The organism is Streptomyces sp. CNZ287, from assembly GCF_007827615.1.
Genome location: NZ_VISV01000007.1, coordinates 159,171 through 271,210, shown reverse-complemented (window position 1 = coordinate 271,210; position 112,040 = coordinate 159,171). Strand labels below are relative to the sequence as shown.

At 74.2% G+C, this 112,040-nt stretch carries 103 protein-coding genes and 5 pseudogenes (1 of these 108 only partly in view); 45 read left to right on the top strand and 63 right to left on the bottom strand.

Features of this window, described 5'->3' with window-relative positions; all coding sequences use genetic code 11:
• The 5 genes in view from FB457_RS15995 to FB457_RS15975 are tightly spaced (at most 51 nt apart) and all read right to left on the bottom strand, a layout consistent with a single transcriptional unit that may run on beyond the window.
• Window positions 1-80: the 5' portion of a hypothetical protein gene (locus FB457_RS15995; protein ID WP_145782231.1), read on the bottom strand. 631 nt of this gene lie to the left of the window's left edge; 80 of the gene's 711 nt are visible here — the first part of the coding sequence; the start codon lies at window positions 78-80; its stop codon lies off the left edge, out of view.
• Window positions 81-85: 5 nt separating this feature from the next.
• Window positions 86-763: a DUF6286 domain-containing protein gene (locus FB457_RS15990; RefSeq protein WP_486589039.1), complete on the bottom strand. Its 678-nt coding sequence runs from the start codon at window positions 761-763 to the stop codon at window positions 86-88.
• Complete coding sequence (locus tag FB457_RS15985; RefSeq protein WP_253911163.1) at window positions 760-1,137, bottom strand: Asp23/Gls24 family envelope stress response protein; 378 nt, start codon at window positions 1,135-1,137, stop codon at window positions 760-762. Before FB457_RS15985 ends, FB457_RS15990 begins: the two co-directional genes overlap by 4 nt.
• A gap of 51 nt (window positions 1,138-1,188) precedes the next feature.
• Complete coding sequence (locus FB457_RS15980; RefSeq protein WP_018835772.1) at window positions 1,189-1,383, bottom strand: hypothetical protein; 195 nt, start codon at window positions 1,381-1,383, stop codon at window positions 1,189-1,191.
• A 48-nt stretch (window positions 1,384-1,431) separates the two neighbouring features.
• Complete coding sequence (locus FB457_RS15975) at window positions 1,432-1,917, bottom strand: Asp23/Gls24 family envelope stress response protein (RefSeq protein ID WP_047015053.1); 486 nt, start codon at window positions 1,915-1,917, stop codon at window positions 1,432-1,434.
• A 227-nt stretch (window positions 1,918-2,144) separates the two neighbouring features.
• Here FB457_RS15975 and FB457_RS15970 point away from each other — a divergent pair, with 227 nt between their 5' ends.
• Window positions 2,145-2,981, top strand: a complete 837-nt coding sequence (locus FB457_RS15970; protein ID WP_347615563.1) for a hypothetical protein — start codon at window positions 2,145-2,147, stop codon at window positions 2,979-2,981.
• Between the two features lie 74 nt (window positions 2,982-3,055).
• On the opposite strand, the gene FB457_RS15965 is transcribed toward FB457_RS15970, so the two are convergent.
• The 3 genes from FB457_RS15965 to FB457_RS15955 all read right to left on the bottom strand — a co-directional run bounded on the left by FB457_RS15965 (window position 3,056) and on the right by FB457_RS15955 (window position 6,094).
• Window positions 3,056-3,847, bottom strand: coding sequence for an enoyl-CoA hydratase/isomerase family protein (locus FB457_RS15965; RefSeq protein ID WP_047015055.1), 792 nt, complete (start codon window positions 3,845-3,847; stop codon window positions 3,056-3,058).
• A 94-nt stretch (window positions 3,848-3,941) separates the two neighbouring features.
• Window positions 3,942-4,160, bottom strand: a complete 219-nt coding sequence (locus tag FB457_RS15960) for a helix-turn-helix domain-containing protein (RefSeq protein ID WP_026276177.1) — start codon at window positions 4,158-4,160, stop codon at window positions 3,942-3,944.
• 335 nt (window positions 4,161-4,495) lie between these two features.
• Complete coding sequence (locus tag FB457_RS15955; protein ID WP_047015056.1) at window positions 4,496-6,094, bottom strand: ABC-F family ATP-binding cassette domain-containing protein; 1,599 nt, start codon at window positions 6,092-6,094, stop codon at window positions 4,496-4,498.
• A gap of 222 nt (window positions 6,095-6,316) precedes the next feature.
• Between FB457_RS15955 and FB457_RS15950 the strand changes: the two genes are divergently transcribed.
• Complete coding sequence (locus FB457_RS15950; protein ID WP_047015057.1) at window positions 6,317-6,724, top strand: VOC family protein; 408 nt, start codon at window positions 6,317-6,319, stop codon at window positions 6,722-6,724.
• Between the two features lie 16 nt (window positions 6,725-6,740).
• Here the strand turns inward: FB457_RS15950 and FB457_RS15945 are convergent, their stop codons facing one another.
• The 3 genes from FB457_RS15945 to FB457_RS15935 all read right to left on the bottom strand — a co-directional run bounded on the left by FB457_RS15945 (window position 6,741) and on the right by FB457_RS15935 (window position 10,119).
• Window positions 6,741-8,048: a hypothetical protein gene (locus tag FB457_RS15945; protein ID WP_145782228.1), complete on the bottom strand. Its 1,308-nt coding sequence runs from the start codon at window positions 8,046-8,048 to the stop codon at window positions 6,741-6,743.
• A gap of 229 nt (window positions 8,049-8,277) precedes the next feature.
• On the bottom strand, window positions 8,278-9,417 hold the full coding sequence (locus FB457_RS15940; RefSeq protein ID WP_047015059.1) for an alpha/beta hydrolase family protein: 1,140 nt from the start codon (window positions 9,415-9,417) through the stop codon (window positions 8,278-8,280).
• Window positions 9,418-9,486: 69 nt separating this feature from the next.
• Entirely contained in the window at window positions 9,487-10,119 is a 633-nt protein-coding gene (locus FB457_RS15935; protein WP_145782227.1) for a class II aldolase/adducin family protein, read from the bottom strand.
• Window positions 10,120-10,279: 160 nt separating this feature from the next.
• On the opposite strand from FB457_RS15935, the gene FB457_RS15930 reads away from it, so the two are divergent.
• From FB457_RS15930 to FB457_RS15920, 3 genes are read left to right on the top strand one after another with little or no spacing between them, the layout of a single operon-like run.
• Window positions 10,280-11,497: an inorganic phosphate transporter gene (locus tag FB457_RS15930; RefSeq protein WP_047015061.1), complete on the top strand. Its 1,218-nt coding sequence runs from the start codon at window positions 10,280-10,282 to the stop codon at window positions 11,495-11,497.
• Window positions 11,498-11,529: 32 nt separating this feature from the next.
• Complete coding sequence (locus FB457_RS15925; protein WP_047015062.1) at window positions 11,530-11,772, top strand: hypothetical protein; 243 nt, start codon at window positions 11,530-11,532, stop codon at window positions 11,770-11,772.
• Complete coding sequence (locus FB457_RS15920; protein ID WP_047015063.1) at window positions 11,769-13,298, top strand: cobyric acid synthase; 1,530 nt, start codon at window positions 11,769-11,771, stop codon at window positions 13,296-13,298. The genes FB457_RS15925 and FB457_RS15920 overlap by 4 nt, the downstream gene beginning before the upstream one ends.
• A gap of 82 nt (window positions 13,299-13,380) precedes the next feature.
• Here FB457_RS15920 and FB457_RS15915 read toward each other — a convergent pair whose 3' ends face one another.
• Both FB457_RS15915 and FB457_RS15910 read right to left on the bottom strand, forming a co-directional pair.
• The gene (locus FB457_RS15915; RefSeq protein WP_047015064.1) at window positions 13,381-14,358 is read right to left on the bottom strand and encodes an SCO1860 family LAETG-anchored protein; all 978 of its coding nucleotides are present in this window, start codon (window positions 14,356-14,358) and stop codon (window positions 13,381-13,383) included.
• Window positions 14,359-14,539: 181 nt separating this feature from the next.
• Window positions 14,540-15,631 (bottom strand): amidohydrolase family protein, encoded by a 1,092-nt coding sequence (locus tag FB457_RS15910; protein ID WP_047015065.1) that lies wholly within the window; start codon window positions 15,629-15,631, stop codon window positions 14,540-14,542.
• 410 nt (window positions 15,632-16,041) lie between these two features.
• On the opposite strand from FB457_RS15910, the gene ectA reads away from it, so the two are divergent.
• The 4 genes from ectA (at window position 16,042) to thpD (ending at window position 19,321) form a co-directional block, all read left to right on the top strand.
• The gene (ectA, locus tag FB457_RS15905) at window positions 16,042-16,596 is read left to right on the top strand and encodes a diaminobutyrate acetyltransferase (protein ID WP_078898166.1); all 555 of its coding nucleotides are present in this window, start codon (window positions 16,042-16,044) and stop codon (window positions 16,594-16,596) included.
• A gap of 55 nt (window positions 16,597-16,651) precedes the next feature.
• On the top strand, window positions 16,652-17,920 hold the full coding sequence (gene ectB, locus FB457_RS15900) for a diaminobutyrate--2-oxoglutarate transaminase (protein WP_047015066.1): 1,269 nt from the start codon (window positions 16,652-16,654) through the stop codon (window positions 17,918-17,920).
• Window positions 17,921-18,023: 103 nt separating this feature from the next.
• Window positions 18,024-18,422, top strand: coding sequence for an ectoine synthase (locus FB457_RS15895; RefSeq protein ID WP_047015067.1), 399 nt, complete (start codon window positions 18,024-18,026; stop codon window positions 18,420-18,422).
• Window positions 18,423-18,427: 5 nt separating this feature from the next.
• The gene (thpD, locus tag FB457_RS15890; protein ID WP_047015068.1) at window positions 18,428-19,321 is read left to right on the top strand and encodes an ectoine hydroxylase; all 894 of its coding nucleotides are present in this window, start codon (window positions 18,428-18,430) and stop codon (window positions 19,319-19,321) included.
• Window positions 19,322-19,463: 142 nt separating this feature from the next.
• Here thpD and FB457_RS15885 read toward each other — a convergent pair whose 3' ends face one another.
• Together FB457_RS15885 and FB457_RS15880 are read right to left on the bottom strand one after the other, a co-directional pair.
• Complete coding sequence (locus FB457_RS15885; RefSeq protein ID WP_047015069.1) at window positions 19,464-20,168, bottom strand: DsbA family oxidoreductase; 705 nt, start codon at window positions 20,166-20,168, stop codon at window positions 19,464-19,466.
• 54 nt (window positions 20,169-20,222) lie between these two features.
• A complete protein-coding gene (locus tag FB457_RS15880) occupies window positions 20,223-20,891 on the bottom strand; it encodes a histidine phosphatase family protein (protein ID WP_047019795.1) in 669 nt (222 codons plus the stop codon).
• Between the two features lie 264 nt (window positions 20,892-21,155).
• Between FB457_RS15880 and FB457_RS15875 the strand changes: the two genes are divergently transcribed.
• The 16 genes and pseudogenes from FB457_RS15875 (at window position 21,156) to cobC (ending at window position 40,881) form a co-directional block, all read left to right on the top strand.
• Window positions 21,156-21,371, top strand: coding sequence for a CbtB-domain containing protein (locus FB457_RS15875; protein WP_047015070.1), 216 nt, complete (start codon window positions 21,156-21,158; stop codon window positions 21,369-21,371).
• Between the two features lie 296 nt (window positions 21,372-21,667).
• Window positions 21,668-21,952: pseudogene (locus FB457_RS15870) on the top strand (cobalamin biosynthesis protein); the annotation flags it as partial.
• A gap of 504 nt (window positions 21,953-22,456) precedes the next feature.
• Window positions 22,457-23,155: pseudogene (locus FB457_RS15865) on the top strand (CobD/CbiB family cobalamin biosynthesis protein); the annotation flags it as partial.
• Window positions 23,152-26,892: a cobaltochelatase subunit CobN gene (gene cobN, locus FB457_RS15860; RefSeq protein WP_145782226.1), complete on the top strand. Its 3,741-nt coding sequence runs from the start codon at window positions 23,152-23,154 to the stop codon at window positions 26,890-26,892. The pseudogene FB457_RS15865 and the gene cobN, both read left to right, overlap by 4 nt.
• Before the next feature lie 115 nt (window positions 26,893-27,007).
• On the top strand, window positions 27,008-29,176 hold the full coding sequence (locus tag FB457_RS15855) for a putative cobaltochelatase (protein ID WP_145782225.1): 2,169 nt from the start codon (window positions 27,008-27,010) through the stop codon (window positions 29,174-29,176).
• Window positions 29,176-29,793, top strand: coding sequence for a cob(I)yrinic acid a,c-diamide adenosyltransferase (gene cobO, locus FB457_RS15850; protein ID WP_047015073.1), 618 nt, complete (start codon window positions 29,176-29,178; stop codon window positions 29,791-29,793). Before FB457_RS15855 ends, cobO begins: the two co-directional genes overlap by 1 nt.
• A 7-nt stretch (window positions 29,794-29,800) precedes the next feature.
• Entirely contained in the window at window positions 29,801-31,345 is a 1,545-nt protein-coding gene (locus FB457_RS15845; protein ID WP_047015074.1) for a cobyrinic acid a,c-diamide synthase CobB, read from the top strand.
• Window positions 31,342-32,070 (top strand): precorrin-2 C(20)-methyltransferase, encoded by a 729-nt coding sequence (gene cobI, locus FB457_RS15840; protein WP_047015075.1) that lies wholly within the window; start codon window positions 31,342-31,344, stop codon window positions 32,068-32,070. The genes FB457_RS15845 and cobI overlap by 4 nt, the downstream gene beginning before the upstream one ends.
• A gap of 11 nt (window positions 32,071-32,081) precedes the next feature.
• Complete coding sequence (gene cobM / locus FB457_RS15835) at window positions 32,082-32,957, top strand: cobalt-precorrin-4/precorrin-4 C(11)-methyltransferase (protein WP_486589042.1); 876 nt, start codon at window positions 32,082-32,084, stop codon at window positions 32,955-32,957.
• Between the two features lie 87 nt (window positions 32,958-33,044).
• Complete coding sequence (locus FB457_RS15830) at window positions 33,045-34,262, top strand: cobalt-precorrin-5B (C(1))-methyltransferase (RefSeq protein ID WP_253911165.1); 1,218 nt, start codon at window positions 33,045-33,047, stop codon at window positions 34,260-34,262.
• Between the two features lie 530 nt (window positions 34,263-34,792).
• Window positions 34,793-36,103, top strand: coding sequence for a precorrin-6y C5,15-methyltransferase (decarboxylating) subunit CbiE (gene cbiE, locus FB457_RS15825; RefSeq protein ID WP_145782255.1), 1,311 nt, complete (start codon window positions 34,793-34,795; stop codon window positions 36,101-36,103).
• A gap of 25 nt (window positions 36,104-36,128) precedes the next feature.
• Window positions 36,129-37,841: a precorrin-3B C(17)-methyltransferase gene (gene cobJ, locus FB457_RS15820; RefSeq protein WP_145782223.1), complete on the top strand. Its 1,713-nt coding sequence runs from the start codon at window positions 36,129-36,131 to the stop codon at window positions 37,839-37,841.
• Complete coding sequence (locus FB457_RS15815; RefSeq protein WP_047015077.1) at window positions 37,838-38,128, top strand: ferredoxin family protein; 291 nt, start codon at window positions 37,838-37,840, stop codon at window positions 38,126-38,128. The genes cobJ and FB457_RS15815 overlap by 4 nt, the downstream gene beginning before the upstream one ends.
• Window positions 38,125-38,802, top strand: a complete 678-nt coding sequence (locus FB457_RS15810) for a precorrin-8X methylmutase (protein ID WP_145782222.1) — start codon at window positions 38,125-38,127, stop codon at window positions 38,800-38,802. The genes FB457_RS15815 and FB457_RS15810 overlap by 4 nt, the downstream gene beginning before the upstream one ends.
• A gap of 65 nt (window positions 38,803-38,867) precedes the next feature.
• The gene (locus FB457_RS15805; protein WP_145782221.1) at window positions 38,868-39,806 is read left to right on the top strand and encodes a CbiX/SirB N-terminal domain-containing protein; all 939 of its coding nucleotides are present in this window, start codon (window positions 38,868-38,870) and stop codon (window positions 39,804-39,806) included.
• Entirely contained in the window at window positions 39,796-40,881 is a 1,086-nt protein-coding gene (gene cobC / locus FB457_RS15800) for an Rv2231c family histidinol phosphate aminotransferase CobC (protein WP_145782220.1), read from the top strand. The genes FB457_RS15805 and cobC overlap by 11 nt, the downstream gene beginning before the upstream one ends.
• Before the next feature lie 23 nt (window positions 40,882-40,904).
• Here the strand turns inward: cobC and FB457_RS15795 are convergent, their stop codons facing one another.
• Window positions 40,905-42,962 (bottom strand): hypothetical protein, encoded by a 2,058-nt coding sequence (locus FB457_RS15795; protein ID WP_486589038.1) that lies wholly within the window; start codon window positions 42,960-42,962, stop codon window positions 40,905-40,907.
• Window positions 42,963-43,100: 138 nt separating this feature from the next.
• Window positions 43,101-44,669, bottom strand: a complete 1,569-nt coding sequence (locus FB457_RS15790) for an aldehyde dehydrogenase (NADP(+)) (protein ID WP_047015081.1) — start codon at window positions 44,667-44,669, stop codon at window positions 43,101-43,103.
• A 107-nt stretch (window positions 44,670-44,776) separates the two neighbouring features.
• Here FB457_RS15790 and FB457_RS15785 point away from each other — a divergent pair, with 107 nt between their 5' ends.
• The 4 genes from FB457_RS15785 to FB457_RS15770 all read left to right on the top strand — a co-directional run bounded on the left by FB457_RS15785 (window position 44,777) and on the right by FB457_RS15770 (window position 48,760).
• The gene (locus FB457_RS15785; protein ID WP_047015082.1) at window positions 44,777-45,550 is read left to right on the top strand and encodes an IclR family transcriptional regulator; all 774 of its coding nucleotides are present in this window, start codon (window positions 44,777-44,779) and stop codon (window positions 45,548-45,550) included.
• A gap of 115 nt (window positions 45,551-45,665) precedes the next feature.
• Window positions 45,666-46,784, top strand: a complete 1,119-nt coding sequence (locus FB457_RS15780) for a LigA protein (RefSeq protein WP_047015083.1) — start codon at window positions 45,666-45,668, stop codon at window positions 46,782-46,784.
• A 3-nt stretch (window positions 46,785-46,787) separates the two neighbouring features.
• Window positions 46,788-48,026 (top strand): histidine kinase, encoded by a 1,239-nt coding sequence (locus FB457_RS15775; RefSeq protein ID WP_145782218.1) that lies wholly within the window; start codon window positions 46,788-46,790, stop codon window positions 48,024-48,026.
• A gap of 98 nt (window positions 48,027-48,124) precedes the next feature.
• Window positions 48,125-48,760 carry a response regulator transcription factor gene (locus FB457_RS15770; protein ID WP_107086194.1) on the top strand — a complete coding sequence of 212 codons (636 nt, stop codon included), beginning with the start codon at window positions 48,125-48,127 and terminating at the stop codon, window positions 48,758-48,760.
• Window positions 48,761-48,771: 11 nt separating this feature from the next.
• On the opposite strand, the pseudogene FB457_RS36170 reads toward FB457_RS15770, so the two are convergent.
• The 3 genes and pseudogenes from FB457_RS36170 to FB457_RS15755 form a co-directional block, all read right to left on the bottom strand.
• A pseudogene (locus tag FB457_RS36170) lies at window positions 48,772-48,915 on the bottom strand (zinc-binding dehydrogenase); the annotation flags it as partial.
• Window positions 48,915-49,031: pseudogene (locus FB457_RS36165) on the bottom strand (NADP-dependent oxidoreductase); the annotation flags it as partial. The pseudogenes FB457_RS36170 and FB457_RS36165, both read right to left, overlap by 1 nt.
• A 144-nt stretch (window positions 49,032-49,175) precedes the next feature.
• Window positions 49,176-49,925 carry a class I SAM-dependent methyltransferase gene (locus tag FB457_RS15755; protein ID WP_047015086.1) on the bottom strand — a complete coding sequence of 250 codons (750 nt, stop codon included), beginning with the start codon at window positions 49,923-49,925 and terminating at the stop codon, window positions 49,176-49,178.
• A 190-nt stretch (window positions 49,926-50,115) separates the two neighbouring features.
• Between FB457_RS15755 and FB457_RS15750 the strand changes: the two genes are divergently transcribed.
• A complete protein-coding gene (locus FB457_RS15750; protein WP_253911168.1) occupies window positions 50,116-50,847 on the top strand; it encodes a sulfatase/phosphatase domain-containing protein in 732 nt (243 codons plus the stop codon).
• A 40-nt stretch (window positions 50,848-50,887) separates the two neighbouring features.
• Here FB457_RS15750 and FB457_RS15745 read toward each other — a convergent pair whose 3' ends face one another.
• The 11 genes from FB457_RS15745 to FB457_RS15695 all read right to left on the bottom strand — a co-directional run bounded on the left by FB457_RS15745 (window position 50,888) and on the right by FB457_RS15695 (window position 63,370).
• The gene (locus tag FB457_RS15745; protein WP_047015087.1) at window positions 50,888-52,336 is read right to left on the bottom strand and encodes an NCS2 family permease; all 1,449 of its coding nucleotides are present in this window, start codon (window positions 52,334-52,336) and stop codon (window positions 50,888-50,890) included.
• Between the two features lie 164 nt (window positions 52,337-52,500).
• Window positions 52,501-53,781, bottom strand: a complete 1,281-nt coding sequence (locus FB457_RS15740; protein ID WP_047015088.1) for a pectate lyase family protein — start codon at window positions 53,779-53,781, stop codon at window positions 52,501-52,503.
• Window positions 53,782-53,848: 67 nt separating this feature from the next.
• On the bottom strand, window positions 53,849-55,174 hold the full coding sequence (locus FB457_RS15735) for an ABC transporter substrate-binding protein (RefSeq protein WP_047015089.1): 1,326 nt from the start codon (window positions 55,172-55,174) through the stop codon (window positions 53,849-53,851).
• An 88-nt stretch (window positions 55,175-55,262) separates the two neighbouring features.
• Window positions 55,263-56,129, bottom strand: a complete 867-nt coding sequence (locus FB457_RS15730) for a DUF6807 domain-containing protein (protein WP_047015090.1) — start codon at window positions 56,127-56,129, stop codon at window positions 55,263-55,265.
• Entirely contained in the window at window positions 56,126-57,301 is a 1,176-nt protein-coding gene (locus tag FB457_RS15725) for a Gfo/Idh/MocA family oxidoreductase (RefSeq protein WP_145782217.1), read from the bottom strand. Before FB457_RS15725 ends, FB457_RS15730 begins: the two co-directional genes overlap by 4 nt.
• Window positions 57,298-58,206: a carbohydrate ABC transporter permease gene (locus FB457_RS15720; protein ID WP_047015092.1), complete on the bottom strand. Its 909-nt coding sequence runs from the start codon at window positions 58,204-58,206 to the stop codon at window positions 57,298-57,300. Before FB457_RS15720 ends, FB457_RS15725 begins: the two co-directional genes overlap by 4 nt.
• Window positions 58,203-59,153, bottom strand: coding sequence for a carbohydrate ABC transporter permease (locus tag FB457_RS15715; protein ID WP_145782216.1), 951 nt, complete (start codon window positions 59,151-59,153; stop codon window positions 58,203-58,205). The genes FB457_RS15720 and FB457_RS15715 overlap by 4 nt, the downstream gene beginning before the upstream one ends.
• Before the next feature lie 101 nt (window positions 59,154-59,254).
• Complete coding sequence (gene araD, locus FB457_RS15710) at window positions 59,255-60,994, bottom strand: L-arabinonate dehydratase (RefSeq protein ID WP_047015094.1); 1,740 nt, start codon at window positions 60,992-60,994, stop codon at window positions 59,255-59,257.
• Entirely contained in the window at window positions 60,991-61,944 is a 954-nt protein-coding gene (locus FB457_RS15705; protein WP_078898168.1) for a dihydrodipicolinate synthase family protein, read from the bottom strand. Before FB457_RS15705 ends, araD begins: the two co-directional genes overlap by 4 nt.
• Complete coding sequence (locus tag FB457_RS15700) at window positions 61,941-62,573, bottom strand: GntR family transcriptional regulator (RefSeq protein ID WP_047015095.1); 633 nt, start codon at window positions 62,571-62,573, stop codon at window positions 61,941-61,943. Before FB457_RS15700 ends, FB457_RS15705 begins: the two co-directional genes overlap by 4 nt.
• A 194-nt stretch (window positions 62,574-62,767) precedes the next feature.
• Window positions 62,768-63,370, bottom strand: a complete 603-nt coding sequence (locus FB457_RS15695) for a TetR/AcrR family transcriptional regulator (RefSeq protein ID WP_047015096.1) — start codon at window positions 63,368-63,370, stop codon at window positions 62,768-62,770.
• Between the two features lie 89 nt (window positions 63,371-63,459).
• Between FB457_RS15695 and FB457_RS15690 the strand changes: the two genes are divergently transcribed.
• Together FB457_RS15690 and FB457_RS15685 are read left to right on the top strand one after the other, a co-directional pair.
• Entirely contained in the window at window positions 63,460-64,416 is a 957-nt protein-coding gene (locus tag FB457_RS15690; protein WP_145782215.1) for a DMT family transporter, read from the top strand.
• 16 nt (window positions 64,417-64,432) lie between these two features.
• Entirely contained in the window at window positions 64,433-65,779 is a 1,347-nt protein-coding gene (locus tag FB457_RS15685; RefSeq protein WP_145782214.1) for a TerD family protein, read from the top strand.
• A gap of 69 nt (window positions 65,780-65,848) precedes the next feature.
• Here FB457_RS15685 and FB457_RS15680 read toward each other — a convergent pair whose 3' ends face one another.
• The 3 genes from FB457_RS15680 to FB457_RS15670 form a co-directional block, all read right to left on the bottom strand.
• Window positions 65,849-66,895 (bottom strand): 3-keto-disaccharide hydrolase, encoded by a 1,047-nt coding sequence (locus tag FB457_RS15680; protein WP_047015099.1) that lies wholly within the window; start codon window positions 66,893-66,895, stop codon window positions 65,849-65,851.
• Between the two features lie 275 nt (window positions 66,896-67,170).
• Entirely contained in the window at window positions 67,171-69,540 is a 2,370-nt protein-coding gene (locus FB457_RS15675; RefSeq protein WP_052770611.1) for a PQQ-dependent sugar dehydrogenase, read from the bottom strand.
• 356 nt (window positions 69,541-69,896) lie between these two features.
• On the bottom strand, window positions 69,897-71,378 hold the full coding sequence (locus FB457_RS15670; RefSeq protein WP_047015101.1) for a hypothetical protein: 1,482 nt from the start codon (window positions 71,376-71,378) through the stop codon (window positions 69,897-69,899).
• Between the two features lie 204 nt (window positions 71,379-71,582).
• On the opposite strand from FB457_RS15670, the pseudogene FB457_RS15665 reads away from it, so the two are divergent.
• The 3 genes and pseudogenes from FB457_RS15665 to FB457_RS15655 form a co-directional block, all read left to right on the top strand.
• Window positions 71,583-71,942: pseudogene (locus FB457_RS15665) on the top strand (endonuclease/exonuclease/phosphatase); the annotation flags it as partial.
• Window positions 71,943-72,062: 120 nt separating this feature from the next.
• Entirely contained in the window at window positions 72,063-72,281 is a 219-nt protein-coding gene (locus FB457_RS36160; RefSeq protein ID WP_078898616.1) for a helix-turn-helix domain-containing protein, read from the top strand.
• Window positions 72,197-72,913 (top strand): RNA-guided endonuclease TnpB family protein, encoded by a 717-nt coding sequence (locus tag FB457_RS15655; protein WP_486589041.1) that lies wholly within the window; start codon window positions 72,197-72,199, stop codon window positions 72,911-72,913. The genes FB457_RS36160 and FB457_RS15655 overlap by 85 nt, the downstream gene beginning before the upstream one ends.
• A 100-nt stretch (window positions 72,914-73,013) precedes the next feature.
• Here FB457_RS15655 and FB457_RS15650 read toward each other — a convergent pair whose 3' ends face one another.
• The 12 genes from FB457_RS15650 to FB457_RS15595 all read right to left on the bottom strand — a co-directional run bounded on the left by FB457_RS15650 (window position 73,014) and on the right by FB457_RS15595 (window position 83,543).
• Window positions 73,014-73,805, bottom strand: coding sequence for an EI24 domain-containing protein (locus FB457_RS15650; RefSeq protein WP_047015103.1), 792 nt, complete (start codon window positions 73,803-73,805; stop codon window positions 73,014-73,016).
• A gap of 93 nt (window positions 73,806-73,898) precedes the next feature.
• On the bottom strand, window positions 73,899-74,894 hold the full coding sequence (gene dapD, locus FB457_RS15645; RefSeq protein ID WP_047015104.1) for a 2,3,4,5-tetrahydropyridine-2,6-dicarboxylate N-succinyltransferase: 996 nt from the start codon (window positions 74,892-74,894) through the stop codon (window positions 73,899-73,901).
• Window positions 74,895-75,096: 202 nt separating this feature from the next.
• Window positions 75,097-76,098: a CU044_5270 family protein gene (locus tag FB457_RS15640; protein WP_253911169.1), complete on the bottom strand. Its 1,002-nt coding sequence runs from the start codon at window positions 76,096-76,098 to the stop codon at window positions 75,097-75,099.
• Window positions 76,091-76,654 carry an RNA polymerase sigma factor gene (locus FB457_RS15635; protein WP_047019804.1) on the bottom strand — a complete coding sequence of 188 codons (564 nt, stop codon included), beginning with the start codon at window positions 76,652-76,654 and terminating at the stop codon, window positions 76,091-76,093. The genes FB457_RS15640 and FB457_RS15635 overlap by 8 nt, the downstream gene beginning before the upstream one ends.
• A 208-nt stretch (window positions 76,655-76,862) precedes the next feature.
• Window positions 76,863-77,237: a metal-sulfur cluster assembly factor gene (locus FB457_RS15630; protein WP_047015106.1), complete on the bottom strand. Its 375-nt coding sequence runs from the start codon at window positions 77,235-77,237 to the stop codon at window positions 76,863-76,865.
• Window positions 77,234-77,686: a Fe-S cluster assembly sulfur transfer protein SufU gene (gene sufU, locus FB457_RS15625; protein WP_047015107.1), complete on the bottom strand. Its 453-nt coding sequence runs from the start codon at window positions 77,684-77,686 to the stop codon at window positions 77,234-77,236. The genes FB457_RS15630 and sufU overlap by 4 nt, the downstream gene beginning before the upstream one ends.
• Window positions 77,687-77,702: 16 nt before the next feature.
• Window positions 77,703-78,959 carry a cysteine desulfurase gene (locus tag FB457_RS15620; RefSeq protein ID WP_047015108.1) on the bottom strand — a complete coding sequence of 419 codons (1,257 nt, stop codon included), beginning with the start codon at window positions 78,957-78,959 and terminating at the stop codon, window positions 77,703-77,705.
• Entirely contained in the window at window positions 78,956-79,747 is a 792-nt protein-coding gene (sufC, locus tag FB457_RS15615; protein ID WP_047015109.1) for a Fe-S cluster assembly ATPase SufC, read from the bottom strand. Before sufC ends, FB457_RS15620 begins: the two co-directional genes overlap by 4 nt.
• Before the next feature lie 7 nt (window positions 79,748-79,754).
• The gene (locus FB457_RS15610; protein ID WP_047015110.1) at window positions 79,755-80,090 is read right to left on the bottom strand and encodes a non-heme iron oxygenase ferredoxin subunit; all 336 of its coding nucleotides are present in this window, start codon (window positions 80,088-80,090) and stop codon (window positions 79,755-79,757) included.
• Complete coding sequence (gene sufD, locus FB457_RS15605; protein WP_047015111.1) at window positions 80,087-81,283, bottom strand: Fe-S cluster assembly protein SufD; 1,197 nt, start codon at window positions 81,281-81,283, stop codon at window positions 80,087-80,089. Before sufD ends, FB457_RS15610 begins: the two co-directional genes overlap by 4 nt.
• A 74-nt stretch (window positions 81,284-81,357) precedes the next feature.
• Window positions 81,358-82,785: a Fe-S cluster assembly protein SufB gene (sufB, locus tag FB457_RS15600; protein ID WP_047015112.1), complete on the bottom strand. Its 1,428-nt coding sequence runs from the start codon at window positions 82,783-82,785 to the stop codon at window positions 81,358-81,360.
• Window positions 82,782-83,543: a helix-turn-helix transcriptional regulator gene (locus FB457_RS15595; RefSeq protein ID WP_047015113.1), complete on the bottom strand. Its 762-nt coding sequence runs from the start codon at window positions 83,541-83,543 to the stop codon at window positions 82,782-82,784. Before FB457_RS15595 ends, sufB begins: the two co-directional genes overlap by 4 nt.
• Before the next feature lie 180 nt (window positions 83,544-83,723).
• Here FB457_RS15595 and FB457_RS15590 point away from each other — a divergent pair, with 180 nt between their 5' ends.
• The 3 genes from FB457_RS15590 (at window position 83,724) to FB457_RS15580 (ending at window position 86,515) form a co-directional block, all read left to right on the top strand.
• Window positions 83,724-84,659: an ABC transporter ATP-binding protein gene (locus FB457_RS15590; RefSeq protein ID WP_047015114.1), complete on the top strand. Its 936-nt coding sequence runs from the start codon at window positions 83,724-83,726 to the stop codon at window positions 84,657-84,659.
• Window positions 84,656-85,447, top strand: coding sequence for an ABC transporter permease (locus tag FB457_RS15585; RefSeq protein ID WP_047015115.1), 792 nt, complete (start codon window positions 84,656-84,658; stop codon window positions 85,445-85,447). Before FB457_RS15590 ends, FB457_RS15585 begins: the two co-directional genes overlap by 4 nt.
• Before the next feature lie 84 nt (window positions 85,448-85,531).
• Window positions 85,532-86,515 (top strand): COX15/CtaA family protein, encoded by a 984-nt coding sequence (locus tag FB457_RS15580; protein WP_047015116.1) that lies wholly within the window; start codon window positions 85,532-85,534, stop codon window positions 86,513-86,515.
• A 45-nt stretch (window positions 86,516-86,560) separates the two neighbouring features.
• Here the strand turns inward: FB457_RS15580 and FB457_RS15575 are convergent, their stop codons facing one another.
• On the bottom strand, window positions 86,561-87,118 hold the full coding sequence (locus FB457_RS15575; RefSeq protein ID WP_347614454.1) for a hypothetical protein: 558 nt from the start codon (window positions 87,116-87,118) through the stop codon (window positions 86,561-86,563).
• 41 nt (window positions 87,119-87,159) lie between these two features.
• On the bottom strand, window positions 87,160-88,101 hold the full coding sequence (locus FB457_RS15570) for a heme o synthase (RefSeq protein WP_047015117.1): 942 nt from the start codon (window positions 88,099-88,101) through the stop codon (window positions 87,160-87,162).
• Window positions 88,102-88,354: 253 nt separating this feature from the next.
• Between FB457_RS15570 and tkt the strand changes: the two genes are divergently transcribed.
• From tkt to pgl, 5 genes are read left to right on the top strand one after another with little or no spacing between them, the layout of a single operon-like run.
• Window positions 88,355-90,454 (top strand): transketolase, encoded by a 2,100-nt coding sequence (gene tkt, locus FB457_RS15565; RefSeq protein ID WP_047015118.1) that lies wholly within the window; start codon window positions 88,355-88,357, stop codon window positions 90,452-90,454.
• Window positions 90,455-90,492: 38 nt separating this feature from the next.
• Window positions 90,493-91,611: a transaldolase gene (gene tal / locus FB457_RS15560; RefSeq protein WP_047015119.1), complete on the top strand. Its 1,119-nt coding sequence runs from the start codon at window positions 90,493-90,495 to the stop codon at window positions 91,609-91,611.
• A 6-nt stretch (window positions 91,612-91,617) separates the two neighbouring features.
• Window positions 91,618-93,147, top strand: coding sequence for a glucose-6-phosphate dehydrogenase (zwf, locus tag FB457_RS15555; RefSeq protein WP_047015120.1), 1,530 nt, complete (start codon window positions 91,618-91,620; stop codon window positions 93,145-93,147).
• Window positions 93,144-94,193: a glucose-6-phosphate dehydrogenase assembly protein OpcA gene (gene opcA / locus FB457_RS15550; protein WP_047015121.1), complete on the top strand. Its 1,050-nt coding sequence runs from the start codon at window positions 93,144-93,146 to the stop codon at window positions 94,191-94,193. Before zwf ends, opcA begins: the two co-directional genes overlap by 4 nt.
• A 10-nt stretch (window positions 94,194-94,203) precedes the next feature.
• On the top strand, window positions 94,204-94,986 hold the full coding sequence (pgl, locus tag FB457_RS15545; RefSeq protein WP_047015122.1) for a 6-phosphogluconolactonase: 783 nt from the start codon (window positions 94,204-94,206) through the stop codon (window positions 94,984-94,986).
• Between the two features lie 53 nt (window positions 94,987-95,039).
• Here the strand turns inward: pgl and FB457_RS36155 are convergent, their stop codons facing one another.
• Entirely contained in the window at window positions 95,040-95,321 is a 282-nt protein-coding gene (locus tag FB457_RS36155) for a hypothetical protein (protein ID WP_486589037.1), read from the bottom strand.
• The gene (locus FB457_RS15540) at window positions 95,269-96,027 is read right to left on the bottom strand and encodes an acetate and sugar kinases/Hsc70/actin family protein (protein WP_486589036.1); all 759 of its coding nucleotides are present in this window, start codon (window positions 96,025-96,027) and stop codon (window positions 95,269-95,271) included. The genes FB457_RS36155 and FB457_RS15540 overlap by 53 nt, the downstream gene beginning before the upstream one ends.
• A gap of 110 nt (window positions 96,028-96,137) precedes the next feature.
• On the opposite strand from FB457_RS15540, the gene FB457_RS15535 reads away from it, so the two are divergent.
• Window positions 96,138-96,899, top strand: coding sequence for a sugar isomerase domain-containing protein (locus tag FB457_RS15535; RefSeq protein WP_047015124.1), 762 nt, complete (start codon window positions 96,138-96,140; stop codon window positions 96,897-96,899).
• Here FB457_RS15535 and FB457_RS15530 read toward each other — a convergent pair.
• From FB457_RS15530 to uvrC, 13 genes are all read right to left on the bottom strand, one after another.
• On the bottom strand, window positions 96,869-97,933 hold the full coding sequence (locus FB457_RS15530) for a PP2C family protein-serine/threonine phosphatase (protein ID WP_145782213.1): 1,065 nt from the start codon (window positions 97,931-97,933) through the stop codon (window positions 96,869-96,871). The genes FB457_RS15535 and FB457_RS15530 overlap by 31 nt on opposite strands.
• Before the next feature lie 60 nt (window positions 97,934-97,993).
• Complete coding sequence (pgi, locus tag FB457_RS15525) at window positions 97,994-99,646, bottom strand: glucose-6-phosphate isomerase (RefSeq protein ID WP_047019806.1); 1,653 nt, start codon at window positions 99,644-99,646, stop codon at window positions 97,994-97,996.
• 10 nt (window positions 99,647-99,656) lie between these two features.
• Window positions 99,657-100,883 (bottom strand): MFS transporter, encoded by a 1,227-nt coding sequence (locus tag FB457_RS15520; RefSeq protein WP_047015126.1) that lies wholly within the window; start codon window positions 100,881-100,883, stop codon window positions 99,657-99,659.
• A 223-nt stretch (window positions 100,884-101,106) separates the two neighbouring features.
• Window positions 101,107-101,442, bottom strand: coding sequence for an RNA polymerase-binding protein RbpA (locus FB457_RS15515; protein WP_078560063.1), 336 nt, complete (start codon window positions 101,440-101,442; stop codon window positions 101,107-101,109).
• A 92-nt stretch (window positions 101,443-101,534) separates the two neighbouring features.
• Window positions 101,535-101,771 carry a preprotein translocase subunit SecG gene (gene secG / locus FB457_RS15510; protein WP_078898170.1) on the bottom strand — a complete coding sequence of 79 codons (237 nt, stop codon included), beginning with the start codon at window positions 101,769-101,771 and terminating at the stop codon, window positions 101,535-101,537.
• Between the two features lie 145 nt (window positions 101,772-101,916).
• A complete protein-coding gene (tpiA, locus tag FB457_RS15505) occupies window positions 101,917-102,702 on the bottom strand; it encodes a triose-phosphate isomerase (protein ID WP_145782212.1) in 786 nt (261 codons plus the stop codon).
• Window positions 102,703-102,711: 9 nt separating this feature from the next.
• Complete coding sequence (locus FB457_RS15500; protein WP_047015128.1) at window positions 102,712-103,932, bottom strand: phosphoglycerate kinase; 1,221 nt, start codon at window positions 103,930-103,932, stop codon at window positions 102,712-102,714.
• A 168-nt stretch (window positions 103,933-104,100) separates the two neighbouring features.
• Window positions 104,101-105,105: a type I glyceraldehyde-3-phosphate dehydrogenase gene (gene gap / locus FB457_RS15495; RefSeq protein ID WP_047015129.1), complete on the bottom strand. Its 1,005-nt coding sequence runs from the start codon at window positions 105,103-105,105 to the stop codon at window positions 104,101-104,103.
• 230 nt (window positions 105,106-105,335) lie between these two features.
• Window positions 105,336-105,710, bottom strand: a complete 375-nt coding sequence (locus tag FB457_RS15490; RefSeq protein ID WP_052770235.1) for a pyridoxal-phosphate dependent enzyme — start codon at window positions 105,708-105,710, stop codon at window positions 105,336-105,338.
• A gap of 133 nt (window positions 105,711-105,843) precedes the next feature.
• A complete protein-coding gene (whiA, locus tag FB457_RS15485; RefSeq protein WP_047015130.1) occupies window positions 105,844-106,821 on the bottom strand; it encodes a DNA-binding protein WhiA in 978 nt (325 codons plus the stop codon).
• Window positions 106,812-107,846: a uridine diphosphate-N-acetylglucosamine-binding protein YvcK gene (locus tag FB457_RS15480; protein ID WP_145782211.1), complete on the bottom strand. Its 1,035-nt coding sequence runs from the start codon at window positions 107,844-107,846 to the stop codon at window positions 106,812-106,814. The genes whiA and FB457_RS15480 overlap by 10 nt, the downstream gene beginning before the upstream one ends.
• Window positions 107,843-108,799 (bottom strand): RNase adapter RapZ, encoded by a 957-nt coding sequence (gene rapZ, locus FB457_RS15475; RefSeq protein WP_047015132.1) that lies wholly within the window; start codon window positions 108,797-108,799, stop codon window positions 107,843-107,845. The genes FB457_RS15480 and rapZ overlap by 4 nt, the downstream gene beginning before the upstream one ends.
• Window positions 108,800-108,817: 18 nt before the next feature.
• On the bottom strand, window positions 108,818-110,851 hold the full coding sequence (gene uvrC, locus FB457_RS15470; RefSeq protein ID WP_145782210.1) for an excinuclease ABC subunit UvrC: 2,034 nt from the start codon (window positions 110,849-110,851) through the stop codon (window positions 108,818-108,820).
• 153 nt (window positions 110,852-111,004) lie between these two features.
• On the opposite strand from uvrC, the gene FB457_RS15465 reads away from it, so the two are divergent.
• Entirely contained in the window at window positions 111,005-111,949 is a 945-nt protein-coding gene (locus tag FB457_RS15465) for a carbohydrate kinase family protein (RefSeq protein WP_047015134.1), read from the top strand.
• The last annotated feature ends 91 nt before the right edge of the window (window positions 111,950-112,040 follow it).

The window sequence follows — 112,040 nt, the reverse complement described above, 5'->3', positions numbered from 1 at the left end:
GCGAAGAGCACGGCGATCCCGGCCCCGGCGACGAGGAGGCCGGTGACGGCGAGCAGGATCCGGTTGACCACGCGCAGCATCGCGCTCACCCCTTCACCGGCGGCCGGCGTACGTGGACGGACAGCTCGGGCCTGCGGGCGAGGCCGAGTTCGCGGATGCCGTCGCCGAGGACCGCGGCGAGGTCGGCGCGTACGTCGTCCAGCTCGCGGAAGTGCGACTCGGCGCGGGCGCTGACGAGGCGGCGGCCCACCGAGACCCGTACCGACCGCACGCCGGAGATCTGCATCGCCCGGTCGCGCAGCACGACGGACGCCGCCCGCCGGTCCAGCCCGGCCCGCAGGTCCGGCGCCGAGTGCCGCATCGGCAGCACGCCGCGCAGCCCCGGCGTGACGGCCAGCAGCAGGAGCCAGGCGCCGAGCAGCACGGCCAGGGCGGCGGCGGCGAGCACCCAGGCGTCGTCGAGCGGGCGGGCGGCCAGTTCGTCGGCGACGCGGCGGCGCCAGCGCATCGCGGGGCGCTCCGCGCGTACGGCGACGACGTCGTAGAGGAGCAGCCCGATGCCCACGGTGGCCGCGGCGGCGGTGAGCGCGGCGGGCACGCGGCGTACGGACCAGAAGCGGGCCGCCGCGTCGGCGCTCCCGCCGTCCGGCCCGGCCGCGTACCCGGAGGCCGACGTGCTCTGCCGCCACTCGTCCGGCCGCGGCTCGGCCGCCGTACCGGCCGAGCCGGCGTCCGGCCAGGACTTCGTGTCATTGCCGCTCATCGCACCCTCCCCCGCGGCGCGTTCGGCCGCTCCGTGGCGTGCAGCCGCTCGACCTCCACGGCCACCTCCGGGACCTCCAGCCCGACCAGAGCCCTTACCCGCTCGGTGACCGCCCGACTCACGGCGCAGCACTGGGCGCCCAGGTCGGACGGGAACCCCAGGTGGACGCCGACGCGGACGCGGGCGGTGTCGCCGCGTACGACGACGGCGGCGTGCGCGGCGTCGGTGCCGGGCGCGCCGAGGAGCGCCTCGCGGGCCGCCTGGGAGGCGATCTTCGCGATGACGCGGTCCTCGATCCGGGTCGCGCCCCGCTCCCCCGCCGGCACGGCGGGCTCGCCGCCTCCGGCGTCCTCGGCGGGTGCCGCTTCTGCCACGTGCCCTTCTGCGTGTTCTTCCGCGTGTTCGCTCGCCACGGACGTCACCCGTCACCGCCGCCGGTCGTCGCGCTCGCCCGGCCTGCGGAAGAAGTCGCCCGGCTCCAGATCGCCGTCCAGCACCCGGCCGACGACGAAGCCGATCGCGCCGAGCGCCGCCACCAGCAGGAAGGCACCGAATCCGCCGAAGTAGCCGGCGAAGCCCAGCGCCATGCCGGCGATCAGGCCGACCACTGCCATGCTCATCGCACGCACCTTCCCCAAGCTCCCCGAGGCGGGCCCACCGCCCCGCCGTCACTGCAGCCGCGGCTGCTCGGCTTCCTCTTCCTCGTCGTCGGGCAGCTTCACGTCGGTCACCGCGATGTTGACCTCGACCACTTCGAGGCCGGTCATCCGCTCGACGGCCGAGATGACATTCTCCCGTACCGCACGGGCGAGTTCGGTGATGGAGACGCCGTAGTCGACGACGATCTCCAGGTCGAGCGCCGTCTGCACCTCGCCGACCTCGGCCCGCACCCCGGTCACCGACCGGGTGGAGCCGGGCGCACGGTCCCGTACGGCGCCCGCGGCACGGGCGAGGCCGCTGCCCATGGCGTGCACGCCGACGACGTCGCGCGCAGCGAGGCCCGCGATCTTCTCGACCACGCCGTCGGCGATCGTCGTCCGCCCCCGCGTCGCCGGATCGCCGGTGCCGCGCCGCGTGCCCAGCACCTTCGGCGGGGCCGCCGCCGGCTCCCGCGGAACCTCGCTGACCGTCGACTCGCTGCTCACCGTCTCCATCCTTTCTGACGAACGTGGCGTGCGCTCGTTTTCGCCCCCCACTATCCGTCCCCTGCCCGGGCCGGGCCAGGGGAATGCGACACCCGGCCCACGCAGGTCCGTGAACGGGTGGCAGGGCGCGGTGAGCGGAGGGCACAGGGGCGTAGGAGGGGGAACCGCGGAGCAGGCGGCGGGTGCCGCCGCGTGGGTGGCCGGGGACGGGGTCCGAGTCGGGGAGGATGGGGTGTATGACGGCGGGGAGCTGGGAACAGGCGGTGCGCGAGCAGGTGGGGCTCGGGAGGCTGCTGCCCCTGGGCGGCGCCGCGGACGGCACGTGGATCGCCGAGCGCGCGGCGGCCGGCGTGCTGCGCCGCGCGGCGGCGGGGGTGCGCGAGGCGCGGGTGACGGGGCTTCGGGTGGGGCTGGCGGACCCTGGCGATGAGGAGGCTCTCCACGGGCGGGCGGATGCCCGGGGCGGCACGGGGTCGGTGCGCGACGCCATGGGTACGGGCGCCGCGGGTGGTGATCCGCGCGGGGGCGCCGCCCGGCCCGCGGGCCGGGAGGCGGTGCGCGACGCGGGCGGCGCCGGGGGCGAGGTGCACTACCTCGGGCCCCGTGCCCCCGGCGGGGCCGCCGCGGCCGGACCCGCGCCCGTGAGCGCGCTGCCGTACGGGGAGTTGCGGATCTCGGCGCGGTGCGACGCCACCGTGGACCGGCCGGTGACGGCCACCGCGGCGGCCCTGCGGGAGGCCCTGCTGCGGGGCGCGGAGGAGCGCCTGGGTCTGCGCGTGGCGGCGGTGGACGTGCACGTGGCAGGACTGCTGGAAAGCCCGCAGACCGCCGCACAGCCCGCCCCCGGCGGCCCGCCGGACCCGCCCCCGCCCGCGGCCCGGGAGACCGCCCGTTCCGGCAACGGCGCACCGGACGTGCCGGGGGTGCTCGACTGCGACGTCCTCCCGGACGGCGAGCACGCCGAGGTACGCGTCGTCCTCGACTCCGCGCACCGCGCGCTCGACGTGGCCCTCGCCGTACGCGCCGGGACCGGCGCCGCGACCGTCACGGTCCTCGTCACCGACATCCGGTAACCGCCCGGCGTCCGTGCTCGCGCCCCGTACCACCGCGGCACCCGAGCCCAGCCCGGTCCGCCCGCACCGGCCTCCTACTCCCCCGCCCCCGCCAGGTCCCGCAGCCTGCGGGCCTGCGCAGCGCGTTCCGCCGCGCGCTGGTCCTCGTACGTCCGGCCCGCGGCCTCCCGCAGCAGCGCCTTCGTCTCGATCACCGCGTCCCGCGGCGCCGCCAGCAGCGCCGCCGCCAGGTCGGCGGTCGCGGCGCCCAACTCCGCCGCCGGGACCACGAGGTTCGCCAGGCCCACCCGCTCGGCCTCCGCCGCGTGCACGAAACGCCCCGTGACGCACATCTCCAACGCCCGTGCATATCCCACGAGTTGCACCAGCGGGCCGGTCCCGGTGAGATCGGGCACCAACCCGAGCGACGTCTCCCGCATCGCGAACTGCGCGTCGTCCGCGCACACCCGGAGGTCGCAGGCGAGGGCAAGCTGAAAACCCGCGCCAATCGCATGTCCCTGCACCGCCGCGAGGGAAACGATGTCATTCCGCCGCCACCAGGTGAACGCCTCCTGGTATTCGGCGATGACCGCGTCGAGGTCGCCGTCGGAATAGCCGGCGAGCTCAAGGAATGACGGCTCGTCCGCAAAGCCTTCGGGGGTGAATGCCTGGCGGTCGAGTCCGGCGGAGAAGGATTTGCCCTCGGCGCGCAGCACCACCACGCGGACGCTGCCGGGGAGTTCACGCCCCGCGGCGGCGAGCGCCCGCCACAGGGCGGGCGACTGCGCGTTGCGCCGGGCGGGGTGGTCGAGGGTCACCGTGGCCAGCGTGCCGTCCTCGCCGTCCAGGGCGAGCCGTACGCCGTCTCTGTGCAGCAGCTCTGTCATATACCGAACAGTAACCACCCGGCCGGTCCGGCGGACCGGCCGGGTGCCTGTGCGGGGTCCGGGGCGCCCCTCGGGGCGGCCGCGGGCGGTCCCGTCAGGACGACGCTTTCTTGCCTCGCGTCGCGCCGCCGCGACCGCGCAGGGTCACGCCGGATTCGCTGAGCATCCGGTGCACGAATCCATAGGAGCGACCGGTTTCTTCGGCCAGCGCCCGGATACTCGCACCGGAGTCGTACTTCTTCTTCAGGTCAGCCGCGAGCTTTTCGCGCGCGGCGCCGGTAACCCGGCTGCCCTTCTTCAGAGTCTCGGCCACCCGTGCCTCCTCGTACGGAAGTGCGCTCTGGACTCTCATGATCACCCCTTTACGGCCTCCTGGCCACCCGTTCGGCAAGGTCCGCGGCACGAGGTTTTCTCCCGAGTTCCTCGCGAGGAGTGTCGGAACCCGGCGTTCCGAGCCGGTCCGCGGACCGGCGGGGACCGCGGCACGGAACGATTAGGCAGGTCAGGGGGCGGTGCCGGGGCGGGGCGGGGGCGACGGCGCGCGTAGCCGGCACCGCACGCCCGGTGACCAGGCGCCACGCCGCGGTACGAGCACCACTCACTCAGATGATGGATCACCCATGAGCCGAATGATCCAGACGGGGGTGATCAAGCAAGCGCTACCAGGTCTGCGTAGTCCGCGTTCCACAGGTCCTCGACGCCGTCCGGCAGCAGGATGATGCGCTCCGGCTCCAGCGCGTCCACCGCGCCCTCGTCGTGGGTGACGAGGACGACGGCGCCGGTGAAGGTGCGCAGCGCGCCGAGGATCTCCTCACGGCTGGCCGGGTCGAGGTTGTTGGTCGGCTCGTCGAGCAGCAGCACGTTCGCGGAGGAGACGACGAGGGTCGCCAGCGCGAGCCGGGTCTTCTCGCCGCCGGAGAGCACGCGGGCGGGCTTTTCGACGTCGTCGCCGGAGAAGAGGAACGAGCCGAGCACCTTGCGCATCTCGACGGCGTCCATGTCGGGCGCGGCCGAGGCCATGTTCTCCAGCACCGAGCGGTCCGGGTCGAGGGTCTCGTGCTCCTGCGCGTAGTAGCCCAGCTTGAGGCCGTGGCCGGGGGTGACGCCGCCGGTGTCGGGCTTCTCGACGCCGGCCAGCAGCCGCAGCAGCGTGGTCTTCCCGGCGCCGTTGAGGCCGAGGATGACGACGCGGGAGCCCTTGTCGACGGCGAGGTCGACGTCGGTGAAGACCTCCAGCGACCCGTACGACTTGGACAGGCCCTCGGCGGTCAGCGGCGTCTTGCCGCACGGGGCCGGGTCGGGGAACCGCAGCCGCGCGACCTTGTCGGCCTGCCGCTGCTCGTCGAGCCCGGAGAGCAGCCGCTCGGCGCGGCGGGCCATGTTCTGCGCGGCGGTGGCCTTGGTCGCCTTGGCCCGCATCTTGTCGGCCTGGGCGTTGAGGGCGGCGGCCTTCTTCTCCGCGTTGGCGCGCTCGCGGCGGCGGCGCTTCTCGTCCGCCTCGCGCTGCGCGAGGTAGAGCTTCCAGCCCATGTTGTACGCGTCGATGCGGGCCCGGTTGGCGTCGAGGTAGAAGACCTTGTTGACGACGGTCTCGACGAGTTGTTCGTCGTGGGAGATGACGACGAAGCCGCCGTGGTACGTCTTCAGGTAGTCCCGCAGCCAGACGACCGAGTCGGCGTCGAGGTGGTTCGTCGGCTCGTCGAGCAGCAGGATCTCGGAGTCGGAGAAGAGGATCCTGGCCAGTTCCACGCGGCGGCGCTGGCCGCCGGAGAGCGTATGGAGGGGCTGGCCGAGCACCCGGTCGGGCAGCCCGAGGCTCGCGGCGATGGTGGCGGCCTCGGCCTCGGCGGCGTACCCGCCCTTGGTGAGGAATTCGGTCTCCATGCGCTCGTACCGCCGCATGGCCTTCTCACGGGTGGCGCCCTTGCCGCCGGACATCCGCTGCTCGTCCTCGCGCATCTTGCGGATGACGGCGTCCAGCCCGCGGGCCGCCAGGATGCGGTCGCGGGCGAGCACGTCGAGGTCGCCGGTGCGCGGGTCCTGCGGCAGGTAGCCGACGGTGCTGCCGCGGGTGACGGTGCCGGCGGCGGGCTGGCCCTCGCCGGCCAGCACCTTGGTGAGGGTGGTCTTGCCGGCGCCGTTGCGCCCGACGAGGCCGATGCGGTCGCCCCTGGCGATGCGGAAGGTGGCGGATTCGATGAGGACGCGGGCGCCGGCGCGCAGCTCCAGGCCGGTGGCGGTGATCACGGAAGTTCTCCAGGGCAGGGCGGAAGACGGCAAGGACGGGGGTTACGGAGCTACGCCGCTACTCATGCACGTGGAGAGTTGCCATGCGGCAAGTGTATCGGGGCCCGCAACCCGATTAACCCGCCGGATCCCGGCGGGCGGCCCCCTGGAGCGCGGCCCGGCTGCCGGTGTCGGTGGCCGGTGCCAGACTGCCCGTACAGGCTTCGAGAGGACGTGATCCGCATGCCCGGCAGCCACGACGCCCCGACCGTCTACCCCACCCTGCTGTACGACGACGCCAAGGCCGCCGTCCGGCTGCTGACCGAAGGGCTGGGCTTCCGGGAGGTCGCGGTCTTCGAGGGCGAGGACGGCAGGGTGGTGCACGCGGAGCTGGCCCAGGGGAACGGGATGGTGATGCTGGGCTCGAAGGGCACCGGCAGCGAGTTCGACAGGGCGGTGGGCGCCGGCGGCCCCAGCGGGGTGTACGTCGTGGTGGACGACCCCGACGCGCACCACCGGCAGGCCGTGGAGCACGGCGTGGAGATCCTGATGCCGCCCACCGACCAGGACTACGGGGCGCGGGACTACATGGCGCGCGACCACGAGGGCAACGTCTGGAGCTTCGGCACGTACGCGCCCACCCCCCGCTGACCCGCCCCCGCCCCGCTCACCCCCCGCCGGTGTGCACCCGGAAGGCCGCCCGGCGCACGGCCTTGGCCACCGCCGGGTCGGGGTGCGCGGCGGCCAGCGCCACCAGCACCTGGACCGTACGGGGATGGCCCGCGCCGCCCACCTCCGCCAGCAGCGCGGGCACGCTGCCCTGCACCGCCGACTCCAGGTGCCGCACCAGCAGGCTGCCCTCGCCGTGGTCGGCGACCGCGGCGGCGGTGTCGACCCACAGCCAGGTCGCCTCCTCCCGGGTCAGCGCGCCCAGCGCCTCGTCCGCGTCGCCGCCCTCCTGCTCGGCCAGCCACTGCAGCGCGTAAGGACGCAGCATCGGCTCGTCGCACGCCTCGCGCACCGCGCTCTCCGCCGCCGCGCCGACCGCGCGCAGCGCCTCGAACGCCAGCCCGCGCAGCAGCGCGTCGTCGCCCCGCGCCACCTCCAGCAGTTCCGCGACCGCGCTGCCGGAGGGCCGCGCCGCCAGCCACGCGCGGTACTCGGCGCGGGCCGGGCCCGGCGTCAGCCCCGCGCAACTGCGCAGCATCGCCTCGGCGGGCTTCTCGATGTGCCCCTCGGGGCCCTGGGCGGCGATACAGATCTGCTCGATCTTCATCCACACGGCCCAGTGGCCCAGCGGCGTCAGCGACACCTCCGGGCCCTCCCGGGTCAGCGCCCCCACCGAGGCGAACGCCTCCAGCGCCCAGTCCAGCAGCCCGGACAGCAGCGCCGGCAGCTCCGCGTCCGGGACCTCCTCCGCCGCCGCCGGCTCAGCGGCCTGGCCCGGCACGGGGGTGCCCTCGCTGCCGTACGCGACCTCGCAGCGCTCGGTGCGCAGTTCGGCGACGCGCTGGCCGAGGAGGTCCAGCAGGACGGGTACGCGGACGGGGCCGCCGGTGAGGTGGAGCAGGGCGAGCATCTGCGGCATGGCCTCGATGGCGTCGCCGAGGGCGACCGAGTCGACGGCCAGCGGCTCGGGCACGGGGTGCGCCAGCGACCAGGCGTCGAAGAGCGCGACCCAGCCGCGGAGCACCGCGCGCTCGTCGCGGTCCCAGGCCCGCAGCCGCCAGGCGGGGCGGGCGTACGCGCCCTGCACCTCGACCAGCCCCGCGAGCCTGGCCCGGTCCCACTCGGCCTGCGGCGCCTCCGTCCAGGGCCGTGGCCTCCCCTCCGCCCACCGGGCGACCCGCACCGCCTCGGCGAGGAGGGCGCGGGCGTGGCCGGCGAGCACCCGGGGCGCGGCGATGCCCTCCGGGGGCCGCGGCGCCGGGCGAAGGGCCCGGTCGACGACGGCCCGGCGGGCTGCGGCGGCCATCTCGCGACGGGGCTGCCTGGGGACGAGGCGGAGCGGCGGGTGGTGCGAACTGTGCGCCATCACGCACCAAGTCTCGCGGGTGGGGCGGCGAAAGCCCAATCCGGGGTTGGCGAGGGGCCGTCGGGCGGGCCGCGGCGGGCTCGACGGCGGGCCGGAAACGGGGCCGGGGGCTGTCTTCTGGATCTTGCCGGACCGGGGGCCCGCGCAGGGGGGATTTGGCGGAAAGGGCCTAGAGCAGGGGGGTCAGGAAGCGGCGCACGGTCTCCTCGTACGCGGCCGGGGTGGCGTTCCACAGCGTCGCGTGCCCGCCGTCGGGGACCTCGCGGAGCAGCATCTTGTCGCCGCCGCGGGCAGCGAACGCCCGCGCCGCCGCGAGTGGGGCGATGTCGTCGGCCTGGCCCTGGAGCACCAGCGTCGGCGCCTCCGGTACGGCGAGCGCGGTGTCCAGCTCCGGGTACTCCCCGGCCGCCAGCACCGCGAGACCGCGCAGCCGGCCGGGGAGCGGTAGCCGCCCGGGGGCGCCGGAGCGGCCGGAGAGGGCCCGTACCGCGGCGCGCCAGTCGAGCACCGGCGAGTCCAGCACCAGCCCCGCGATGCCATAGGCCGCCGCGGACTCCGCGGCCGTGCGCAGCGCCATGGTGGCGCCGGTCGACCAGCCGTACAGCACCGCGCGCCGCGCGCCGTGCCGCACCGCCCAGTGGAGCGCCGCGTCGAGGTCGGGCCACTCGGCGCGGCCGAGCGCACCGCGGCCGCCGGGGACGGGCGGGGCGCCGGGGTCGCCGCGGAAGGCGGGGGCGAGGACCGGCAGGCCCAGCTCGTGCAGGAACGGCAGGGCGGTCAGGGCCTGTTCGCGGGTGTCGCCGAGGCCGTGGGCGGCGATGACCCAGGTGCCGCGGGTGCCCGGCACGTACCACGCGGGCAGCGCGCCCAGCGGGCCCGCGACGGTGACCTCCTGGTACGCGATGCCCAGCGCCGAGCGCGGCGTGCCCACGTACACCTTCGGCGTCAGCCGCACCCGGGTGCCCGCGTCCAGGCTGCCGTACGTGACGCGCTCCAGCCGGCGCACGAGCCGGCCGCCCGGCCACGACTCGGCGCGCACCAGGGGGCCGACGACGGCGTGCACGTCCCGGCCCGTCAGCCCGTACGTCTCGGGGCGCAGGGCGGGCGGCGAGCCGGGCCCGAGGGTGACCTGCCCGCCGGCCTCGGCGATCACCCGCAGCCGGGGTCCCTGGAAGCCGACGGGTCCCGCTGGGGCGGGCCGCAGGGCGGCGCGGGAGCCGTACCGCCCGGCGGCCACGGCGGCGGCACCGGCGCCGACTCCGGCGGCGAGGAGGCTGGTCAGGGCCGCGGCGGCCGGTTTGATGCGCATCTCAGCCATTGTCCGCGTACGGCCAGGACCCTGCCAGTGCGCACACCCGCCCGGGTCACGGGCACCGGCTCACCCCTGGCCGTAGCCCTTCAGCTTCTCCGCCACCTCCCCGAGCTCTTCCGCCGACAGCAGCGACGGGCTCAGCCCCGGCACCGAGCGCGCGGCCAGCCACACCCGGCACATCCATTCGAGCTGCGCGGTCCTGTCGTACGCCTGCGCGAGACCGGCGCCGTACGCGACGGTGCCGTGGTTCTGCAGCAGGCACGCGGACCGTCCGGCGAGCGCCGTCAGCATGCCCGCGGCCAGCTCGGGCGTCCCGTAGAGCGCGTACGGGGCGACGCGCACCGGGCCGCCGAGGGCCGCGGTGGCGTAGTGGACGGTGGGCAGTTCCCGCACGAGCGTGGAGACGGCGGTCGCGTGCACGGCGTGGGTGTGCACGACGGCGCTCGCGTCGGTGTTCTCGTAGACCGCCAGGTGCATGGGCAGCTCGCTCGTCGGCTTGAGCGAGCCGTGCGTCTGCCGCCCCCGCAGGTCGACGGCGACGAGGTCGTCGTCGCCCAACTCCTCGTAGGGAACGCCGGTCGGGGTGATGAGCACATGGTCGCCCATCCGCGCGGAGACGTTGCCCGAGGTTCCGACGACCAGCCCTTCGGAGTACATCCGCCGGGCCGTCGCCAGCAGCTCACGCCACGCGTGACGCATCTGTATCCTCCCTATGACCTGCGCATGAAGCGTTTGGCCGGGGACATTGCGACACCCATTCGCCCTCGTCACCGTCGCGTCCGGCCCAGTTCACCTTGTGTTCACTCGGAGTACTTACGTTCCTCACGGCCCCCGACCTTCGAGCGGATTGCTTGGGTACATGGAACACCTCACTCTCATCATCGGAGTCGTCGTAGTCACCGCCCTGGTGTTCGACTTCACGAACGGGTTCCACGACACCGCCAACGCCATGGCCACCACCATCTCCACCGGGGCGCTCAAGCCCAAGACGGCGGTGGCGATGAGCGCAGTCCTCAACCTCATCGGCGCCTTCCTCTCCGTGGAAGTCGCCAAGACCATCTCCGGCGGCATCATCGACGAAGGGTCCGGCATCCAGCCCGAAGTGATCTTCGCGGGGCTGGTGGGTGCGATCGTCTGGAACCTGCTGACCTGGCTCGCCGGGCTGCCCTCCAGCTCCTCGCACGCCCTCTTCGGCGGCCTGATCGGCGCGACCCTCGTCTCCGTCGGCTGGAACGGCGTGCACATGGACGCCATCGTCATGAAGGTCCTCATCCCCGCCATCGCCGCGCCGCTGGTCGCGGGCGTCGCCGCCGCCGCCGCGACCCGGCTGACGTACCGGCTCGCAAAGCGCCGCTCCGCGGACCAGACCGCGAGGGGCTACCGCGCCGGGCAGATCACCTCCGGCGCGCTGGTCTCCCTCGCCCACGGCACCAACGACGCCCAGAAGACGATGGGCGTCATCACCCTGGCGCTGATCACCGGCGGCTCGCTGGCCCCCAACTCCGACCCGCCCACCTGGGTCATCGTCTCCGCCGCGCTGGCCATCGCGCTCGGCACGTACCTCGGCGGCTGGCGGATCATCCGCACCATGGGCAAGGGCCTCACCGACATCCAGCCGCCGCAGGGCTTCTCCGCCCAGACCAGCTCGGCCACGGTGATCCTCGCCTCCTCGCACCTCGGCTTCGCCCTGTCCACCACCCAGGTCTGCTCCGGCGCGATCATGGGCTCCGGCGTGGGCAAGAAGGGCGGCGTGGTGCGCTGGAGCACCGCCGGGCGGATGGTCGCCGCGTGGGGGCTGACCCTGCCGGCCGCGGGGCTGATCGCGGGGGCCGCGGCGTTCCTGGCGGACCGGGGCGACTGGGGCGTGGTGACTGTCGCCATCCTGGGCGTCGCCGCCTGCGCGACCATCTGGGCGGCCTCGCGCCGCGACCGGGTCGACCACTCCAACGTCAACGACGTGGACCCGGTGACCGGAGAGCCCGTCACCGCCGGCGACGGCGCGGACGGTGCCGTGGAGCCGGTGAGCATACCCGCGCCGCGGACCGCGTCCGGCCCCGCCTCCCAGGCCACGGTCTGACGGCCGATCCCGACTGAGACCAAGGAAGCAGCATGGACATCGACTGGGCAGCACTCGGCGAGGTCTTCGGCGTCAGCCTCGTCATGACGGTCGCGCTCGTGGGCCTCTTCACGGTGGGCATCGTCGGCCTCTCCCCGAAGACGGAGCCGGAAGGACCCGAGGGCGCCGCGGCGACCGAGACGGCACCCTCCGCCCTGGCCAGGGCGGGTGCCTACGTATGCTTCACGCTGTGTGCAGCAGCCGTGGCCTACGGGATCTATCTGATCGTCAAGTGACGGCGCGTGCCGGCGGCCTGCTGGTCGCCGGCACCACGTCGGACGCGGGCAAGAGCGTGGTCACCGCCGGCATCTGCCGGTGGCTGGCCCGGCGCGGCGTCTCCGTCGCGCCGTTCAAGGCGCAGAACATGTCGCTCAACTCGTACGTGACCCGCGAGGGCGCCGAGATCGGGCGGGCCCAGGCCATGCAGGCGGCGGCCGCCCGCACCGAGCCCACCGCGCTGATGAACCCGGTGCTGCTGAAGCCCGGCGGCGAGGCGCAGAGCCAGGTGGTGGTGCTGGGCCGGCCGGTGGCGGAGCTGAGCGCGGCGGGCTACCACGGGGAGCGGCAGCGGGCGCTGTTCGACACGGTCACGGACTGCCTGGAGGAGCTGCGGCGCGCGTACGACGTGGTGATCTGCGAGGGCGCGGGCAGCCCGGCGGAGATCAACCTGCGCCACAGCGACATCGTCAACATGGGGCTGGCGCGGGCGGCGCGGCTGCCCGTCGTGGTCGTCGGGGACATCGACAGGGGCGGGGTCTTCGCGTCCTTCTTCGGCACCACCGCGCTGCTGAGCGCGGCGGACCAGGGCCTGGTCGCGGGCTATCTGGTCAACAAGTTCCGCGGTGACGTCTCCCTGCTGGAGCCGGGGTTGTCGATGCTGCGCGGGCTGACCGGGCGGCAGACCCTGGGGGTGCTGCCGTTCCGGCACGGGCTGGGCATCGACGAGGAGGACGGGCTGCGGCTGTCCCTGCGCGGCCTCATCCGCGAGCTGCCCGCGGAGCCGCCGCACGGGCGGGAGGCGCTGCGGGTCGCGGTGGTGCCGGTGCCGCTGATGTCGAACTTCACCGACGTGGACGCGCTGGCCGCGGAGCCGGGCGTCGCCGTGCAGTTCACCGACCGGCCGGAGGAGCTGGCGGAGGCGGACCTGGTGGTGCTGCCGGGGACGCGGGGCACGATACGGGCGCTGGCGTGGCTGCGGGAGCGGGGCCTGGACGCGGCGGTGGCGCGCCGGGCGGCGCAGGGGCGGCCGGTGCTGGGCATCTGCGGCGGGTTCCAGATGCTGGCGGAGCGGATCGGCGACGCGGCGGGCGTGGAGGCGCGGCCCGCGCAGTCGGTGGCCGGGCTGGGACTGCTGCCGGTACGGGTGGAGTTCGCGGCGCGCAAGACGCTGGGCCGGCCCGCGGGCACGGCGCTGGGCGAGCCGGTGGCGGGATACGAGATCCACCACGGCGTGGCGGACGTACGGGGCGGGGAGCCGTTCCTCGCCGGGTGCCGGGTGGGCCAAGTGTGGGGGACGCACTGGCACGGGGCCCTGGAGAACGACGGCTTCCGGCGGGCGTTCCTGCGGCAGGTGGCGGCGGACGCGGGCCGGGCGTTCGTACCGGCGCCGGACACGTCCTTCGCGGCGCTGCGGGAGGAGCAGTTGGAGAAGCTGGGCGACCTGATCGAGGAGCACGCGGACACCAAGGCCCTGCTGCGCCTGATCGAGGCGGGCGCGCCGGGCGACCTGCCGTTCCTGCCGCCCGGGGCGCCGACGACGTAGCGGCCGTACCGGTACCGGGGACGTCCCCGGTACCGGTACGGCCGTCAGACACGGTGCCGCACGCGCGCCGCTCTCGCGCGTGTCAGCCCCGCGTCCGGATGCGGGCCAGCACCAGGCCGCTGAGGCCCAGGCCGACGAGGAGGGCGGCGCCGCCGACCAGGTACGGGGTCGCCGAGCTGCCGCCCGTTTCTGCGAGTTGCCGCTCGGGGGCGGGGTCGGTGGCGTCGGCGGGCCGCTCGTCCTGGACCGGCTCGGCGTCGCCCTGGGGGCGGTCGCCGGGCTCCTCGCCCGGGCCCGTACCGCCACCGGCAGGCGTCTCGCACGCCGCCTCGACCAGCGTCACCTCGCCCTCCACCTCGGCGACGTTCAGCTTCAGCGGGTTCACCGAGACCCGCAGCCGCAGCGCCGCGGCGCTCGCCGCCGCGCGCGTGGTCTCCGTCTGCGAGAAGCCGAGCGACACCTCCCCCACGCCCGGCACCGCGACCACCGTCGGCTCGCCGCCCACGGTGACCGTGACGCGCTTGCCCAGGACGGTGACGGAGCCGAGGGTGCGGGACTCCGCCTTCGGCTTCTCCCCCACCGCGCAGACGGCCTTCGACGTCACCTCCTCGACCTTGATGAGCGGGAGCGCGGGCAACCCGGGGACGTGCACCTCGGCGCGGGCGAGGTGCGACGACGCCTCGGCGCCGTACACGTCCACGGTGGCGTCCGCGGTGGCGACTTCGGCGCGCGCGATGTTCACCGCCCGGGGTCCTTCCGGGTGTTCGCCGCCCCCGGCGGCCGCGAGGCCGTCGACCCGGACGTCGAGTGCGGTCTTGTCCGCGGCGCCGGAGTCCCGGCCCGCGGCGGGCACGCGGACCTCGTTGAGCGTCGAAAGCACCGGCACCTGCACGGTCTTGTCGAGCAGGGAGACGTCGAGGTCGGCTCGGAGCACGGAGGCGCCGGCCGAGCCGGTACGGGCCGGGGCCGTGCCGCCGGCGTCGTCGGCGTAGACGGGTGCGGCAACGAGCAGGGCCGGGCCGGCGGCCAGTGCGGCCGCCGTGACGGCGGTCGCGGACATGCGAAACAGGCAGGACAAGCAGGACAAGGAACAAACCCCCCACGGGTTTACGTGCGTCGGATCGTCAACTGCCCCGCCATGCTTGCGCACTCAGGGTGATGTGACGGACACTCTGTGCTCGTTCACCCCTTCGGGGGAATCAGATCGCGGAAGTCGCCCCGCGCCCCCCGCTCCTCTGCTCTCAGCCGACGACCCGGCCGCGCAGGACGATCCGCCGCGGTGCCGTCAACACCCGCACGTCGGCCAGCGGATCGGCCTCGTACACCACGAGATCCGCGGGCGCGCCCTCCTCCAGGCCCGGGCGCCCGAGCCACTCCCGCGCGCCCCACGCCGCCGCCGAGACGGCGTCCGCCGCCGGGATCCCGGCGGCGACCAGCTCGCCCACCTCCTGCCCGACCAGGCCGTGCGCCAGCGACCCGCCGGCGTCGGTGCCCGCGTAGACGGGGATGCCGGCGTCGTAGGCCGCGCGCACGGTGGCGTACCGGCGGTCGTGCAGCCGGCGCATGTGGTTGGCCCAGCGGGGGAACTTGGCCTGGCCGCCCGCCGCCAGCTCCGGGAACGTCGCGATGTTGACGAGGGTGGGCACGATGGCGACGCCGCGCTCGGCGAAGAGCGGCACGGTCTCCTCGGTGAGGCCCGTGGCGTGCTCGATGCAGTCGATGCCCGCCTCGACCAGGTCGCGCAGCGAGTCCTCGGCGAAGCAGTGGGCGGTCACGCGGGCGCCGAGGCGGTGCGCCTCGGCGATCGCGGGGGCCAGGGCCTCGCGCGGCCAGCACGGGGTGAGGTCGCCGGCCTCGCGGTCGATCCAGTCGCCGACGAGCTTGACCCAGCCGTCGCCCCTGCGCGCCTCGCGGGCGACGTACGCGACGAGGTCGTCCGGTTCGATCTCGTGGGCGTAGTTGCGGATGTAGCGGCGGGTACGGGCGATGTGGCGGCCGGCGCGGACGAGCCGCGGCAGGTCGTCGCGGCCGTCGATCCAGCGGGTGTCGGCGGCGGAGCCCGCGTCGCGCAGCAGCAGGGCGCCGGCCTCGCGCTCGGTACGGGCCTGCTTCTCGCTGGTGGCGTCGTCCACCGCGCCGTGCGCGTCGAGCCCGACGTGGCAGTGGGCGTCGACGAGCCCGGGCAGCGCCCAGCCCTCGATGTCGACGACCTCGCGCGCGGCGGCGGGCGGCGTGAAGGTGACGCGCCCGCCCACCACCCACAGCTCGTCGCGGACTTCCTCGCGGCCGGTCAGCACCCGGCCCCTCACGCGCAGCACCGGGCTCTCGCTCATGCGGGGCACCCTAGCGGGCGGCCGTTCGCGGCGATCTCCGGGGCCTACCACAGCCGACCTCACGCGAAGGAACGAACACGGGGGGTGAGGCATTGACGTATGTTTAACGGCAGTTTATCGTCGCCTCCGCGAAGTGATTTTCCCGTCTTCTTCTGCCCGCTCCCCGGTCGGATAAACCAGGTAATTTTTCGGCCAGTCAACCTTCTCAATCCGGACAGCGGCCGGAGTCGTTATCAATACGTTACATTTCGGTACCAGGCGCCAACTCCCCCCGGGAATTCGCTGATATATCGGGGCATATCCCCTTCGGATCGCGCGCTCGCGCGTGCCCGCGGATAACACACCTACGCCCCTTTTGTAACCCCTATCGGCCGTGCGATTTCAATTTCCGCTAGGTAAATTCAATTTGCATGACTGCCGCACAAGCAGACCTAGCAGGCCCTCCCGATAAACCCCGCACCGCGGCTGCAGACGAGGCGGGTGTCCGGCTGGACACCCCGCGAATCGAGGATGGCGCCGCAATCTGGCGCATCGCACGCGACTCCGGGTCGCTGGACCTCAACTCGTCGTACAGCTACCTGCTGTGGTGTCGCGACTTCGCCGACACCAGCGTCGTGGCACGGGACTCGGACGGCGCCCCGGTCGGCTTCGTCACCGGCTATATCCGGCCCGCGCGGCCGGAGACCCTCGTCGTGTGGCAGATCGCCGTGGACGCCGCGTTCCGCGGCCGCGGTCTGGCCGGCGCGCTCCTCGACGGGCTGACCGAGCGCGCGCTGGCGGACCGCGGCATACGCCGCCTCGAAACGACCATCACGCCGGACAACTCCGCCTCCGACCAGCTCTTCCGCTCGTACGCGCGCCGCCACGGCGCCGGCGTCGACCGCGACGTGCTGTTCCACGGGGAGCACTTCCCGGACGGGCACGAGCCCGAGCTGCTGTACCGCATCGGCCCGCTCGCGGGCTGAGCCGACCGACCCATTCGCACCCCCCGCACATCGGATCATCTCCCAGGAGAACGCTGTGACCATCACACCGCCCGCCCTGAGCGTCTTCGAGACCCTGGAGTCGGAGGTGCGCAGCTACTGCCGTGGCTGGCCCGCGGTCTTCGACCGGGCCCAGGGCAGCTATCTGTACGACGAGGACGGCCACACCTACCTCGACTTCTTCGCCGGCGCCGGATCTCTCAACTACGGCCACAACAACGCCGTGCTCAAGCGCGCGCTCCTCGACTACCTGGAGCGCGACGGCATCGTCCACGGCCTCGACATGGCCACCACCGCCAAGCGCGCGTTCCTGGAGACCTTCCAGAACGTCGTGCTGCGCCCCCGCGACCTGCCGTACAAGGTCATGTTCCCGGGCCCGACGGGCACCAACGCCGTCGAGGCCGCGCTGAAGCTGGCCCGCAAGGTCAAGGGCCGCGAGGCGATCGTCTCCTTCACCAACGCCTTCCACGGCATGTCGCTCGGCTCGCTCGCCGTCACCGGCAACGCGTTCAAGCGCGCCGGCGCCGGCATCCCGCTGGTGCACGGCACCCCCATGCCGTTCGACAACTACCTCGACGGCCAGGTCCCGGACTTCCTGTGGTTCGAGCGGCTGCTGGAGGACCAGGGCTCCGGGCTGAACAAGCCCGCCGCCGTCATCGTCGAGACCATCCAGGGCGAGGGCGGCATCAACGTGGCCCGCGCCGACTGGCTCCGCGGCCTCGCCGAGCTGTGCAAACGCCGCGACATGCTGCTCATCGTCGACGACATCCAGATGGGCTGCGGCCGCACCGGCGGGTTCTTCTCCTTCGAGGACGCGGGCATCACGCCCGACATCGTCACACTGTCGAAGTCGATCAGCGGCTACGGGCTGCCGATGTCGCTCACGCTCTTCAAGCCGGAGCTGGACGTCTGGGAGCCGGGCGAGCACAACGGCACCTTCCGCGGCCACAACCCGGCGTTCGTCACCGCCACCGCGGCGCTCGACACGTACTGGGCCGACGGCCAGATGGAGAAGCAGACCCTCGCCCGCGGCGCCCAGATCGAGCAGGCGCTGGTCGCGATCTGCGCGGAGCACTCCGACGCGGACACCACGTACCGCGGCCGCGGCATGGTGTGGGGGCTCGAGTTCCCCGACCCGGCGCGCGCCGCGCGTGTCTGCCGGCGCGCCTTCGAGCTGGGGCTGATCCTGGAGACCTCCGGGCCGCAGAGCGAGGTCGTCAAGCTGCTGCCGGCGCTGACGACGACGCCGGACGACCTGGACGAGGGGTTGCGCACGCTGGCCCGGGCGGTCCGCGAGACCGCCTGACGGCCGGGGCGGCCCGCCCGTCGCGTACGAGCAGGCACGTACACGCCGGCAGACAGAGCGGCAGAGCCGCCGACCGATCCCGAAAGAGAGGCACAGAAGCACCGTGATCGTCCGATCCTTCAAGGAGCTTGAAGGTACCGACCGGCACATCAAGTCCGCGTCGGGCACCTGGGAGAGCAAGCGCATCGTGCTCGCGAAGGAGCGCGTCGGCTTCTCCCTCCACGAGACCGTGCTCTACGCGGGCACCGAGACGTCGATGTGGTACGCGAACCACATAGAGGCCGTCGTCTGCGTCGAGGGCGAAGCCGAACTCACCAACGACGAGACCGGCGAGAAGCACGCCATCACGCCGGGGACGATGTACCTGCTGGACGGGCACGAGAGGCACACGATGCGGATCAAGCAGGACTTCCGCTGCATCTGTGTCTTCAACCCGCCGGTCACGGGCCGCGAGGACCACGACGAGAACGGCGTGTACCCGCTGCTGACTGAGGAGGACTGAGAACCATGGCCAGCCCGACTGTCACCGACCTCTACCCGACGCGCGGCGCGGAAGAAGTGAGCACGCCCCGTCAGGACCCGGTGGTCTGGTCGGAACCGGGTGCCGACGGGCCCATCCCGCCCTGGGAGCTGGAGGGCTACGAGCGCAACGGCTACCTGACGGTCGACCAACTGATCACCCCGGAGGAGGTGGAGACGTACAGGGCCGAGCTGGACCGGCTCATCGCCGACCCGCGGGTCCGCGCCGACGAGCGCTCGGTCATCGAGGCGGGCACGCAGGCCGTACGCTCCATCTTCGAGATCCACAAGATCAGCGATGTCTTCGGCAAGCTGGTACGCGACGAGCGCGTCCTGGAGCGGGCGCGGCAGATCCTCGGCTCCGACGTCTACATCCACCAGAGCCGGATCAACATCAAGCCCGGGTTCGGCGCCAGCGGCTTCTACTGGCACTCGGACTTCGAGACCTGGCACGCCGAGGACGGCCTGCCGAACATGCGGACCGTGTCGGTCTCGATCGCGCTGACGGAGAACTACGAGACCAACGGCGGCCTCATGATCATGCCGGGGTCGCACAAGACGTTCCTCGGCTGCGCGGGTGCCACGCCGAAGGACAACTACAAGAAGTCCCTGCAGATGCAGGACGCCGGCACGCCGTCGGACGAGGCGCTGACGGAGATGGCGGAGGCGCACGGCATCAAGCTGTTCACCGGCGCAGCCGGTGGTGCGACCTGGTTCGACTGCAACTGCATGCACGGCTCGGGCGACAACATCACGCCGTACCCGCGCAGCAACGTTTTCCTCGTCTTCAACAGCGTGGAGAACGCGGCCGTGGAGCCGTTCGCGGCACCGGTGCGGCGGCCGGACTTCATCGGCGCGCGGGACTTCACACCAGTGCGGTGACGCGGAGCGCGAAGGCCGTGGCGTACCTCCGCGGACCCGCGGGGATGTGACACCGGGACGGTGCCGCGCCCCCCGCCCGGATCCTTCCGGGCGGGGGGCGCGGCCGTGTTTCGCGGGACTGGGCTCCTTGGGGGCCGGTCCGCTACGGGACGTCGCAGGCGTCGTCGGCGCAGACGGCGCCGTCGCCGCCCGTGCCCGCGACGGTCTGCAGCCCGCCCGCGGCGGCGGCCTGCTCCAGCGCCTGCGTGAAGACCTGCGCCGGCTGCCCGCCGGAGACGGCGAAGCGGCGGTCGATGACGAAGAACGGCACACCGGTTGCGCCCAGCTCGGCGGCTTCCTTCTCGTCGGCGCGTACGGCGTCGGCGTAGGCGTCCTCGTCCGCGAGCACCCGGCGCACCTCGTCGGCGTCGAGGCCGGCACCGGTGGCGATGTCGACGATCGTGTCGTCCTCGCTGATCGGGCGGGCCTCGGCGAAGTTGGCGGTGTAGAACGCGTCGAGGAGCCGGTCCTGAAGGCCGCACTCCTTGGCGAGGTGCAGGACCCGGTGGAGGTCGAAGGTGCCGGTGACGAACCGGTCGTGGCGCATGCCGAGCCCCTCGGCCGCCGCGGCGGCGCCGACCCGGTCCTCCATCGCCTTGAGCTGCGCGTCGTCCCAGCCGTACTTGGCCTTCAGCTCGGGACCGAGTTCCTGCCGGCCGCCCCGCGCGGCACCGGCGGAGAGCTCGAAGGAGCGGTGCACCACTTCGACGCCGTCCCGGCCCGCGAAGGCGGCGAGGCCCTTCTCGAACCGGGCCTTGCCGATGTAGCACCAGGGGCAGATGACGTCGGACCAGATCTCTACACGCATGACGGCGGAACAGACGGGGTGGTGGCGGGTATTCCCCGGATCCGGGGTCAGGGGTCAGGGGCCAGGGGTCAGGGGGATGCCGCAGCGGAGGCTCCAGCGGCCGGCGCGGCCGGTCAGCTCGGTGCGGGTGAGGGGCGGTACGTCAAGGCGCCAGAAGGCGGCGGAGGGCAGGTCGAGGGCGTGCACGACGGCGGCGCGTACGGCGGCGGGCTCGGCGACGGCGACGACGCGGTGGGTGGGGGCGGGGGCTGGGGCACTGCCCGTGCGATGCATGTCGCCGGTGGTCTCCGTTCCTGCCGTGCCCGCGGTGCCCGCCGGTCCTGCCGTGCCCGCCGGTCCGGTCAGGCCGTCGAGCCACACGCCGACCCGCCCCCGCAATTGCAGCAGCGACTCCCCGCCGTGCGGTGCCGCCGCCGGATCCGTCAGCCAGGCCCGTACCGCCTCGCCCTCCGCCGCCGCCAGCTCCTCCAGCCCCCGCCCGCGCCAGCGGCCGACGTCCCAGTCCGCCAGCTCCGCCTCCGGCTCCGCCGCGAGCCCCAGCGCGTCGGCCGTCTGCCGGCAGCGGACCGACGGCGCGGCGTACGCCGGCGTGTGCGTACGCAGCGAAGCCGCCGCGTGGGCGCCCGCGCGCTCCGCCGCACGTCGACCCGCCGCGTCCAGCGGCTCGTCCGCGCCGAATACCGCGTGCCGCAGCTCGGCGTTGACCGCCGGCGTGACAAGCATCACCCGGACCGTCACCAGCAGTCCCACCTGCCCCTTCCGCGTCTCGGCCGGCGGACGCCCTGTGGTCGCCGGCCCGCAGGCGACGGTATCGTCACCTCGTCAACCGAAGACGACGGCGCAACGGAAGCCCGGTGAGATTCCGGCACGGCCGCGCCACTGTGAGCCGGACGACGCCCCGTGCGGGGCGGAGTTCGGTGAGTCAGACCCGCACCGTCGTGAAGAGCTCCACCGGATGGGACGCGTGATCCCCGGGAGGTTTCCGCCATGGCTCAGTCGGCCGTGTCACCCACGACAGACTCTCTCCTCACCCCTGTGCCGCTGAGGACCATCGCCCCGCGGGCGCTGTTCGGCGGGATCCTGATGCTCGTTCTGGTGTTTGCCGCCGGTGCCGGACAGGGCGCCGTGTCTCTGGTGCCGGGCGAGGGCGTGCAGGAGTGGTTGCACGACGCCCGTCACCTGCTGGGCTTTCCCTCTCGGTGATCACACTGAACTCTGCGGCGGTGCGCGGGTTGTTGCTGCGCGGGATGCCGGCGGGGCCGGGTGCGGGGGTGGCGGGCTGAGGGGGTTGTTCCCCGACCCCGCCCCTTCCCGAAACTCGGGGGCTCCGCCCCCGAGACCCCGCCGGGGTTGCGCCCCTGACCCCGCCCGGGGCTACGCCCCGAACCCCGCGGGGGCTTGTGCCCCCAGCCCGCAGACGGCCACGTAGCCCGCCCGATCGCCGGGCTGTCGCCCCGCCCCCTTCCCGAGGGCTTCGCCCCCGGACCCCCGACCACCGAATGCCCACCGGCACACGCCCCGCACCGAACGGCACCATGACACCCGACACCGCGTCACACCCCGCCCGGCTCATCGGCGGCCGCCCGCTGGCGTACGCCGTGGGCGCCACCCTCGGCTACGCCGCCGACCACCTCTTCGGCGACCCCCGCCGAGCCCACCCGGTAGCGGCCTTCGGCCGCACCGCCACAGCCCTCGAATCCCGCCTCTGGCGCGACAACCGCGCGGCGGGGGCCTTGCACACGGCACTCTCTGTAGGCGCAACAGTGGCAACCGCCGCCCTGGCCACGGCAGTAGCGCGCAGAGGGACGATCCCGGGTCGGGGACAGAGCGCGTGGACGCCGAGGCGCAGCCCATACGGGCGCACGGGCCCGGCGCGGGACCCGGGCTCGGGGCACAGCCCCGCGGCCCCAGGCGGGAGTACGGCGCTGGGCCCCGAAGGGGGCAGGGGCGAGAGCACGTGGCCCGGCCTCCGCGGCCCCGCGGGCGCAGCCCGGCGCCCGGGTCCGGGGCGCAGCCCCGAGGGGACCGCGGACGCAGCCCCGGCGGGACCTTGGAGGCGCAGCCCCCACGTTTCGGGAAGGGACAGGACCGGGGAACACACACCCCTCACCGCACCCGCGGGCCCGGCCCCGAGGCATAGCCCTCAGACGACCCCGGCCACAGCCACGCCGGGGCCCGGTCGGCGGAGCCCCGAGGGCACCGCGGGCGCAGCCCCGTGGGGGTCTTGGGGGCGCAACCCTCGAAGCTCGGGAAGGGACAGGGCCGGGGAACAGGTCCCGTTTGTTCTGCTCGCCGCGTTCGCGGCCTGGGCCGTCCTCGGCGGGGCCTCCCTCCGCCGTGAAGCCCTCGGCATCGCCCACGCCCTCCGCGCCCACGACCTCGACGACGCCCGCCACCGCCTCCCCCGCCTCTGCGGCCGCGATCCCCACCGCCTCGGCGAAGCCGACATCGCCCGGGCCGTCGTCGAGTCCGTCGCCGAGAACACCTCCGACGCCGTCGTCGGCGCCCTCCTCTGGGGGGCGGTCGGCGGCGTTCCCGGGCTCGCCGGGTTCCGGGCCGTCAACACCCTCGACGCCATGGTCGGGCACAAGTCCGCCCGGTATCTGCGCTTCGGCTGGGCCGCCGCCCGGCTCGACGATCTCGCCGGCTATCCCGGCGCGCGGCTCACCGCCGCGCTCGCGGCGCTCGCCGGGCCCGATCCCCGCGCCGCCCGGCGCGTGTGGCGCGAGGACGGGCCGCGGCATCCCAGCCCCAACGCCGGCCCCGTGGAAGCCGCGTTCGCCGGTGCGCTCGGGCTGCGGCTCGGTGGGGAGCTGTCGTATGCGGGACGGACCGAGCACCGGGCCGTGCTCAATCCGGCCGGGCGCGCTCCGGACGTACACGACATCGAGCGCGCCGTCCGCCTCTCCGCCCGTGTCTCCTTCCTCGCCCTCCTCACCACCACCCTCGCCGCCGCCCTCCTCCCCACCGAAGCGAGTCACGCATGACCACCGTCCTCCTCCTCTCCACCGCCGACACCGACCTCCTCGCCGCCCGCGCCTCCGGCGCGGACTTCCGGATCGCCAACCCCTCCCGCACCGGCCCCGACGACCTGCCCGCGCTCCTCGACGGCACCGACCTCGTCGTCGTCCGCCTCCTCGGCGGCAAGCGCGCCTGGGAGGACGGCCTCGCAGCCCTCCGGGCCGCGGGGCTGCCGACCGTGCTGCTCGGCGGGGAGTCCGTGCCGGACGCCGAGTTGATGGCCGAGTCGTCCGTGCCCGCCGGGGTGGTCGCCGAGGCGCTGCGGTATCTCGTGGAGGGCGGGCCCGCGAACCTCGCCGAGCTGAGCCGGTTTCTGTCGGACACCGTGCTGCTCACCGGCGAGGGCTTCGCCCCGCCGCGGGAGATGCCCGCGTACGGCGTGCATGGTGCGTATGGGCTGAAGGAGGACCGGCCCACCGTCGGCGTGCTCTTCTACCGCGCCCACGAGCTCTCCGGGAACACCGCCTTCGTCGACACCCTCTGCCAGGCCGTCGAGGCGCACGGCGCCAACGCCCTGCCCGTGTACTGCGGTTCGCTGCGCGGCGCGGAGCCCGGGCTCTTCGAGCTGCTGGCGCGCGCGGACGCGCTCGTCGCCACGGTGCTCGCCTCCGGCGGTACGCGGCCGGGCGACGCCTCCGCCGGCGGAGACGACGAGGCGTGGGACGTCGGGGCGCTCGCGGAGCTGGACGTGCCGGTGCTCCAGGGGCTGTGCCTGACGTCGGCGCGCGCCGCGTGGCTGGACTCGGACGCGGCGCTGTCGCCGATGGACGCGGCGATGCAGGTGGCGATACCGGAGTTCGACGGGCGGCTGGTGACGGTGCCGTTCTCGTTCAAGGAGGACGGTCCCGACGGCGTGCCGGTGTACGTCGCGGACGCGGAGCGGGCCGCGCGGGTCGCGGGGATCGCGGTGCGGCACGCGCGGCTGCGGCACACGCCGAACGGCGAGAAGCGGATCGGGCTGGTCTTCACCGCGTACCCCACCAAGCACTCCCGGGTCGGCAACGCCGTCGGCCTGGACACGCCCGCCTCCGCGGTCAGGCTGCTCGACGCGCTGCGGGCCGCGGGGTACGGCGTCGACGGCCATCCGGACGACGGCGACGAGCTGATCCACCGGCTGATCGCCGCTGGCGGGCACGACGTAGAGTGGCTGACGGAGGAGCAGTTGGCGGCGGCGCCCGCGCGCGTGCCGCTGGGCGACTACGAGCGGTGGTTCGCCGCGCTGGACCCCGGGTTGCGGGCCTCGGTGGTCGAACACTGGGGCGAGCCCCCGGGCGGGCTGTACGTGGACGACGGCGGCGAAGGACCCGCGATCGTGCTGGCGTCGCTGCGCTTCGGCAACGTCGTGGTGATGATCCAGCCGCCGCGCGGCTTCGGCGAGAACCCCATCGCCGTCTACCACGACCCGGACATGCCGCCGTCGCACCACTACCTGGCCGCGTACCGCTGGCTGGACCGCACGTTCGGCGCCGACGCGCTCGTGCACATGGGCAAGCACGGCACGATGGAGTGGCTGCCGGGCAAGGGCCTGGGGCTGTCGGCGGGGTGCGCGCCGGACGCGGTGCTGGGGGACCTGCCGCTGGTGTACCCGTTCATCGTCAACGACCCGGGCGAGGGCACCCAGGCCAAGCGCCGCGGGCACGCGACGGTGGTCGACCACCTCGTGCCGCCGATGGCCCGCGCCGACTCCTACGGCGACCTGGCGAAGCTGGAGCAGTTGCTGGACGAGTACGCGCTCGTCTCCGACCTCGATCCGGCGAAGGCGCCCGCGGTGCGCAGCCGGATCTGGACGCTCGTGCGGGCCGCGGAGCTGCACCACGACCTGCAGGTGGCGGAGGAACCGGAGGACGCCGACTTCGACGAGTTCGTGCTGCACGTCGACGGCTGGCTGTGCGAGATCAAGGACGTGCAGATACGGGACGGACTGCACGTGCTCGGCGCCGGACCGGTCGGCGAGCCGCGGGTGAACCTGACGCTGGCGGTGCTGCGTTCCGCGCAGATGTGGGGCGGCGCCGGCGGCGCGCTGCCGGGTCTGCGGGCGGCGCTCGCGGCCCGGGTGGGGCTGGTGGAGGCGGAGCTGCTGGCCGAGCCGGGCGCGCGGATCGCCCCGCCGGAGGGGCTGGTGGAGTGGGGCGCCGCACATAGTGCCGGTCAGCCTGCCGGACGCGGTCCGGCGGCGCCCACGGATGCCCCGGCCGCTGCGGCGGACCGGCGGCCCGCGGCCCTCCGTACGGCCTCCGACGCCATCGACCTGCTGGAGTCCCTGGCTCGTCGCCTCGTGGAGTTCATGGAGGCGCGCGACTGGTCCGTCAAGGCCGCAGGTCCGGCCGTGGCGGAGGTGCTCGGGGTCGAGTGCCCCGACGCCGTGCGGGTGCTGGAGTTCGCAGCCGCGGAACTCATTCCGCGGCTGCACCGTACGGGCGACGAGATCGGCAACGTGCTGCACGCGCTCGACGGCGGCTACGTTCCCGCCGGGCCGTCGGGCTCCCCCACCCGCGGGCTCGTCAACGTGCTGCCGACCGGCCGCAACTTCTACTCCGTCGACCCCAAGGCCATCCCCTCCCGGCTCTCCTGGGACGTCGGCAGCGCCCTCGCCGACTCCCTCCTCGCCCGCCACCTCGCCGACCACGGCGCGTACCCGAAGTCCGTCGGGCTCACGGTCTGGGGCACCTCCTGCATGCGCACCCAGGGCGACGACATCGCGGAGATCCTGGCGCTGCTGGGCTGCCGCCCGGTGTGGGACGACGCGTCGCGGCGGGTGACGGGCTTCGAGGTGGTGCCGGCCGCGGAGCTGGGCCGGCCGCGCATCGACGTGACGGTGCGCATCTCCGGCTTCTTCCGCGACGCCTTCCCGCACGTCGTCGGCCTCATGGACGACGCGGTGCGCGCGGTCGCGGAGCTGGACGAGCCGCCGGAGGCGAACTTCGTACGGGCGCACGCGGACGAGGACACCGCCGTGCACGGCGACCGCCGCCGCGCCACCGCCCGCATCTTCGGCTCCAAGCCCGGCGCGTACGGCGCGGGCCTGCTGCCGCTGATCGACGCCCGCAACTGGCGCTCGGACGCGGACCTCGCGGAGGTCTACGCGGTCTGGGGCGGCTACGCCTACGGCCGCGGGCTCGACGGGCGGGCCGCGCGCGGCGACATGGAGGCGGCGTTCCGGCGGATCCAGGTGGCGGCGAAGAACGTCGACACCCGCGAGCATGACATCGCCGACGCCGACGACTACTTCCAGTACCACGGCGGCATGGTGGCGATGGTCCGCCATCTGACGGGCGGTTCGCCGGAGGCGTACATCGGCGACAGCGCCGTGCCCGAGCAGGTGAAGACGCGCACGCTCGGCGAAGAGACGCACCGCGTCTTCCGCGCCCGGGTGGTGAACCCGCGCTGGACGGCGGCGATGCGGCGGCACGGCTACAAGGGCGCGTTCGAGATGGCCGCCACCGTCGACTACCTCTTCGGCTACGACGCGACCGCGGGCGTGGTCGACGACTGGATGTACGAGAAGCTCGCCGCCGCGTACGTCTTCGACGCCGAGAACCAGGAGTTCATGCGGCGCGCCAACCCGTGGGCCCTGCGCGGGATCGGCGAACGGCTGCTGGAGGCGGCCGAGCGGGGCCTGTGGGCGGAGCCGGACCAGCGGACCCTGGCCCGGCTCCGCGAGATCTACCTCGAACTCGAGGGCGATCTGGAGGGGGAGGAATGACCCACAGGACGTGGACCGTACAAGTCCGCTCCACGCCCGGCACGTACACGCTGGCACGATTCTTCCGCGTATCACAGCAGTCGACCGTCATCTCACCCGTTGGAGGGGCCCGCGCATGAACACCGGTGCGCCGCACTATCCGTTCACCGCCGTCGTCGGCATGGCAGAACTCCGGCTCGCGCTGCTGCTCAACGCGGTGTCCCCGGCGGTCGGCGGGGTGCTCGTGCGCGGCGAGAAGGGGACGGCCAAATCGACCGCCGTACGAGCCCTCGCCGCCCTGCTCCCCGAGGTCGCCGTCGTGCCCGGCTGCCGCTTCTCCTGCGACCCGGCGGCGCCGGACGCCGGCTGCCCCGACGGGCCGCACGAGGCCGCGCGCCCGCGCGGGGTGCGGGCGGCCCGGATGGTGGAGCTGCCCGTGGGCGCCTCGGAGGACAGGCTCGCGGGGGCGCTGGACATCGAACGGGCGCTGGCCGAGGGCCGCAAGACGTTCGAGCCCGGGCTGCTGGCCGAGGCGCACCGCGGCGTGCTGTACGTGGACGAGGTCAACCTGCTCCACGACCACCTCGTCGACCTGCTGCTGGACGCCGCGGCCATGGGCGCCAACTACGTGGAGCGCGAGGGCGTCTCCGTGCGGCACGCGGCGCGCTTCCTGCTGGTCGGCACGATGAACCCGGAGGAGGGCGAGCTGCGCCCGCAGTTGCTGGACCGGTTCGGGCTGACGGTGGAGGTCGCCGCGTCGCGCGAGCCCGCGGAGCGGGCGGACGTGGTGCGGCGGCGGCTGGCGTACGACGCGGACGCGGCCGGCTTCGCGGCGCGCTGGGCGGCGGAGGAGGACGCGCTGCGGGCGCGGATCGCGGCGGCGCGGGCGCTGCTGCCCGGGGTGGTGCTGGGCGACGCGGCGCTGCGGCAGATCACGGCGACGTGCGCGGCGTTCGAGGTGGACGGGATGCGGGCGGACATCGTCATGGCCCGTACGGCGACGGCGCTGGCGGCGTGGTCGGGGCGTACGGAGGTGGCGGCGGAGGACGTACGGCAGGCGGCGCTGCTGGCGCTGCCGCACCGGCGGCGGCGCAACCCGTTCGACGCGCCGGGCCTCGACGAGGAGAAGCTGGACGACACGCTACGGGAGCACGGCGGCACGGGCGAGGACCCGCCGGACGGCGACGGCGGCGGCGCGCCCCCCGGCGCCGCGGACGGCCCGGACGGGCCCCACGGACCGGACGCCGCGCGGCAGGGGCAACCCGGCGCCGCCGAAGACCCCGCACCGCAGGCTCCGTCCGCTGCGGACGCCGCCCCCGAACCCCCCGGCTCCGCCCCCGCCGCCACCCGTGGTCCGGCGGAGGAGCCCGGCGCGGAGCCCCGCCCGCCCGGGACCGCGCCACCCCCGCCCGGGGAGCAACCCGCCGCCCCCGCGGAACCGTTCCGCACCCGCCGCCTCGACGTCCCGGGCGTCGGGGAGGGCGCCGCGGGACGCCGCTCCCGCGCCCGTACCGCCCACGGCCGCACCACCGGCGCCCGCCGCCCCCGCGGCGCCCTCGGCACCCTGCACCTCGCCGCCACGGTCCAGGCCGCCGCCCCGCACCAGCACGCCCGCGGCCGCCGCGGCCCCGGCCTCGTCGTCCGCCGCGACGACCTGCGCGAGGCGGTCCGCGAGGGCCGCGAGTCGAACCTCGTGCTCTTCGCCGTCGACGCCTCCGGATCGATGGGCGCGCGGCAGCGCATGGGCGCCGTGAAGGGCGCGGTGCTGTCGCTGCTGCTGGACGCGTACCAGCGCCGCGACAAGGTCGGCCTGGTCACCTTCCGCGGCCGGGAGGCGGAGGTGGCGCTGCCGCCCACCTCGTCGGTGGACGCCGCGGCGGTCCGCCTGGAGCGGCTGCCCACCGGCGGCCGCACCCCGCTGGCCGCCGGGCTGCTGCGGGCCCGCGAGACGCTGCGCGTCGAGCGGCTGCGGGACCCGGCACGCCGCCCGCTGCTGGTCGTCGTCACCGACGGCCGGGCGACCGGCGGCGATGAACCGGTCGGCCGGGCGGCGCGCGCGGCGCGCCTGCTGGCGGCCGAGGGGGTCGCTTCGGTAGTCGTCGACTGCGAGTCGGGTCCTGTGCGGCTGGGACTCGCGGGCGAGCTGGCCCGCGAGCTGCGGGGCACGGTGGTGGCGCTGGGCGAGCTGCGGGCGGAGACGGTGAGCGGGCTCGTACGGGAGGCCCGGGAGGACCGGCGCGCCCGTGCCGTACGCGAAGAGCCCGGCACCGGGCGTGGACCGGCGAGTTCGAGGAGGGCGGCCTGATGCCGCAGGGACGGCCGGATGCCGTGCCGGACGACGGCCTGACGACGCGGCAGCGCCGCCACCGCCCCCTGGTCGTGGTGCACACGGGCCCGGGCAAGGGGAAGTCCACGGCCGCCTTCGGACTGGCGCTGCGGGCCTGGAACCAGGGGTGGCCGATCGGAGTGTTCCAGTTCGTCAAGTCCGCCAAGTGGCGCGTCGGCGAGGAGCGGGCGCTGCGGGTCCTCGGCGCGAGCGGCGAGGGCGGCACGGTGGCGTGGCACAAGATGGGCGAGGGCTGGTCATGGATCCAGCGGCCGGTACGCCCCGGCGGAGACGCCGAGCCGGACAACGAGGCGCGGGCCCGGGAGGGCTGGGAGCAGGTCAAGCGGGACCTGGCGGCGGAGACGTACCGGCTGTACGTGCTCGACGAGTTCGCGTACCCGATGCACTGGGGGTGGGTGGACACCGCCGAGGTGATCGCGGTGCTGCGGGACCGGCCGGGCAGCCAGCACGTCGTCGTCACGGGCCGCAACGCGCCGGCGCCGCTGGTGGAGTTCGCCGATCTCGTCACGGAGATGGGCAAGGTCAAACACCCCATGGACGCGGGCCAGAAGGGCCAGCGGGGCATCGAATGGTGAGAGTTCCGTGATCGACATCCCCCGGCTCGTCGTCGCCGCGCCGGCCTCCGGCAGCGGCAAGACGACGGTCGCGACCGGCTTGATGGCGGCGTTCGCCGCCGCCGGCCTGACCGTCTCGCCCCACAAGGCGGGCCCCGACTACATCGACCCCGGCTACCACGCGCTCGCCGTCGCCGGCTCCCCGGGCGGCGGGCGGCCGGGCCGCAACCTGGACGCGCACATGTGCGGTCCCGGCCTGATCGCCCCGCTGTTCGCGCACGGCGCGGCGGGGGCGGACGTGGCCGTCGTGGAGGGCGTGATGGGCCTGTACGACGGCGCCTCCGGCGCCGGCGAGTCGGGCTCGACGGCGGAGCTGGCGAAGCTGCTGCGAGCGCCGGTGGTGCTGGTGGTCGACGCCTCGGGGCAGTCGCGGTCGGTGGCGGCGCTGGTGCACGGCTTCGCGTCCTGGGATCCGGAGGTACGGATCGGGGGCGTCGTCCTCAACAAGGTCGCCTCGGACCGCCACGAGTCGCTGCTCCGCGAGTCCCTGGACGCGGCGGGCGTCCCGGTCCTGGGCGCCCTGCGCCGCGACCCGGAACTGGCGGCACCGTCCCGGCACCTGGGCCTGATCCCGGCGGCGGAACGGCGCCCGGCGGCGGTGGCGGCGGTACGCGCACTGGCGGCGCGGGTACGCGAGTCGTGCGACGTACCGGAGCTGCTACGGCTGGCCCGCACGGCCCCGCTGCTCCCGGCGGACCCGTGGTCGGCGGCGGACGCGGTGGCGGCAGCGGGGCAGCAAGGAGGGCCCGGCGCAGGAGGCGACCGGGCGGCCGGAGCCGCGCCGGGGGCCCGGGGGCGGAGCCCCCGAAGCGCGCCGCGCGCCGCGGGCGCGGGCGATGCAGAGGGCCCGGGGGCCGGCCCCCGGTTTCGGGAAGGGGCGGGATCGGGGAACTCCCCCCGCCCCGCCGGACGGCCGGTGGTCGCCATGGCGGCCGGGCCCGCCTTCACCTTCTCGTACGCCGAACACGCCGAACTCCTCGCCGCCGCCGGCGCCGACGTCGTCCCCTTCGACCCCCTGCACGACGAGGCCCTGCCGCCCCGCACCCGCGCCCTCGTCATCGGCGGCGGCTTCCCCGAGGTGTACGGCGCCGAACTGGCCGCCAACGAGCCGCTCCGCCGCGACGTCGCCCGGCGCGCCGCCGGCGGCGCGCCGGTGGCCGCCGAGTGCGCTGGCCTGGTCTACCTCGCCCGCGACCTCGACGGCGCCCCCATGTGCGGCGTGCTGGACGCAAGGGCCCGTATGACCGGCCTCCTCACCCTCGGCTACCGCGACGCCGTCGCCGTCGCCGACAGCGCGCTCGCCGCCGCAGGCACCCGGGTACGCGGCCACGAGTTCCACCGCACCGCCCTCGACCCGCCCGCGGGCGAGACGCCCGCATGGGGGATGACGCAGCCGGTCCGGCGCGTCGAAGGATTCGTACGGGGCGGCGTCCACGCCTCGTACCTGCACGTGCACTGGGCCGCCGCCCCCGCCATGGCGCGCCGGCTCGTCGAAGGGTGTGAAACGGCATGAGCATGCGACTCGTCGGCGTCGGGGTGGGCCCCGGGGACCCCGAGCTGGTCACGGTGAAGGGCGCGGGCGCGCTGCGGACGGCGGCGGTGGTCGTCGTCCCCGTGATGGAGGGCGGCGGCACGGGCCGCGCGGAGGCGACGGTCCTGCACTACGTCGACGAGGCGAAGGTCGTGCGCGTCGTCTTCGCGCTCAACGAGCGCAGCGACGCCGCGCGCCGCGAGGCGGCGTGGGACGCGGCGGGCGCCCGGGTCGCGGAATTGCTGCGCGCGCACCGCTCGGTGGCGTTCGCCACGCTCGGCGACCCCAACGTCTACTCCACGTTCACGTACCTCGCCGCGACCGTCACCGCGCTGCTCCCCGGCGTACGGATCGAGAGCGTACCGGGCATCACCGCGATGCAGGACCTCGCGGCCCGCGGCGGCGCGGTGCTCGCGGAGGGCACGGAGCCGCTGACGCTGGTGCCGGTGACGGCGGGCACGGCGGTGCTGAAGGAGGCGCTGCGGGGGCCGGGAACGGTCGTGGCGTACAAGTTCGGCCGGCTGGCGGGCGAGGTGGCGGGGGCGCTCTCGGAGACGGGCCGGATGGAGGGGGCGGTGTGGGGATCGTCGCTGGGTCTTGCGGAGGAGTCGGTGCGGCCGGCGACGGAGCTGGGGGCGGAACCGCTGCCGTATCTGTCGACGCTGATCGCGCCGGCGCGGCGGGCGGGGCGGGGCGAGAAGCTGTGAGCGGGACGGGAATGCCGGGCCGGCGCCCGTACGCGAAGGGGAGCCCGGCCCCGCAGCCGGACCGAGCCCCGGCGAAACGGCCGCCCGCCACCGGCAAGGTGACGTTCGTCGGGGCCGGACCGGGGGCGGCGGATCTGCTGACGTTCCGGGCCGCGCGCGCCATCGCGGAGGCGGACGTCGTGATCTGGGCGGCGAGCCTCGTCCACGAGGACGTCCTGCAGCACGCCCGCGCGGACGCGGAGATCGTCGACTCTGCTGCGGTGCCGCTGGAGGAGGTCGTCGCGGTCTACGCACGGGCGGCGCACGCGGGGCTGCGGGTGGCGCGGGTGCACTCCGGCGACCCGGCGCTGTGGGGCGGCACGCAGGAGCAGGTCGAGCGGTGCGCGGCGCTGGGCCTTCAGGTGGAGATCGTGCCGGGGGTGTCGTCGTTCTCGGCGGCGGCGGCCGCGGCGGGACGGGAGCTGACGGTCCCGGAGGTGGCGCAGTCGGTGATCCTCACGCGGCTGGGCGGCGGGAAGACACCCATGCCGGGCGGCGAGGAGATACGGGAGTTCGCCCGGCACGGCACGACGATGGCGGTCTTCCTGTCGGCGGCCCGTTCGGGGCGGCTGGCGGAAGAACTGCTGGCGGGCGGGTACGCGGCGGAGACGCCGGTGGTGGTGGCGTACCGGGTGACGTGGCCGGACGAGCTGGTGATGCGCTGCACGGTCGGCACGCTGGCGGCGGCGGTGAAGGAGCACCGGCTGTGGAAGCACACGCTGTTCCTGGTCGGCCCGGCGCTGGGGGCGACGGGCACACGGTCGCATCTGTACCACCCGGGGCACTTCCACGGCTTCCGCCGGGCGGAGCCGGAGGCGCGGAGGGCGCTGCGCGAGGGCGGGGCGTAGGGCGGTGTCCGGGTCGGTTCGGGTCGGTGGAGAGGAGGGGTGCGGATGACCGGGGACGCGCGGGAACGGAACATGCGGGAACGGAACATGCGGGAACGAGACGCGCGGGAACGGCACGCGCGGGAAGCGAACGTGCCGGAACCGGGGCCGCCGGTGCCCGGCCAGCCGGGTCCCGACCTCCGTGAACCCGACCTGCCGCGTACGGCCAAGGTGCGGCAGAAGGCGTTGCGTACGGGATGGACCACCGGCACCTGCGCGTCGGCCGCCGCGCGCGCCGCGGCGCTGCTGCTGGCGACCGGCGAGGCGCGGGAGTGGGTGGAGGTGGCGCTGCCGTCGGGGCGGCGGGTGACGTTCGCGGTGGAGCGGGCGGTGGAGCTGCGGCCGGGGCGTACGGAGGCGGTGGTGGTGAAGGACGCGGGCGACGACCCGGACGTCACGCACGGCTCGCACCTGACGGCGACGGTCAGTTGGCGGGCGCGGCCCGGTCTCGGACTGCACGGCGGCGTGGGGGTGGGGGTGGTGACGAAACCGGGTCTCGGCCTGGAGCTGGGCGGCCCGGCGATCAACCCCGTGCCGCGGCGGATGATCACGCAGGCGGTGGCGGAGGTCGTGGACCTGGGGCGGCGCGGTCTGGACGTGACGATCAGCGTGCCGGACGGCGAGCGGCGGGCACGGAAGACGACGAACGCCCGGCTGGGGATCCTGGGCGGCATCTCCATCCTCGGGACGACGGGCATCGTGCGGCCGTTCTCGACGGCGTCGTGGCGGGCGAGCGTCGAGCAGGCGGTGTCGGTGGCGGCGGCGCAGGGCGAGACGGCGGTGGTGCTGTGCACGGGCGGCCGGACGGAGCGGGGGGCGATGGAACTGCTGCCGGGTCTGCCCGCGGTGTGCTTCGTGGAGGTGGGGGACTTCACGGGTGCGGCGCTGCGGCGGGCGGTGGCGCAGGGGGTGGAGCGGGTGGTGTTCGTCGGCATGGTCGGGAAGCTGACGAAGCTGGCGGCGGGGGTGCTGATGACGCACTACACGCGCTCGAAGGTGGACCCGGGGGTGCTGGCGGAGATCACGCGCGCGGCGGGCGGTCCGGAGAGCCTGGCGGCGGAGGTGGGGGCCGCGAACACCGGGCGGCACGCGTACGAGTTGTGGGAGGCGGCGGGTCTGCTGCCGGCGGCGGGGCGGGAGTTGTGCGGCCGGGTGGCGGAGGTGCTGGAGCGCTTCACGGAGCGGAGGGTCGCGGCGGAGGCGGCGATGGTGGACTTCACGGGGCGGGTGCTGGTGGCGCGGAGCGACGGGGAGCTGCTGCGGTGATCACGGTCATAGGCTGCGGCACGGGCTCGCCTCCGGCGCGGATCGAGGACGCGGCGCTGGTGGTGGGCGCGGCCCGGCACCTGGCGGAGGCGGAACTGCCGCGGGATGCGGAACGCGTGACGCTGGGTCCGCTGGGCCCGGCCCTGGACCGGATCGCGGCGTACGTGGGCCGGGACGCCTGGACCCCGGCGAACGAGCCCGCCGCGGCAAAGCCGGAGCCCCGGGGGGCTTCCGGGGGGAATTCCCAGGCGAAGGCGGCAGAGGCGCGTGCCCGCCTCGGGACGGTCGCGGAGCCCCGTGAGGGCCGGGGGGCACAGCACGAAGACAGGTCGGGGGCGGAGCCCCGGGCCGAGTCGGCGGCAGAGACGAGTGCACGGCCCGGCACGGAGCCCCCGGTTGGCCCCGTCGCGGAGCCCCACTGGGGCCAAGAAGTGCGGCCCCAGGCGGGATCCGGGGCGCAGCCCCGGGCAGGGCTCGGCGCGCAGCCCCAGGCGGGGTCCGGCGCGCAGCCCCAGGCGGGGCTCGGCGCGCTGCCCCAGGCGGGGTCCGGCGCGCAGCCCCAGGCGGGGCTCGGCGCGCTGCCCCAGGCGGGGTCCGAGGACTCCGCCCCCGGTGGGGGGCTCGGGGGCGGGGCCCCTGGGGTTCGGGGAGGGGCGGGGGCGGGGAGATCCCCCCACCCCCCCGCCCGCGTCGTCGTACTCGCCTCGGGCGACCCCGGGTTCTTCGGGATCGTCCGCGTGCTCGCCGAGCGCTTCGGCCCCCGTCTCCTCGACATCCGCCCCGCCGTCCCCTCCCTCGCCGTCGCCTTCGCCCGCGCCGGGCTCCCCTGGGACGACGCCGCCGTCGTCAGCGCCCACGGGCGCGACCTCCGTACCGCCGTCAACGTCTGCCGCGCCCACCCCAAGACCGCCGTCCTCACCGGACCCGGCGCCGGCCCCGCCGAACTCGGCGCCGCCCTCGCCGGCTCCGGTGTGCCCCGTACCCTCGTCGTCGGCACCGGACTCGGCTCCGCCGGCGAGGACATCGCGTACCTCGACCCCGCCGACGCCGCCGCCCGCACCTGGCCGCCGCAGGCCGTCAACGTCGTGCTCTGCCTCGACCCGCGCCCCGGCCGCACCCTCGCTCCGGCGCAGCGCGTCCTCGCGGGTCCCGGCCGGTATCCCCTCGCCCGCCGCCCCGGCGACGGCTGGGCGCTGCCCGAGGGGGACTTCGCGCACCGGGCCGGCATGGTCACCAAGTACGAGGTCCGCGCCCTCGCCCTCGCCCGCCTCGCGCCCCGCCTCGGCGACCTGATGTGGGACGTGGGCGCCGGGTCCGGCTCCGTCGCGGTGGAGTGCGCGCGGTTCGGGGCCGCCGTCGTCGCCGTGGAGCGGGATGCCGGGGGCGTCGTACGGATCCGCGCCAACGCGGCGGCGCACGGTGTCGACGTGCGGGCCGTGCACGGTACGGCCCCCGCCGCGCTGGCCGGACTCCCCGACCCCGACGCGGTGTTCGTCGGCGGCGGGGGCGATGACGTGGCGGAGGTCGTCGCGGCGTGTGCCCGGCGGGCGCGGCGGACGGTGGTCGTGACGCTGGCCGCCGTCGACCGGGTGCCGGGGGTACGCGCCGCGCTGGCGGCGGCCGGGTACGCGGTGGACGGCGTACTGCTGCAGTCCTCCCGGCTCGCGCCGCTGCCCGGCGAGGTGACGCGACTCGCGGCGACCAACCCGGTGTTCGTCCTGTGGGGCCGCCGGGACGTCCCCACGGAAGCACGGCCGGTGGCGGCGAGCGGACGGCCGCCGGACGGCCCCTCACCCGCACATGACACACCACCACCCGCGACTCCCCTGGAGAATCCGTGACCGCCCCGCACCACCGGACCGCCCCGTGATCGGCCTCGTCGCCGCCACCGCCGCCGGCTCCGCCGCCGCGCAGCGGCTGGCCGACGCCTGGCCCGGCCGGACCCGCCGCTACGACGAGGGCCCGGTCCGTACCGCCGTCGCGCGCGCCTTCGCCGACTGCGACCAGCTCGTCTGCTTTCTCGCCACCGGCGCCGCCGTCCGCCTCCTCGCCCCCCTGCTCCGCGGGAAGGCCGCCGACCCCGGCGTGGTCTGCGTCGACGAGGCGGGCCGCTTCGCCGTCGCCCTCCTCGGCGGCCACGGCGGCGGCGCCAACGACCTGGCCGCCGAGGTCGCCGACCTGCTCGGCGACGGGTGCACGCCGGTCGTGACCACCGCCACCGACGCCGTCGGCATCCCCGGGCTCGACTCCGTCGGCTGGCCCGTCGAAGGCGCGGTCGCCGCCGTGACGCGCACGGTGCTGGACGGCGGTCCCGTCGCGCTGCGGGCCGACGCGACGTGGCCGCTGCCCGCGCTGCCGCCGCACGTCGGGGTACGCGGGGTGGCCACCGACGTCCGCCTCTACGTCACCGACCGCCGCCTGCCGCTCGCCGCCCGCGAGGCGGTGCTGCGCCCGCCGTCCCTCGTCGTCGGCGTGGGGGCCAGCCGCGGCGCCGGGGCCGACGAGGTGCTGGGCCTCGTCCGGGACGCCCTCGACGGGGCCGGGCTGAGCCCGCGGTCCGTGGCGGCGCTCGCCACCGTCGACGCCAAGGCCGGAGAACCGGGCCTGCTCGCCGCCGCCGACCGCCTCGGGGTGCCGCTGCGCACCTTCCCCGCCGCCGAGCTGGCCGCCGTCGACGTGCCCACGCCGTCCGCCGCGCCCCTCGCCGCCGTCGGCACGCCCAGCGTCGCGGAGGCCGCGGCGCTCACCGCCGCGGGCCCGGGCGCCGAACTCCTCGTACGCAAACGGAAGTCCGCCCCCGCGGACCGCCCCGCCATGGCCACCTGCGCCGTCGCCCGCCGCCGCCCCCGCGGGCGGCTCGCGGTCGTCGGCCTCGGCCCCGGCGCCCGCGACCTGCTGACGCCGCGGGCCCGCACCGAGCTGCGCCGGGCGTCGGTGGTCGTCGGCCTGGACCAGTACGTCGCGCAGATCCGCGACCTGCTCAGGCCCGGCACCCGGGTCCTCGCATCGGGGCTGGGCGCCGAGGAGGAGCGGGCCCGTACCGCCGTCGCCGAGGCCCGCGCCGGGCACGCGGTCGCGCTGGTCGGCAGCGGCGACGCGGGGGTGTACGCGATGGCCTCGCCCGCGCTGGCGGAGGCGGGCGCGGACATCGACGTCGCCGGCGTGCCCGGCGTGACGGCGGCGCTGGCCGCGGCGGCGCTGCTGGGCGCGCCGCTGGGGCACGACCACGTCTCCGTCAGCCTCTCCGACCTGCACACGCCGTGGGAGGTCATCGAGCGCCGGGTGCGGGCGGCGGCGGAAGCGGACCTCGTGGTCACGTTCTACAACCCGCGCAGCCGCGCCCGCCGCCGCCAGCTCCCGGAGGCGCTGGCGCTGCTGGCGAAGCACCGTGAGCCGGGGACGCCCGTGGGCGTCGTACGGAACGCGTCCCGCCCCGGCGAGCACGTGCTGCTGACGACGCTCGCCGAACTCGACCCGGAGACGGTGGACATGATGACCGTGGTGACGGTCGGCAACTCGGCGACCCGCGAGATCGCGGGCCGGATGGTGACGCCGCGCGGCTACCGGTGGCAGACGTGAACGCCCGTACGCGCACGGGCGCGCCCCCGAGCGCCGCGGAACACACCGCCGCCCGAGCGGCCGACGGCCTCCCCGAACCCCGCCCGGCGGAAGTCCCGGCCCTCACCCTCACCGTCAGCGACCGCTGCACCGGCTGCGGCGCCTGCCTCCTCACCTGCCCCGTCCACGCCGTCCGCCCCCGCGGCGGCGCCCTGTTCGTCCGCGCCGACCTCTGCACCGGCTGTCTGGAGTGCGTGGAGGTCTGCCCGGCCGACGCCATCGACGAGGCACCCGAGGAGCGCCCGTGACGAGGACCGTCCATCCCATCGAGGAGGAGTCGTACCGCAGGCTGCGCGCCCGCGTCGACACCGCGCATCTGCCGCCGCTGACCCGCGCGGTGGTCGAGCGGGTCATCCACTCCTCCGCCGATCCCGCCTACGCCGACGACCTGGTGTGCGACGAGATGTCGCTGCGCGCCGCGCACGCCGCGCTGCACGCGGGCGCGCCGGTCGTGGCCGACGTCGAGATGGTCGCGGCGGGCATCACCGCCCGCAGGGCGGTCTGCCGGCTGCGCGAGGCGGTGGCCGTGCCCGGGCTGACCCGCTCGGCGGCGGCGGTGCGGCTTGCGTACGCGGAAGTCGGCGACGGTGCCGTGTGGGTGGTCGGCTGTGCGCCGACGGCGCTGGAGGAGCTGCTCGCGCTGGGCGCGGGCCCGGCGCTGGTGGTCGGGCTGCCGGTGGGGTTCGTGGGGGCGGTGGAGAGCAAGGCGGCGCTACGGGCCACGGGGCTGCCGGCGATCAGCAACGTCTCGGAGAAGGGCGGTTCCGCGGTGGCCGCGGCCGCCCTGAACGCCCTCCTCTACGCGCCGCCCCCGGCATCCGCGGACCGCACGGGCACGGCGGCCGGGCCCCCGGGCCCGGCCGCCGACCGGAACCCGCCCCCCGCAGGACCCGCCGCGCCCCCGCTCAGCCCCGGCCCGTAGCCACCCCCTCCCTCAGCGCCGACACGCCCGGCCCCGCCGGGTCCCGTACCACCGAGGAGACGCAAGTGACCAAGCCCGCCCTGCTCATCGCCGGTCACGGCACCCGGGACGCCGCCGGTGCCGAGGCGTTCCGCGCGTTCGTGCGCGTGCTCGCCGAGCGCCACCCCGGGCTGCCCGTCGCCGGGGGGTTCATCGAGCTGTCACCGCCGCCGCTGGGCGAGGCCGTCGCACAGCTCGTGGCGCGCGGCGTACGGCACTTCGCCGCCATACCCCTCATGCTCGTCTCCGCCGGGCACGCCAAGGGCGACATCCCCGCCGCCCTCGCCCGCGAGAAGGGGCGCCACCCCGGCCTCTCGTACGCCTACGGCCGTCCCCTCGGCCCGCACCCGAAGCTCCTCGCCGTCCTGGCGCGCCGGGTGGCGGAGGCCCAGCGCACCGAACGTGCCCGCACCACCGTCCTCCTCGTCGGCCGCGGCTCCACCGATCCCGACGCCAACGCCGAGGTCCACAAGGCCGCCCGGCTGCTCTGGGAGGGCCGCGGGTACGCGGGCGTGGAGACGGCGTTCGTGTCGCTCGCCGCGCCGGACGTGGCCGCCGGGCTGGAGCGCTGCCGCCGGCTGGGCGCGGAACACGTCGTCGTGCTGCCCTACTTCCTCTTCACCGGGGTCCTCCCCGAACGCGTCGCCCACCAGGCGCGGCAGTGGGCGGCGGCGCACCCCGGGGTCGTCGTGCGGACGGCGGACGTCATCGGCCCGGAGGAGGAGCTGGTGGAGCTGGTGACGGAGCGGTACGAGGAGGCCGTCGCCGGGGATCTGCGCATGAACTGCGACTCCTGCGTCTACCGCGTCGCCCTCCCCGGCTACGAGGCCAAGGTCGGCGCCCCGCAGCAACCCCACTTCCACCCGGGCGAAGACGACACGGCCCACGACCACGGACCGGGGCACGGCCACGTCCACACGCACGGCCCGGGCTACCACCACGGCGACCACGCCCATGCGCACTGACCCCTCCCCGCCGCCCGCCCCGCACGACCTCCGCCACCACGGCGACGCCGAACTCCGCGACGCCGCCCCCGGCCTCACCGACCTCGCCGTCAACGTCCGCGCCGGCACGCCTCCCCCCTGGCTGAAGGCCCGCCTCGCCGCCTCCCTCGACCGGCTCGCCGCCTACCCCGACGGCCGCGCCGCCCGCGCCGCCGTCGCCGCCCGCCACCGGGTGCCGGCCGACCGGGTGCTGCTCACCGCGGGCGCGGCGGAGGCGTTCGTGCTGCTGGCCAGGGCGCTGCGGCCCGCGGTGCGCCGGGCGGTGGTCGTGCACCCGCAGTTCACGGAGCCGGAGGCGGCACTGCGGGACGCGGGGTACGCCGTGGACCGGGTGCTGTTGCGCGCTGAGGACGGCTTCGGGCTGCCGCCGCGGGCGGTGCCGGAGGACGCCGACCTCGTCGTCGTCGGCAACCCCACCAACCCGACGTCCGTCCTCCACCAAGCCGCCGCCCTCGCCGCGCTGGCCCGGCCGGGGCGCGTCCTCGTCGTGGACGAGGCGTTCATGGACGCGGTGCCGGGCGAGCGCGAGTCACTGGCCGGGCGCACCGACGTCCCCGGCCTGGTCGTCCTCCGCAGTCTGACGAAGACCTGGGGGCTCGCGGGCCTGCGCGTCGGCTACGTCCTCGGCGACCCCGCAACGGTCGCCGCGCTGGCGCGGGCCCAGCCGCTGTGGCCGGTGTCGACACCCGCCCTGATCGCCGCGGAGGCGGTGTGCGCGCCGCGGGCGCTCGCGGAGGCGGAGGCGGCGGCGCGGGCGGTCGGCGCGGACCGGGCGTATCTGCTGGCCAGGCTCGGGGAGTTCGCGGAGGTCGCGACCGCGGGGACGGCGGCGGCGCCGTTCGTGCTGGTCCATGTGGCGGGCCCGGACGGCGCCGCCGCCGGTCTCGCCGTACGCGAACGGCTGCGCGGCCTCGGCTTCGCCGTACGCCGCGGCGACACCTTCCCCGGCCTCGGCCCCGGCTGGCTGCGGCTCGCCGTGCGGGACCGGCGGACGACGGACCGGTTCGCCGAGGCGCTGGCCAAGGCGCTGAGTTGAGGCCCCGGCCGCCCGCGGTGCGCTCACGGCAGCCGGAGGACGACCCGTTCGCGGACCGGATCGGCGCGCGTCCAGCCGGCGGCCCGCCCGGCGTACGGACGGCCCACCTCGGCGTCGCCGCGGCTGAACCGCTGACGGGTGCCGGGCGGGGCGGTGACGGGCACCTCGACGCCGGCCGGCGCCCGCACCGTCACGGTGCCGCCGACGCGGTACGCGGTGACCTTCCCGTTCCGTACCGCCTCCGCCCAGACGGCGCGGCGCTGGAGGTCGCGGGCGATGGCCCGGGGTCGGGGGTTGCCGAGCGGGGTGCCGGAGGTGAACAGGCGGCGGTAGTCGGTGAGTACGCGGTCGAGGAGGGGGTAGGCGATGCGGTCCTCGGCGAGGTTCGACTGGTGGAGGTGGTGCGGGGCGGGGTCGGCGGCGAGGACGTGGCCGAGGGCGGCGCGGGCGGCGCGGGGGACGAGATACGAGCGGTAGCCGCCCGCCGGATCGCCGTCCTCGCCCCTGCTCCCCTCCCCGTAGCGGTACGCATGCGCGTCGATCTGCTCCCGCTCCGTCCCCGCCCCCGCGAACAGCCCCAGCCCGTACCGCGGCACCGTCGACGCCGTCCCCACCCGCCGCGAGAGCGGGTCCCGGGCCCGGTCGGCGGCCAGCCAGCGGACGCCCGTCGTGCCCAGGGCGGGTGCGAGGTCCGGGTTGTCGAGCGGCTGTCCCGGCGGGGCGGCGAGCCCGGTATGTCCCGCGGTGACCAGCTCGTCCCTGCGCACGGGCAGGTTCCGTGCCCGCCCCCAGCGGACGTTCTCCTCGATCTGCAGCGCGATGCGCCGCTCCGGCGTCCACCGCACCTCGCCCGCCGCGTCCCGCGCGCAGCGCGCCGCGTCGCCGCCGCGCCCGCGGACGCAGCCGAGGGGCGCGCGATCGTACGTGCCGTTGATCCACCGGAACGCCTCGCGGTCGGTGATCAGCCGGTCGGCCAGCGCGTCGGCGCCGCCGTGCGCCCGGCGGTGGCGCTCGGCGGCGCCGCCGCTGTAGACGAGGTCGAGGGTGAAGTCCCGGCGGGCGGACCAGTCGCGGGCGTACGCGGCGTCGCCGCGGTTCATCCGGATCGGCGGCAGGTCGGCGCAGCCGGGGGTGCCGGAGGTGCAGTCACCGTCGGGGTCCCAGCGGGCGTCGCGGCCGAGGACGCCGTCGACCTGGACGGCGAACCCGTAGCGGGCGGCGCCCAGATGCACGCCGCCGGTGGCCCAGTCGACGATGCCGCGGGCGAGCAGCCGGTAGGCGAGCCGGTCGCCGGGGGCGCCGAACGTGACGAGGAGCCGGCGCCGACCGTCGTCGGCGTACTCGCCGACGAGCGCGCCGCGTGCGCGCGGCTTCCCGGGCACGGCCGCGTCCACGTACGGCGTGAAGTCCGGGCCCGGCCGCACGAGCCGGCCGTACGTCTCGGCCGCCCGCGGATCGAGGTCCGCGAACGGCACGGGACCCGCGAGATACCCGAAGGGACCCGCCCGCCCTGCGGGGGTGACGCGGGCCGTGCGGCCGTCGAGCCGGCCGGACCACGCGGGTGCGCCGAGGGCGGGGAGCGGTCCTGCTGCGGCGTGGGCGTCGACCTGGCGGATGCCGAAGCGCCGCTCGTACGCGGCGAGGGCGGCGGTCTCGGCGCGGCCGAGGGCCGGTGCGCGGGCGCCGCCGAGAACGGGGGCTGCGGCACCTACGGGCCCACGGCCGCCCGCGGCAACGGCGGGCACGGCACCGGCAACGCCGCCGCCCGGCTCCCTCGCGCCGCCTCCGCCCGGTACCACCACCGCCTGGTACCGCGCCCGCGGCCGCCCCTCCTCCGCGCCGGCGAGGAACTCCGCGTCGATCCGCGGCCTCCCGCGCTCCCCCAGCCGCACCGCCGTGACCGGCGTGCCGATCGCCGCCAGGTGCTCGGCGATCGCCGCGACCGGCTCCCCGCCGTCGTCCACGACGAGGACGCGGAGGTCGACGCGCGGCGTGTCCGCGGTACGGGCGTTCGGGACGGCGGCGAACGACAGCGCCGCGGCGAGCGCGCACGCCGCGGCCAGGCGCCTGGACCGGACCATGGTGCTCCTCCCCGGGAGCGTCTTCGGGCTCTTCCGGGGAGCCATCCTGCGGGACGGGACGGGGGTGCGGCGCCTCGTGCCACCCGTTCGGGCGACGGGGGCGGGCGGCGTTCGAACCGCCGCCGCCCGCCCGGCGCGTCAGTTCTCCCGGACGCCGTCCACCGTGCGGGGCACGCCTGCCGGGTTGTCCTCGCGCAGCTCGGCGGGGAGCAGCGCCTGGGGCGCGTTCTGGTACGTCACCGGGCGCAGCCAGCGCTCGATCGCCGTGCCGCCGACGGACGTCGAGGTCGACGTCGTCGCCGGGTAGGGGCCGCCGTGGTGCTGCGCGGGGGCGACGGCGACGCCCGTGGGCCAGCCGTCGACGAGGATCCGCCCGGCGAGCGGCGTCAGTTCGGCGAACAGCCGCGCCGCGCCGCCGTCCCCGGCGTCCGCGTCCCCGGCCTCCGCCGCGCCCAGGTGCGCGGTCGCCGTGAGGTTGCCCGGCAGCCGGGCCAGCACCGCGGAGACCTGCGGCACGTCCTCGTACCGCACGATGACGGTGACGGGCCCGAAGCACTCCTCCGTCAGCAGCTCGTACTCCCCGCCGCCCGCGAGGCGTTCGGCGTCGACGGTGAGGAAGCCGCCGCTGACGGTGTGCTCGCCGTTCGCGCCCGGCGTCACGGGGCTCTCCACGCCGGGCAGCTCCGCCCGTTCCCGTACGCCCGCGATGAACGCCTCCCGCATCCGCGGGTCGAGCATCACGCCCGGCTCGGTGTCGCTGACCGCCGCCGTGAGCGAGGTGACGAGCCGGTCGCCGGCCTCGCCCGCCGGCACCAGCACCAGGCCGGGCTTGGTGCAGAACTGCCCGACGCCCAGCGTCATCGACCCCGCGAGGCCCGCGCCGATCTCCTCGGCGCGCTCGGCGGCCGCCGCCGCGCTGACGACGACGGGATTGAGGCTGCCCAGCTCGCCGTGGAACGGGATGGGCCGGGGGCGGGCCACCGCGGCGTCGAAGAGGGCCCGCCCGCCGCGCACCGAGCCGGTGAACCCGGCGGCGGCGACGACGGGATGGCGTACCAGCTCCACGCCCGCGTCGAAGCCGTGCACGACGGAGACGACCTCCTGCGGCAGCCCCGCCTTCTCGGCGGCGCGGTGCAGCAGCGCCGCGGACAGCTCGGAGGTGCCCGGGTGGTCGGGGTGGGCCTTGACCACGACCGGGCAGCCGGCGGCGAGCGCGCTGGCGGTGTCGCCGCCGGGGACGGAGAAGGCGAGCGGGAAGTTCGAGGCGGAGTAGACGGCGACGACGCCGAGCGGCACCTTCCAGCGGCGCAGGTCGGGCCGCGGCGGGGCGAGGGATGCGTCGGCATGGTCGATGCGCACGTCGAGGAAGTCGCCGGCCTCGGCGATGTCGGCGAAGGCGCGCAACTGGTAGGTCGTGCGGGTGAGTTCGCCGCTGAGCCGGCCGGGCCCGAGGGCGGTCTCGGCGTCGGCGCACTCGACGACCTTGTCGACGTGCCGGTCGAAGAGGTCGGCCGCGGCCCGCAAAAACCGGGCGCGCTGCGCGCGTTCGGCGAGCGCCGGGGCGGCGGCGTGCGCGGCGCGTACGGTCTTGTCGACCTCCTCGGCGGTCGCCTCGGTGGCGACCTGCTCCCGGCGGTTACCGGTGCGGGGATCGACGCTCCAGACTGGTGCGGACAACTGAGATGTCTCCGTTCCTCTTGCACACATGGCGGACGGTGACCGACGATACCGTTGGTTCGGTATTCTGAACGCCGTCTCTATACATGAATTTTTCTTGGACTTTTATCGCTGCGGCAGCAGAGAGGTCAAGCGCCATGGGGGTCGCCGACGCCGGTGGGGGTGGACAGGTCAAGTCTGCCGTCCGCACCGTGGAACTGCTCGAGTATTTCGCGGCCAGACCCGGAATGCACAGCCTCGGTGACGTCCAGCATGCCGTCGGCTACCCCAAGTCCAGCCTCTACATGCTCCTTCGCACGCTCACGGAGCTGGGCTGGGTGGAGACCGACGCGACGGGCACACGGTACGGGATCGGGGTGCGGGCGCTGCTCGTCGGCACGTCGTACATCGACGGCGACGAGGTCGTGGCCGCCGCCCGGCCCACCCTCGACCGGCTCGCCGACGACACGACGGAGACGATCCACCTGGCGCGGCTGGACGGCGTGAACATCGTCTACCTCGCCACCCGCCAGTCCCAGCACTACCTGCGGCCGTTCACCCGCGTCGGCCGCCGGCTCCCGGCGCACGCGACGGCGCTGGGCAAGGCGCTGCTCGCGACGTACCCCGACGAGGAGATCCGCAAGCTGCTGCCCGAGTCGCTGGCGCCGCTCACCGAGCACACGGTCACGGACCGGGAGCGGCTGATCGAGGAGCTGCACCGGGTGCGCGAGCGCGGATACGCCCTGGACCGGGAGGAGTCGACGCTGGGGCTGCGCTGCGTGGGGGTCGCGGTCCCCTACCGGGCCCCGGCGCGGGACGCGATCAGTTGCTCGGTGCCGGTGGCGCGGCTGACGCCGGCGCACGAGCAGGGGATCCGCGACGCGCTGCTCGACGCGCGCGACCGGCTGACGCTGGCGACGCGGCACCTCTGAGCCTGCCCGCCCCCCGGCGTACGACCCGGCGGCGGGGCCGCCTCCGCCGCGCGGCGGAGGCGGATCGTCGGCGCGGGCGACGTACGCGACGGACGCCTCACGGGAACGTGAACGCATGGATGTCACCGACCCGCACCCCTCACGCACCGCCCGCGCGCTGCGCCTCGTCGCCGCCGTCGCCTGCCTGCCGTACCTGTCGCTGAAGACCGCGTGGATCGCCGGCAGCACGGTCGGCATCCCGGCGGGCAGCGAACTGCTGGAGAAGCGCGGCACCATGGCCGCCGTCAACTCCCTCACGGTCCTCATGGACGCGGCCGTCATCGTGCTGGCCTTCGCGCTGACGCAGCCGTGGGGCCGCCGGACCCCGGCGTGGCTGGTCGCGCTCCCGCTGTGGGCCGCCACCGGGCTGCTCGCGCCGATCGTGGTGGGCTTCCCGCTGCAGGCGGTGATCGCCCTCTTCGGCGGCGGGAGCGCCGGGGCGGGCGACGGGGAGCCGTTCCTGGACGAGTGGGTCTTCACCGTCGTGTACACCGGCTTCGGCGTGCAGGCGCTGGCGCTCGGCTGGCTGTTCGCGCTGTACGTACGCGACCGCTGGGGCCACCTGCTCCGCGGCCGGCTCGCCGGCCTGCCCCCGTCGCCCACCGGACCGGCGCAGCGCGTGCTCGCGGTGCTGGCCGCGGTCGTCGCGCTGCTGGTCGCGGGGCTGCACCTGAGCTGGGCGCTGGGGTCGACGGCGGGCCTGTCCGGGCACCTCGTCGGGCAGCGCTCCGCGAACCTCCGCGTGAACGAGGCGATCCAGGTCGTCTTCGCACTGGCCGCCGCCGCGGGCGTCGTCCTCGTCGCCCACCGCCCGCGCCCGCGCACCCGGCTGGCGGCGGCCGTGGCGCTGGGCTGGACCGGCGGGGCGGCGCTGGCGGCGTGGAGCGGCTGGATGCTGCTCGCGTCGCTGGTGACGGAGAACCCGGTACGGGGCGACAGGCAGCCGACCCAGCCGATGAACCTCGCCTACGCTGGCGGCATGATCACCGGCCTGCTGGTCCTCGCGGTGGGCGCCACGCTGCTCGCGGAGCGCGCGGCGGCGGTATCCGCGGGCGGCCCGCGGCCCGCCGGCCGCGCGGTGTCCGCCGGAGGCCCCGGTCCGCGGCCCCCCGCCGTGCCCGCCTCCCCCACCGGCCCCGCCGGCCCCGCGCGGGGCCCGGTACCCGCGGGCTCGCCGCCGCCCGGGCGGGGCTGATCCGTGTCCGCGGGGGCCGTGCGGCTTCGCTGGGCCCATCTGCTGCTCGGCGGCGCGCTGCTCATGCCGTACTTCCTGCTGGTCAGCGTGGCACTCCAGGTCGCGGACCGCGACGTCGACACCTTCCGCAGCCTGGGCTGGCAAGTAGTGGCGTACCTGCTGGCCCTGCCCCTGGTGGCGGCGACGCCGCTGGCGTTCCCGATGGTGCGGACGCTGGAGACCTCCGCCGCGCAGGCGCTGTGCCGGGTGCCGGGCGGGCTGCCGCCCGCCGGGCGGGACCGGTCGTGGGCGGCGCGGCGTCGGACGGCGGGGTGGTTCACGCTGCACGTGGGCCTGGGGGCGCTGGTCAGCGGGGCGACGCTGGCGGTGCCGCCGATGGCGGCGGTGCTGCTCGCGACGCCGTTCTGGAGGGAGTTGCGCGAGCGGGACTGGGGGCTGCTCGCGGTGCCCGCATGGCTCGCCCCGCCGCTCGGCCTCGCGCTGCTGGCCGCGCTCACCGCCGCCGCGGCCGCCGCCGGCCTGCTGCTGGCCCGCGCCGCCCCCGCTCTCCTCGGCCCCACCCCCGCCGACCGGCTCGCCGCGGCCGAGGAGCGCGCCGCCGACCTGGCCCGCCGCAACCGCCTGGCGCGGGAGCTGCACGACTCGGTCGGCCATGCCCTGAGCGCGGTCACGTTGCAGGCGAGCGCGGCGCGGCGGGTCTTCGACCGGGACCCGGAGTTCGTACGGGAGGCGCTGGCGGCGATCGAGGGCACGACCCGCTCGGCGGTCGCGGAACTGGACACGGTGCTGGGGCTGCTGAGGCAGGAGGACGCCGCCGCCGGTCCGGGCCCCGGCTCCGGCTCCGGCCACGCGCCCGCGCCGGACCTGGCCCGCGATCTCGACGGGCTGCTGGCGCGTACCCGGGCGGCGGGGGCGACGGTGCGGGTGGACGTGTCCGCGGATACGGCGGCGCTGCCGGGGCCGGTGTCGCGGGAGGCGTACCGGATCGTCCAGGAGGGGCTGGGGAACGTGCTCCGGCACGCGGGCCCGGTGCCGGTACGGCTGGGGATCACGGTGGCGGAGAGAGAGTTGGGGATCGTGCTGGAGAACGACGTACCGGAGACGGCGCACGGGACGGCTCCCGCCGCCCGCGGGGGCCGGGGGCTGCGCGGGATCGCCGAACGCGCGCGGCTGCTCGGCGGGGCCGCGGAGGCGGGCCCGTACGAGCGGGGCTGGCGGCTGACGGCGAGGCTCCCGCTGTGAACGAGCCGCGGGAGGACGCCGAAGAGCCGCCGCGAGCGCCGCGCTCCGGGGCCGGTGAGCCGCACACCGCCGCGCAGCCGGGTTCGCGTCCGCTCCGCATCGTCCTCGCGGACGACGAGCGGATGGTGCGCACCGCGCTCCGGGCCATCCTCTCCGCCGAGGACGACCTGGCGGTCGTCGGCGAAGCCGCCACCGGCGCCGAGGCGGTCTCCGTCGTACGCCGCCTGGAGCCCGACGTCGTGCTCATGGACGTACGCATGCCGGAGATCGACGGCATCCGCGCCACCGAACAGCTCCTGCGCACGATGCCCGTCCCGCCCCGCATCATCGTCGTCACGACCTTCGAGAACGACTCGTACGTCTACGACGCCCTCCGCGCCGGCGCCGCCGGCTTCCTCCTCAAGCGCGCGGGCGCCGCCGACCTGGTCCAGGCCGTACGCCTCGTGGCCCGCACCGACTCGCTCCTCTACCCCGCCGCCGTCCGCGCCCTGGCCGCCGCGCACGCCAGGACCCGCCGCACCACCGCGCTCCGCGCCCGGCTCACCGACCGCGAGGCCGACGTGCTGCGGCTGATGGCGCGGGGGCTGACGAACGCGGAGATCGCCGCCCGGCTGGACATCGGCGCGGCGACGGTGAAGTCGCATGTCGCCGCGCTGCTCGCCAAGCTGGGCGCCCGGGACCGTACGCAGGCGGTGATCGCCGCGTACGAATCGGGCTTCGTCACCCCGGGCTGAGCGGGCCGGCCTCAGACGCGGACGACGATCTTCCCCCGCGTGTGGCCGCGCTCGGCGTAGGCGTGGGCGTCCGCGATCTCTTCGAGCGGGTAGGTCCGCTCGATGCGCGGTGTGTAGCGGCCCCGCCGACCGAGTTCGGCGGCTTCGGCGAGAAGACGGCGGCCGCCGCCACCCGGATCCGGACCTCCCCGGGCCCGGGATGCGGCTCCGGCACCTGCTCGACCACGAGGGTCTCCACACCGCCGTACTCGTGATACCGGACTGCACGCATGACGTTCTGCCTTCCCCACGGCCCGACCGGGCCGCTCGTACGATCGCGGGCCGCCTGCTCGGCACGCGCCGAGAAGCCCACGCTAGAACCTCACGCCAGCGTGAGCCGCAAGCCACACGGGCCGCCGGCAGGAGACCTGCCCGGTCAGCGCGGGCCCGCCGTCCGGTAGACGGAGACGTGGGAACGCGACTCCGCGGTGAATTCCCCTCCCGCCCAGTCGGCGTGCCTGGATTCCAGCGTCATGCCGGCCAGCTCGGCCATCAGGTCGAGTTCAGCCGGCCAGACGTACCGGTGAGGGCTGCGGAACAACCGGGCCTCGTGGCCGGCCCCCGCATCGAACCGGAAGTGGTGCGAGACGACCTGCTGACGCAGGACGTCGTAGGTGTCGAGCCCGATATAGCCGGTCGTCGACTCCCAGACCACGGCCTGCTGACCCGGCGTCAGCTTGCGGAGCTCGGGGACCCACAGCTCGACGACGAACCGCCCGCCCGGTGCAAGGTGGCGTGCGGCGTTCCGGAAGCAGGCAACCTGCTCGGCCTGCGTGAGCAGGTTGGAGATGGTGTTGAAGACGAGGTAGACGAGCTGGAACTCCCCCGGGACCCGCGCGGTCGCCATGTCACCGACGACGACCGGGATGGCCGCCTCGTCCGCTTTGGCGCGAAGCCGGTCGATCATCGGCTCCGACAGCTCGATGCCGCTGACCGGGACTCCGCGCTCGGCGAGTGGCACCGCCACTCGCCCCGTCCCGACGGCGAACTCCAGCGCCCGCCCGCCCCCGGCGAGCTCCACCAGGCGGTCCACCGTGGGCCCCAGCACCTCCGGTGCGAACATGCCGGTCCCGGGGGTGTCGTAGCTCTGAGCGGCTTGGTCGTCCCAGATCTCACTGTGCAGCATGAGCGGCGATGGTTCCCCGCCGCCGGAGGAACGTCAACGCATTTTCGCGCAGCCTGTCCCGTCTCCGCGAGGCGTTTTCGCAGTCCGGTGGAGGGCATGCTGGGCGTGGCGCGCGGCACGTAACGGCTGCCGGGCTCACCGCTCCTGCGGCTCACGGCGGTGTGGAGCCGGTGCGCTGACGACGCGGCCGATGGCGGAGCGCGGGCTCGCCGGGAACACCATCGTGGTGATGACCGGAGACCACGGCTGGCCCTGGCCGCGGGCCAAGGCCAACACCTACGACGCCGGTACCCACGTGCCGCTCGCGATCCGCTGGCCGGGCCGGGCCGCCCCGGGAACAGTGATCGATCGCCTGACGGTGCTGAGCGATCTCGTTCCCACCTTCCTGCACGCCGCCGGGCTGCCCGTGCCGCCGGCGATGACCGGGCAGTCGCTGCTGCCGGCGCTCTCGGGCACAGCCGCCCCGCGCGAGTTCGTCGTCCTCGAGCGCGAGCGGCACTCCTTCGCCCGGGAGGGGAATCTCTCGTACCCCATCCGCGCACTACGGACGCACAGGTGGCTGTACATCCGCAACTTCTTCCCGGAGCGCTGGCCCGCCGGCGACCCGCAGCCCCCCTCGCCCGACCGCGGGGTCTTCGGCGACATCGACGCGGGCCCCACCAAGACACAGCTCCTGGAGAACCGGCACCGGCCGGAATTCGCGCGGGCATTCCGGCTGGCCACCGGCAAGCGGCCGAAGGAGGAGCTCTACGACCTCGCATCCGATCCGCACAGTCTCGACGACCTCGCGGACCGTCCCGGACGTGCCGCGGTGAGGACCCGGCTCCGGAAGCAGTTGCAGAGCTGGATGCTCAGAACCGGGGACCCGCGCGCCGTCGACCCACGGACCGGCTTCTGGGACGACGTCACCTCCTACGGTTGACGTCCCCGTCCACCGGGGCGGGTGGTCCGCGTCCGCGACCTCACACCCCGAGCAGGTCCTCGATCGGCTCGATCGCGAAGTAGACCACGAACAGCACCGACACCGCCCACATCAGCGGGTGCACCTTCCGGGCGCGGCCCATGACCGTCTGGAGGAGCACGTACGCGATGAAGCCGGCGCCCAGGCCGTTGGTGATCGAGTACGTGAACGGCATGACGGCGATCGTGAGGAACGCCGGGACGGCGATCTCGTAGCGGGTCCAGTCGACATGGCGTACCTGCGTCATCAGCAGGAAGCCGACCGCGATCAGCGCGGGTGCCGCCGCCTGGGAGGGGACGACCAGGGCCAGGGGGGTGAAGAGGAGGGCCAGGGCGAAAAGGCCGCCGGTGACGAGGTTGGCCAGGCCGGTGCGGGCGCCTTCGCCGACGCCCGCGGCGGACTCGATGTAGCTGGTACTGGAGGAGCCGGAGGCGGCGCCGCCGAAGACGGTGGCGAGGCCGTCGACGAAGAGGAGGCGGCCCAGGCGGGGGACGCGGCCCTGCTCGTCGAGGAGGCCGGCCTCACTGGTGACGCCGACCGCCGTGCCCATGGTGTCGAAGAAGTCGGTGAGGAAGAGGGTGAAGACGAGCAGCACCACGGTCACCGCGCTGACCTCGTCGAACGCGCCGAAGAAGCTGAACTCCCCGAGCAGCCCGAAGTCCGGCGCCTCGACCACGTCGCCCGGCCAGTCCGGGACGGTGAGGCCCCATGTCTCGTCGGCGACGTCGGCGACGGAGTTGATGACGATGGCGACGACGGTCATCGCCAGGATACTGATGAGGATGGCGCCCTTCACGCCCCGCGCGAGCAGCGACACCGTGAGCAGCACACCGGCGCAGAAGACGAGGACCGGCCAGCCGCTGAGCGACCCGGTGCTGCCGAGCTGGAGCGGGACGGTGGTGTCGGCGACGTCCGGGATGCGGGTGGCGAAGCCGGCGTCGATGAAGCCGATGAGGGCGATGAACATGCCGATGCCCACGCTGATCGCGACCTTCAGCGGCTGCGGGATGGCGTGCATGACGGCCTCGCGCACGCCGGTGGCGGCGAGGAGGCAGACGATGATGCCCTCCAGCACGATGAGCCCCATCGCGTCGGGCCAGGTCATGAGCGGGGCGATCTGGTATGCGACGACGGCGTTGATGCCGAGCCCGGCGGCGAGCGCGAGCGGGAGGTTGGCGGTCACCCCCATGAGCACGGTCATCACGGCGGCGACGAGGGCGGTGACGGTGACGAGCTGACCGAAGTCGAGCTGGTTGCCGTATTTGTCCTCGGCGCCGCTGAGGATGATCGGGTTGAGCACGAGGATGTACGCCATCGTGAAGAACGTGGCGAGTCCACCGCGTATCTCCCGTCCGACGGTGGACCCGCGCTCACGTATGCGGAAGAAACTCTCCAGCCCTCCGGAACCCGGCGCTGGCGAAGGGGACTTGTCGGCAATCTGCTCGGACACGGTGGTGCTCCTGAACGGCGACGGGGACGGTTGCCGTGCACACGGCAGGTCGCATTGTGCCTGCTGAGCCGCCTGATGAGGTTGAGCTTGTGTTACACCTCAGCGGCGGAGCCGTACAGGCGCGTGCCCCGCGCACGGATCATTTCCCCGGGTACGCGGCCGGCTCAGCCGACCCGGCCCGCTCCCGCCCGCGGCACCACCACGCCCGCCACCGCCCGCGGATCGTCGACCCGGGTGCGCAGCGTCGGCGTCCAGCCGGCGTCCCGCTGGAGCGGGGTGTCCGGGTGGGCCGCGTTGTGGGCCGCGATGAGGTCGGTCGGGACGCCGTTGACCGTGTTGTGGGCCGCCGTCAGCGGTGCCTCGCTCCACTTCTTCAGGATCCGGCCCGCGCCGGTCCCCGGCGGCAGCCGGAAGGAGTTCTTCTCCGCCACCAGCCGCGACTCGAAGCCGATGCCGAAGGAGTACGCGTACGACTCCGCCGCGATCACGTAGTGGTTGTTGTACGCGTCCACCTGCCCGAAGCGCACCCGCGGCGCCCGCTCCCCCACCGCGCGGAACAGGTTGTGGTGGAGCGTCACCCGCAGCCTGCCGCGGTCCGTTGCGCCCGCCCCGTCGCTGTTGCCGATCATCAGGGTCTTGGCGTGGTCCTCGAAGACGTTCCAGGAGACCGTGACCAGGTCCGCCCCGCGCACGACGTCGAGTTCGCCGTCGTGCCGCTGGTACAGCTCGCCGTAGTGGTGCGGCAGGGAACTGTCGGGGTGCCGGCCGTCGGTGAAGGTGTTGTGGTCCAGCCAGACATGGGTGGAGTTGTGGACCACGGCCGCGTCGTACTCGGAGTTCCAGGCGCCGCGGTCGCCGTCCGTGGGGTCCCACTGGGGGAAGCAGTCGAGCGGGCTCTCCAGCGTGAGGTTGCGGACGATGACGTTGTCGGCGTCCTTGAGCTGCAGGCTGGCGCCCCTGATGGCGGCGTCGCGGCCGACGCCGACGACGGTGGTGTCGGAGGGGACGTACGCCTCGATGGCGGCGGCCTGGTTGGCGGCGGAGGCGGCGCGGGCGTCCTCCTGGGGGCCGCTGACCGGGGTGTCGCGGCCCCAGACGGCGGGGTCGTAGTCGGCGAGGTAGCGGTCGAAGTCGTAGCCGGGGGCCTCGTACGCGGCGCAGCCGGCCGCGCCGGCGTCGATCGTGCCGGCGACGCGGACGATCTGCGGCCCCCCGGCGCCCGCCGCGAGCGCGGCGCGGAATTCGTCCCAGGTACGGACCGTGCGGACGTTCTCCCGGCCCGCCGCGGCGCCGCCCGTCGTGCCGCCGGCCGCCGACGCCCAGCCGTCGCCCGCGGGGAGGGTGCCGCGGGCGGGGTCGTGCCCGTACGCGGGGCCGGCCGCCGTGGCCAGCAGCGCCGCGCAGCACGCGAGCGCACCCGCCGCGTGCCGTGTCAGGTGACGCATGTGCGGCTCCTTCACAGAGTCGGTGTCGGCGGGCCGGCGGCCCGTGGGGCCGCCGGCCCGCGGGGGATCACTGCTGCTCCTGCCACTCCGCCCGCGCCTCGTTCAACTGGTCGGCCATCCCGTCCAGGAACTCCTTCGCGGACATCTCGCCGAGGAGCACCTTCTGGAACGCCGGCTCGTTCCCCGTCTTGCTGATGTCGTTCCAGTCCGGGAGGTAGTACGGCAGTTGGACGATCTCCGTGCTGCCGTCCGTCAGCGACGCGAAGGCGGCGTTGTCCCGCGCCGACTCCCTGACCCAGGGGTCCCCGGCCGCCTCCGTGTTGGCGGGGATCTGCGCCGCCGCCTCGTTCCACGCGCTGTTGGCCTCGTGCGCCGCGGCGAACTCGATGAACTTCCAGGCCGCGCCCTTGTTGTCACTCGACTTGAACAGCCCCAGGCCGTCGACCGGGTTCGAGACCTGCACCCGCTTCCCGCCGGGCCCCGTCGGCTGCGGCAGGCCCGCGAAGCCGCCCTCGCCCAGGGCCTTCAGATGGTCCTGGTACGAGCCGAGGTTGTGGCTCAGCATCCCGATGTCGCCGTTGTCGAACTGCGCGACCATCTTCACGAAGTCGTTGTTCACGTCCGCTTCGGGCGTGACCTCCCCGTACAGCCCGACGTACTTCTCCAGCGCCGCGACGTTCTCCGGCGCGTTGACCGTCGTCTCCTCGCCGTCCCAGAAGCCGGTGATCCCCGACTGCCCGTACATCGCGTCCAGCGCCTGCGCGATGGAGCCCTCGCCGCCGCGGATGGTGTAGCCGAAGGCGTTGTTCTCCTTGTCGGTCAGCTTCTCGGCGGCGGCGTAGAAGGCGTCCCAGGTGGTCGGCGGGGCGAGCCCGGCGTCCTCGAAGAGGTCCGTGCGGTACCACAGCGTGCCGTTGTTGGCGGAGGTCGGCACGGAGTACATCTCCTCGCCCCGCCCGCCCGCGGCCCGGACGCTCTCGGTCATGCTCTCGGCCAGCACCCCCTTCAGCGCGCCGTCCTCGATCCGGCCGCCGACGGGTTCCAGCGCGTCCTGCGCCACCATGTTCGCGAGGTACGAGGTGGTGACGCCGCCGACGTCCGGCAGCCCGCCGCCGGCGATGGCGGTGTCGTACTTGGACTGCACGTCGTTGATCGGGATCGGCACGTACTCGACGTCGATGTCCGGGTGCGCCTTCTCGAAGTCCGCGATGATCTCCTTCCACACCGGCGTGCGCACACCGCCGTTGTTGTCCCAGAAGGTGATCGAGCCCGCGCCCTTCCCCTCGCTGCCGCCGCCGGTGCTGCCGTCGTCGCCGCAGGCGGCCGCGGTGAGGGTGAGCGCGCCCGCCAGGCAGACGGCGGCGGCTGCTCTCAGTGGTGTGGTCGTGGTCATGTGTCGGCTCATTTCGGTGGGATGGCGGAGGTACGGGTCGGGGGGTACGGAGTCGGAGGGGGAACGGCGGCGGCGTACGGACGGGCCGTCACGCCACCGCCCTGCGCGCCAGCGCGGCCGCGGCCGTCCGGTCCAGCCGTCCGTCGGCCACCGCCGTGACGACCCGCCGCGTCAGGCTCGCGCCCGGCGCCAGCGGCACCCGCGCGGACCAGGCGAGCGCGGAGCCGACGCCGGGGTAGTCCCGGGCACGGACGAACCAGGGGTCGCGGCGGGTGGCGTCGGTGGCGCCGGCGAAGACCAGCGTCCAGGCGTCCGAGGCGAGCGCCAGCCAGCGCGCGGGCCGCCCGTGCACCGCCTCCTCGCCCTCGGCGGCCGCGGTGAAGACCCGCGGCGGGCGCTCCGTGCGCGGGGCCCGCCAGAAGTAGCCGCCGTAGCCCGCACCGGGGCGGCCGTTGGTGGCGGGGCTGCCGAACGAGACCGGCGCGCCCGAGACGTTGGTGAGCGCGAACGACACGCCCAGCGCCCACGCCCCGTCGCCCGCCGGGGCGACCGCGACCGCCCGGCGCTCGCGCAGCACCTCGGCGCCGCCCGCGTACCAGCCCAGTTCCTCGACGAAGCCGTCCGGGTCGCGCAGCAGCCATCCGGCGTGCCGCTGCTCGCCGTGGTCGGCCGGCTCGACCGGGCCACGGCCGCGGACGAAGGTGCGCCCGCCCCAGAAGTTGGCGCCCGAGACGTCGGGGACGGCGATGCTGACGCCGAGGTGGTGCGGATGGTCGCCGGGCATCAGCTCGGTGACCGGCACCCCGGCCAGGGTGGTGAGCGGGTGGAGGTACGGGCGCGGGGAGAGCCGGGCGTCGAGCCGCGGGCGGTGGACGTAGCGGCCAACGCGGCGGCCCGCGCAGCTCAGCAGGGTGGCGGCGTCGGTGCCGGTGCGGTTGCGGGAGGGGACGGTCATACGTGGCTCACCTCGCTGCCGGCGGCCCAGGGGGCGCCGAGTTCTGAGTAGAGGGCCAGCCGCTCGGCGCCGGCGGCGACGAGCGCGTCGATGCCGGACACCACGCGGCGCCCGGCCGGAGCGCCGCCGTCCGCGGGTGCGGCGCGCCACACGGCGGCGGGCAGCGGCACGGGGTCAGGAGCGGTGCGTACGGCCTCGACGACCCGCATGAACGCGCCGCCGTCCGCGACGGGGGCGAGCAGCGGGGTGCCGTCGCCGAGGTGGTCGAGGAGGTTGCCGAGGAGGTCGGTCCTGCGGTACGTGAACTCCTCCGGGCCGTGCCCGGCGCGCTGGAGCAGGACGCGGTCCTCCTTGTACCAGAGGGTGATCCGGCCGGTGGCGCCGTGCACCATCACGTACGGGTCGGCCGCCCGCTCGGCGCAGAGCGTGACGGCGGCGACGACCTCGGTGCCGCGGGCGGTGGTCAGCCGCAGGCAGGAGGTGTCGTCGGCCTCGATGGCGTGGGCGCGGTACAACTCCAGCTCGATGCCGGTGACGTCGCCGGCCCGCGCGGTGCCGTCGAGGGCGAGCGCGGTGGCGACGGCGTGCGCGAGCGGGTTGGTCAGCACCCCGTCGACCACGTCGTTGCCGTCGAGCCGGCGCCGCCCGGTCCAGGGCGCGCGCCGGAAGTACGCCTCGTCGCGCACCCAGGCGCCGGCGGCGCCGATGCCCCGTACCGCGCCGATGGCGCCGTCGGCGACGAGCGCGCGGACGGCGGGCAGGGCGTGCGAGCCGAGGGACTGGAAGCCGATCTGGCAGGCGGCGCCGGCGGAGCGGCAGGCGGCCTCGATGCGCTCGTAGAGCGCGAACGACGGCGCGGGCGGCTTCTCCAGCAGCAGGTGCACGCCGTACGCGGCGGCCACCACGGCGAGGTCCGCGTGGGTGGGGATCGGGGTGGAGACGACGGCCAGCCGCGCGCCCGTACGGGCCAGCAGCGCGCCGAAGTCGGCGTCCTGCGCGACGGGTTCGCCGGCGAACTCCGCCGCGGTCAGCGGGCGCGTCTCGCAGATACCGGCCAGCCGGACCCGGCCCGCGTGCTCCAGCCGGCGGATGTTGGCCAGGTGCCGGCGCCCGTGGCCGCGGGCGCCGGCCAGTACGACGGGCACGCGCGTACGGGGGTCGCGGGCGGTCATCCCTTCACCGCCCCCGCGCTGAAGCCGGTGATCAGCCACCGCTGGATGAACGCGAAGACGATCACCACCGGCACCGCGGCGATCACCCCGCCCGCCGCCAGCGCGCCCAGGTCCACGCTGTCGGCGCCGATGAGGGTGTTGAGGCCGACGGGGATCGTCTGCTTGTCCTGCTCGCTGAGGAACATCAGTGCGAAAAGAAAGTGGTTCCAGCTATGGACGAACGCGAAGGAGCCGACGGCGACCAGCCCCGGCCGCAGCAGCGGCAGCACCACCGCGCAGAACGCCCGGAAGCGCCCGCAGCCGTCGACCCAGGCGGCCTCTTCCAGCGCGTACGGCACGTTCTTGATGAAGGTGCTGATGAGGATGAGCGACAGCGGGAGCTGGAAGACGGTCTCGGCGATGACGACGCTGCCCAGCGAGTTGATCATCTGCAGGCTGCGGAAGATCTCGAAGAGCGGGACGAGCATCAGCGCGCCGGGGATGAACTGCGAGCACAGCAGCCCGAGCAGGAACGCCTTCTTGATCCGGAAGTCGAAGCGGGCCAGCGCGTAGCCGCCGGCGAGCGCGACGCCGGTCGTCATCACGAGCGTGGCGACGCCGACGAGCATGCTGTTCTGGAAGAAGGTCCCGAAGCTGCGCTCGGTCCACACCTTGTCGAAGTGCTCGAACGTCATCGGCCACGGCACCAGCGAGGTGGAGCCGGCGGGGCGCAGCGCGAAGAGCAGCATCCAGTAGAAGGGGACGAGCGTGAACAGCAGGTAGAGCCCGAGCGGGAGCCAGATCTGCCAGCGCGGCACCTCGTCGTACGCCCGCCGCCGGCGGCGGCGCCCGCGGCGGGCGGGAGGGGCGGGCGCGGCGCCGCGGGCGCGCGGGGGCGCGGCGAGCGCGGTCGGAGCGGTGCTCATCGGTTGTCGCCTCCGAACTTGCTCAGGCGCAGGTAGAGGATCGAGCAGAAGAGGAGGATCACGAACGCGACGGTGGTCAGGGCCGAGGCGTAGCCGAAGTCGTGGCCGTCGATGCCGGTGTTGGCGACGTACAGCGGGAGGGTGGTCGTCTCGCCCGCGGGGCCGCCGCCGGTGAGGGTGTAGAGGAGATCGACGTTGTTGAACTCCCACACCGCGCGCAGCAGCGTCGACAGGATGATCGCGTCCCGCAGGTGCGGCAGCGTGATGTGCACGAACTGCCGCAGCCGCCCGGCGCCGTCGACCGCCGCGGCCTCGTAGAGGTCCTTGGGCACGGACTGGAGGTCGGCGAGGATGAGGATGGCGAAGAAGGGGACGCCGCGCCAGAGTTCGGCGAGCACCGCGGCCCAGAAGACGGTGCCGGTGTCAGAGAGCACCGAGGTGCCGTACGAGCCGATACCGGCGTCGGCGAGGTAGCGGCTGACGCCGGTGGCGGGGTTGTAGAGCAGCATCCAGATCGTCGTGGTGAGGACGCCGGAGACGGCCCAGGGCGAGAAGACCAGCGCGCGGGCGAACGCGCGGCCCAGGAACGTCTGGTTGACGATCAGCGCGAGGGCGAGGCCGAACGCGAGCTGCAGCCCGACCTCGACGACGACCCACTTGGCGCTGAACGCCAGGGAGTCCCAGAACAGCGGGTCGTCGGTGAGCAGAGTGGTGAAGTTCTCCAGGCCCGCGAAGCCGTCGCGCCAGGGCTTGGTGACGTTGTAGTGGCGCAGGCTGTAGGAGAAGACGCTGAGCATCGGGTACGCGATGAAGCCCAGCATCAGCAGCCCCGCGGGGGCGATCAGCAGGTACGGAAGGCGCCGGGACCCCCCGCGCCGGCCGCCCCCGCGCCGGCTCTCCGCGCGCCGCCGGGCCGTTCCCGGCGGCCGCGCCACGGCTTGGGCCATGTCTGCTCCTATCGGTGCCGTCGAAGCGCTTCGCGAACCTCGTTCGATGAGTCGGACAGGCTGGTACGGGGTGGAGCGGGGGTGGTGCGCGCCCGGGGCGGTCAGCCCGCGTAGGGCTCGGGCACCCGGCCCGTACGGGCCAGGAAGGCGAAGTCGCAGCCGGTGTCGGCCTGCGTGATCTGGTCGGCGTACAGGGCGCCGTAGCCGCGCTCGTAGCGCGGGGGCGGCGGCGTCCAGGCGGCGCGGCGGCGGGCCAGTTCGGCGTCGCCGACCTCCAGCCGCAGGGTGCGGGCGGGGACGTCGAGGGTGACGAGATCGCCGTTCTCGACGAGCGCCAGCGGCCCGCCGACGTACGCCTCGGGGGCGACGTGCAGCACGCAGGCGCCGTAACTCGTGCCGCTCATCCGGGCGTCGGAGATCCGCACCATGTCGCGTACGCCCTGCTTGAGCAGGTACGCGGGGATCGGCAGCATCCCGTACTCCGGCATGCCGGGACCGCCCAGCGGGCCCGCGTTGCGCAGCACCAGCACGTGGTCCGCGGTGAGCGCGAGCGCGGGGTCGTCGATGGTGCGCTGGAGTTCGCGGTAGTCGTCGAAGACCGCGGCGGGCCCGGTGTGCACGAGCAGCCGGGGCTCGGCGGCCACGTGCTTGATGACGGCGCCGTCCGGGCAGAGGTTGCCGCGCAGCACGGCCACGCCGCCCTCGGCGGCGACGGGGTTGCCGCGGGTCCTGATCACCTCCGCGTCGTGCACCCGGGCGCCGGCGAGCCGGTCGCGCAGCGTGCCGGTGACGGTGGGGCGGTCGAGGTGCAGCACGTCGGTCAGACGGGAGAGCAGCGCGGGCAGGCCGCCGGCGAAGTGGAAGTCCTCCATCAGGAACCGGCCGCCGGGGCGTACGTCGGCGAGCACCGGCACGGTGCGCGCGATCCGGTCGAAGTCGGCGGGGGTCAGGGCGACGCGGGAGCGGCCGGCCATCGCGACCAGGTGGATGACGGCGTTGGTGGAGCCGCCGAGGGCGAGGACGGTGGCCGCGGCGTCCTCGTACGCCTCGCGCGTGAGGATCCGCGCGGGGGTCAGGTCCTCCGCGACCATTCCGACGATCCGGGCGCCCGCCGCCGCGGCCATCCGCTCGTGCCCGGAGTCGACGGCGGGGATCGAGGAGGCGCCGGGCAGGGTCATGCCGAGGGCCTCGGCGGCGGCGGTCATGGTGGAGGCGGTGCCCATGGTCATGCAGTGGCCGGGCGAGCGGGCCAGCCCGCACTCCAGCTCGGCCAGCTCGCAGTCGCCGATGAGCCCGGCGCGGTGGTCGTCCCAGTACTTCCACATGTCCGTGCCGGAGCCGAGGACTTCGCGGCGCCAGCGGCCGGGCAGCATCGGCCCTGACGGGACGAAGACGGCGGGCAGGCCGGCGCTGGCGGCGCCCATGAGCAGCGCGGGGGTGGTCTTGTCGCAGCCGCCCATGAGCACCGCGCCGTCGACCGGGTACGAGCGCAGCAGCTCCTCGGTCTCCATGGCGAGGAGGTTGCGGTACAGCATGGGCGTGGGCTTCTGGAAGGTCTCCGAGAGCGTGGCGACGGGGAACTCCAGCGGGAAGCCGCCGGCCTGCCACACGCCGCGCTTGACGGCCTGGGCGCGCTCGCGGAGGTGGGCGTGGCAGGGGTTGATGTCGGACCAGGTGTTGAGGACGGCGACGACCGGCTTGCCGAGGTGTTCCTCGGGCAGATAGCCGAGCTGCCGGGTACGGGCGCGGTGGCTGAAGGAGCGCAGTCCGGCGGCGACCCCGTCCCCGTACCAGCGGTGGCTGCGCAGCTCGCCCCCCTGCCCGCGCCCTTCGCCGGTCATATCCCCCACCCCCGTACGATCTCCGCCACCCGCTCCCGCACGGGGCCGGGCAGCAGCCGGCCCGGCGGGCGCACGTCGCGGCGGGCCAGGCCGAGGGCGGCCAGCGCCTCCTTGACGACGGAGACGTTGTCGGCGGAGGCGTCGGCGGCGCGCAGTTCCTCGAAGGGGCGGATCTGCTCCCAGACGCGCATGGCCGCCGGGTAGTCGGCGGCGCGCAGTGCCTCCAGCATCGCGAGGGAGACCTTCGGCGCGACGTTGACGAGGCCGGAGGTGAAGCCGGTGGCGCCGCAGGCCCAGTAGGCGGGCGCGTACAGCTCGGCGAGCCCGGCGACCCAGGCGAACCGCTCCCGTCCCGCGTCGCGCGCGAAGGCGGCGAAGCGGGCGGCGTCGGGGACGGAGTACTTGACGCCGACGACGTTCGGGCACAGCTCGCCGAGCCGCGCCAGCCGGGCGCCGTCGAGCCGGTCGCTGCGGATGTACGGCACGACGCCGAGCCCGGGGACGGCCTCGGCGACCGCGCGGTGGTAGTCGACCCAGCCGCTCTGCGAGACGTACGGGTGCACCGGCTGGTGCACCATCACCATCTCGGCGCCCGCCTCCCCCGCGTGCCTGGCGGCCTCGACGGCGGTGGGCAGGTCGTGGCCGACGCCGACGATGACGGCGGCCTCGCCGCGGACCTCGGCGACGGTCAACTCGGTGACCCGGCGGTGCTCGCCGGGGCCGAGGGAGTAGTACTCGCCGGTGTTGCCGTTGGGGGTGACGGTCCGTACGCCGCCGTCGAGGAGGCGGCGCAGCAGCGCGCGGTACGCGTCCTCGTCGATGCCGCCGGCCGCGTCGAAGGGGGTGACGGGGATGGCGACGGCCTCGGCGAGTGCGGGCCTGAGGTGGTCCATGGGGCCGGCCTTCCGGTCGGGGGCGGCGGCGTCGGCCGCGGCCGGGGCGGCGGTCATGCGGGGAACGCCCGGGCGAGGAACGACGCGATGTGGTCGTGCAGCGCGGCGCCCGCCGCCTGGGCGTCGCCGGCGGCGGCGAGCCGGAGGATCTCCCGGTGCTCGCCGGCCTCGCGCTCCCAGGAGGGGTTGGCGGACCAGGCGACGGTGGAGACCAGCGCGGCCTGGTCGCGCAGGTCGTCGAGCATGCGGCTGAGCAGCGGGTTGCCGCAGGGCAGGTACAGGGCGCGGTGGAAGTCGCGGTTGGCGAGGCTGCGGTCGGCGGCGTCGGGCGCGGACTCGGCGCGCACCAGGGCCTCTTCCGCGGCGAGCAGCGACGCCTCCAGCGCGACGGTGCGGCGCAGCGCCTCGGGTTCGAGCAGCAGGCGGACGTCGTAGACCTCGCGGGCCATGGCGGCGTCCACGGTGCGCACGGTGACGCCCTTGTACTGGCTCATCACCACGAGCCCGGAGCCGGCCAGCGTCTTGAGCGCCTCGCGCACCGGCGTCTTGGAGACCCCGAACTGCGCGGCGAGGTCGGTCTCGACGAGCGGCTGCCCGGGGGTGAGCTTGCCGGTGAGGATGGCGTGCTTGATCGCGTCCTGCACGTACTGCGTGCGGGAGGGGATCGGGCCTGGAGCGAAGGTCATGGCCGCCCTTGGGTATCTCAGGTATCGCGTCTCATATATGACGTACGAAGTACGACGCGCTGAAAGTAGGGCGGCACGGGGGGTTCGTCAATGGGTGCGGCGGCACGACTTCCGTGCCGCCGGGGGGAGTTGGGCGGCGTACGCGGGTGCGGGCGGGCGGCGTACGGGCACCGGCCTCGTACGACGCGTGCGGATCAGGCGGTGCAGCCGGCGCGCAGCAGTGCGGCCTCGGCGAGCCGCCGGGAGACGGTGACGGGCTCGGGCACGGCGGAGAGCCCGTAGAGCACGGTCGCGCCCTCGTGGATCAGCAGCAGCTCGTCGGCGAGGAGCCCGGTGTCCTCCGCCCCGGCCCGCTCGCACAGCTCGCGCAGATAGCCGCGCAGCCAGTGCTTCTGGTCGGCGATGACCTGGCGGCCCGCGTGCCCGGGGTCGGTCAGCTCGGCGGCGGCGTTGACGAAGCTGCAGCCGCGCGGGGACTGCCCGCCCATCCAGGTGCCGAGCGCGTCGAAGGTGGCGAGGATCCGGTCGCAGGCGGTGCCGCCGGCGGCGGTGCGCTCGACCTCGGCGGGCAGCCAGGTGCGCCAGCGCTCGTCGCGCCGCCGCAGGTAGGCGGCGACCAGGGCGTCCTTCGAGCCGTAGCGGTCGTAGATCGTCTTCTTGGTCACACCGGCCCGGCGCGCGATCAGGTCCACGCCCACGGCGGTGATGCCGCGGTTGTAGAAGAGCGTCTCCGCGGCGTCCAGGATCTTCCGCGCCGCCGGCGTGAGCCGCGGCTGCACCGGTGTCTGCGTCGCCATCTACGACCACCTCCGCCGCCGAGTATACCGACCTGTTTAGTACACTGCCCAGATCGAGTAAACTGATCGGTTTAATCCAGGAGGTCACCATGGGTGTCACGGCCGTCTCCGCCGGTCTCGTCGCCTTCTGGAGCTCCGGCTTCATCGGCGCCGAGCTGGGCACCCGCGAGGCCGCGGCCGACACCCTGCTGATGTGGCGCTTCCTCGCCGCCGCGGTGCTCTTCGCCGGCGGCTGGCTGCTGCTGCGCCGCCGCCGGCTCCCGCGCCGGGCGCTGGGCGAGCAGGCCGTGATCGGCGCCCTGTCGCAGGGCGGCTACCTGGGCGCCATCGTCTGGGCCGTGGGCCTCGGCGTCCCCGCCGGCAGCGTGGCGCTGATCGCCGCGCTCCAGCCGCTGGCCGCGGGCGCGCTCGCGGGGCCGCTGCTCGGCGAGAGGGTGAGCCGGCGGCAGTGGGCCGGGCTGGCGGTGGGGCTCGCGGGGGTGGCGCTCGTCGTACGGGACGATCTCGGCGGCGCCGGCGCGGCGCCGCCGTGGGCGTACGCGCTGCCCTTCGCCGGCATGGCCGCGCTGCTCGGCGCCAGCTTCCTGGAGCGCCGGGCCCGCTCGCCGCTGCCGCCCGCGGACGCGGTGCCCGTGCACGTGCTGGTGAGCGCCGCGCTCTTCAGCGCCGTCGCCCTGGCCGGCGGCCGGGGCGCGCCGCCCGCGAGCGGTGGCTTCTGGCTGGCGGTGGCGTGGGTGGTGGTGCTCTCCACGGCCGGGGGCTACGGCTTCTACTGGCTGAGCCTGCGCCGCAGCGGGGTCACCGTGACCAGTGCGCTGATGTACCTGACGGCGCCGGTCACGGCGCTGTGGGCGTACGCGATGTTCGGCGAGGCGCCCGGCCCCGTGGCGGTGGCCGGGATGGGCGTGGCGGCGGCGGGCGTGGCGGCGGCGACCCTGGGCACGGGGGCCGCGCCGAGTCCGGCCGGCGACCGGGGGCGTAACGGTTCAGCCGGCGTCCCCGTCCGGCCGACACGGGCGGAACCGCGGACCGGGGCCGTTCGTTAGCCGGTGCATGACTGCGATGACCCCTGGCTCGAACCTACCGCTCAGCGCCGCCCGGGTGGCCGTGGACGTCACCGCGCCGGTGCGGCTCGACGTCTCGGGCCTCCTGCTCACCGCCGCCGGCAAGGTGCGCTCCGACGACGACTTCGTCTTCTACAACCAGCCCTCGGGCCCGGGGGTGACGCACCAGTCGGGCGCCGCCGACACCATCACGGTGGACACCGCGGGCGTGCCCGCGGACATCGAGAAGGTCGTGGTCACCGCCAGCCTGGACAGCGGGACGTTCTCGGGCACCGAGCCGACGGCGACGGTGCGGGACGCCGCGAGCGGCGCGGTCATCGCCACGTTCACGCCGCCGCAGTTGTCGAGCGAGACGGCCCTCGTCGTGGTGGAGGTCTACCGGCGCAACGGCGCGTGGAAGGTCCGCGCCGTGGGCCAGGGCTACTCGAACGGGCTCGCCGGCATCGCCACCGACTTCGGCGTCAGCGTCGACGAGCCGGCGCCCGCGCAGGCCGCGCCCGCCGCCGCGCCCCCGCCGCCGCCCGCCCCGGCCGCGCCGCAGGCGCCGGCGGCTCCGCAGGCCCCCGCCGCGCCCATGCCGCCCGCCGCGCCCATGCCGCCGGCCGCGCCCATGCCGCCGGCCGGACAGTGGGGCGCCCCCGCGGCCCCGCCGCCCGCTCCCCCGGCACCCGGCGCCCCGCCCGCCCCCGGCGGCTTCGGCCCGCCCCCGGCCGCCCCGCAGCAGCCCGCGCCGCCGCCGGCCGCCGGGCAGCCCGGGAAGGTCAACCTCGACAAGGGCCGCGTCAACCTCCAGAAGAACCAGACGGTCTCGCTCGTCAAGGGCGGCCAGCCGCTGCTGACCACGGTGAAGATGGGCCTGGGCTGGGAGCCCGCCTACGGCGGCCGCCGCCGCGCCAAGTCCATCGACCTGGACGCCTCCGTCATCGCGTACGGCCCCCAGCGCAACAAGATCGACAACTGTTTCTTCGGCAAGCTCCAGATCCTCAACGGCGCCATCCAGCACTCCGGTGACAACCTCACCGGCGAGGGCGCGGGCGACGACGAGGTCATCACCGTCCACCTCGGCGGTCTGCCGCCGGAGGTCACGGGGCTGGTCTTCACGGTCAACTCCTTCTCCGGCCAGAAGTTCACCGACGTCGCCAAGGCGTACTGCCGCCTGCTCGACGGCCAGACGGGCGAGGAACTGGTCCGCTTCGACCTCACCTCGTCCGAGCCTCGAACGGGCGTTCTCATGGCGAAGTTCATCAAGCAGTTCAGCGGCGAGTGGGAGATGACCGCCCTCGGCGAGTTCGTCGACTCGCGCACCGTGAAGGGCATGGTCAAGCCCGCCGCGGCGGCGCTGTAGCCCCGTACGCACACAGGCGGCGGGCCCCGGTCGCGGACCGGGCCCCGCCGCTTTCGTGTACGTCTCCGGCTACGCCAGGTCGCGCACCCGGATGTTGCGGAACTCCACGACCGACTGCGTGTCGTGGTTCTGCAGGCCGACGTAGCCCTCGGCGAACTGCCGGCCGCTGGTGCCCGGGTCGTCCGGGCGGCCCGGGAAGGGCAGGCCGGGCTTGTTCTCGAACTCGTTGATGACCTCGCCGTTGCGGATCACCGTGTACTGCTGCCCGACCACCCGGATCTCCAGGTCGTTCCAGACGCCCTTCCCGGTGGGCTTCGCCGCGGCGAGGTCGAGGTCGGCGAAGCCGTAGACCGAGCCGGTCTTGCGCGGGTCGTTGCCGGAGGTCTCGGCCGAGTCGTTGATCTGGATCTCGTGCCCGCAGTTGACGGACACCCACGCCGGGTCGTTCGTCCGGCACTCCGGGTTCGCCGCCGGGTCCACGCCCGGGAAGCGGACGAAGACGCCGCTGTTGGAACGGCCGCTGTCCGCCCGCTCGTCACGGAACTGCAGCCGCAGCGAGAAGTCGCCGAACTTCTCCTTCTCGTACCAGAGCAGCCCGAGCCCGCCGGTGGGCGGGGTCGGGCCCGTGACCAACGAGCCGTCGTCGTTCAGCTCGAAGCCGCGCCCGCCGACGTAACCCCAGTCGTCGAAGGACTCCTTGCTGCCGTCGAAGATGACGTCGTACGGCGCGGGCCCGTGCTTGCCGCCGATGCCGGACTGCGCCGCGGTCACGAGCAGCCGCACGTACTCCGCCGGGCCGATCACGTCGGCGCGCAGCAGGGAGCCCGACACCTTCCGGGTGTGCTCCACGAACGCGCCCCGGCTCTCCCAGGCGCGCTCGTCGTCGATGAGGTCGTTGATCGTGCAGCCGCCCCCGGCGGCGCGGTTGGGCACGCCGCTGTCGTCGTCCAGGAAGCGGACGGTCGAGCGGGCGTCGGGGGCCGCGCAGGTGGTGTCGCCCGCGGCGGCGCCGGCTGGGGACTCCCCGGCCGCGGTCGCGGTCGGGGCGAGCAGTCCTGCGGCGAGGGTGGCGGCGGCCAGGGCGGTGCCGGCGAGCGGGAGGCTCGTACGACGCATGGTGTGGCTCCTCGGGTGGTGTCGATGGGCGTACGGGTCAAGGGGCCGTGGGGGGATGCGGTGCTGCGGCGCGGAAGGTGCCCGGAGCCGGCCGGTGCGGATCCGGCTCCGGGCCCGCTGCGCGCCGCCTGTGCGGCGCGCGGCTGCCGGTCGCGGCCCGCCGGGCGCGGGGTGACCCGCGCCCGCCGGGACCGTACGTGCGGCCTTCCCCGCCGCCGCTGCCCGCCGGCGCTCCCCTCGGGGCGCCGGCGGCGGTGCGTTGGCGGCGTGCGGCGTCAGCCGCTGCCGAGGTGGAAGCTGTCCAGCGTGAACTCCCCTCCGGTGAGCACCAGATAGAGCGACGTCGTCCCGGCGGGCGGGTCCTTCACGGCGGCGCCCGCCTCGTGCCAGCCGCTCTCGCCGCCCACCGGGGCGGTGGCGAGCACCGGCCCGTCGGGCGCGCCCGCGCGCAGTTCCACGGCGCCGTCGGCGCTGCCCGCAGCGTCGACGCGGGCGGACAGGCGCGTGATGCCGTCGAGCACGTACGGCTCGAAGGCGATCCACTCGCCGCCCCCGCCGGTGACGGCCCGGCCGCCCTCGGCGCCGCTCGCGGCGCCGGCCGTGGCGCCGTCGGCGGTGTCGAAGTGCTCGGCCTGGCGGTGCGCGGGCTGGAGCTTGTGCTCGGCGCTGGAGTTCAGCGCGGGCACGCCCGCGGTGGCGCCGCCGCCGTCGGTGTAGCGGGCGCGGATGAGGCCGAAGAGGTTGGCGTTGTCGTCGTGCCGGTCCTCCTCGAAGGTCTCGATGGTGCCGGTGCAGCCCTCCTCGAAGGTCATCGGGTGGCCGTGGGTGTCGTGGCCGAGCGCGTAGTCGACGCGCACCCGGGAGCAGTCGATCTCGCCGTCCTCGGCATCGGTGACGGCCACCTCGAACGGGATGTCGTCGCCGTACTCGAAGACCGTGCCGTCGGCGGGCAGCTTCAGCTCGACCTCGGGCGGGGTGTTGCCCACCACGACGCGGACGGCGGAGGTGCCGGTGTTGCCGTCGGGGTCGGTGACGGTGAGGACGGCGGAGTACTGGCCGTCCCTGCTGTAGATGTGCTGCGGGTTCCGCTTGTCGGAGGTCTTGCCGTCACCGAAGTCCCAGCGGTAGCGGAGCTGCTCGCTGTCCCGGTCGGCGGTGCCGGCCGAGGAGAACGCGACCTTCAGCGGGGCGTGCCCGGTGGTCGCGCCGGAGGAGGCGACGGGCTCGGGGGCGAAGCCCTGGGCGGCGTTCTGGATCCGGTACAGGGCGGAGTTCTGGTCGCCGTTGAAGAAGCCGGTGCCGTAGTCGAGGAAGTACAGCGCGCCGTCCGGCCCGAACTCCATGTCCATGATCTTGCTGCCGGAGGAGAAGTCCTCGATGGCGCCGACGCCGCCGTCCGCGCCCACGCCGATGGTCTTGATCCACTCGCGGCCGTGCTCGCCGGCGAAGAACAGCTCGTCGTAGCGCTCGGGGAGCTGGAGCCGGGAGCCGAGGTCCGGGTCGTGGCGGAAGACCGGGCCGGCCATCGGGGACTCCGAGCCGCTGCCGAACTCCGGGACGGAGTTGCCGTCGTAGGCGATCCAGGCGGACTGGGCCGGGGGCAGCTCGGTGAGGCCGGTGTTGCGCGGCGACTCGTTGCGGGGCGCGGCGCAGTCGAACGCCTCGCCGGAGGCGCCGGTGGCGAAGTCGTAGTCGATGTAGGCGTCGTTGGCGCCGTGGCAGTACGGCCAGCCGAAGTTGCCGGCCTCGGTGATCCGGTTGAACTCGACCTGGCCGCCGGGCCCGCGGGCCGGGTCGGCGGCGCCGGAGTCGGGGCCGTAGTCGCCGACGTAGACGGTGTCGGTCGCCTTGTCGACGCTCATCCGGAACGGGTTGCGGAAGCCCATGGCGTAGATCTCGGGCCTGGTCTTCTCGGTGCCGGGCGCGAAGAGGTTGCCGTCAGGGACGGTGTACGAGCCGTCGGCGGGGTCGACCTTGATGCGCAGGATCTTGCCGCGCAGGTCGTCGGTGTTGCCCGCGGAGCGCTGTCCGTCGAAGGACGGGTTGCGGGTCTCGCGCTCGTCGATCGGCGTGTAGCCGTCGGAGGAGAAGGGGTCGGTGTCGTCGCCGGTGGACAGCAGCAGGTTGCCCTCGCTGTCGAAGGCGATGTCGCCCCCGTTGTGGCAGCACCGGCCTCGGTCGGTGCCGACTTCCAGCACGGTCTGCTCGCTGCCCAGGTCGAGGGTGCCGTCCTGGTTGAGAGTGAAGCGCGAGAGGCGGTTGACGCCCTCGTACGCCTCGAACTCGGCGGGCGTGCCGTCGCTGGGCGCGATGCCGTGCGGGGTGTCCGTCACGGGCGCGTAGTAGAGGTAGACGGCGCGGTTGGTCTCGAAGTCCGGGTCCACGCCGACGCCCTGGAGGCCGTCCTCGTCGTGCGGGTAGACGGGGAGCTGGGCGGCGACGCGGGTGCCGCCCGCGGCGCCGGTGTGCCAGAGGGTGCCGTCGCGCGAGGTGTGCAGCACGGCGCCGTCGGGGAGCACGGCGAGCGCCATCGGCTCGCCGACCTGGTCCACGCCCTTGGCGAGGGTGACCTGTTGGAGGTCGGGTGCGGCGGGACCGTCCTGGGCCGCCGCCGGCGGCTCGTGCGCGGCACCGGTGGCCGCCATGCCGGGGGCGAGGCCGCTGCCGAGGAGCAGGGCGCCCGCGAAGGCCGCCAGGGCGGTGCGGAGTCTGGGTCGGGTCTTGTGCACGTTGCGTCCTCCCGTGGGTGACGGGTACGGGGCATCGTTCGCGACATACCTGACATGTGTGGCGTGACTGGTGTGCGGACATGCGACTGGTGTGCGGACAGGCGCGCGCCGCCGTCAGGACCGTAACCGCTTTCGTCCCTGCCGAAAAGACCTTTGGCAGGAACCGGAGCCAACTTCATCCCGGGCTAGGACAAAGCCCAGTTGGGAGCGCACGAGAGCGCCCGGCCGCGTACGGGCCGGGCCCTCTCGGATACGTGCCGGGCGGCGCGGTACTACGCCGTGGGCCGGGAACGGGCCTTGAAGGCCGCCTTGCGGGCGTCCTTGGCGACCTGGCGGTCCGGGTGCAGCCGGCCCATCGCCTCCAGCACCTCAGGGGTGGCCGGGTGATCCACGCGCCAGGCGGCGGCGAAGAAGCCGCGGTGCATACCCACCAGGTGCTCCACCAGCTCGCGCAGCTCGGGGGTGTCGTCCCGCAGCCCGCCCAACTGGGCGGCGACCGTGTCGACGGCGAGCCAGAAGACCATGTCCTCCGAGGGCTGCGGCACGGCGGGGACGCCGCGCTCGGTGAGCCAGACCCGCGCCAGACCGCCGAGTTCGCGGTCGTGGAGCACGTCGCGTACCGCCGGCTCGGCCTCGCCGCCCGCGACGGCCAGCGCCTGCTGGCAGGCCAGCCGGCGGGCCGGGGCGCGCTCGTCGGTGCCGCGGGCGGCGTCGAGGAGCTCGGCGGCCGCCTCGGCGGGCTTGCGGTCCTCCAGCCAGGCTTCGGCCTCCGTCTGGGCCACCGCGTCGGGCAGCCGGGGCAGGGCGTCGAGGAGGACGTAGGCGTCCTCGCTCGCCAACTCGCCCACGAGCGGGGCGACCAGGCCCTCGGCGAGCATCCGCCGGCGCAGCGCGTACAGCCCGAGGGGGGTGAGGCGCACGACGCCGTAGCGGGACACGTCCTCGTCCTCGGCGCCGTCCGCGGACTCGTCCGCCGCGGGTGCGCTGCCGGCGGCTTCGAGGAGGATCTCCTCGGCCACCGGGCGGTACGCCACGACGCCGACCGGCTCCAGCATCCGGAACTGCTCGTCGAGCCGCAGCACCGCCTCGGAGACCTCCGCGAGCACTGCCTCGGTCGGCTCGTCCATGTCGTCGGGGACGACGAGCGAGGCGGCCAGCGCCGGCAGCGGGACGGCGCCGTCGGCGCCGGGGCCCTCCATGGCGGTGAGCAGGTAGAGGTTGCCGAGCGCGCCGTCGAGGAAGTCCGCGTCGGCCTCCGGATCCCAGTCGAGCCGGTCCAGGTCCAGCTCCTCGCCCGCGGTGACCTGCTCCACCAGCGCGCTCATGTCCGGCAGCGCGGCGTCGGACAGCACGCACTCGCAGGCGGCGGCCCACAGCTCCAGTACGTCGGCGGGCGCGCCGCCGGTGACCAGCCGCAGGTCGGCGCTCGGGGCCGCGGTGCCCAGTTCCCCGTCGCCCTCCTCGGGCGCCGTGACGTCGACGAGGCCGACGTCCACGGCGATCCGCCACGCCTCGCCGGCGACCGCCCGCGCCTCGCCCTCCTCGTCCGCGCTCTCCTCCAGGCCCAGCTCCGCCGCGGCCTCGCGCACCTCGGCGTCGGGCAGCTCGCCGCCGGCGCCGACCCGCAGCCCGGGACCGGCCCAGCGGGCCAGCCGGACGGCCCGCGCGAAGAGCGGCGAAGCCAGCGCCTCCCGGGCCAGCTCCGCCTCGGCGGGCAGCCGGACGGGCGGCAGGACGGTGCGGTCTGCGGTCATCGACAACTCCGAAGACTGGGGATCAATCGGACGCTGCCCAAGGGTAGCCCCCGCGGGGCGGCGCGGCCGACGACGCCGTTCCGGCGGGCCGCGCGGCCGGTGTTCACTTCGCGTTCCTTGACGACGCCCGTGCGGGCGCACGAGATTGACGCGCGTAGACGCAGGTCCCCTTCTCCCCGTCCTGCCCCTGTCCCGGAGGACACCATGCCACGCGCCCGTCCCGTCCCCTACGCCGTCGCCGCCGCGGGGGCCGCGGGCGCCGGGGCGGCCGACGGGCAGATACGCATCCGCGACATCCAGGGCGACACCCGGATATCCCCGCTCGCCGGCGAGCAGGTCACCGGCGTGCCCGGCGTCGTCACCGCCGTCCGCGCCTTCGGCTCCGCCTGCGGCTTCTGGCTCCAGGACCCCCGGCCCGACACGGACCCCGCCACCGGCGAGGGCCTCTTCGTCTTCACCGGCTCCCCCGAGGTCACGCCCGGGGATGAGGTCGAGGTCTCCGGCTCCGTCGCCGAGTACTACCCGGGCGGCAAGGACGCCGGGCTGCAGTCCGTCACCGAGCTGAGACGGTGGCGTGGAGCGGAAGGCCGTTTCTGGCGCGACCGAGCTGCATCTACGGGACTAGTGACGCCCTGAACAGGTGTTCCGTGGCGGGGATGCGGGACATGTTCGTACGATCACCGCATGCACCTTCGGTACACCTTCAGGTTGTACCCGAATCACCCTCAGCGCACGGCGCTGGCCAAGGCGTTCGGGTGCGCCCGCGTCGTATGCAACGACGCCGTTCGTGCATCGATCTCGGCCTCACTCATTTCGCCATCCTGTCCGCCGGCGAGAAGATCGATAACCCACGGTTCCTGCGCCGGGCGGAGAAGAGACTCAAGAAGACCCAGCGGACTTTGACCCGCAAGGAGAAGGGATCGAAGAATCGGGAGAAGGCCCGAATCAAGGTCGCACGCGCCCACGCGGCCGTCGCCGACGCACGCAAAGAGTTTCACCACCAGTTGTCGACAAGGCTGATCCGCGAGAACCAAGCGATCGGTGTGGAGAACCTGGCGGTCAATGGACTCGCGCGTTCCAGGCTGGCCAAGAGTGTGCATGACGCGGGCTGGGCTCGGTTCGTGACCATGTTGGAGTACAAGGCCGCCCGGTACGGGCGCCGGCTGGTCACGATTGGCCGATTCTTGCCCACCTCACAGACCTGCCACGTCTGCGGCCGGATAGACGGGCCCAAGCCACTCCACGTGCGCACTTGGACATGTCCCGGCTGCGCAATCGTGCATGACCGGGACATCAATTCCGCGATCAACGTCAAGAAGGCCGCCGGACATGGTGGTCACAGCCTGTGGAGCGCGGGTAAGACCGGGGCTTCGGTTCCGGCACAGCGCAGCGAAGCAGGAAGCCACGGATTCCCTGCCGAAGCCCGTGCCGCTGCGGCACGGGCATCGGCAGGGAAGGCCAGAATCATCGGGTTTCCACCCGATGAGCATGCCAAGTCATCAACGGCAACTCACAGGTGCTCGACCACATCCTGAGCAGCCCCGGCGCTGGCGGCCGGGGCGGAGTACGACATCGTGCACCTCAACGCCGGGTACGCCGACCAGGCCGGCGACCACGACCCCTCGGTGGTCCGGCTCAGGCCCTGACGGGCGGCGGTCCGGGAGCCGGTGCCGGGCCGCGGTCCCGCACGTCGTCGCCGACCAGGTGGCGGGCGAGCAGCGTCGCGCCCGCCACCGCCCCGGGCATCACCACCACCGCGGCCAGCGGCACCAGGAAGAGGAGCACGATCGGCACACCGAAGCCGAGCGCGAGCATCTTGCGCCGGCGCAGCAGCGCCAGCCGCCCGCGCACGTCTATCCCCCGGCGCTGCAGGGCGAACGACGTCAGCTCGACGGTGAGGAAGAAGCCGGCGACGGCGAAGCCGAGCGCGGGCACGACCGTCTGCCCGAGGAACGGGACGAAGCCGAGGAAGAAGAGCGGCACGGTGAACATCAGCGCCCGCGAGAGCACATGGACGCTCTCCTTCAGCGACCGCCACAGCCCCGGCAGCAGCGGCTCGTCCGGGCTGGGCGGGCAGAAGCCCGCGTCCTCCTCGACGCGCCCCGACAGCGCCTCGTAGAACGGGTCGCCGATCAGCAGCGCGACGGCCGTGAACGTGAGCAGCGCGAAGCCGATGCCGCCGAGCAGCAGCAGCGCCATGAACAGCCCGCGCAGCAGGCCCTGCCAGGGCGAGTCCCAGCCGTCGGCGAAGGGCGTGGCCCACACGGCGATGTCGTCGGCCCAGTACGCGAGGGCGGCGAGCGCGGCGGCGTAGAGCACGAGCGCGATGAGCGCCGGGACGAGGCCGAGGGCCCACGACCGCCCGTGGCCCGCGACCCAGCGCAGGCCCTTGCCGACGTAGCCGAATCCGGTGGTGAAGTCACGCATGCCCGCAACCCTATGGGGTCGCGGGCACGCGTGGCGGCCCGGCCGCGGGGCGCGAGGGAGCGGCTACCCGGGCGACGAACCGGGCGCCCGGCGTCAGTCGTTGGCGTGCAGCGCGGCGTTGAGCCCTCCCCACGAGCCCAGGCGCTGGCGGGCCTCGACCGCGCCGGTGGTGGAGTTGCGCAGGAACAGCAGGTTGCTCGCGCCGGACAGCTCTCGGGCCTTGACCACGGTGCCGTCCGGCAGCCCGACCTTCGTACCCGCGGTGACGTAGAGACCGGCCTCGACGATGCAGTCGTCGCCGAGGGAGATGCCGATGCCCGCCTGGGCGCCGAGCAGGCAGCGCTCGCCGAGGGAGATGACGTCCTTGCCGCCGCCGGAGAGCGTCCCCATGATCGAGGCGCCGCCGCCGACGTCCGAGCCGTCGCCGACGACGACGCCCGCGGAGATCCGGCCCTCGACCATGGACGTGCCGAGGGTGCCGGCGTTGAAGTTGACGAACCCCTCGTGCATGACGGTGGTCCCGGCGGCGAGGTGCGCGCCGAGGCGGACGCGGTCGGCGTCGCCGATGCGCACGCCGGAGGGCAGCACGTAGTCGACCATGCGCGGGAACTTGTCGAGGTGGCTCACCTGGAGGTGCTGCCCGGCGGCGCGCACCGCGAGCCGCACCTCCTCGATCCGGTCGGCGGGCACGGGGCCGTGGGAGGTCCAGGCGACGTTCGCCAGCAGGCCGAAGACGCCGTCGAGGTTCTGCCCGTGCGGGCGGACCAGCCGGTGGCTGAGCAGGTGCAGCCGCAGGTACACGTCGTGGGCGTCGGCCGGCTTCTCCTGGAGCGAGGAGATCACCGTGCGCACCGCGACGACCTCCACCCCGCGTAGCGGGTCAGGGCCGAGCGCCGCCCGCGCGTGCTCCCCGAGCAGCTCGGCCGCGCGCTCGGCGGTCAGCCGCTCGGTGCCCGCCGGGCCGGGGTCGTCGGCGAGCGCGGGGGCGGGGAACCAGGTGTCGAGGACGGTGCCGTCGGGGGTGACGGTGGCCAGGCCGGTGGCCGCGGCGCCGGTGGGGAGGGTGGTGGTGGTCGCTGCGTCGGTCATACCCGAACGCTAACCGCCGCCCGGCGCGGGAGGCGAACCGGTCCGCATGGCGACACGACCAGGCGCTGCGCGGCGGCCGGCGGAGCAGCCCCCGGCGGGGCGGCCCGGCACAGCCGGACCGCCCGCCGTTGCCGTGTCGCCCACGCGAGTCCGGTCCGCCGGGTGTGCCGTGCACCCCGCTCCGTACGCCGCCGGGCGGCCCTCAGGGCCGTACGCCGTCCCCGTCCACCAGCGCGGTGGTGAGGACCGCCGTGCTGGTCACGGTGTCGCCCTTCTTCCACTCCTTCTCGTCCGCCGGGCCCAACGAGGCCATGTCGCCGGTGGCGACGGAGCGGGTGCCCAGGTAGGTGTATGTCGTGGGGTCGATCAGCACCTCGTCGCGGACGGGCATGCCCCCCGGATCGGGGCCGACGGAGAACGCGAGCGCCCGCCGGCCGGCCGCGTCCTCCACGGTGCCCTCCGCGACCCGCAGCCCCGGGATGGTGGCCATCGCCTCGTAGACGCGGGACTGTCCGACGGGGTGCATCGGCGCCGAGGCCAGCAGCACACGCAGCGCCCCGAAGTTCCAGGCGGCCAGCTCCTCGTCGCTGCGCCCGGCGCCGGGGTCGTCGCTGTCGGGCCGACCGCCGCTCTCGGGGTAGAACCAGCGGGCCTTCTGCAGCACCTCGTCGGTGTCCTCGGGCAGTGCGGCAAGGTACTCGAAGCGCTCCCGCGGCGAGTGGTCGTCGCCCTCGTTCCAGTCCTCGAACTCGGGATCGGCGTACTTGTACCACTGCTCGCCCGAGGCCGGAGAGTCCGCGTGCAGGACGCCGTCGTTCTCCGCGACCGTCCGCACGTACACCCAGTCCCCCGCCTCCGGCTCCGGCACCGGGTCCGCCGCCACCACGACCGCGGCCTCCTGCAGCAGCTCCGACGCCCTGCCGGCCGGGCCCGGCGACGCCGTCGTCACGTGCGCGCCGCCGTCCGCCGCCGGGGTGCCCTCGCCGCCCGTGCCGCCGCCCAGGTTCGTCGACAGCAGCGCCACCGCCGTGACGCCCGCGGCCACCGCGCCCGCCACCACACGCCAGTCGCCCAGCACCGGCAGCCGCCGGCGCTTGCGCGCGCCGGCGGCGTCGAGCAGCCGGCGGCGACCGGGGGCAAGCCGGGCGCGGTCGGGAGTCGGCGCGTCCTCGCGCCACTCGCGCAGCTTCGTCATCTCATCCATGGGTTGCCGCCTCGGGTGTGTCGTACGTGGAGTGGGGATCGGTCCCAAGGACCGCGCGCACTTTGCGCCGGGCCCGGCTCAGCCGGGAGCGCACGGTGCCGATGGGTATCTCCAGCGCCTCGGCGACCTCCGCGTAGCTGAGGTCGGCCCAGGCCACCAGCAGCAGCACGTGCCGGTCGCCGGCCGCGAGACCGGCGAGCGCGCCCGCGAGCGGCGCGTGCGCGGCCTGGGCGATGAGCCGGTCGTCGGCCTCGTCCACCCAGGAGTGCGCCACGGGGTCGAGGCCGGTACGGGCCAGGGCGCGCAGCCCCCGTACCTCGGCACGGCGGTGCCTGCCGATGAGGTTGGCGGCGATGCCGTAGAGCCAGGGCCGGGCGCTGGCGCGGGCGGGGTCGAAGCGTCCGCGGGCGCGGAAGGCGGCCAGGAAGGTGTCGGCGGTGATGTCGTCGGCCGCGCCGGCGCCGAGCCGGCGGGTGGCGTAGCGGTGTATCGCGGGGGCGTACCGGTCGTACAACTCGGCGAACGCCTCGGGCCGGTCCAGCGACTCCTCGATCACGGCGGCGTCTCCGTCGACAAGTGGCGAGACGTCGCCGGGGGGTTGCGCGGTCTTCTCCGCGAAGTCGTGCGGTGGGTCGGTCACTGGGCGGTTCCCCGATCGAAGAGGTGGTGGCGGAGCCCTGTCACCTCTTCTTGCCCGATGAGGCCGAACGCGTTCTCACGCGCAAGCCCGCCCCGGGTGGACCGGGACGGGCCTGGCGCGGATGTCAGACGTTGAACCCGAGCGCGCGCAGTTGCTCGCGGCCCTCGTCGGTGATCTTGTCGGGACCCCACGGGGGCATCCAGACCCAGTTGATCTTCAGGTCGTTGACGATGCCCTCGGTGGCGGCCTTCGCCTGGTCCTCGATCACGTCGGTCAGCGGACAGGCCGCCGAGGTCAGCGTCATGTCCAGGGTGGCGATGTTGCCCTCGTCCACGTGGATGCCGTAGATGAGGCCGAGGTTGACGACGTCGATGCCCAGCTCGGGGTCGACGACGTCGTACAGCGCCTCGCGGATCTCGTCCTCCCCGGCCGGCGTGGTGCCGGCGGCGGAGGTGCCGGCGTCCGCCGTGCCCGTGTCCGTCGTGCTGGTTTCGGTCATGCTGCGGCCTCCTTCAGCGCCTGGGCCGTGGCGTCTTTCCACGCCATCCAGGACAGCAGGGCGCACTTCACGCGCGCCGGGTACTTCGAGACGCCGGCGAACGCGACCGCGTCCTCCAGCACCTCCTCCATGGCGTCGTCCGGCTCGATCCTCCCACGCGACTGCATCAGCTCCAGGAACCGCTCCTGGATCCGCTGCGCCTCGCCCAGCTCCTTGCCGACCAGCAGCTCGTTGAGCACGGAAGCGCTGGCCTGGCTGATGGAGCAGCCCTGGCCCTCGTACGAGACGTCCTCGATGGTCCGTCCGTCGAGCTTCACGCGCAGCGTGATCTCGTCGCCGCAGGTCGGGTTCACGTGGTGCACCTCGGCGTCGCCGTCCCGCAAGCCCCGCCCGTGCGGGTGCTTGTAGTGGTCCAGGATGACGTCCTGGTACATCGAATCGAGCTTCACGCTGTTCCCACGCCCTTCAGCCGAAGAAGTTCCGGACGTACTCCAGGCCGTCGATCAGCGCGTCGACCTCGCCCGGGGTGGAGTACAGATAGAACGACGCCCGCGTGGTCGCAGGAATTCCGTACCGCAGGCAGACCGGCCGCGCGCAGTGGTGGCCGACCCGGACCGCGATGCCCTGCTCGTCGAGCACCTGGCCGACGTCGTGGGGGTGGATGTCGCCGAGCGTGAAGGAGATCGCGGCGCCGCGGTCCTCGGCCGACGTCGGGCCGATGATCCGCAGGTCGGGGACCTCCTGGAGCCGCCCGAGCGCGTACTCGGTGATGGCGCGCTCGTGCGCCTCGATCTGCTCCATGCCGATGCCGCCGAGGTAGTCCACCGCGGCGCCGAGGCCGACGGCCTGGGCGATCGGCGGCGTGCCGGCCTCGAACTTGTGCGGCGCCGGGGCGTACGTCGAGGAGTGCATCGAGACGGTCTCGATCATCTCGCCGCCGCCGAGGAACGGCGGCAGGTCGTCCAGCAGCCCCTTGCGGCCCCAGAGCACCCCGATGCCGGTGGGCCCGGCCATCTTGTGCCCGGTGAAGGCGACGAAGTCGGCCTGGAGCGCCTGCACGTCCAGCGGCATGTGCGGCGCGGCCTGGGAGGCGTCGACGACGACCAGCGCGCCGACCTCCTGGGCGCGCCGGACGATGGCCTCGACGGGGTTGTGCGTGCCGAGGATGTTGGAGACCAGCACGAAGGAGACGACCTTCGTCTTCTCCGTGATGACCTCGTCCAGGTCGCTCAGGTCGAGGCGGCCGTCGTCGGTGAGGCCGAACCACTTCAGCTTCGCACCCGTGCGCTGCGCGAGCAGCTGCCACGGGACGATGTTGGAGTGGTGCTCCATCTCCGTGATGACGATCTCCGTGTCGCGGTCCACGCGGTACGGCTCGTCGGCGAAGCCCAGCATGTTGGCCACGAGGTTCAGCGACTCGGAGGCGTTCTTGGTGAAGACCACCTCGTCCCTGCTGGGCGCGTTGACGAAGGCGGCGACCTTGTCACGCGCGCCCTCGTACAGCGCCGTGGCCTCCTCGGCGAGGACGTGTACACCGCGGTGCACGTTGGCGTTGTGCCGCTCGTAGTACGCGTTCAACGCGTCGAGCACCTGGCGCGGCTTCTGCGAGGTCGCCGCGTTGTCCAGGTACACGACCTTCTTCCCGTCGTGGACCGTGCGGTCCAGGATCGGGAAGTCCTTGCGGATCGCCTCGGTGTCGAGGAGGCCCGGCAGTGGGGTCACGCTACCTCCCCCTGATTGTTCGCTCCGCTCACGGGGCCGCCCTTGGCATACGCTGCGTAGCCCTCTTCCTCCAGCTTGTCCGCCAGCTCCGGGCCGCCGGACTCGGCGATCCGGCCGCCCGCGAAGACGTGCACGTGGTCGGGCTTGATGTAGCGCAGGATGCGGGTGTAGTGGGTGATCAGGAGGGTGCCGACCTCGCCGCTCTCGCGGATCCGGTTGACGCCCTCGGAGACGATGCGCAGCGCGTCGACGTCCAGGCCCGAGTCGGTCTCGTCGAGAATCGCGATCTTCGGCTTGAGGAGTTCGAGCTGGAGGATCTCGTGGCGCTTCTTCTCACCGCCGGAGAAGCCCTCGTTGACGTTGCGCTCGGCGAAGGCGGGATCGATGTTCAGCCGCTCCATCGCCTCCTTGACCTCCTTGACCCAGGTGCGGAGCTTGGGTGCCTCGCCGCGGATGGCGGTGGCGGAGGTGCGCAGGAAGTTGGAGACGGTGACGCCGGGGACCTCGACCGGGTACTGCATGGCGAGGAAGAGGCCGGCGCGGGCGCGCTCGTCGACGCTCATCTCCAGCACGTCCTCGCCGTCGATGGTGACGGTCCCGGAGGTGATCTGGTACTTGGGGTGGCCGGCGACGGAGTACGCCAGGGTGGACTTGCCGGAGCCGTTGGGGCCCATGATGGCGTGAGTCTCGCCCTGCTTCACGGTCAGGTCGACGCCTTTGAGGATCTCCTTCGTGGCGTTGTCGGCCTCGACGGAGACGTGCAGGTCGCGGATTTCAAGCGTTGCCATGGTGCCTTCAGGACTCCTGGGTGACGGAGACGAGCACGTCGTCCCCTTCGATCTTGACGGGGTACACGGGGACGGGGCGCGTCGCGGGCAGCCCGGAGGGCTTGCCGGTACGCAGGTCGAAGGTGGAGCCGTGCAGCCAGCACTCGATCTGGCAGTCCTCCACCTCGCCTTCGGAGAGCGAGACGTTCGCATGCGAGCAGATGTCGTAGATCGCGAACACCTCGTCCCCGGTGAGCACGACCGACACCGGCGTGCCGGCGAGGTCCACCCGCTTGGGGAGGTCCTCCTCCAGCTCGCTCAGCGCACAGGCGCGTACGTACGTCGCGTTGGTCGTGTCGGTCATGCCACGGACGCCTCCAGCTCGGCCTCGATCTTCTCGATCAGGCGCTGCTCGACGTCCTCGATGCCGATCTGCTGCACCAGCTCGGCGAAGAAGCCGCGGACGACAAGCCTGCGGGCCTCGTCGGCCGGGATGCCGCGGGCCATCAGGTAGAAGAGCTGCTCGTCCTCGAAGCGGCCGGTGGCCGACGCGTGGCCCGCGCCGACGATCTCGCCGGTCTCGATCTCCAGGTTGGGCACCGAGTCGACGCGGGCACCGTCGGTGAGCACCAGGTTGCGGTTGAGCTCGTACGTGTCGGTGCCCTCGGCGCGCTTGCGGATCAGCACGTCGCCGATCCACACGGCGTGCGCGTCGGCACCCTGGAGCGCGCCCTTGTACGCCACATTGCTCCGGCAGTGCGGGGCGTCGTGGTCGACGAACAGGCGGTGCTCCTGGTGCTGTCCCGCGTCGGTGAAGTACAGCCCGTACAGCTCGGCCTCGGCGCCCGGGCCCGCGTAGTGCGCCCGGGGGTGCAGCCGGACCAGGTCGCCGCCGAAGGTGACGATCACGGACTTGAAGCTGGCGTCCCGGCCGATGAGCGCGGACTGCTGCGCGACGTGCACGGCCCCGTCGGCCCAGTCCTGCACGGAGACGACGGTGAGCTTGGCGCCGTCGCCGAGCACGTACTCGGTGTTCTCGGCGAGCACCGCGTCGCCGGTGTGGTCGATGACGACGACGGCCTCGGCGAAGGCGCCCAGCTCGATGAGCTGGTGCCCGTACGAGACGACTGCCTCTCCGTTCCGGTGTTCCCCGTGCACCGAGACCCGGATCGGCTCGGTGAGCTGCGTGTCCTTCGGCACGGTCACGACCGTGGCCTTCTCGAACGAGGAGTACGCCTGGGCGGCGATCCGGTCCACCGGGGTGCCGGCCCGGCCCAGCCGGGCGTCGTCGCGGCCGACGGTCTCGACGGTGACGCCGTCGGGCGCGGTGATGGCCGTCTTGGGCTCGCCGGTGGCGGTGGCGCTGCCGTCGTGCAGGCCGCGGGTCCGCTCCAGCGGGGTGAAGCGCCACTCCTCCTCCCGGCCGTGCGGGACCGGGAAGTCGGCCACGTCGAAGGACGGCGGGGCGCTCATCCTGGTGGCCACGGTGGACTCGGCGGCCACCGCGATGCTTCCGGCGGCGGTGGAGCCGGCCGGGATCTTCTGGGCGTCGGCCATGACTGTTCTCGTACTCGCTTTCTCGGGAATCGTCTCGGAGGCTGTTCCGGCCTGTGCGGGCGTACGGCGGCCGGCTAGCCGACCGCGCCCTCCATCTGCAGCTCGATCAGCCGGTTGAGCTCCAGCGCGTACTCCATCGGCAGCTCCTTGGCGATCGGCTCGACGAAGCCGCGGACGATCATCGCCATCGCCTCGTCCTCGGACAGGCCGCGCTGCATCAGGTAGAAGAGCTGGTCGTCGCTGACCTTGGAGACGGTCGCCTCGTGGCCCATCGTCACGTCGTCCTCGCGGACGTCGACGTACGGGTAGGTGTCAGAGCGGGAGATCGTGTCGACCAGGAGCGCGTCGCAGAGGACGTTGGACTTCGAGTTCTCCGCGCCCTCGCCGATCTCGATCAGGCCGCGGTACGAGGTCCGCCCACCGCCCCGCGCCACCGACTTGGAGACGATGTTGGACGACGTGTTCGGCGCCATGTGCACCATCTTGGCGCCGGCGTCCTGGTGCTGGCCCTCGCCGGCGAAGGCGACGGACAGCGTCTCGCCCTTGGCGTGCTCGCCCATCAGGTAGATCGCCGGGTACTTCATGGTGACCTTGGAGCCGATGTTGCCGTCGACCCACTCCATGGTCGCGCCCTCGTAGGCCACCGCGCGCTTGGTGACCAGGTTGTACACGTTGTTCGACCAGTTCTGGATCGTGGTGTACCGGCAGCGGGCGTTCTTCTTCACGATGATCTCGACGACCGCCGAGTGCAGCGAGTCCGACTGGTAGATCGGCGCGGTGCAGCCCTCGACGTAGTGCACGTACGCGCCCTCGTCGACGATGATCAGCGTCCGCTCGAACTGGCCCATGTTCTCGGTGTTGATCCGGAAGTACGCCTGCAGCGGGATCTCGACGTGCACGCCCTTGGGGACGTAGATGAACGAGCCGCCGGACCAGACCGCGGTGTTGAGGGAGGCGAACTTGTTGTCACCGGGCGGGATGACCGTGCCGTAGTACTCCTTGAACAGCTCCGGGTGCTCCTTGAGCGCGGTGTCGGTGTCCAGGAAGACGACGCCCTGCTCCTCCAGGTCCTCACGGATCTGGTGGTAGACGACCTCCGACTCGTACTGCGCGGCGACGCCGGCGACCAGGCGCTGCTTCTCCGCCTCGGGGATGCCGAGCTTGTCGTAGGTGTTCTTGATGTCCTCCGGCAGGTCCTCCCAGGACTGGGCCTGCTTCTCGGTGGACCGGACGAAGTACTTGATGTTGTCGAAGTCGATGCCGGAGAGGTCGGAGCCCCAGGTGGGCATGGGCTTCTTGCCGAACAGCCGCAGGCCCTTCAGCCGGGTCTTCAGCATCCAGTCGGGCTCGGACTTCTTGCTGGAGATGTCCCGGACGACGTCCTCGGACAGGCCGCGCTTCGCGGCGGCGCCGGCCGCGTCGGAGTCGGCCCAGCCGTACTCGTAGCGTCCCAGTCCTTCGAGCTCGGGATGCTCCGGAGCGGTCTCGATGGGCGCAGTCATGCGGGGTTCCTCCCGGATGTCGGTGGCTGCCTGCGAGCGTGGGGCTCGCGGATTTCGGGGACGAACGTCGTACACACCCCGTCGCCGTGGGCGATGGTGGCCAGACGCTGCACATGGGTGCCGAGCAAGCGGGAGAAGACCTCGGTCTCCGCCTCGCAGAGCTGCGGGTATTGCTCGGCGGTGTGCGCCACCGGGCAGTGGTGCTGACAGAGCTGCTCGCCGGGGGCTCCGGGCGCGCTGCGCGCGGTGGCAGCGTACCCGTCCTCGGAGAGCAGCCGGGCGAGGGCCTCGACCCGGCTCTCGGGCGGCATGCCGGCCAGCTCCGCGGCGTACCGCTCGGCCTGCTCGGCGACCCGGTCGCGGGCGAAGGCGGCGACGGCCGCCTCGCCCCGCACGCCGCCGCCCGCGCTCTGGGCGATCCAGCGCAGTGCGTCGGCGGCGAGCTGGTCGTACGCGTGGTCGAAGGCGTCGCGGCCGCAGTCGGTCAAGGCGAAGACCTTGGCCGGCCGGCCGCGGCCGCGGGTCCCGTAGACCCGCTGGTCACGGGGTTCCACGATGCCCTCGGCGACGAGCACGTCAAGGTGCCGCCGGACGGCGGCGGGGGTGAGTTCGAGCCGGTGGGCCAGGTCGGCGGCGGTCGACGGGCCGTGGTCGAGGATGGAGCGGGCCACGCGGTTGCGCGTCCCGTCACCGGGCACGACGGCGCCGGCGGCCGGCCCGGCCGCCTGCTCCTTCGCCGTGCTCCCACCCGGGTCCACGTTTTTCACAACGCCATTGTTGCTTAATTCGCCGGGGCGCGACAAGCCGGGTCTCGATCACCGTGCGGTGGAATGCGTCACTTAGGGTTACCTAAGTTCTGTACGGGATCCGCCCGCCCCTGGCGTGAACCCTCCCGGGGCGGCGACGGCCGGGCCCGCGGGCTCTTTAGACTCGCACTCATGCAACAGCCCTCCACCGACGCGGCCGTCGCGGTGTCCGGCCTCGTCAAGCGGTACGGCGGGAAGACCGCCGTCGCCGGGCTCGACCTGACCGCCGCCCGCGCCGACGTCACCGCCGTCCTCGGCCCCAACGGCGCGGGCAAGACGACCACCGTGGAGATCTGCGAGGGCTACCGCCGACCGGACGCCGGCACCGTCCGCGTCCTCGGCCGCGACCCCCTCGCGGACGCCGCCGAGCTGCGCCCCCGGGTCGGCGTGATGCTGCAGTCCGGCGGCGTCTACCCCGCCGCCCGCGCCGAGGAGATGCTGCGGCACGTCGCCCGGCTGCACGCCCACCCCCTCGACGTCGTCGCGTTGATCGAGCGGCTGGGCCTCGGCTCCTGCGGCCGCACGCCCTACCGCCGGCTCTCCGGCGGCCAGCAGCAGCGCCTCGCGCTCGCCATGGCCGTCGTCGGCCGCCCCGAGCTGGTCTTCCTCGACGAGCCGACGGCGGGCCTCGACCCGCAGGCCCGCCGCGCCACCTGGGAGCTGATCCGCGAGCTGCGCGCCGACGGGGTGTCCGTGGTCCTCACCACCCACCACATGGACGAGGCGGAACAGCTCTCCGACAAGGTCGCGATCATCGACGGCGGCCGGCTGCTGGTCGAGGGCGCTCCCGACGAGCTGTGCCGCGGCGGCGCGGAGAACACCATGCGCTTCACCGGCCGGGCGGGGCTCGACCTCGGCTCGCTGCTGAAGGCGCTGCCGGCGGAGACCGCGGCGCTGGAACTGGTCCCCGGCTCGTACCGGATAACCGGTGAGATCAATCCGGAGCTGCTGGCCACGGTCACGACCTGGTGCGCGCAGAACGGGGTGCTGCCGGAGCAGATGACGGTGGAGCGGCGCACGCTGGAGGACGTCTTCTTGGAGCTGACGGGGAAGGATCTGCGCGCATGAGTGCTCGGCAGGCGGGGACCGGCGTCTACGCGCCCCGTCCCGGGGCGGCGCCGCTGCGCCGCATGGTCGCCGCGCAGGCGGGGCTGGAGACGCGGCTGCTCCTGCGCAACGGCGAGCAGGTGCTCCTCACCATGATCATCCCGGCCGTGCTCCTGCTGCTCTTCAGCACGGTCGACGTCGTCGACACGGGACCCGGCCAGCGCGTCGACTTCCTCGCCCCCGGCGCCATCGCGCTCGCCGTCCTGGCCACCGCCTTCACCGGCCAGGCCATCGGCACCGGCTTCGACCGCCGCTACGGCGTGCTGAAGCGGCTCGGCGCCTCGCCGCTGCCGCGCGCCGGGCTGATGGCGGCGAAGGCGGCGGCGGTGCTGGCCACGATCGTGCTGCAGCTCGTGCTCCTGACCGCCATCGCGCTGGCGCTCGGCTGGTCGCCGCGCGGCGGTGCCGGCGGCGCGCTCGCCGTGGTGCTGCTCGTCGCGCTGGGCACAGCAGCGTTCTCCGGCCTGGGGCTGCTGATGGCCGGCACGCTGCGCGCGGAGGCGACGCTCGCCGCGGCGAACCTCGTCTTCGTCCTGCTGCTGGTGGCGGGCGGCGTGATCGTGCCGCTGGAGAAGTTCCCCGACGGCGCCCGCGCGGTGCTCGAAGTGCTGCCCGTCGCAGCCCTGTCGGACGGGCTGCGGGGCGTCCTCCAGGACGGCGGCGGCATGCCGTGGGGCGAGGTGGGGCTGCTGGCCGGCTGGGCGGTGCTGGGACTCGCCGCCGCCGCGCGGTTCTTCCGCTGGGAGTGACCCGGCCGGGTCCTGCGGGCGTACGGAAACGGGCGGCTCCCCCCTCGTGAAACCGCGCACAAGGGGCGGCATACGATAGGCGCCGTGCAGAACCCCCTCGCCCTCATCGCCGAGCGCTGGACCCCGACGCAGAAGACGGTCCAGCGCGCGACGCTCTCCGCACTGCTGATGAGCATCGTCATCGTCGTCACCGGGGGCGCCGTCCGGCTGACCGGCTCCGGGCTCGGCTGCGACACGTGGCCCAAGTGCTCGAACGACAGCCTCCTGGCGACGTCCGAGATGGGTGTGCACGGCGCCATCGAGTTCGGCAACCGGCTGCTCACGTACGTGCTGTGCGCCGCCGTCGGCTGGGCCATCGTCGCCGCCCGCGCCACCAAGCCGTGGCGCCGCGAGCTGACGCGGCTGGGCTGGGTGCAGTTCTGGGTGGTCATGGGCAACGCCGTCCTCGGCGGCGCCGCGGTGCTCACGGAGCTGAACCCGTACACCGTCGCCGCGCACTTCCTGCTCGCCACCGGGCTGATCACGATCACGTACCTCACCTGGCACCGCGCCCGCGAGGGCGACGGCGGGCCCGACCTGCTCGTCGGCGCCGTGGTGCGCCGGCTGACCAGGGCGCTGGTGGCGGTGTCCGTCCTGCTGCTGGCCGCGGGCACCGTCGTGACCGGCACCGGGCCGCACGCGGGCGACTCCAGCGACGTGCCCCGGATGGGGTGGATCAGCTGGGACCACGCGGCGAAGGTGCACTCGTTCACGGCATGGACGGTGGTCGCCCTGACGATCGCGATCTGGGTGACGCTGAAGCTCGTCGACGGCCCGCCGGGGCCGCTGTCCCGGACCCGGGACCTGTTCTGGGTGCTGATGTCGCAGGCCGTCGTCGGCTACGCGCAGTACCTGACCGACGTGCCCGAATTCCTGGTCATGATCCACCTGTTCGGTTCGACGCTGGTGTGGATCGCGGTGCTGCGGGTGGCGGTCTCGCTGCGGCACCGGCCGGAGGTGGCGCCCGCGGCTTCGCCTTCGGCGGCGACGCCGGCTGAGGTGCGGCCGGTGGGCTCCACGGCCTCGTAGCGCGGAACGCCTCCGGCGGGACGGGGACCACCCACGGGGTGGAGGTCAGGAGCCCTTCTCCCCGCCGCCCTCTGCGCTACCCGCCCCGCCGTCACCGCGGGCTCCCACGGCCGGGCCGTCCCCGGACTTCACGCCGCCGCCTTCCGTACCCCCGGCACCGTCCGTGCCGGCCTTCCCCGCCGACTCGGCCGGCTCGGACGCGGACGGTTCGCTCTGCTCGGCTCCCCCGCCGGAGGCCGTCGCCTCCTCGCCCGCCGCGGCCGGCTCCGCTTCGGGCTCGCTGCCCGGCGCAGCCGGGCTGGCGTGGCCGCCCATCTGCATTCCGGCCATCCGCGTCCACTCGTACGGGCCGGTCCGTACCCCCGCCGCCAGGTCGCCGTCGAAGTCCTCCTGCAGCGCCACCCCCGCGGCCTCCGCCGCCGCCGTCGCACTGCGCATGCTCGGCGCCACCAGGTCGCCCCACGTGCCGTCCGCCCCGACCAGCACCAGCCGCGCACCCGGCTCGCCGAGGTACGCGACCTGTCCCCGCGCGCCGCCGTGGCGGCCGGCGAAGGACTCGATCTGCCGGGTGAGCTTGCGGGTCCTGCGGTCGTCGTTGCTCATGGCGCAGATGCTACCCGCCGGTAAGTCGGCGCAGGAAGGACTCAGCGCAGGAAGGGGTCCACGGCCACCGCGATGAACAGCAGCGACACATAGGTGATCGACCAGTGGAAGAGCCGCATCTCCTTGAGCTTCGCGCCCACGACCCCGCTCTTCGCCCGCCGCAGCAGCCCGTGCGCCTCGCGCAGCCACACCGCGCCGAGCACCGCGGCCACCACCGGGTAGAACCAGCCGGTGTAGCCCAGCGGCCACAGCAGCAGGGAGACGGCGACCATCACCCAGCTATAGGCGACGATCTGCCGCGCCACGACCTTGTTCGACGCCACCACCGGCAGCATCGGCACCTTGACGCGCGCGTAGTCGTCCTTGACCTTCATCGACAGTGGCCAGTAGTGCGGCGGCGTCCAGAAGAACATCACCAGGAAGAGGATCAGCGACGCCCAGGAGACGGAGTTCGTCACCGCGGACCAGCCGATGGCGACCGGCATGCAGCCGGCGATGCCGCCCCAGACGATGTTCTGCGAGGTGCGCCGCTTCAGCAGCATCGTGTAGACGAGGACGTAGAAGAGGTTCGCGCCGAGCGCGAGCGCCGCCGACAGCGGGTTGACGAGTGTGGCGAACCACACGGTCGAGACCACCGTCAGGGCCAGGCCGAAGGCCAGCCCCTCCGCGGGCCGGACCATCCCGGTCACCAGCGGCCGCTGCTCGGTGCGGTGCATCAGCGCGTCGATGTCCCGGTCCAGGTACATGTTCAGCGCGTTGGCACCGCCGGCGGACAGATAGCCGCCGATACAGGTGGCGAGCACCAGCCACAGGTCGGGCACGCCCTCGGCGGCCAGGAACATCACCGGAACGGTGGTGATGAGCAGCAGCTCGATGATGCGCGGCTTGGTCAGCGCCACGAACGCCTTCACCCGGGCACCGGTCGGCCGGTGCGCAGTGCCCTGCCCGAGTACCCCTGCGGGTCGGGATTCGACGGCCGTCACGGACACCTCTGCTCGGGGTCAAGGGATTCTGTACGTCGTCACTGTAGACGCTGCGTATCGGCCCCCCGCGCGGGGGGTGCCCCGTGTTGGGGCCGCGCGCACCGGCCCCGGGGGCGGTGCGCGCGGGCGCCGTCCGGCAGGCGCGACCGGCCCGGCAACGGCACTCTGGATTTCAGCGGGATAGGCTCGAAGGCGCCCGGTGCTTTCCGGTCGCCGGAGTTCCCGACCGTGGAGAGAGGAGCCCTGAACAAGGGTGAGCACGCAGCCGACCACCGACTTCGAGTGGAACGAACTGGACGACCGCGCGGTGGACACCGCTCGCGTTCTGGCAATGGACGCCGTACAGAAGGTCGGCAACGGCCACCCCGGCACGGCGATGAGCCTGGCCCCCGCCGCGTACACGCTCTTCCAGAAGGTGATGCGGCACGACCCCGCCGACCCGCAGTGGACCGGCCGGGACCGCTTCGTCCTCTCCGCCGGCCACTCCAGCCTGACCCTCTACACCCAGCTCTACCTGGGCGGGTTCGGCCTTGAGCTGGCCGACCTGGAGGCGTTCCGCACCTGGGGCTCCAAGACCCCCGGGCACCCCGAGTACGGGCACACCGCCGGCGTCGAGACGACGACCGGGCCGCTCGGCCAGGGCGTCGCCAACGCCGTCGGCATGGCGATGTCCGCGCGCTACGAGCGCGGCCTCTTCGACCCCGACGCCCCCGCCGGCACCTCCCCGTTCGACCACCACATCTGGGTGATCGCGGGCGACGGCTGCCTCCAGGAGGGCATCTCGCACGAGGCGTCCTCGCTGGCCGGCCACCAGAAGCTGGGCAACCTCATACTGCTCTGGGACGACAACCACATCTCCATCGAGGGCGACACCGCCGCCGCCGTCTCCGAGGACACCGTCGCGCGGTACGAGGCGTACGGCTGGCACGTCCAGCGCGTCGCGCAGAAGCCGAACGGCGACCTCGACCCCCAGGCGCTGTACCGGGCGTTCCAGGAGGCCAGGGCGGTCACCGACCGGCCGTCGTTCATCGCCGCCCGCTCGATCATCGCCTGGCCGGCGCCGAACGCGCAGAACACCGAGGCCGCGCACGGCTCGGCGCTGGGCGCGGAGGAGGTCGCCGCGACCAAGCGGGTCCTCGGCTTCGACCCCGAACGGCACTTCGAGGTCGACGGTGACGTGCTCGCGCACGCCCGCGCGCTGGGCGCGCGCGGCGCGGAGGCGCACGCCAAGTGGGACAAGCAGTTCACCGCCTGGCGGGAGGCCCACCCCGAGCGCGCCGCGGAGTTCGACCGGATCCGCGCGGGCGAACTGCCCGCGGGCTGGGCGGACAAGCTGCCGACATTCCCCGCCGGCAAGGCCGTCGCCACCCGCAAGGCGTCGGGCGAGGTGCTGAAGGCGCTCGGCCCGGTGGTGCCGGAACTCTGGGGCGGCTCGGCCGACCTCGCCGGCTCCAACAACACCACCATCCCCGGCTCGACCTCGTTCCTGCCCGCGGACAACCCGCTGACCGACGCCGACCCGTACGGCAGGACCGTCCACAACGGGATCCGCGAGCACGCCATGGCCGCCGCCATGAACGGCATCACGCTGCACGGCAACACCCGTGTCTACGGCGGCACCTTCCTGGTCTTCTCCGACTACATGCGCAACGCGGTGCGGCTGTCGGCGCTCATGCACCTGCCGGTGACGTACGTGTGGACGCACGACTCCGTCGGCCTCGGCGAGGACGGCCCGACCCACCAGCCGGTCGAGCACCTGACGAGCCTCCGCGCCATCCCCGGGCTGAACGTGGTCCGCCCGGCGGACGCCAACGAGACGGTCATCGCCTGGCGCGAGATACTGCGCCGCTACACCAAGGAGTACGGCGTCGGCGCCCCGCACGGCCTGGCACTGACCCGGCAGGGCGTGCCGACGTACGAGGCCAACGACGACACCGCCCGCGGCGGCTACGTGATGTTCGAGGCCGAGGGCCCCGGCGGCGAGGACACCGAGCCGCAGGTCATCCTCATCGGCACCGGCTCCGAGGTGCAGCTCGCGGTCGCCGCCCGCGAGCTGCTGCAGGCCGAGGGCGTGCCGGTGCGGGTGGTCTCGATGCCGTCCGTGGAGTGGTTCGACGAGCAGCCGCAGGAGTACCGCGACGCGGTGCTGCCGCCCGCGGTGAAGGCCCGGGTGGCGGTCGAGGCGGGCGTCGGGATGACGTGGCGGCGCTTCGTCGGGGACGCCGGACGCGTCGTCTCCCTGGAGCACTTCGGCGCCTCCGCCGACTACAAGGTCCTGTTCCGCGAGTACGGGCTCACCGCCGACGCCGTCGCCGACGCCGCCCGGGAATCCCTGCGGGCCGGAAGTCGCTGACGGTTACAGACGACACGATGTCAGGAGATGCAATACCGATGACCGACGCACTCGAGCGCCTCTCCGGTGAAGGCGTCGCGATCTGGCTCGACGACCTGTCCCGCAAGCGCATCACGTCCGGCAACCTCGCCGAACTGATCGACGAGAGCCACGTCGTGGGCGTGACCACCAATCCCACGATCTTCCAGAAGGCCATCTCGGCGGGCGACGGCTACGACGGCCAGCTCACGGACCTCGCCACCCGCGGTGTCACCGTCGAGGAGGCCGTCCGCATGATCACGACGGCCGACGTACGCGACGCGGCCGACGTGCTCCGCCCGGTGTTCGACGCCACCGAGGGCCAGGACGGCCGGGTCTCCATCGAGGTCGACCCGCGGCTCGCCCACCACACGGCCGCCACCGTCGCCGAGGCCAAGCAGCTTGCCTGGCTGGTGGACCGGCCCAACACGTTCGTGAAGATCCCCGCCACCCGCGCCGGGCTGCCCGCCATCACGGAGGTGCTCGGCAAGGGCATCAGCGTCAACGTCACGCTGATCTTCTCCCTGGAGCGCTACCGCGAGGTGATGGACGCGTTCCTCGCCGGCCTGGAGCAGGCGAAGGCCGCGGGCCTGGACCTGGCGGAGATCCGCTCGGTCGCCTCGTTCTTCGTCTCCCGCGTGGACACCGAGGTCGACAAGCGGCTCGACGCCCTGGGCACCGACGAGGCGAAGGCGCTGCGCGGCAAGGCCGCCGTCGCCAACGCCCGGCTCGCCTACGAGGCGTACGAGGAGGTCTTCTCCTCGGACCGCTGGCTCGCGCTGGAGAAGGCCGGCGCCCACAAGCAGCGCCCCCTGTGGGCGTCGACGGGCGTGAAGGACAAGGCGTACAAGGACACGCTCTACGTGGACGACCTGGTCGCCCCCGGGACGGTCAACACGATGCCGGAGTCCACGCTGCACGCCGTCGCCGACCACGGCGGAATCGAGGGCGATGCGGTGCGCGGCACGTACGCCGGGGCCCGTGCCGACCTCGACGCCCTGGAGAAGGTGGGCATCTCGTACGACGAGGTGGTCGGCCTGCTGGAGGACGAGGGCGTGGAGAAGTTCGCGAAGTCCTGGACCGACCTGCTCGACTCCACGCGGCAGGAGCTGGAGCGCCGTGTACCGAAGGGGGCGTAGTCGACGGTGACCGGCTCTGAGTCCAACCCGCTGCGGGACCCGCAGGACCGGCGGCTGCCGCGGATCGCGGGCCCCTCGGGCCTGGTGATCTTCGGCGTCACCGGCGACCTGTCGCGCAAGAAGCTGATGCCCGCCGTGTACGACCTGGCGAACCGGGGGCTGCTTCCGCCCGGCTTCTCCCTGGTCGGCTTCGCCCGCCGCGACTGGGAGGACGAGGACTTCGCGCAGGTCGTCCACGACTCGGTCAAGGAGCACGCGCGCACGCCGTTCCGCGAGGAGGTGTGGCAGCAGCTCTCCGAGGGCTTCCGGTTCGTCCAGGGCGACTTCGACGACGACGAGGCGTTCGAGCGGCTGCGCACCACCGTCGAGGACCTGGACAAGGCACGCGGCACGGGCGGTAACTTCGCCTTCTACCTCTCGGTGCCGCCGAAGTTCTTCCCGCTGGTCGTCCAGCAGCTCAAGGAGCACCACCTGGCCGACCCGGCCGGCGACTCCTGGCGGCGTGCCGTCATCGAGAAGCCCTTCGGGCACGACCTGAAGAGCGCGGAGGAGCTCAACCGGATCGTCCACGAGGTCTTCGAGCCCGACCAGGTCTTCCGCATCGACCACTACCTCGGCAAGGAGACCGTCCAGAACATCCTGGCGCTGCGCTTCGCCAACACGATGTTCGAGCCGATCTGGAACCGGTCGTACGTGGACCACGTGCAGATCACCATGGCCGAGGACATCGGCATCGGCGGCCGCGCCGGGTACTACGACGGCATCGGCGCCGCCCGTGACGTCATCCAGAACCACCTGCTGCAACTGCTGGCACTCACCGCGATGGAGGAGCCGACCGCCTTCGACGCGCAGGCGCTGGTGGCGGAGAAGACCAAGGCGCTGGAGTCGGTGCGGCTGCCGGAGGACCTGGGCCGGCACACCGTACGGGCGCAGTACACGGCCGGCTGGCAGGGCGGCGAGAAGGTCCGCGGCTACCTGGAGGAAGAGGGCATCGACCCGCACTCCGGGACCGACACCTACGCCGCGATCAAGCTGGAGATCGACAACCGCCGCTGGGCGGGCGTGCCGTTCTACCTGCGTGCCGGCAAGCGGCTCGGCCGCCGGGTGACGGAGATCGCCGTCGTCTTCCAGCGGGCGCCGCACCTGCCGTTCGACACCACCGACACGATGGAGCTGGGCCAGAACGCCCTGGTGATCCGCGTCCAGCCGGACGAGGGCATCACCGTGCGGTTCGGCTCCAAGGTGCCGGGCACGTCGATGGAGGTGCGGGACGTGACGATGGACTTCGCCTACGGCGAGTCCTTCACCGAGTCCAGCCCCGAGGCGTACGAGCGGCTGCTGCTGGACGTGCTCCTCGGCGACGCGAACCTCTTCCCGCGGCCCCAGGAGGTCGAGCTGTCCTGGAAGATCCTCGACCCGATCGAGGAGCACTGGGCCAGGCACGGCAAGCCCGCGTCGTACACCGCGGGCACCTGGGGGCCGAAGGCGGCGGACGAGATGCTGGCACGAGACGGACGGAGCTGGCGGCGGCCATGAACATCGACCTCACCGAGACCACCTCGGCCCAGATCAACGCCGCGCTCGTGGGCGCCCGGCGGGCCACCGGCACGCCGGCGGTCGGAATGGTGCTCACGCTGGTGATCGTCACCGACGAGGGCAACCACTACGACGCGCTCAAGGCCGCCAGCCAGGCGTCCAAGGAGCACCCGTCGCGGATCCTGGTCGTCATCAAACGGCCGGGACGCTCCCCGCGCGAGCGCGCGCTGGCGCGGCTGGACGCGGAGGTGCGCGTCGGCAACGAGACGGACACCGGCGAGACGGTGCTGCTCCGGCTCCACGGCGAACTGGCGGGGCACCCGGAGAGCGTCGTGCTGCCGCTGCTGCTGCCGGACGCGCCGGTGGTCGTCTGGTGGCCGGAGGACGCGCCGGAGAACCCGGCGGAGGACCTGCTCGGCCGGCTCGCCACCCGCCGCATCACGGACGCGGCGGCCTGCGAGGACCCGGTCGGCGCGCTGCGGCAGCGGGCCACGGCGTACGCGCCCGGGGACACCGACCTGGCGTGGACGCGGATCACGCCGTGGCGCAGCATGCTCGCGGCGGCGCTCGACCAGCGGCACGCGGCCATCGAGTCGGCGGTGGTGGAGGGCGAGGAGTACAACCCCTCCTCGGAGCTGCTCGCGCTGTGGCTGGCCGAACGGCTGCGGGTGCCGGTGGAGCGCACCGGCTCGCCGGGCCCGGGGCTGACCGCGGTGCGGCTGCTGACGACGGACGGGGTGATCTGCCTCGACCGGCCGAACGGCGCGCTGGCGGAGCTGGCGGTGCCGGGGCAGCCGGAGCGGCACGTGGCGCTCAAGCGGCGCACGACGGCGGAGCTGATCGCGGAGGAGCTGCGGCGTCTCGACCCCGACGAGGCGTACGCGCAGGCGGTGGCGTACGGCGTGGAGCGGCTGGCGCCCGCGGGGGCCGTGGAGGCGGACGTAGCGGAGGCGGAAGCCGGGGCCGGGGCCGCGAAGAAGGCGGCGCCGAAGAAGCAGCCGGCGAAGAAGGCCGCGGTGAAGTCCTCCTCGGCGAAGTCGTCGTGAACGGGGCGCCGTGAGCACGCCGCAGATCGTCGTCCACCGCGACAAGGAGCTGATGGCCGAGGCGGCCGCCGCCCGGCTGATCACGAAGGTCGTGGACGCGCAGTCCGCCCGGGGCGCGGCGTCGGTCGTGCTCACGGGCGGTCGCAACGGCAACGGCCTGCTGACGGCGCTCGCCGCCGCCCCGGCCCGGGACGCGGTCGACTGGTCGCGGCTGGACCTGTGGTGGGGCGACGAGCGCTTCCTGCCCGCGGGCCACCCCGACCGCAATGCGACCCAGGCCGGGGAGGCACTGCTGGACGCGGTGCCGCTCGACCCCGCGCGGGTGCACGAGATGCCGGCGGCGCAGGCGGCGTTCGGCGCCGACGCGGACGCGGCGGCGGCGGCGTACGCGCGCGAACTGGCCGCCGCGGCCCGGCCGGAGGACCACGGGCCGGTCCCGGCGTTCGACGTGCTGCTGCTGGGCGTGGGCCCGGACACGCACGTCGCGTCGCTCTTCCCCGAGCTGCCGGGGGTACGGGAGACGGAGCGCACGGTCGTCGGCGTCCACGGGGCGCCGAAGCCGCCGCCGACGCGGATCTCGCTGACGCTGCCGGCGATCAGGGCGGCGCGGGAGGTGTGGCTGCTGGCGGCGGGCGAGGACAAGGCGCGGGCGGCGGCGATGGCGCTGTCGGGCGCGGGCGAGATCCAGACGCCGGCGGCGGGCGCCCGCGGCCGGACCCGCACTCTCTGGCTCCTGGACCGCCCCGCCGCGGCCCTGCTCCCCCCGGCCCTGTACCCGCCGGCGTCGCCGTAGCGCGCGGACGCCGCGGGAGGACGGGCAGCGGTACGCGCGGGTGAGGGCTCGCGTCAGAGCATCGTCCGGGCCAGCGCCACCGCGCCCGCCAGGCCGTCCGGAACCGGGGCCGGGGTCACGTCGTACGGGCGCATGCGTGCCGTGAAGCGGGGCAGGAGGGGGCCCGCGGGGGCGAGGAGCGCGCCGGTGGTGACCAGGGGCTCGCCGGGCGCGGGGGCGAGCACCGCGACCGTCTCCGCGAGGTGGTCCGCGGCCTCGTCGAGGATCGCCCCGGCCACCGCGTCACCGGCCGCCGCGGCCCGTACGACCACCGGGCACAGCCGCGCGATCTCCACCGGCGCCCCCCGCGAACCCGGCATCCACCAGCGCGATCCGTACCACCGGGCCGGCCGCCGCCCGCCCAGGAGCCTCCGCGCCTGCTCCCCGCTCCCCCGGCTCTCCGCCGCCCGTCGCCGCCGTCAGCAGCCCCGCCAGCGAAGTCGCCGGGCCCCTGCCGTCCAGGGACCGCAGCGCCGCTCGCAGCGCCTGCCGGGCGATCCAGAAGCCGCTGCCCTCGTCGCCCAGGAGCCAGCCGTGGCCGTCGATCGTCGCCGTCTGCCGCCGGCCCGTGATCCGGGCCGCGCACGCACCCGTGCCGGCGATGGCCACGACCCCCTCCGAAGGCGCGTCCGGGCCCGCCGCAAAGGCGATCTCCGTGTCGCCGCGGATCTGCAGCGGCACCGGCCGGACCCCGCCCCGGCGCAGCGCCGTGCGCAGGGCCGCGTGCGCCACCCGCGTGCCCGCGTCGTCCGGGTTGCGGGGCTCCGCACCGGCGACGCCCGCGACCACCGCCGCGATAGGTCCCGTGCCCGGCGCCTCCGCCGCCTCCGCCAGCGGCGCCACGCACGCCGCCAGCCGGGACGCCAGCACCTCCGGCGGCACCGAGCGCGGGTTTCCCGCCCCGGCCGACGCCGTCCGCAGCACTCCGCCGCCCGCCGAGCGCGCGAGCGCCGCGCGGATCCTCGTCCCGCCCACGTCGATGCCGATGACCAGCTTCTCCACTGCCCGCTCCCGGTGGTCGGCCCCGCACCGCACCCTTGACGCGCCGCGCGCGACTGCCTGAGATTGACCCCGCGTACGGCCTGTTGTCCAGACCACTCCCGGGAGCACCGATGACCCTCAAGCCGATCAGCGCAGCCGCCTTCACCGCCGCCGCCCTGACCTCACTCCGGCGGGTCGCCGAGGGGCAGCGCGCCGAGGTCGGCGCCGCCGCGACGGTGTTCGCGGACGCGCTGGGCGGCGACGGCGTGATCCAGGCGTTCGGCACCGGGCACTCCGAGTCGCTGGCGACCGAGATCGCCGGCCGCGCCGGCGGCTTCGTACCGACGAACAAGATCGCCCTGCGGGATCTCGTGATCTACGGCGGCGAGCCCCCGGCGCTGCTCTCCGACGCCAAGCTGGAGCGCGACCCCGCCACCGCCCGCCGGCTATACGAGCTGGCCGCACCGCACCCCGCCGACGCCTTCGTCATCGCCTCGAACTCCGGCATCAACGGCTGCGTCGTGGAGATGGCCGCCGTCGTGAAGGAGCAGGGGCACCCGCTCATCGCCGTCACCTCGCTCTCCCACGGCGCCCGCGCCGAGTCCCGCCACCCCTCGGGCAAGCGGCTGACCGACCACGCCGACGTGGTGCTCGACAACGGCGCCCCCTTCGGCGACTCCGTCCTCACCCTGCCCGGCGGCGGCACGGCCTGCGCGGTGTCGTCGATCACCGGCGCCCTGCTCGTGCAGCAGGTCGTGGCCGAGGCGGTCCGGCTGCTGCTGGAGCGCGGCGTGACGCCGCCGGTGTACCTGTCGGCGAACATCCCCGAGGGCGACGCGCACAACGCCGCCCTGGAGGCCCGCTACGCGGGCCGGATCCGCCGCGGGGCGTAGCGCAGCAGCACCAGCGCCGAGTCGTCGTGCAGGTCGGGCGCCCAGTCCTCGAGGTCGTGCCGCAGCGCGGCCAGCACGTCGGCCGGCGGGCGCTCGCGCGGCGCGCGGGCGTAGCGCTCCGCCAGCGGGAAGAACTCGCCCGCCGCGCTGCGCGCCTCCAGCACGCCGTCGGTGGCCAGCAGCAGCTCGGCGCCCTCGGCGAGCGCCATGGTGGTCTCCTCCACGTCCTGGAGGGACCGCGCCAGACCGAGACCCAGCGGCGGGCCGCCGTGCAGGTCGGCCTCGCGGACGCGGCCCGCTGCGCTGCGCAGCAGCGGCGGGGGGTGGCCGTGGTTACGGGCCCGGCACAGGCCCTCCGCGGAGATCGTCAGCAGCAGCACGGTGGCGAAGTCCTCGGGGCCGCCGTCGCGCGCGAGGCTGCGGTCCATGCGGGCGGCGATCCGGTTCAGCTCCGGCTCCTCGTGCGCGGCCTCGCGGAAGGCGGCGATCACCATGCCGGTGGTGCGGACGACGCCGAGGCCGTGGCCGCGCACGTCGCCGATGACGACGCGCACGCCCCAGCGGGTGCAGAGAACCTTGTAGAAGTCGCCCCCGATCATCGCCTCGTCCGCGGCGGACTGGTACGAGTGCGCCACGTCCAGTGGCCCGGCCCGGGCGGGCGGCGCGGGCAGCAGGGCCTGCTGGACGACGTTGGCGACCCGGGTGACGCTGCCGAGCTGCCTCTCGCGTACCAGGCGCTCCCGGTGCACGAGCAGCCCGATCCCGATCGCACCGAGGATCCCGAGGACGCGGGCGGCGAAGTCCAGGTCGAACGCGTGAAAGTTCCACCAGCTCAGCAAGCCGCCCATGACCATCGCGACCGCGCCGGAGACGAAGATCGCCCGGCGCGTGCCGTTGACCGCGACGAGCGCCGGTACGACCGCGAACAGAGCGGCCAGCGAGCTGCCGCGTGATGTCGAGAGGTCGACGGCGGTCACGGCGATCAGGAAGAGCCCTCCGGCCCAGTAGGCGTAGTGACCGCGAAGCGCCCGCATTCCCTCAGCCTGCCGTGCGAACCCCCGGCACGCGAGCCGAGCGCCGCCGAACGCCGCAGGTCAGCGCCCCCTCAGCGCCCGGTAGGCATCGACCAGCGCGAGGGTCGAGCCGTCCAGACCGTCGACCTCCGTGCCGTCCGTGAGCACCGGCTCCAGCCGCTTGGCCAGCACCTTGCCCAGCTCGACGCCCCACTGGTCGAAGGAGTCGATGTCCCACACCGCGCCCTGCACGAAGACCTTGTGCTCGTAGAGCGCGACGAGCTGCCCCAGCACCGAGGGCGTGAGGCCGTCGGCGAGGATCGTCGTCGTCGGGTGGTTGCCCGGGAACGTCCGGTGCGGCACCTGCGCCTCGGGGACGCCCTCGGCCGCCACCTCCGCCGCCGTCTTGCCGAAGGCGAGCGCCTGTCCCTGGGCGAAGAGGTTGGCCATCAGCAGGTCGTGCTGCCCGGTCAGCTCGCCCAGCCCGGGGACCGGCCGGGCGAAGCCGATCAGGTCGGCGGGGATCATCTTGGTGCCCTGGTGGAGCAGTTGGTAGTACGCGTGCTGGCCGTTGGTGCCGGGCGTGCCCCAGACCACGGGCCCGGTCTGCCAGCCGACGCGCTCGCCGCGGCGGTCGGTGGCCTTGCCGTTGGACTCCATGTCGAGCTGCTGGAGGTAGGCGGTGAACTTCGACAGGTAGTGGCTGTACGGGAGCACGGCGTGCGACTGCGCGTCGAAGAAGTCGCCGTACCAGATGCCGAGGAGGCCCATCAGCAGCGGCGCGTTCTCCTCCGGCGGCGCGGTGCGGAAGTGCTCGTCGACGAGCCGGAAGCCGGCCAGCATCTCGCGGAAGGCGACCGGGCCGATGGCCACCATGAGGGACAGGCCGATGGCCGAGTCGTACGAGTAGCGCCCGCCGACCCAGTCCCAGAACTCGAACATGTTGTCCGTGTCGATGCCGAACTCGGCGACCTTCGCCGCATTGGTCGACAGGGCGACGAAGTGCTTGGCGACCGCCTCGTCGCCGGCGCCGAGGCCCGCCAGCAGCCAGCGCTTCGCGGCGGTGGCGTTGGTGATCGTCTCGATGGTGGTGAAGGTCTTGGAGGCGATGACGAACAGCGTGGTCTCGGGGTCGAGGTCCCGCACGGCCTCGTGCAGGTCGGCGCCGTCGACGTTGGAGACGAAGCGGACGGTCAGATCCCGCTGGGTGTACGCGCGCAGCGCCTCGTACGCCATGGCCGGGCCCAGGTCGGAGCCGCCGATCCCGACGTTGACGACGGCGCGCACCGGCTTGCCGGTGTGGCCGCGCCAGTCGCCCGAGCGGACCCGGTCGGCGAAGGTGGTCATCCGGGTCAGCACGTGGTGCACGCCGGGCACCACGTCCACCCCGTCCACCTCGACGGTCTCGGCGCTGGGCGCGCGCAGCGCGGTGTGCAGCACGGCGCGGTCCTCGGTGATGTTGATCTTCTCGCCGCGGAACATGGCGTCGCGCAGCTCGGCGACACCGGTCGCGGCGGCCAGTTCGCGCAGCAGGCGCAGGGTCTCGTCGGTGACGAGGTGCTTGGAGTAGTCCAGATAGAGGTCGCCGACGCGGAGCGTGTACCGGCGGCCGCGCTCGGGGTCGGCGGCGAACAGCTCGCGCAGGTGCGTGGCGCCGAACTCCTCGCGGTGCTTGGCGAGTGCGTGCCACTCGGGGGTCTGGTCGAGCCTGGTGCGTGACGTGGTGTCGGCCATGCCGTCCAACCTAATTGATCCCGGAGCGCGCCGCCGGTCCGAGCGCGGCCACCCCGAGGCCGGTGAGGACGGCGGCGGCCAGCGCCGGGGTGTTCTCCCCGAGGGAGCCGGCGAGCACCCCGCCGAGCACGGCACCGAGCGGCACCACGGAGATCGACAGGGTACGGAACGCGGCGCTGGTCCGGCCGATGGCCCCGGCGGGGCTGCGCCGCTGCAGGACGGTGATCTCGGTGGCGGTCCAGAGCATCCCGGCGAAGCCGAGGACGGCGAGCGCGGCGCCGGCCGCGGGCAGGCTGCGTACGGTGCCGAAGGCGGTCAGGCACGCCGCCTGGGCGAGGCCCGCCCAGACCAGGGTGCGCGGGGCGCCGAGGGCGGCGGCGATCCGGCCCGCGGCCATGCCGCCGCTGACGCTGCCGATGCCGTACGCGGTGAGCGCGAGGGCGTAGCCGGTGGTGCCCGCGCCGAGCCAGCCGGTCAGGTGCAGCACGAGGGTGGCGACGAGGGCGCCGAAGCCCGTGTTGGCGACGACGGTGGCCGCGCAGACGCCCCGGAGCACCGGTTCCGTCCACAGGGCGCGCAGCCCGTCGGCGACGTCCCGGCGCAGCGGCGTCGGGGGCCGCTCGGCGGCGGGCCGCCGACGCCGCGGCAGGCCGGCGACCAGGGCGGCGGCCAGCAGGTACGAGACGGCGTCCACGGCGTACGGCACGGCCGCCCCGGCGCCGACGAGCACGGGCACCAGCGGCGTACCGGCGAAGCGGTGCACGGCCTCCTGACCGGCCAGCAGCCGCCCGTTCGCGGTGCCGAGGGCCGCGGCGGGCACGACGGCGGGCAGCAGGGCGGTGGCGGCGTTGTCGAAGACCGTCTGGAGCGCGGTGAGCGCGAAGGCGAGGACGAGGAGCAGGGCGATCCCGGCCCGCTCCTGCCACACCGCGAGCGCGAACGCGGCCATGAGGAGTCCGCGCAGCACGTCCGTGATCCACATCGCGCGCCGCTGGTCGACCCGGTCCGCGAGGGCGCCGCCGATCAGCCCGAAGAGCAGCCAGGGCAGGAAGCCGCAGGCGGTGACGAGCGCGACGAGCAGGGCGGAGTCGGTCAGCTCGACGGCGAGCAGCGGCAGCGCGGCGCCCCGCAGGGCGTCGCCGAAGCGGGAGACGGCGGCGGCGGCCCACAGCCGTCCGAAGCCGCCGCGCCAGGCAGGTGCGGCGGTCTGCCGCGGGTGGGTGGTCCCGGATCGCATGCCGGGACCGTAGGTACGCGGGTGCCCGGGGCACCTCGGGCGGTTGCCCTATCCGCCGCCTCAGATCGGGCGGCCGGTCCTGCGGCGTGACGGCCCGGCGCGCGCGACGGCGCGCTGCCGGTGGAGCCGGTACTGCCGCCGGTGCCGGGGAAGAAGGAGGGGGCCGCCGGCGCGGCTCGGGCGGCTCGGCAGGGCCGGGGACCGCCCGCAAGCACGGCCGGGGTCAGATCTCGCCGCGGAGCTTGGCGAGGGCCTCGGCGAGGATGGCCTCGCCGTCGGCGTCGCTGCGCCGCTCGCGCACGTACGCGAGGTGCGTCTTGTACGGCTCGGTGCGCGGCGGGTCCGGCGGGTTGTCCCGGTCCTGGCCCGCCGGGAAACCACAGCGCGGGCAGTCCCAACTGTCCGGGATCTGCGCGTCGGTGGCGAAGCTGGGTCGGGTCTCGTGCCCGTTGGAGCACCAGAAGGAGACGCGCAGGCGCGGCGCTGACTCGCCTCGCTCCGCCTCCCCCATCGGCCCGGCGCCGACCCGGCTTCCACGGATCGCGTTGCCACTTGCCACGGTCGTAACTCCCTGCGTGAAATGCGGCGAGGCATCGTCGGCGACCCCGCCGCGGGCGCCCTAGTCTACGTACCGCCGGTCGCCGTGGTGGCTCAGCTGTCGAACTTCATCAGCAGGCCCAGCACGACGATGATGGCGAACCAGATCAGGCCGACGACCACGGTGATCCGGTCCAGGTTGCGCTCGGCGACGGAGGAGCCGCCGACGGAGGACTGCATGCCGCCGCCGAACATGTCGGACAGGCCGCCGCCCTTGCCCTTGTGCATGAGGACGAGCATCATCAGCAGCCCGCTGAAGATGATCAGGGCGATGGAGAACCCTACGGTCACGGCTTTTCCAACTCTCTCGGTGACGGACGGACACGGAACGCGGCCGGTGCGGTCATCCTGCGTGACCGGCCCCCGACAGCCTACGACGAACAGGCGGCCCGGGCCTACTCCCCGGTCGGCGGGAAGGGGCCCGGGACCGCGGACCTCACTCGTCCCGGAAGCGGACGATCTTGACGAACTCGTCGGCGTCCAGCGAAGCGCCGCCGATCAGCGCGCCGTCCACGTCGGGCTGCGCCATGATCGCCGCGACGTTGCCGCTCTTGACGGAGCCGCCGTACTGGATGCGCACCGCGGCCGCCACCTCCTCGCTGTACAGCTCCGCCAGCCGCTGCCGGATCGCGCCGCAGACCTCCTGCGCGTCGTCAGGCGTGGCGACCTCGCCGGTGCCGATGGCCCACACCGGCTCGTACGCGACGACGATGCTCTCCGCGTCCGCCGCGTTGACGTCCTTCAGCGCCCCGTCGAGCTGCGCCAGGGTGTACGCGACCTGCTCGCCGGCCTTGCGCACCTCCAGGCCCTCGCCGATGCAGAGGATCGGCGTGATGCCGTACTTGAACGCGGCCTTGACCTTCGCGTTGACGAGCGCGTCGTCCTCGCCGTGGTACTGCCTCCGCTCGGAGTGGCCGACGACGACGTACGTGCAGTGGAGCTTGGCCAGCATCGGGCCCGAGACGTCGCCCGTGTACGCGCCGGCGTCGTGCGGCGAGATGTCCTGGGCGCCGTACTTGATCTTGAGCTTGTCGCCGTCCACGAGCGTCTGCACCGAGCGCAGATCGGTGTACGGCGGCAGGACGGCGACCTCGACGGCCTCGTAGTCCTTGTCGTGGAGCGCGAAGGCGAGCTTCTGGACGTGCGCGATGCCCTCAAGGTGGTTGAGGTTCATCTTCCAGTTGCCCGCCATGAACGGGATACGGGTCGGCTTGTCGTTCATCGTTACGGGTCAGTCCTCCAGTGCGGCGAGGCCGGGGAGCGTCTTGCCCTCGAGGTATTCGAGGCTGGCGCCGCCACCGGTCGAGATGTGGCCGAACGCATTCTCGTCGAAGCCCAGGATGCGGACGGCGGCGGCGCTGTCGCCGCCGCCGACGACGGTGAACGCGGAGCTGTCCACCAGGGCCTGCGCGACCGCGCGGGTGCCCTCGGCGTAGTCGGGGTGCTCGAACACGCCCATCGGCCCGTTCCAGAAGACCGTGGCGGCGTCGGCGATCTTCGAGGCGAAGAGCCGGCCGGACGCCGGGCCGATGTCGAGGCCCATCACGTCGGCGGGGACGGCGTCCGCCGGCACGGTCACGGGCTCGGTCGGCGCCTGCGCCTTGACGTCCGGGAACTCCCGGGCGGCGACCACGTCGACGGGGAGCACGAACTCCACGCCGAGCTTCTCGGCCCGCGCCAGGTACTCGCGGACCGCGGGCACCTGCTCCTCCTGGAGCAGGCTGGAGCCGACCTCGTACCCCTTGGCCTTGAGGAAGGTGTACGCCATGCCGCCGCCGATGAGGATGCGGTCGGCCTTCTCCAGCAGGTGGTCGATGACCCCGAGCTTGTCGGAGACCTTGGCGCCGCCGAGCACGACCGCGTACGGCCGCGCGACGTCCTCGGTGAGCTTGCGCAGGACGCCCACCTCGGCGGCGATCAGGTAGCCGACGTAGTGCGGCAGCCGGGCGGGCAGGTCGTACACCGAGGCGTGCCTGCGGTGGACGGCGCCGAAGCCGTCGCCCACGTACACGTCGGCCAGTTGGGCCAGCTCGTCCGCGAACGCGCCGCGCCCGGCGTCGTCCTTCGCGGTCTCGCCGGGGTTGAACCGCAGGTTTTCGAGCAGCGTGACCTCGCCGTCGCCGAGCCCGGCGACGGTGGCCTTCGCGCTCTCGCCCACGGTGTCCGTGGCGAACTCCGTCTTCTTCGCGGAGTCCCCGAGCAGTTCGCCCAGCCGGCGCGCCACCGGCGCGAGCGAGAACGCCGGGTCCGGCGCGCCCTTGGGGCGGCCGAGGTGGGAGGCGACGACCACCCGGGCGCCGGCCTCGGCCAGCTTGGCGATCGTCGGGACGACGGCGCGGATGCGGCCGTCGTCGGTGATGGTGGTGCCGTCCAGCGGCACGTTGAGGTCCGCGCGGACGAAGACCCGCTTGCCGGCGATGCCTTCGCCGAGGAGGTCGTCGAGCGTCTTCATGGAGACTCCTGCATCACTGCTGACACCGCCCGCGCACCGCCGCGGAGCGGCGCGCGCGACGGCCTGGTCGTCGGAACGAGCGGGGCCCGCCGCCGTGCGGCGGCCGGGCCCCGGCCGGGATGAGCCGCCCGGGGAGCCGCGGCCCCCCGGCCGGGCGGCCGCGCCGCCTCAGAGGCGCTCGCCGACGAAGGTGGTGATGTCGACCAGACGGTTGGAGTAGCCCCACTCGTTGTCGTACCAGCCGACGATCTTGACCTGCTTGCCCTGCGCCATGGTCAGCAGGGAGTCGAAGGTGCAGGACGGCGCGGTGTTGACGATGTCCGAGGAGACGATCGGGTCCTCGGTGTACTCCAGGATGCCCTTGAGCTGGCCCTCGGCGGCCTTCTGGTACGCGGCGTTGACCTCGTCCTTGGTGACCTCGCGGCCCAGCTCGACCACCAGGTCGGTGACGGATCCGGTGGGCACCGGCACGCGCATGGCGATGCCGTCCAGCTTGCCCTTGAGCTGCGGCAGGACGAGCGCGGTGGCCTTCGCGGCGCCGGTGGTGGTCGGGATGATGTTCTCGGCGGCGGCGCGGGCGCGGCGCAGGTCCTTGTGCGGGAAGTCCAGGATGCGCTGGTCGTTGGTGTAGGCGTGGACGGTGGTCATCATGCCCTGCACGATGCCGAAGTTCTCGTCCAGCACCTTCGCCATCGGCGCGACGCAGTTCGTCGTACACGAGGCGTTGGAGATGATGTGGTGGGCGGCCGGGTCGTAGGAGTCCTCGTTGACCCCCATCACGATGGTGATGTCCTCGCCCTTGGCGGGCGCGGAGATGATGACCTTCTTCGCCCCGGCGTCCAGGTGCTTCTTGGCGTCCTCGGACTTGGTGAAGATGCCGGTGGACTCGATCACCACGTCCACGCCCAGGTCGCCCCAGGGCAGGTTCGCCGGGTCGCGCTCGGCGAGCATCTTGATGGGGCGGCCGTCGACGGTGATGGCGTCGGCGCTGTGGCTCACCTCGGCCTTGAGCTTGCCGAGCAGGGTGTCGTACTTCAGCAGGTGTGCGATGGTCGCGGCGTCACCCAGGTCGTTGAACGCCACGACCTCGATGTCCGCACCCTGCTCCAGGATGGCGCGGAAGTAGTTGCGGCCGATGCGGCCGAAGCCGTTGATGCCTACGCGGATCGTCACGAACCGATCTCCTCGTTGGTACGCCGGTCCTTCATCGACCGGTGCTCTGACTGGGAATCCCCGACCACTGCCGACCCTACCGCTTCCGCACCCCCGTGGCGGCCCGGACCCCGCCGGTTCCGCGGACGGCGGCCCGTACCCCCCGGTAGGGCTACGGGCCGCCGCCGCAATCCGGCGTCGTGGCCGGTCAGCGGGCCTGTGTCAGCGCCTCAGATGGGACCGTGCGCGGCTCAGAAGAGCGGCCCGTGCCGCCTTGTCTCCGAGGTGCTCGACCCCGAAGCCGACCCGGGTCGACTGCCCGGCCCTGCGGGGCCGGTTGCGGTGGGGTCCCCGCCGACACGGACGCCGACGACGGGCACGTCGCGGTCTGCGGTGGCGAGGCCGGTGAGGATCGCGGCGAGGGTGAGGCCGGAGCCGACCGGGGCGACGATACGGTCGAAACCGGTCGCCGGGAGCGCCGCGGCCCGCTCGGCGACCTGAGCCACATAGGTGGGGTGGTCCCTGCCGAACGGCACGCACGCCCAGCCGCGTTCGGCCCGCCGGTCGGCGTCGGTGCGGTAGCGGGCGCGGATGACCGAGAGCCGGCCGGGGCGGTGACGTAGCAATGTGGCGCCGGTCGCGGCGGCGAGGAGGGTTTCGGGAGTGTCGGCGCCGTGCCCGGTGTGCAGCCTGGCGGGATGCCGGGGGCGTTTGCGACGAGGGCGGGGCGAGGGCGGCGCCGGGTGGGGCGGGCGGGTGTCAGCCCACCATTTCCTCCGTGAGGTTCGCCTCCGTGCCCGGGATGCCCAGGTCGCCCGCCCGCTTGTCGGCCATGGCGAGCAGCCGTCGGATGCGCCCCGCGACCGCGTCCTTCGTCAGCGGCGGGTCGGCGAGCGCGCCCAGTTCCTCCAGCGACGCCTGCTTGTGCTCCATGCGCAGCCGGCCGGCCGCCGCCAGGTGCTCCGGCACCTCGTCGCCGAGGATCTCCAGCGCCCGCTGCACCCGCGCGCCGGCCGCGACCGCCGCGCGGGCGGAGCGGCGCAGGTTGGCGTCGTCGAAGTTGGCCAGCCGGTTGGCGGTGGCGCGCACCTCGCGGCGCATCCGGCGCTCCTCCCAGGCCAGCACCGACTCGTGCGCGCCGAGCCGGGTGAGCAGGGCACCGATGGCGTCCCCGTCCCGTACGACCACGCGGTCCACGCCGCGCACCTCGCGGGCCTTGGCCGGGATGCTGAGCCGGCGGGCGGCGCCGACCAGGGCGAGGGCCGCCTCCGGGCCCGGGCAGGTGACCTCGAGCGAGGAGGAGCGGCCGGGCTCGGTGAGCGAGCCGTGGGCGAGGAAGGCGCCGCGCCAGGCGGCCTCGGCGTCGCAGGTGGCGCCGGAGACGACCTGCGGGGGCAGCCCGCGGATGGGCCGGCCGCGGCCGTCGACCAGGCCCGTCTGCCGGGCCAGTTGCTCACCGCCGGCGACCACGCGGACCACGTACCGGCTGCTGCGGCGCAGCCCGCCCGGAGCCATGACGATCATCTCGGACCCGTGCCCGAAGATCTCCAGGATGTCCTTCTTCAGCCGCCGTGCGGCGACCCCGGTGTCCAGCTCGGCCTCGATCACGATGCGGCCGCTGACGAGGTGGAGCCCGCCGGCGAACCGGAGCGTGGCCGAGACCTCCGCCTTGCGGCAGCACGTCCGGGTCACGGGGAGCCGCGAGATCTCGTCCTTCACCGCTGCCGTCATCGCCATGGCCCGATCCTTCCATGCATCCGAAAAATACGGTCGTACGCGGCGGCCAGCAGCTCCGGATCGTGCCGGGGAGTCCCGTCGGTCCGCGCCACCGGCGCCAGCTCGACCGAGCCCTCAAGCTCTTTCGCAGCCTCGCGCAACCCGTCGCGCTCTGCCGCACCGGGCACTGCATCCTTGTCGGCCAGCACCACGTCGAGGGCGAGTTTAGGGGCGTGTCGTCGCAAAACCTCCAAATGACGCTGCGGGGAAAATCCGTCCGTTTCCCCCGGCTGCGGGGCGAGGTTCAGGGAGAGGACCTTGCGGGCCTTGGTCTCCACCAGGGCCTGGCGCAGGTCGGGCACGAGCAGGTGCGGGATGACGGAGGAGAACCACGACCCCGGCCCGAGCACCACCCAGTCCGCCTCGCGGACGGCCTCGACGGCGGCCGGGACGGCCGGCGGGTCGGCGGGCACCAGGTAGACCTGCTGCACCTCGCCGGGGGTGAGGGCCACCGTGGCCTGGCCGGCCACGGTGGTGACCTGCTCGGGACGCTCCGGCGCGTGGCCGCGCACGTCGGCGCGGAGCTCCAGGGGCACCGCGGACATGGGCAGCACGCGGCCGTGCGCGCCCAGGAGCGTACCGACCAGGTCGAGGGCCGCGACATGGTCGCCGAGCTGCTCCCAGAGCGCGACGATCAGCAGATTGCCGACGGCGTGGTCGTGCAGCTCGCCCTGGCTGGTGAAGCGGTGCTGGATGACGCGGGACCAGGTCTGGCCCCAGTCGTCGTCGCCGCAGAGCGCCGCCAGCGCCTTGCGCAGGTCGCCCGGCGGCAGCACGCCCAGCTCGGCGCGGAGCCGCCCGGACGAGCCGCCGTCGTCGGCGACGGTGACGACGGCGGTGAGATCGCCGGTGATCCGGCGCAGCGCGGCGAGGGAGGCGGACAGGCCCATCCCCCCGCCGAGCGCGACCACCTTCGGCTGCGAACCGGGGCTGCGGGCGCCCCGGCGGCGCAGCCGGAGGTTCCGGCCGCCGGCGATCCGCCTCACTCGCGCCCCATGTCCCGGTGGACGACGACGGTCTCGATGCCGTCCGAGGCGAGCCGGCGGGCCAGCCGCTCGGACATCGCCACGGAGCGGTGCTTGCCGCCGGTGCAGCCGACGGCGATGGTCACGTACCGCTTGCCCTCGCGCCGGTAACCCTCGGTGACCAGGTGCATCAGCTCCGCGTAGCCGTTGAGGAACTCCTTGGCGCCGGGCTGGTTGAAGACGTACTGCGCGACGTCCTCGTTCAGCCCGGTGAACTGGCGCAGCTCGGGGACCCAGTGCGGGTTCGGCAGGAAGCGGCAGTCCACCACCAGGTCGGCGTCCACCGGCAGGCCGTACTTGTAGCCGAAGGACATCACCGTGGCGCGCAGCTCGGGCTCCTCGCCGCCGGCGAACTGGGCGTCCATCTTCGCGCGCAGCTCGTGCACGTTCAGGCTGGAGGTGTCGATCACCAGGTCGGCGTCGCCGCGCAGCTCGCGCAGCAGGTCCCGCTCGGCGGCGATGCCGTCGAGGATCGTCCCGTCGCCCTGCAGCGGATGCGGGCGGCGCACGGACTCGAAGCGGGCCACCAGCGAGTTGTCCGACGCCTCCAGGAAGACGATGCGCCGGGGCACCCCCTTCTCCTTCAGGTCGGCCAGGGACTCCTTCAGGTTGTCGAAGAAGCGCCGGCCGCGGACGTCCACGACGACCGCGATCCGCGCCACGTTCCCCTGCGAGCGGGCGCCCAGCTCCACCATGGTGGGGATGAGCGCGGGCGGCAGGTTGTCCACCACGAACCAGCCGAGGTCCTCCAGGCACTTCGCGGCCGTGCTCCGGCCGGCACCCGACATCCCGGAGATGATCACCAGCTCGGGGATGCCCGCCTGCGCGGAGTCACCCGTCTCGCCCGGCACGGCGGCCTGGTCACCCGTGGTCACGGTGGTCTCGTCGGTCTCGTCTGTCCCGTTGTCGTTCATCGCTCTGTCCCCCGGTCCTCACTCGTCCATGATCTCTCCGGTGGCGGTGTTCACCGCCGGCGCGGCAGGTGCCGCCTGCGCAAGGGTCGCGGCGATGTTTTCGGCCGTCTTGCGGCCGATGCCGGGAACCTCACAGATCTGATCAATAGTCGCAGCTCTGAGCCGTTTCACCGAACCGAAGTGCCGCAGCAGCGCCCGGCGGCGGCTCTCCCCCAGGCCCGGCACGTCGTCCAGCGGTCCGGCCTTCATGCTCTTGGCCCGTTTCTTGCGCTGGTAGGCGATCGCGAAGCGGTGGGCCTCGTCCCGTACGCGCTGAAGCATGTACAGGCCCTCGCTGCTGCGCGGCAGGATGACGGGGTCGTCGCTGTCCGGCAGCCAGACCTCTTCGAGGCGCTTGGCCAGGCCGACCACGGCCACGTCGTCCACGCCCAGCTCGCCCAGGGCCCTCTTGGCGGCGGCGACCTGCGGCTGACCGCCGTCGACGACCACGAGCTGGGGCGGGTACGCGAACTTCCTGGGCCGCCCGGTGTCGGGATCCCGCCCGGCGGGCCCCTCCGCCGCCGCGTCGGCGCCGGCAGTGGCGCCGGCGGCGCCGGCACGGCCGCGCTCGGCCGCCGCCTCGGCCTCCGGGTCGCCCCACTCCCCCGTCTTCTGCTTCTCCTGCACGTACCGCCGGAACCTGCGGGTGATCACCTCGTGCATCGCCCGGACGTCGTCCTGGCCGGTGAAGCCCTTGATCTCGAAGCGGCGGTACTCGCTCTTGCGGGCGAGGCCGTCCTCGAAGACGACCATAGAGCCCACGACGTCGTCGCCCTGCAGATGCGAGATGTCGTAGCACTCGATGCGCAGCGGCGCGGAGTCCAGCTCCAGCGCCTCGGCGATCTCCTCCAGCGCCCGGGAGCGGGTGGTCAGATCGGAGGCGCGCTTGGTCTTGTGCAGAGCGAGGGCCTGCTGCGCGTTCCGCGCGACCGTGGCGAGCAGGTCCTTCTTGTCGCCGCGCTGCGGCACCCGCAGGTCCACCCGGGCCCCGCGGCGCTCGGCCAGCCACTCCCGCACGGGCCCCGCGGGCCGCGGCAGCGCCGGGACCAGCACCTCGCGCGGGATGGCCTCGGCCTGCTCGTCCCCGTAGAGCTGCTGGAGGGCGTGCTCCACGAGGCCGGCGGTGTCGACGGCCTCCACCCGGTCGGTGACCCAGCCGCGCTGGCCGCGCACCCGGCCGCCGCGGACGTGGAAGATCTGCACCGCCGCCTCCAGCTCGTCCTCGGCGAGGGCGATCAGGTCGGCGTCGGTGGCGTCGGCGAGGACGACCGCGTTCTTCTCCATGGCGCTCCGCAGCGCCCCTATGTCGTCGCGCAGCCGCGCCGCCTTCTCGTACTCCATCTCCTCGGCGGCCTCGTGCATCTGCCGCTCCAGCCGCTTCAGATACGCGCCCGTGCGGCCCGCCATGAAGTCGCAGAACTCCTCGGCCAGCTCGCGGTGCTCGGCGGCCGTGACCCGGCCGACGCAGGGCGCGGAGCACTTGCCGATGTACCCCAGCAGACAGGGCCGGCCGATCTGCGCGCTGCGCTTGAACACCCCGGCGGAGCAGGTACGCACGGGGAAGGCGCGCAGCATCAGATCGACGGTCTCGCGGATGGCCCACGCGTGCGCGTACGGCCCGAAGTAGCGCACGCCCTTGCGCTTGGGGCCGCGCATGACCTGCACCCGCGGATACTCCTCGCTGAGCGTCACGGCGAGGGACGGATAGCTCTTGTCGTCCCGGTACTTGACGTTGAACCGGGGGTCGTACTGCTTGATCCAGGTGTACTCGAGCTGGAGGGCCTCGACCTCCGTGGCCACCACGGTCCACTCCACGGAGGCGGCGGTCGTGACCATCGTGCGCGTGCGCTGGTGCAGCCCGGCGAGGTCCTGGAAGTACGACGAGAGCCGCTGCCGCAGACTCTTGGCCTTGCCGACGTAGATGACCCGGCCGTGCTCGTCCCGGAACCTGTAGACCCCCGGGGAGTCGGGAATCTGCCCGGGCTTGGGACGGTAACTGGACGGATCGGCCATGGTTCCCACCCTACTGTCGACCACTGACGCAGAGCCGTCCGTCCACACCCGTGTACCGAGCCCGCGACAGTCCGGTGACCGTATGGTCGCCGGGGCGTGCCCGTGTTGCCTCCCGGGGACCTGTGGGCGGCGGCCGGACCGTACGCTGAGCGCATGATCGTGGTTGGTGGTGAGGCTCTGATCGATCTCGTGCCGGCCGGGGGCGGGGGTGTGCTTCCCGCGCTGCAGCCGGTGCGGGGCGGCGGGCCGTACAACACGGCGGTGGCGCTGGGGCGGCTCGGGGCGGACGTCGCGTTCGCCTCGCGGGTCTCCACGGACGCCTTCGGGGCGGCGCTGATGGCCGGGCTCGACGCGGCGGGGGTGGCGACCGGGCTCGTCCAGCGGGGCCCGGAGCCCACGACGCTGGCCGTCGCCGACGTCAGCCCGGACGGCTCCGCCGGATTCCGCTTCTACGCCGAGGGCACCGCCGACCGGCTGTTCCGGGCGCCGGACGCGCTGCCTCCGGAGACCCGGGCGCTGGCGGTGGGGACGTGCTCGCTGGTGCTGGAGCCGGGGGCGACCGCGTACGAGACGCTGCTGAAGCGGGCCGCCGCGGACGGGCTGTTCACCCTCCTCGACCCGAACGTCAGGGCCGGGCTCATCGAGGACGCGGACGCCTACCGCGCCCGCTTCCTGGCCTGGCTGCCGCACGTGGCGCTGCTGAAGCTGTCGGTGGAGGACGCGCAGTGGCTCGCCGGCGGGCGGCCGTGGGCCGAGGCGCTGCCCGGGTGGCTGGCGGCCGGGCCGCGGGCGGCGGTGCTGACCCGCGGCGGCGAAGGGCTGACGGCGGTCGTCGCGCAGGGCCTGGAACGGTACGACGTGGCCGCGCCGCCCGTCGAGGTGGTCGACACGATCGGCGCCGGCGACACCGTCAACGCGGCGCTGCTGCACTGGTTCGCCGCCCACGACGCCCTCACCCCCGGCGCCCTGGCCGGCCTCGGCCCCGACGGCTGGCGCGCCGCGCTCGGCCACGCCGCCCGCGCCGCGGCGATCACCTGCTCGCGCGCGGGCGCGGAGCCGCCGTACGCGGCGGAGCTGGACGGGTTCGCGGACGGCTGAACCGCGGCGGTGCGGGCGCGGGGGGCCCCGGGGCCCCCCCCCCCCCCCCCCCCCGCGCCGCGGGCGGCGCCCCCCCCCCCCCGCGGGGGGC

What these genes read in the sequence shown, in the direction of transcription:
- FB457_RS15880 (WP_047019795.1), bottom strand. Translation starts at nt 20,891, where the DNA reads ATGCTTGTCACGCCGGCGGTCAACGCCGAGCTGCGGCACGCGGTATTC.
- FB457_RS15700 (WP_047015095.1), bottom strand. Translation starts at nt 62,573, where the DNA reads ATGACCTTCGCTCCAGGCCCGATCCCCTCCCGCACGCAGTACGTGCAG.
- FB457_RS15575 (WP_347614454.1), bottom strand. Translation starts at nt 87,118, where the DNA reads ATGAGCAACGACGACCGCAGGACCCGCAAGCTCACCCGGCAGATCGAG.
- FB457_RS15500 (WP_047015128.1), bottom strand. Translation starts at nt 103,932, where the DNA reads ATGAAGACGCTCGACGACCTCCTCGGCGAAGGCATCGCCGGCAAGCGG.
- FB457_RS15830 (WP_253911165.1), top strand. Translation starts at nt 33,045, where the DNA reads ATGCGGGAACGAGACGCGCGGGAACGGCACGCGCGGGAAGCGAACGTG.
- FB457_RS15640 (WP_253911169.1), bottom strand. Translation starts at nt 76,098, where the DNA reads ATGGATGAGATGACGAAGCTGCGCGAGTGGCGCGAGGACGCGCCGACT.
- FB457_RS15990 (WP_486589039.1), bottom strand. Translation starts at nt 763, where the DNA reads ATGAGCGGCAATGACACGAAGTCCTGGCCGGACGCCGGCTCGGCCGGT.
- FB457_RS15790 (WP_047015081.1), bottom strand. Translation starts at nt 44,669, where the DNA reads ATGTGTGCAAGAGGAACGGAGACATCTCAGTTGTCCGCACCAGTCTGG.
- cobN (WP_145782226.1), top strand. Translation starts at nt 23,152, where the DNA reads ATGACCACCGTCCTCCTCCTCTCCACCGCCGACACCGACCTCCTCGCC.
- uvrC (WP_145782210.1), bottom strand. Translation starts at nt 110,851, where the DNA reads ATGGCCGATCCGTCCAGTTACCGTCCCAAGCCCGGGCAGATTCCCGAC.
- FB457_RS15530 (WP_145782213.1), bottom strand. Translation starts at nt 97,933, where the DNA reads ATGCGGGCGCTTCGCGGTCACTACGCCTACTGGGCCGGAGGGCTCTTC.
- ectA (WP_078898166.1), top strand. Translation starts at nt 16,042, where the DNA reads ATGACTGCCGCACAAGCAGACCTAGCAGGCCCTCCCGATAAACCCCGC.
- FB457_RS15690 (WP_145782215.1), top strand. Translation starts at nt 63,460, where the DNA reads ATGGGTGTCACGGCCGTCTCCGCCGGTCTCGTCGCCTTCTGGAGCTCC.
- FB457_RS15755 (WP_047015086.1), bottom strand. Translation starts at nt 49,925, where the DNA reads ATGCTGCACAGTGAGATCTGGGACGACCAAGCCGCTCAGAGCTACGAC.
- sufD (WP_047015111.1), bottom strand. Translation starts at nt 81,283, where the DNA reads ATGGCCGACGCCCAGAAGATCCCGGCCGGCTCCACCGCCGCCGGAAGC.
- FB457_RS15930 (WP_047015061.1), top strand. Translation starts at nt 10,280, where the DNA reads ATGGAACACCTCACTCTCATCATCGGAGTCGTCGTAGTCACCGCCCTG.
- FB457_RS15590 (WP_047015114.1), top strand. Translation starts at nt 83,724, where the DNA reads ATGCAACAGCCCTCCACCGACGCGGCCGTCGCGGTGTCCGGCCTCGTC.
- FB457_RS15670 (WP_047015101.1), bottom strand. Translation starts at nt 71,378, where the DNA reads ATGACCGCAGACCGCACCGTCCTGCCGCCCGTCCGGCTGCCCGCCGAG.
- FB457_RS15940 (WP_047015059.1), bottom strand. Translation starts at nt 9,417, where the DNA reads ATGCGCATCAAACCGGCCGCCGCGGCCCTGACCAGCCTCCTCGCCGCC.
- FB457_RS15855 (WP_145782225.1), top strand. Translation starts at nt 27,008, where the DNA reads ATGAACACCGGTGCGCCGCACTATCCGTTCACCGCCGTCGTCGGCATG.
- opcA (WP_047015121.1), top strand. Translation starts at nt 93,144, where the DNA reads ATGAACATCGACCTCACCGAGACCACCTCGGCCCAGATCAACGCCGCG.
- FB457_RS15465 (WP_047015134.1), top strand. Translation starts at nt 111,005, where the DNA reads ATGATCGTGGTTGGTGGTGAGGCTCTGATCGATCTCGTGCCGGCCGGG.
- thpD (WP_047015068.1), top strand. Translation starts at nt 18,428, where the DNA reads ATGGCCAGCCCGACTGTCACCGACCTCTACCCGACGCGCGGCGCGGAA.
- FB457_RS15970 (WP_347615563.1), top strand. Translation starts at nt 2,145, where the DNA reads ATGACGGCGGGGAGCTGGGAACAGGCGGTGCGCGAGCAGGTGGGGCTC.
- FB457_RS15610 (WP_047015110.1), bottom strand. Translation starts at nt 80,090, where the DNA reads ATGACCGACACGACCAACGCGACGTACGTACGCGCCTGTGCGCTGAGC.
- whiA (WP_047015130.1), bottom strand. Translation starts at nt 106,821, where the DNA reads ATGGCGATGACGGCAGCGGTGAAGGACGAGATCTCGCGGCTCCCCGTG.
- cobO (WP_047015073.1), top strand. Translation starts at nt 29,176, where the DNA reads ATGCCGCAGGGACGGCCGGATGCCGTGCCGGACGACGGCCTGACGACG.
- rapZ (WP_047015132.1), bottom strand. Translation starts at nt 108,799, where the DNA reads ATGAACGACAACGGGACAGACGAGACCGACGAGACCACCGTGACCACG.
- FB457_RS15785 (WP_047015082.1), top strand. Translation starts at nt 44,777, where the DNA reads ATGGGGGTCGCCGACGCCGGTGGGGGTGGACAGGTCAAGTCTGCCGTC.
- FB457_RS15935 (WP_145782227.1), bottom strand. Translation starts at nt 10,119, where the DNA reads ATGCGTCACGCGTGGCGTGAGCTGCTGGCGACGGCCCGGCGGATGTAC.
- FB457_RS15730 (WP_047015090.1), bottom strand. Translation starts at nt 56,129, where the DNA reads ATGACCGTCCCCTCCCGCAACCGCACCGGCACCGACGCCGCCACCCTG.
- FB457_RS15720 (WP_047015092.1), bottom strand. Translation starts at nt 58,206, where the DNA reads ATGAGCACCGCTCCGACCGCGCTCGCCGCGCCCCCGCGCGCCCGCGGC.
- araD (WP_047015094.1), bottom strand. Translation starts at nt 60,994, where the DNA reads ATGACCGGCGAAGGGCGCGGGCAGGGGGGCGAGCTGCGCAGCCACCGC.
- FB457_RS15750 (WP_253911168.1), top strand. Translation starts at nt 50,116, where the DNA reads ATGGCGGAGCGCGGGCTCGCCGGGAACACCATCGTGGTGATGACCGGA.
- FB457_RS15680 (WP_047015099.1), bottom strand. Translation starts at nt 66,895, where the DNA reads ATGCGTCGTACGAGCCTCCCGCTCGCCGGCACCGCCCTGGCCGCCGCC.
- FB457_RS15780 (WP_047015083.1), top strand. Translation starts at nt 45,666, where the DNA reads ATGGATGTCACCGACCCGCACCCCTCACGCACCGCCCGCGCGCTGCGC.
- FB457_RS15975 (WP_047015053.1), bottom strand. Translation starts at nt 1,917, where the DNA reads ATGGAGACGGTGAGCAGCGAGTCGACGGTCAGCGAGGTTCCGCGGGAG.
- FB457_RS15585 (WP_047015115.1), top strand. Translation starts at nt 84,656, where the DNA reads ATGAGTGCTCGGCAGGCGGGGACCGGCGTCTACGCGCCCCGTCCCGGG.
- cobI (WP_047015075.1), top strand. Translation starts at nt 31,342, where the DNA reads ATGAGCATGCGACTCGTCGGCGTCGGGGTGGGCCCCGGGGACCCCGAG.
- sufC (WP_047015109.1), bottom strand. Translation starts at nt 79,747, where the DNA reads ATGGCAACGCTTGAAATCCGCGACCTGCACGTCTCCGTCGAGGCCGAC.
- FB457_RS15685 (WP_145782214.1), top strand. Translation starts at nt 64,433, where the DNA reads ATGACCCCTGGCTCGAACCTACCGCTCAGCGCCGCCCGGGTGGCCGTG.
- FB457_RS15695 (WP_047015096.1), bottom strand. Translation starts at nt 63,370, where the DNA reads ATGGCGACGCAGACACCGGTGCAGCCGCGGCTCACGCCGGCGGCGCGG.
- FB457_RS15520 (WP_047015126.1), bottom strand. Translation starts at nt 100,883, where the DNA reads ATGCGATCCGGGACCACCCACCCGCGGCAGACCGCCGCACCTGCCTGG.
- FB457_RS36160 (WP_078898616.1), top strand. Translation starts at nt 72,063, where the DNA reads ATGCACCTTCGGTACACCTTCAGGTTGTACCCGAATCACCCTCAGCGC.
- FB457_RS15875 (WP_047015070.1), top strand. Translation starts at nt 21,156, where the DNA reads ATGGCTCAGTCGGCCGTGTCACCCACGACAGACTCTCTCCTCACCCCT.
- FB457_RS15735 (WP_047015089.1), bottom strand. Translation starts at nt 55,174, where the DNA reads ATGACCACGACCACACCACTGAGAGCAGCCGCCGCCGTCTGCCTGGCG.
- FB457_RS15650 (WP_047015103.1), bottom strand. Translation starts at nt 73,805, where the DNA reads ATGCGTGACTTCACCACCGGATTCGGCTACGTCGGCAAGGGCCTGCGC.
- FB457_RS15675 (WP_052770611.1), bottom strand. Translation starts at nt 69,540, where the DNA reads ATGGCGGCCACCGGTGCCGCGCACGAGCCGCCGGCGGCGGCCCAGGAC.
- FB457_RS15945 (WP_145782228.1), bottom strand. Translation starts at nt 8,048, where the DNA reads ATGGCCGCCGCAGCCCGCCGGGCCGTCGTCGACCGGGCCCTTCGCCCG.
- FB457_RS15705 (WP_078898168.1), bottom strand. Translation starts at nt 61,944, where the DNA reads ATGACCGCCGCCCCGGCCGCGGCCGACGCCGCCGCCCCCGACCGGAAG.
- pgi (WP_047019806.1), bottom strand. Translation starts at nt 99,646, where the DNA reads ATGGCCGACACCACGTCACGCACCAGGCTCGACCAGACCCCCGAGTGG.
- tal (WP_047015119.1), top strand. Translation starts at nt 90,493, where the DNA reads ATGACCGACGCACTCGAGCGCCTCTCCGGTGAAGGCGTCGCGATCTGG.
- sufB (WP_047015112.1), bottom strand. Translation starts at nt 82,785, where the DNA reads ATGACTGCGCCCATCGAGACCGCTCCGGAGCATCCCGAGCTCGAAGGA.
- cobM (WP_486589042.1), top strand. Translation starts at nt 32,082, where the DNA reads ATGCCGGGCCGGCGCCCGTACGCGAAGGGGAGCCCGGCCCCGCAGCCG.
- FB457_RS15715 (WP_145782216.1), bottom strand. Translation starts at nt 59,153, where the DNA reads ATGGCCCAAGCCGTGGCGCGGCCGCCGGGAACGGCCCGGCGGCGCGCG.
- FB457_RS15980 (WP_018835772.1), bottom strand. Translation starts at nt 1,383, where the DNA reads ATGAGCATGGCAGTGGTCGGCCTGATCGCCGGCATGGCGCTGGGCTTC.
- FB457_RS15925 (WP_047015062.1), top strand. Translation starts at nt 11,530, where the DNA reads ATGGACATCGACTGGGCAGCACTCGGCGAGGTCTTCGGCGTCAGCCTC.
- tpiA (WP_145782212.1), bottom strand. Translation starts at nt 102,702, where the DNA reads ATGAACGACAAGCCGACCCGTATCCCGTTCATGGCGGGCAACTGGAAG.
- FB457_RS15915 (WP_047015064.1), bottom strand. Translation starts at nt 14,358, where the DNA reads ATGTCCGCGACCGCCGTCACGGCGGCCGCACTGGCCGCCGGCCCGGCC.
- FB457_RS15795 (WP_486589038.1), bottom strand. Translation starts at nt 42,962, where the DNA reads ATGGTCCGGTCCAGGCGCCTGGCCGCGGCGTGCGCGCTCGCCGCGGCG.
- dapD (WP_047015104.1), bottom strand. Translation starts at nt 74,894, where the DNA reads ATGACCGACGCAGCGACCACCACCACCCTCCCCACCGGCGCCGCGGCC.
- FB457_RS15950 (WP_047015057.1), top strand. Translation starts at nt 6,317, where the DNA reads ATGCCCGGCAGCCACGACGCCCCGACCGTCTACCCCACCCTGCTGTAC.
- FB457_RS15630 (WP_047015106.1), bottom strand. Translation starts at nt 77,237, where the DNA reads ATGACCGAAACCAGCACGACGGACACGGGCACGGCGGACGCCGGCACC.
- FB457_RS15535 (WP_047015124.1), top strand. Translation starts at nt 96,138, where the DNA reads ATGACCCTCAAGCCGATCAGCGCAGCCGCCTTCACCGCCGCCGCCCTG.
- FB457_RS15965 (WP_047015055.1), bottom strand. Translation starts at nt 3,847, where the DNA reads ATGACAGAGCTGCTGCACAGAGACGGCGTACGGCTCGCCCTGGACGGC.
- cobC (WP_145782220.1), top strand. Translation starts at nt 39,796, where the DNA reads ATGCGCACTGACCCCTCCCCGCCGCCCGCCCCGCACGACCTCCGCCAC.
- FB457_RS15740 (WP_047015088.1), bottom strand. Translation starts at nt 53,781, where the DNA reads ATGCGTCACCTGACACGGCACGCGGCGGGTGCGCTCGCGTGCTGCGCG.
- FB457_RS15910 (WP_047015065.1), bottom strand. Translation starts at nt 15,631, where the DNA reads ATGAGCGAGAGCCCGGTGCTGCGCGTGAGGGGCCGGGTGCTGACCGGC.
- FB457_RS15725 (WP_145782217.1), bottom strand. Translation starts at nt 57,301, where the DNA reads ATGACCGCCCGCGACCCCCGTACGCGCGTGCCCGTCGTACTGGCCGGC.
- FB457_RS15885 (WP_047015069.1), bottom strand. Translation starts at nt 20,168, where the DNA reads ATGCGTGTAGAGATCTGGTCCGACGTCATCTGCCCCTGGTGCTACATC.